This window comes from Robiginitalea insularis, assembly GCF_052497835.1.
The window spans coordinates 1,637,618-1,752,960 of record NZ_CP199296.1; the positions used below are offsets into that span (position 1 = coordinate 1,637,618).

General features: G+C 46.2%; 111 protein-coding genes (2 of these 111 running past the window's edge). 73 read left to right on the plus strand and 38 right to left on the minus strand.

Going from position 1 to position 115,343, the window contains the following annotated elements; translation table 11 throughout:
* From ACT6NV_RS07500 to ACT6NV_RS07510, 3 genes are all read left to right on the plus strand, one after another.
* A protein-coding gene (locus ACT6NV_RS07500) for a TraR/DksA family transcriptional regulator (protein WP_445386637.1) crosses the window boundary here: on the plus strand, positions 1–306 show its 3' portion. It extends 78 nt beyond the left edge of the window; the window shows 306 of its 384 coding nt (coding positions 79–384); its start codon lies off the left edge, out of view; its stop codon occupies positions 304–306.
* A gap of 37 nt (positions 307–343) precedes the next feature.
* Positions 344–949, plus strand: coding sequence for a hypothetical protein (locus ACT6NV_RS07505; RefSeq protein ID WP_445386638.1), 606 nt, complete (start codon positions 344–346; stop codon positions 947–949).
* Between the two features lie 78 nt (positions 950–1,027).
* Positions 1,028–1,648: a lipoprotein signal peptidase gene (locus tag ACT6NV_RS07510; RefSeq protein ID WP_445386639.1), complete on the plus strand. Its 621-nt coding sequence runs from the start codon at positions 1,028–1,030 to the stop codon at positions 1,646–1,648.
* Here ACT6NV_RS07510 and ACT6NV_RS07515 read toward each other — a convergent pair.
* Entirely contained in the window at positions 1,645–2,205 is a 561-nt protein-coding gene (locus ACT6NV_RS07515; protein WP_445386640.1) for a 5-formyltetrahydrofolate cyclo-ligase, read from the minus strand. The two genes, ACT6NV_RS07510 and ACT6NV_RS07515, sit on opposite strands and share 4 nt — an antisense overlap.
* Before the next feature lie 456 nt (positions 2,206–2,661).
* Here ACT6NV_RS07515 and uvrC point away from each other — a divergent pair, with 456 nt between their 5' ends.
* The 16 genes from uvrC (at position 2,662) to ACT6NV_RS07595 (ending at position 23,318) form a co-directional block, all read left to right on the plus strand.
* Positions 2,662–4,452: an excinuclease ABC subunit UvrC gene (gene uvrC, locus ACT6NV_RS07520; protein ID WP_445386641.1), complete on the plus strand. Its 1,791-nt coding sequence runs from the start codon at positions 2,662–2,664 to the stop codon at positions 4,450–4,452.
* A 14-nt stretch (positions 4,453–4,466) separates the two neighbouring features.
* A complete protein-coding gene (locus ACT6NV_RS07525) occupies positions 4,467–6,731 on the plus strand; it encodes a patatin-like phospholipase family protein (protein WP_445386642.1) in 2,265 nt (754 codons plus the stop codon).
* Positions 6,732–6,930: 199 nt separating this feature from the next.
* Positions 6,931–8,073 (plus strand): 4-hydroxyphenylpyruvate dioxygenase, encoded by a 1,143-nt coding sequence (gene hppD, locus ACT6NV_RS07530; protein WP_445386643.1) that lies wholly within the window; start codon positions 6,931–6,933, stop codon positions 8,071–8,073.
* Between the two features lie 355 nt (positions 8,074–8,428).
* Positions 8,429–9,238 (plus strand): DUF3108 domain-containing protein, encoded by an 810-nt coding sequence (locus ACT6NV_RS07535; protein WP_445386644.1) that lies wholly within the window; start codon positions 8,429–8,431, stop codon positions 9,236–9,238.
* A gap of 9 nt (positions 9,239–9,247) precedes the next feature.
* Complete coding sequence (locus tag ACT6NV_RS07540) at positions 9,248–10,213, plus strand: tryptophan 2,3-dioxygenase family protein (protein WP_445386645.1); 966 nt, start codon at positions 9,248–9,250, stop codon at positions 10,211–10,213.
* A 5-nt stretch (positions 10,214–10,218) separates the two neighbouring features.
* Entirely contained in the window at positions 10,219–11,523 is a 1,305-nt protein-coding gene (locus ACT6NV_RS07545) for a peptidoglycan DD-metalloendopeptidase family protein (RefSeq protein ID WP_445386646.1), read from the plus strand.
* A complete protein-coding gene (gene pgi / locus ACT6NV_RS07550) occupies positions 11,504–13,141 on the plus strand; it encodes a glucose-6-phosphate isomerase (protein ID WP_445386647.1) in 1,638 nt (545 codons plus the stop codon). The genes ACT6NV_RS07545 and pgi overlap by 20 nt, the downstream gene beginning before the upstream one ends.
* A gap of 172 nt (positions 13,142–13,313) precedes the next feature.
* Positions 13,314–16,568, plus strand: a complete 3,255-nt coding sequence (locus tag ACT6NV_RS07555; protein WP_445383873.1) for a TonB-dependent receptor — start codon at positions 13,314–13,316, stop codon at positions 16,566–16,568.
* A gap of 110 nt (positions 16,569–16,678) precedes the next feature.
* On the plus strand, positions 16,679–17,116 hold the full coding sequence (locus ACT6NV_RS07560; protein WP_445383874.1) for a hypothetical protein: 438 nt from the start codon (positions 16,679–16,681) through the stop codon (positions 17,114–17,116).
* 75 nt (positions 17,117–17,191) lie between these two features.
* A complete protein-coding gene (locus ACT6NV_RS07565; RefSeq protein ID WP_445383875.1) occupies positions 17,192–17,383 on the plus strand; it encodes a hypothetical protein in 192 nt (63 codons plus the stop codon).
* Positions 17,384–17,480: 97 nt separating this feature from the next.
* Positions 17,481–18,695 carry a DNA methyltransferase gene (locus ACT6NV_RS07570; protein ID WP_445383876.1) on the plus strand — a complete coding sequence of 405 codons (1,215 nt, stop codon included), beginning with the start codon at positions 17,481–17,483 and terminating at the stop codon, positions 18,693–18,695.
* Between the two features lies 1 nt (position 18,696).
* Entirely contained in the window at positions 18,697–19,605 is a 909-nt protein-coding gene (locus ACT6NV_RS07575; RefSeq protein ID WP_445383877.1) for a Bpu10I family restriction endonuclease, read from the plus strand.
* A gap of 464 nt (positions 19,606–20,069) precedes the next feature.
* On the plus strand, positions 20,070–21,275 hold the full coding sequence (locus ACT6NV_RS07580) for a DUF262 domain-containing protein (RefSeq protein ID WP_445383878.1): 1,206 nt from the start codon (positions 20,070–20,072) through the stop codon (positions 21,273–21,275).
* Positions 21,275–21,787: a hypothetical protein gene (locus ACT6NV_RS07585; protein ID WP_445383879.1), complete on the plus strand. Its 513-nt coding sequence runs from the start codon at positions 21,275–21,277 to the stop codon at positions 21,785–21,787. Before ACT6NV_RS07580 ends, ACT6NV_RS07585 begins: the two co-directional genes overlap by 1 nt.
* Before the next feature lie 271 nt (positions 21,788–22,058).
* Positions 22,059–22,535, plus strand: coding sequence for an ankyrin repeat domain-containing protein (locus ACT6NV_RS07590; RefSeq protein ID WP_445383880.1), 477 nt, complete (start codon positions 22,059–22,061; stop codon positions 22,533–22,535).
* A 9-nt stretch (positions 22,536–22,544) separates the two neighbouring features.
* Positions 22,545–23,318 carry an amidohydrolase gene (locus ACT6NV_RS07595; protein WP_445383881.1) on the plus strand — a complete coding sequence of 258 codons (774 nt, stop codon included), beginning with the start codon at positions 22,545–22,547 and terminating at the stop codon, positions 23,316–23,318.
* On the opposite strand, the gene ACT6NV_RS07600 is transcribed toward ACT6NV_RS07595, so the two are convergent.
* Positions 23,302–24,921, minus strand: coding sequence for an Ig-like domain-containing protein (locus ACT6NV_RS07600; protein WP_445383882.1), 1,620 nt, complete (start codon positions 24,919–24,921; stop codon positions 23,302–23,304). The two genes, ACT6NV_RS07595 and ACT6NV_RS07600, sit on opposite strands and share 17 nt — an antisense overlap.
* A 54-nt stretch (positions 24,922–24,975) precedes the next feature.
* On the minus strand, positions 24,976–25,686 hold the full coding sequence (locus tag ACT6NV_RS07605) for a ComF family protein (RefSeq protein ID WP_445383883.1): 711 nt from the start codon (positions 25,684–25,686) through the stop codon (positions 24,976–24,978).
* 38 nt (positions 25,687–25,724) lie between these two features.
* Between ACT6NV_RS07605 and ACT6NV_RS07610 the strand changes: the two genes are divergently transcribed.
* Both ACT6NV_RS07610 and ACT6NV_RS07615 read left to right on the plus strand, forming a co-directional pair.
* Complete coding sequence (locus tag ACT6NV_RS07610; RefSeq protein ID WP_445383884.1) at positions 25,725–26,621, plus strand: hypothetical protein; 897 nt, start codon at positions 25,725–25,727, stop codon at positions 26,619–26,621.
* Positions 26,622–26,657: 36 nt separating this feature from the next.
* Positions 26,658–28,208 (plus strand): glycine--tRNA ligase, encoded by a 1,551-nt coding sequence (locus tag ACT6NV_RS07615; protein ID WP_445383885.1) that lies wholly within the window; start codon positions 26,658–26,660, stop codon positions 28,206–28,208.
* On the opposite strand, the gene ACT6NV_RS07620 is transcribed toward ACT6NV_RS07615, so the two are convergent.
* Positions 28,205–30,283 carry a TonB-dependent receptor family protein gene (locus ACT6NV_RS07620; protein ID WP_445383886.1) on the minus strand — a complete coding sequence of 693 codons (2,079 nt, stop codon included), beginning with the start codon at positions 30,281–30,283 and terminating at the stop codon, positions 28,205–28,207. The genes ACT6NV_RS07615 and ACT6NV_RS07620 overlap by 4 nt on opposite strands.
* 139 nt (positions 30,284–30,422) lie before the next feature.
* Here ACT6NV_RS07620 and ACT6NV_RS07625 point away from each other — a divergent pair, with 139 nt between their 5' ends.
* Positions 30,423–31,184 carry an exodeoxyribonuclease III gene (locus ACT6NV_RS07625; protein WP_445383887.1) on the plus strand — a complete coding sequence of 254 codons (762 nt, stop codon included), beginning with the start codon at positions 30,423–30,425 and terminating at the stop codon, positions 31,182–31,184.
* A 47-nt stretch (positions 31,185–31,231) separates the two neighbouring features.
* Positions 31,232–32,272 carry an aldo/keto reductase gene (locus ACT6NV_RS07630; protein WP_445383888.1) on the plus strand — a complete coding sequence of 347 codons (1,041 nt, stop codon included), beginning with the start codon at positions 31,232–31,234 and terminating at the stop codon, positions 32,270–32,272.
* Here ACT6NV_RS07630 and radA read toward each other — a convergent pair.
* The 5 genes from radA to panC all read right to left on the minus strand — a co-directional run bounded on the left by radA (position 32,269) and on the right by panC (position 37,047).
* Positions 32,269–33,630: a DNA repair protein RadA gene (gene radA, locus ACT6NV_RS07635; RefSeq protein ID WP_445383889.1), complete on the minus strand. Its 1,362-nt coding sequence runs from the start codon at positions 33,628–33,630 to the stop codon at positions 32,269–32,271. The two genes, ACT6NV_RS07630 and radA, sit on opposite strands and share 4 nt — an antisense overlap.
* A 68-nt stretch (positions 33,631–33,698) precedes the next feature.
* Positions 33,699–34,844 (minus strand): alpha/beta hydrolase, encoded by a 1,146-nt coding sequence (locus tag ACT6NV_RS07640; protein ID WP_445383890.1) that lies wholly within the window; start codon positions 34,842–34,844, stop codon positions 33,699–33,701.
* 22 nt (positions 34,845–34,866) lie between these two features.
* Positions 34,867–35,832, minus strand: coding sequence for a lysylphosphatidylglycerol synthase transmembrane domain-containing protein (locus tag ACT6NV_RS07645; RefSeq protein WP_445383891.1), 966 nt, complete (start codon positions 35,830–35,832; stop codon positions 34,867–34,869).
* 2 nt (positions 35,833–35,834) lie between these two features.
* A complete protein-coding gene (gene panD / locus ACT6NV_RS07650) occupies positions 35,835–36,185 on the minus strand; it encodes an aspartate 1-decarboxylase (RefSeq protein ID WP_445383892.1) in 351 nt (116 codons plus the stop codon).
* A gap of 13 nt (positions 36,186–36,198) precedes the next feature.
* Entirely contained in the window at positions 36,199–37,047 is an 849-nt protein-coding gene (gene panC / locus ACT6NV_RS07655; protein WP_445383893.1) for a pantoate--beta-alanine ligase, read from the minus strand.
* A 102-nt stretch (positions 37,048–37,149) separates the two neighbouring features.
* Between panC and ACT6NV_RS07660 the strand changes: the two genes are divergently transcribed.
* From ACT6NV_RS07660 to glmS, 3 genes are all read left to right on the plus strand, one after another.
* Complete coding sequence (locus tag ACT6NV_RS07660; RefSeq protein WP_445383894.1) at positions 37,150–37,959, plus strand: glycogen/starch synthase; 810 nt, start codon at positions 37,150–37,152, stop codon at positions 37,957–37,959.
* Between the two features lie 5 nt (positions 37,960–37,964).
* The gene (locus ACT6NV_RS07665) at positions 37,965–39,770 is read left to right on the plus strand and encodes a DUF4270 family protein (protein WP_445383895.1); all 1,806 of its coding nucleotides are present in this window, start codon (positions 37,965–37,967) and stop codon (positions 39,768–39,770) included.
* A 104-nt stretch (positions 39,771–39,874) separates the two neighbouring features.
* Positions 39,875–41,722, plus strand: coding sequence for a glutamine--fructose-6-phosphate transaminase (isomerizing) (gene glmS / locus ACT6NV_RS07670; protein WP_445383896.1), 1,848 nt, complete (start codon positions 39,875–39,877; stop codon positions 41,720–41,722).
* Between the two features lie 18 nt (positions 41,723–41,740).
* Here the strand turns inward: glmS and ACT6NV_RS07675 are convergent, their stop codons facing one another.
* Positions 41,741–42,031: a hypothetical protein gene (locus tag ACT6NV_RS07675; protein WP_445383897.1), complete on the minus strand. Its 291-nt coding sequence runs from the start codon at positions 42,029–42,031 to the stop codon at positions 41,741–41,743.
* A 262-nt stretch (positions 42,032–42,293) separates the two neighbouring features.
* Between ACT6NV_RS07675 and ACT6NV_RS07680 the strand changes: the two genes are divergently transcribed.
* The 3 genes from ACT6NV_RS07680 to ACT6NV_RS07690 all read left to right on the plus strand — a co-directional run bounded on the left by ACT6NV_RS07680 (position 42,294) and on the right by ACT6NV_RS07690 (position 47,041).
* Entirely contained in the window at positions 42,294–45,044 is a 2,751-nt protein-coding gene (locus tag ACT6NV_RS07680; RefSeq protein WP_445383898.1) for a TonB-dependent receptor, read from the plus strand.
* Between the two features lie 149 nt (positions 45,045–45,193).
* The gene (gene atpD, locus ACT6NV_RS07685) at positions 45,194–46,702 is read left to right on the plus strand and encodes a F0F1 ATP synthase subunit beta (protein WP_445383899.1); all 1,509 of its coding nucleotides are present in this window, start codon (positions 45,194–45,196) and stop codon (positions 46,700–46,702) included.
* Positions 46,703–46,762: 60 nt separating this feature from the next.
* The gene (locus tag ACT6NV_RS07690; RefSeq protein WP_445383900.1) at positions 46,763–47,041 is read left to right on the plus strand and encodes a hypothetical protein; all 279 of its coding nucleotides are present in this window, start codon (positions 46,763–46,765) and stop codon (positions 47,039–47,041) included.
* Positions 47,042–47,093: 52 nt separating this feature from the next.
* Here ACT6NV_RS07690 and ACT6NV_RS07695 read toward each other — a convergent pair whose 3' ends face one another.
* Entirely contained in the window at positions 47,094–47,621 is a 528-nt protein-coding gene (locus ACT6NV_RS07695; RefSeq protein ID WP_445383901.1) for a GNAT family N-acetyltransferase, read from the minus strand.
* A gap of 99 nt (positions 47,622–47,720) precedes the next feature.
* Between ACT6NV_RS07695 and ACT6NV_RS07700 the strand changes: the two genes are divergently transcribed.
* From ACT6NV_RS07700 to bioD, 3 genes are read left to right on the plus strand one after another with little or no spacing between them, the layout of a single operon-like run.
* Entirely contained in the window at positions 47,721–48,851 is a 1,131-nt protein-coding gene (locus ACT6NV_RS07700) for an aminotransferase class I/II-fold pyridoxal phosphate-dependent enzyme (RefSeq protein WP_445383902.1), read from the plus strand.
* A complete protein-coding gene (locus ACT6NV_RS07705) occupies positions 48,844–49,230 on the plus strand; it encodes a putative signal transducing protein (protein ID WP_445383903.1) in 387 nt (128 codons plus the stop codon). Before ACT6NV_RS07700 ends, ACT6NV_RS07705 begins: the two co-directional genes overlap by 8 nt.
* Positions 49,227–49,853, plus strand: coding sequence for a dethiobiotin synthase (bioD, locus tag ACT6NV_RS07710; RefSeq protein WP_445383904.1), 627 nt, complete (start codon positions 49,227–49,229; stop codon positions 49,851–49,853). Before ACT6NV_RS07705 ends, bioD begins: the two co-directional genes overlap by 4 nt.
* Positions 49,854–49,863: 10 nt before the next feature.
* On the opposite strand, the gene ACT6NV_RS07715 is transcribed toward bioD, so the two are convergent.
* Complete coding sequence (locus ACT6NV_RS07715) at positions 49,864–51,354, minus strand: ArnT family glycosyltransferase (RefSeq protein WP_445383905.1); 1,491 nt, start codon at positions 51,352–51,354, stop codon at positions 49,864–49,866.
* 66 nt (positions 51,355–51,420) lie between these two features.
* On the opposite strand from ACT6NV_RS07715, the gene bioA reads away from it, so the two are divergent.
* A complete protein-coding gene (bioA, locus tag ACT6NV_RS07720; protein WP_445383906.1) occupies positions 51,421–52,689 on the plus strand; it encodes an adenosylmethionine--8-amino-7-oxononanoate transaminase in 1,269 nt (422 codons plus the stop codon).
* A gap of 1 nt (position 52,690) precedes the next feature.
* Here the strand turns inward: bioA and ACT6NV_RS07725 are convergent, their stop codons facing one another.
* Positions 52,691–53,443, minus strand: coding sequence for a glycosyltransferase (locus tag ACT6NV_RS07725; protein WP_445383907.1), 753 nt, complete (start codon positions 53,441–53,443; stop codon positions 52,691–52,693).
* A gap of 125 nt (positions 53,444–53,568) precedes the next feature.
* Between ACT6NV_RS07725 and ACT6NV_RS07730 the strand changes: the two genes are divergently transcribed.
* The 3 genes from ACT6NV_RS07730 to ACT6NV_RS07740 all read left to right on the plus strand — a co-directional run bounded on the left by ACT6NV_RS07730 (position 53,569) and on the right by ACT6NV_RS07740 (position 56,879).
* The gene (locus tag ACT6NV_RS07730; protein WP_445383908.1) at positions 53,569–54,717 is read left to right on the plus strand and encodes a beta-ketoacyl synthase N-terminal-like domain-containing protein; all 1,149 of its coding nucleotides are present in this window, start codon (positions 53,569–53,571) and stop codon (positions 54,715–54,717) included.
* A gap of 136 nt (positions 54,718–54,853) precedes the next feature.
* Complete coding sequence (gene bioB, locus ACT6NV_RS07735; protein ID WP_445383909.1) at positions 54,854–55,945, plus strand: biotin synthase BioB; 1,092 nt, start codon at positions 54,854–54,856, stop codon at positions 55,943–55,945.
* A 64-nt stretch (positions 55,946–56,009) separates the two neighbouring features.
* Positions 56,010–56,879: a cupin-like domain-containing protein gene (locus ACT6NV_RS07740; RefSeq protein WP_445383910.1), complete on the plus strand. Its 870-nt coding sequence runs from the start codon at positions 56,010–56,012 to the stop codon at positions 56,877–56,879.
* A 10-nt stretch (positions 56,880–56,889) separates the two neighbouring features.
* On the opposite strand, the gene ACT6NV_RS07745 is transcribed toward ACT6NV_RS07740, so the two are convergent.
* The 4 genes from ACT6NV_RS07745 to ACT6NV_RS07760 all read right to left on the minus strand — a co-directional run bounded on the left by ACT6NV_RS07745 (position 56,890) and on the right by ACT6NV_RS07760 (position 62,011).
* On the minus strand, positions 56,890–57,366 hold the full coding sequence (locus ACT6NV_RS07745; RefSeq protein WP_445383911.1) for a regulatory protein RecX: 477 nt from the start codon (positions 57,364–57,366) through the stop codon (positions 56,890–56,892).
* Entirely contained in the window at positions 57,363–59,813 is a 2,451-nt protein-coding gene (locus tag ACT6NV_RS07750) for an alpha-L-rhamnosidase-related protein (RefSeq protein ID WP_445383912.1), read from the minus strand. Before ACT6NV_RS07750 ends, ACT6NV_RS07745 begins: the two co-directional genes overlap by 4 nt.
* 103 nt (positions 59,814–59,916) lie before the next feature.
* Positions 59,917–61,467, minus strand: a complete 1,551-nt coding sequence (locus ACT6NV_RS07755) for an Rne/Rng family ribonuclease (RefSeq protein WP_445383913.1) — start codon at positions 61,465–61,467, stop codon at positions 59,917–59,919.
* A 253-nt stretch (positions 61,468–61,720) separates the two neighbouring features.
* Complete coding sequence (locus tag ACT6NV_RS07760; protein ID WP_088339771.1) at positions 61,721–62,011, minus strand: HU family DNA-binding protein; 291 nt, start codon at positions 62,009–62,011, stop codon at positions 61,721–61,723.
* Positions 62,012–62,133: 122 nt separating this feature from the next.
* Here ACT6NV_RS07760 and mutY point away from each other — a divergent pair, with 122 nt between their 5' ends.
* The 5 genes from mutY to ACT6NV_RS07785 are packed head-to-tail and all read left to right on the plus strand — an operon-like array spanning position 62,134 to position 66,530.
* Positions 62,134–63,186: an A/G-specific adenine glycosylase gene (gene mutY / locus ACT6NV_RS07765; protein ID WP_445383914.1), complete on the plus strand. Its 1,053-nt coding sequence runs from the start codon at positions 62,134–62,136 to the stop codon at positions 63,184–63,186.
* A 15-nt stretch (positions 63,187–63,201) separates the two neighbouring features.
* Complete coding sequence (locus ACT6NV_RS07770) at positions 63,202–63,669, plus strand: single-stranded DNA-binding protein (protein WP_445383915.1); 468 nt, start codon at positions 63,202–63,204, stop codon at positions 63,667–63,669.
* Between the two features lie 19 nt (positions 63,670–63,688).
* Complete coding sequence (locus tag ACT6NV_RS07775) at positions 63,689–65,017, plus strand: gliding motility-associated protein GldE (protein ID WP_445383916.1); 1,329 nt, start codon at positions 63,689–63,691, stop codon at positions 65,015–65,017.
* Positions 65,007–65,567 (plus strand): gliding motility lipoprotein GldD, encoded by a 561-nt coding sequence (gldD, locus tag ACT6NV_RS07780; protein ID WP_445383917.1) that lies wholly within the window; start codon positions 65,007–65,009, stop codon positions 65,565–65,567. Before ACT6NV_RS07775 ends, gldD begins: the two co-directional genes overlap by 11 nt.
* 18 nt (positions 65,568–65,585) lie before the next feature.
* Positions 65,586–66,530, plus strand: a complete 945-nt coding sequence (locus ACT6NV_RS07785) for a pyridoxal-phosphate dependent enzyme (RefSeq protein WP_445383918.1) — start codon at positions 65,586–65,588, stop codon at positions 66,528–66,530.
* Between the two features lie 2 nt (positions 66,531–66,532).
* Here ACT6NV_RS07785 and ACT6NV_RS07790 read toward each other — a convergent pair whose 3' ends face one another.
* The gene (locus ACT6NV_RS07790) at positions 66,533–67,000 is read right to left on the minus strand and encodes a hypothetical protein (protein WP_445383919.1); all 468 of its coding nucleotides are present in this window, start codon (positions 66,998–67,000) and stop codon (positions 66,533–66,535) included.
* 67 nt (positions 67,001–67,067) lie between these two features.
* On the opposite strand from ACT6NV_RS07790, the gene ACT6NV_RS07795 reads away from it, so the two are divergent.
* On the plus strand, positions 67,068–67,940 hold the full coding sequence (locus tag ACT6NV_RS07795) for a DMT family transporter (RefSeq protein WP_445383920.1): 873 nt from the start codon (positions 67,068–67,070) through the stop codon (positions 67,938–67,940).
* Between the two features lie 44 nt (positions 67,941–67,984).
* Here ACT6NV_RS07795 and ACT6NV_RS07800 read toward each other — a convergent pair whose 3' ends face one another.
* Together ACT6NV_RS07800 and ACT6NV_RS07805 are read right to left on the minus strand one after the other, a co-directional pair.
* Positions 67,985–70,063, minus strand: a complete 2,079-nt coding sequence (locus ACT6NV_RS07800) for an insulinase family protein (RefSeq protein WP_445383921.1) — start codon at positions 70,061–70,063, stop codon at positions 67,985–67,987.
* A 4-nt stretch (positions 70,064–70,067) separates the two neighbouring features.
* Positions 70,068–71,387, minus strand: a complete 1,320-nt coding sequence (locus ACT6NV_RS07805) for a M16 family metallopeptidase (protein ID WP_445383922.1) — start codon at positions 71,385–71,387, stop codon at positions 70,068–70,070.
* A 176-nt stretch (positions 71,388–71,563) separates the two neighbouring features.
* Here ACT6NV_RS07805 and ACT6NV_RS07810 point away from each other — a divergent pair, with 176 nt between their 5' ends.
* From ACT6NV_RS07810 to ACT6NV_RS07825, 4 genes are all read left to right on the plus strand, one after another.
* Complete coding sequence (locus tag ACT6NV_RS07810; protein ID WP_445381051.1) at positions 71,564–72,016, plus strand: DUF4199 domain-containing protein; 453 nt, start codon at positions 71,564–71,566, stop codon at positions 72,014–72,016.
* Between the two features lie 115 nt (positions 72,017–72,131).
* Positions 72,132–72,686 (plus strand): 50S ribosomal protein L21, encoded by a 555-nt coding sequence (gene rplU / locus ACT6NV_RS07815; protein ID WP_445383923.1) that lies wholly within the window; start codon positions 72,132–72,134, stop codon positions 72,684–72,686.
* Positions 72,687–72,727: 41 nt separating this feature from the next.
* Positions 72,728–72,988 (plus strand): 50S ribosomal protein L27, encoded by a 261-nt coding sequence (gene rpmA, locus ACT6NV_RS07820; protein ID WP_445383924.1) that lies wholly within the window; start codon positions 72,728–72,730, stop codon positions 72,986–72,988.
* A gap of 111 nt (positions 72,989–73,099) precedes the next feature.
* The gene (locus ACT6NV_RS07825; protein ID WP_445383925.1) at positions 73,100–73,684 is read left to right on the plus strand and encodes a DUF3332 domain-containing protein; all 585 of its coding nucleotides are present in this window, start codon (positions 73,100–73,102) and stop codon (positions 73,682–73,684) included.
* Between the two features lie 57 nt (positions 73,685–73,741).
* On the opposite strand, the gene ahcY is transcribed toward ACT6NV_RS07825, so the two are convergent.
* Complete coding sequence (ahcY, locus tag ACT6NV_RS07830; protein WP_445383926.1) at positions 73,742–75,058, minus strand: adenosylhomocysteinase; 1,317 nt, start codon at positions 75,056–75,058, stop codon at positions 73,742–73,744.
* Positions 75,059–75,244: 186 nt separating this feature from the next.
* On the opposite strand from ahcY, the gene ACT6NV_RS07835 reads away from it, so the two are divergent.
* From ACT6NV_RS07835 to ACT6NV_RS07860, 6 genes are all read left to right on the plus strand, one after another.
* A complete protein-coding gene (locus ACT6NV_RS07835) occupies positions 75,245–75,847 on the plus strand; it encodes a 4'-phosphopantetheinyl transferase family protein (protein WP_445383927.1) in 603 nt (200 codons plus the stop codon).
* Between the two features lie 54 nt (positions 75,848–75,901).
* Entirely contained in the window at positions 75,902–76,162 is a 261-nt protein-coding gene (locus ACT6NV_RS07840; RefSeq protein ID WP_445383928.1) for a thiamine-binding protein, read from the plus strand.
* Positions 76,146–76,784: a nicotinamide riboside transporter PnuC gene (gene pnuC, locus ACT6NV_RS07845; protein WP_445383929.1), complete on the plus strand. Its 639-nt coding sequence runs from the start codon at positions 76,146–76,148 to the stop codon at positions 76,782–76,784. Before ACT6NV_RS07840 ends, pnuC begins: the two co-directional genes overlap by 17 nt.
* Positions 76,739–77,302, plus strand: a complete 564-nt coding sequence (locus ACT6NV_RS07850) for an AAA family ATPase (protein WP_445383930.1) — start codon at positions 76,739–76,741, stop codon at positions 77,300–77,302. The genes pnuC and ACT6NV_RS07850 overlap by 46 nt, the downstream gene beginning before the upstream one ends.
* Positions 77,299–78,837 (plus strand): DUF4301 family protein, encoded by a 1,539-nt coding sequence (locus tag ACT6NV_RS07855; RefSeq protein ID WP_445383931.1) that lies wholly within the window; start codon positions 77,299–77,301, stop codon positions 78,835–78,837. The genes ACT6NV_RS07850 and ACT6NV_RS07855 overlap by 4 nt, the downstream gene beginning before the upstream one ends.
* Before the next feature lie 340 nt (positions 78,838–79,177).
* The gene (locus ACT6NV_RS07860; RefSeq protein WP_445383932.1) at positions 79,178–81,409 is read left to right on the plus strand and encodes a TonB-dependent receptor; all 2,232 of its coding nucleotides are present in this window, start codon (positions 79,178–79,180) and stop codon (positions 81,407–81,409) included.
* Here ACT6NV_RS07860 and ACT6NV_RS07865 read toward each other — a convergent pair.
* Positions 81,406–81,852 (minus strand): hypothetical protein, encoded by a 447-nt coding sequence (locus ACT6NV_RS07865; RefSeq protein ID WP_445383933.1) that lies wholly within the window; start codon positions 81,850–81,852, stop codon positions 81,406–81,408. The genes ACT6NV_RS07860 and ACT6NV_RS07865 overlap by 4 nt on opposite strands.
* 112 nt (positions 81,853–81,964) lie before the next feature.
* Between ACT6NV_RS07865 and greA the strand changes: the two genes are divergently transcribed.
* Complete coding sequence (gene greA, locus ACT6NV_RS07870) at positions 81,965–82,438, plus strand: transcription elongation factor GreA (RefSeq protein WP_445383934.1); 474 nt, start codon at positions 81,965–81,967, stop codon at positions 82,436–82,438.
* A gap of 93 nt (positions 82,439–82,531) precedes the next feature.
* Complete coding sequence (locus tag ACT6NV_RS07875; protein WP_445383935.1) at positions 82,532–82,921, plus strand: HIT family protein; 390 nt, start codon at positions 82,532–82,534, stop codon at positions 82,919–82,921.
* Here the strand turns inward: ACT6NV_RS07875 and ACT6NV_RS07880 are convergent.
* The gene (locus tag ACT6NV_RS07880) at positions 82,899–83,267 is read right to left on the minus strand and encodes a hypothetical protein (RefSeq protein ID WP_445383936.1); all 369 of its coding nucleotides are present in this window, start codon (positions 83,265–83,267) and stop codon (positions 82,899–82,901) included. The two genes, ACT6NV_RS07875 and ACT6NV_RS07880, sit on opposite strands and share 23 nt — an antisense overlap.
* Positions 83,260–84,417, minus strand: coding sequence for a sensor histidine kinase (locus ACT6NV_RS07885; RefSeq protein WP_445386678.1), 1,158 nt, complete (start codon positions 84,415–84,417; stop codon positions 83,260–83,262). Before ACT6NV_RS07885 ends, ACT6NV_RS07880 begins: the two co-directional genes overlap by 8 nt.
* A 108-nt stretch (positions 84,418–84,525) precedes the next feature.
* Here ACT6NV_RS07885 and ACT6NV_RS07890 point away from each other — a divergent pair, with 108 nt between their 5' ends.
* The 4 genes from ACT6NV_RS07890 to aat all read left to right on the plus strand — a co-directional run bounded on the left by ACT6NV_RS07890 (position 84,526) and on the right by aat (position 87,997).
* Complete coding sequence (locus ACT6NV_RS07890; protein ID WP_445383937.1) at positions 84,526–85,416, plus strand: flavin reductase family protein; 891 nt, start codon at positions 84,526–84,528, stop codon at positions 85,414–85,416.
* Positions 85,417–85,463: 47 nt separating this feature from the next.
* Positions 85,464–85,841 carry a DUF3127 domain-containing protein gene (locus ACT6NV_RS07895; RefSeq protein ID WP_445383938.1) on the plus strand — a complete coding sequence of 126 codons (378 nt, stop codon included), beginning with the start codon at positions 85,464–85,466 and terminating at the stop codon, positions 85,839–85,841.
* A 68-nt stretch (positions 85,842–85,909) separates the two neighbouring features.
* On the plus strand, positions 85,910–87,289 hold the full coding sequence (locus ACT6NV_RS07900) for a short-chain fatty acid transporter (RefSeq protein WP_445383939.1): 1,380 nt from the start codon (positions 85,910–85,912) through the stop codon (positions 87,287–87,289).
* A 27-nt stretch (positions 87,290–87,316) separates the two neighbouring features.
* The gene (gene aat / locus ACT6NV_RS07905) at positions 87,317–87,997 is read left to right on the plus strand and encodes a leucyl/phenylalanyl-tRNA--protein transferase (protein ID WP_445383940.1); all 681 of its coding nucleotides are present in this window, start codon (positions 87,317–87,319) and stop codon (positions 87,995–87,997) included.
* Between the two features lie 79 nt (positions 87,998–88,076).
* On the opposite strand, the gene ACT6NV_RS07910 is transcribed toward aat, so the two are convergent.
* Genes ACT6NV_RS07910 through ACT6NV_RS07920 form a run of 3 tightly spaced genes read right to left on the minus strand, consistent with a single transcriptional unit; the run spans position 88,077 to position 89,604 of the window.
* The gene (locus ACT6NV_RS07910; RefSeq protein ID WP_445383941.1) at positions 88,077–88,661 is read right to left on the minus strand and encodes a hypothetical protein; all 585 of its coding nucleotides are present in this window, start codon (positions 88,659–88,661) and stop codon (positions 88,077–88,079) included.
* The gene (locus ACT6NV_RS07915) at positions 88,648–89,211 is read right to left on the minus strand and encodes a DNA-3-methyladenine glycosylase I (RefSeq protein ID WP_445383942.1); all 564 of its coding nucleotides are present in this window, start codon (positions 89,209–89,211) and stop codon (positions 88,648–88,650) included. Before ACT6NV_RS07915 ends, ACT6NV_RS07910 begins: the two co-directional genes overlap by 14 nt.
* 36 nt (positions 89,212–89,247) lie before the next feature.
* Positions 89,248–89,604, minus strand: coding sequence for a hypothetical protein (locus tag ACT6NV_RS07920; RefSeq protein WP_445383943.1), 357 nt, complete (start codon positions 89,602–89,604; stop codon positions 89,248–89,250).
* A gap of 152 nt (positions 89,605–89,756) precedes the next feature.
* Here ACT6NV_RS07920 and ACT6NV_RS07925 point away from each other — a divergent pair, with 152 nt between their 5' ends.
* The 5 genes from ACT6NV_RS07925 (at position 89,757) to ACT6NV_RS07945 (ending at position 95,573) form a co-directional block, all read left to right on the plus strand.
* On the plus strand, positions 89,757–90,437 hold the full coding sequence (locus tag ACT6NV_RS07925) for a TetR/AcrR family transcriptional regulator (RefSeq protein ID WP_445383944.1): 681 nt from the start codon (positions 89,757–89,759) through the stop codon (positions 90,435–90,437).
* The gene (locus ACT6NV_RS07930) at positions 90,437–92,104 is read left to right on the plus strand and encodes a peptidase domain-containing ABC transporter (RefSeq protein ID WP_445383945.1); all 1,668 of its coding nucleotides are present in this window, start codon (positions 90,437–90,439) and stop codon (positions 92,102–92,104) included. The genes ACT6NV_RS07925 and ACT6NV_RS07930 overlap by 1 nt, the downstream gene beginning before the upstream one ends.
* 1 nt (position 92,105) lies before the next feature.
* Positions 92,106–93,470, plus strand: coding sequence for an HlyD family secretion protein (locus ACT6NV_RS07935; RefSeq protein WP_445383946.1), 1,365 nt, complete (start codon positions 92,106–92,108; stop codon positions 93,468–93,470).
* The gene (locus tag ACT6NV_RS07940) at positions 93,467–94,876 is read left to right on the plus strand and encodes a TolC family protein (protein WP_445383947.1); all 1,410 of its coding nucleotides are present in this window, start codon (positions 93,467–93,469) and stop codon (positions 94,874–94,876) included. The genes ACT6NV_RS07935 and ACT6NV_RS07940 overlap by 4 nt, the downstream gene beginning before the upstream one ends.
* Positions 94,877–94,943: 67 nt before the next feature.
* Positions 94,944–95,573, plus strand: coding sequence for a thioredoxin family protein (locus ACT6NV_RS07945; protein ID WP_445383948.1), 630 nt, complete (start codon positions 94,944–94,946; stop codon positions 95,571–95,573).
* Here the strand turns inward: ACT6NV_RS07945 and ACT6NV_RS07950 are convergent.
* Genes ACT6NV_RS07950 through ACT6NV_RS07970 form a run of 5 tightly spaced genes read right to left on the minus strand, consistent with a single transcriptional unit; the run spans position 95,556 to position 99,029 of the window.
* Positions 95,556–96,284 carry a hypothetical protein gene (locus tag ACT6NV_RS07950; RefSeq protein WP_445386679.1) on the minus strand — a complete coding sequence of 243 codons (729 nt, stop codon included), beginning with the start codon at positions 96,282–96,284 and terminating at the stop codon, positions 95,556–95,558. The two genes, ACT6NV_RS07945 and ACT6NV_RS07950, sit on opposite strands and share 18 nt — an antisense overlap.
* Before the next feature lie 54 nt (positions 96,285–96,338).
* Positions 96,339–97,052 carry a tRNA pseudouridine(55) synthase TruB gene (gene truB, locus ACT6NV_RS07955; protein WP_445383949.1) on the minus strand — a complete coding sequence of 238 codons (714 nt, stop codon included), beginning with the start codon at positions 97,050–97,052 and terminating at the stop codon, positions 96,339–96,341.
* A gap of 18 nt (positions 97,053–97,070) precedes the next feature.
* Positions 97,071–97,868, minus strand: coding sequence for an undecaprenyl-diphosphate phosphatase (locus tag ACT6NV_RS07960; protein WP_445383950.1), 798 nt, complete (start codon positions 97,866–97,868; stop codon positions 97,071–97,073).
* A complete protein-coding gene (locus ACT6NV_RS07965; RefSeq protein ID WP_445383951.1) occupies positions 97,869–98,141 on the minus strand; it encodes a DUF3098 domain-containing protein in 273 nt (90 codons plus the stop codon). It lies immediately after the preceding gene.
* Between the two features lie 9 nt (positions 98,142–98,150).
* Complete coding sequence (locus tag ACT6NV_RS07970) at positions 98,151–99,029, minus strand: cell division protein FtsX (protein WP_445383952.1); 879 nt, start codon at positions 99,027–99,029, stop codon at positions 98,151–98,153.
* 102 nt (positions 99,030–99,131) lie between these two features.
* Here ACT6NV_RS07970 and leuS point away from each other — a divergent pair, with 102 nt between their 5' ends.
* From leuS to ACT6NV_RS07990, 4 genes are all read left to right on the plus strand, one after another.
* Positions 99,132–101,969, plus strand: a complete 2,838-nt coding sequence (gene leuS, locus ACT6NV_RS07975) for a leucine--tRNA ligase (protein WP_445383953.1) — start codon at positions 99,132–99,134, stop codon at positions 101,967–101,969.
* A gap of 52 nt (positions 101,970–102,021) precedes the next feature.
* Positions 102,022–102,276 (plus strand): SemiSWEET transporter, encoded by a 255-nt coding sequence (locus ACT6NV_RS07980; RefSeq protein WP_445383954.1) that lies wholly within the window; start codon positions 102,022–102,024, stop codon positions 102,274–102,276.
* A gap of 168 nt (positions 102,277–102,444) precedes the next feature.
* Complete coding sequence (ald, locus tag ACT6NV_RS07985; protein ID WP_445383955.1) at positions 102,445–103,548, plus strand: alanine dehydrogenase; 1,104 nt, start codon at positions 102,445–102,447, stop codon at positions 103,546–103,548.
* Between the two features lie 116 nt (positions 103,549–103,664).
* Positions 103,665–104,360, plus strand: a complete 696-nt coding sequence (locus ACT6NV_RS07990) for a zinc metallopeptidase (protein WP_445383956.1) — start codon at positions 103,665–103,667, stop codon at positions 104,358–104,360.
* Here ACT6NV_RS07990 and ACT6NV_RS07995 read toward each other — a convergent pair.
* Together ACT6NV_RS07995 and ACT6NV_RS08000 are read right to left on the minus strand one after the other, a co-directional pair.
* Positions 104,357–104,827: an Lrp/AsnC ligand binding domain-containing protein gene (locus ACT6NV_RS07995; protein ID WP_445383957.1), complete on the minus strand. Its 471-nt coding sequence runs from the start codon at positions 104,825–104,827 to the stop codon at positions 104,357–104,359. The genes ACT6NV_RS07990 and ACT6NV_RS07995 overlap by 4 nt on opposite strands.
* Positions 104,828–104,857: 30 nt before the next feature.
* Positions 104,858–106,231 carry a saccharopine dehydrogenase family protein gene (locus ACT6NV_RS08000; RefSeq protein ID WP_445383958.1) on the minus strand — a complete coding sequence of 458 codons (1,374 nt, stop codon included), beginning with the start codon at positions 106,229–106,231 and terminating at the stop codon, positions 104,858–104,860.
* A 78-nt stretch (positions 106,232–106,309) separates the two neighbouring features.
* On the opposite strand from ACT6NV_RS08000, the gene ACT6NV_RS08005 reads away from it, so the two are divergent.
* Both ACT6NV_RS08005 and pckA read left to right on the plus strand, forming a co-directional pair.
* Positions 106,310–106,696 (plus strand): DUF423 domain-containing protein, encoded by a 387-nt coding sequence (locus ACT6NV_RS08005; RefSeq protein WP_445383959.1) that lies wholly within the window; start codon positions 106,310–106,312, stop codon positions 106,694–106,696.
* A gap of 67 nt (positions 106,697–106,763) precedes the next feature.
* A complete protein-coding gene (pckA, locus tag ACT6NV_RS08010; RefSeq protein WP_445383960.1) occupies positions 106,764–108,380 on the plus strand; it encodes a phosphoenolpyruvate carboxykinase (ATP) in 1,617 nt (538 codons plus the stop codon).
* Between the two features lie 31 nt (positions 108,381–108,411).
* On the opposite strand, the gene ACT6NV_RS08015 is transcribed toward pckA, so the two are convergent.
* From ACT6NV_RS08015 to ACT6NV_RS08025, 3 genes are read right to left on the minus strand one after another with little or no spacing between them, the layout of a single operon-like run.
* Positions 108,412–109,158 (minus strand): uroporphyrinogen-III synthase, encoded by a 747-nt coding sequence (locus ACT6NV_RS08015; RefSeq protein ID WP_445381091.1) that lies wholly within the window; start codon positions 109,156–109,158, stop codon positions 108,412–108,414.
* 4 nt (positions 109,159–109,162) lie between these two features.
* On the minus strand, positions 109,163–109,819 hold the full coding sequence (locus ACT6NV_RS08020) for a DUF4271 domain-containing protein (protein ID WP_445383961.1): 657 nt from the start codon (positions 109,817–109,819) through the stop codon (positions 109,163–109,165).
* Positions 109,819–111,486, minus strand: a complete 1,668-nt coding sequence (locus tag ACT6NV_RS08025; RefSeq protein WP_445383962.1) for an ArnT family glycosyltransferase — start codon at positions 111,484–111,486, stop codon at positions 109,819–109,821. The genes ACT6NV_RS08020 and ACT6NV_RS08025 overlap by 1 nt, the downstream gene beginning before the upstream one ends.
* A gap of 126 nt (positions 111,487–111,612) precedes the next feature.
* Between ACT6NV_RS08025 and ACT6NV_RS08030 the strand changes: the two genes are divergently transcribed.
* The 3 genes from ACT6NV_RS08030 to ACT6NV_RS08040 are packed head-to-tail and all read left to right on the plus strand — an operon-like array spanning position 111,613 to position 114,068.
* Positions 111,613–112,341: a polyprenol monophosphomannose synthase gene (locus ACT6NV_RS08030; protein ID WP_445383963.1), complete on the plus strand. Its 729-nt coding sequence runs from the start codon at positions 111,613–111,615 to the stop codon at positions 112,339–112,341.
* Positions 112,342–113,676: a dihydroorotase gene (locus ACT6NV_RS08035; RefSeq protein WP_445383964.1), complete on the plus strand. Its 1,335-nt coding sequence runs from the start codon at positions 112,342–112,344 to the stop codon at positions 113,674–113,676.
* On the plus strand, positions 113,673–114,068 hold the full coding sequence (locus ACT6NV_RS08040; protein WP_445383965.1) for a DUF4296 domain-containing protein: 396 nt from the start codon (positions 113,673–113,675) through the stop codon (positions 114,066–114,068). The genes ACT6NV_RS08035 and ACT6NV_RS08040 overlap by 4 nt, the downstream gene beginning before the upstream one ends.
* Here the strand turns inward: ACT6NV_RS08040 and ACT6NV_RS08045 are convergent.
* Positions 114,065–115,069, minus strand: coding sequence for an NAD-dependent epimerase/dehydratase family protein (locus ACT6NV_RS08045; RefSeq protein ID WP_445383966.1), 1,005 nt, complete (start codon positions 115,067–115,069; stop codon positions 114,065–114,067). The two genes, ACT6NV_RS08040 and ACT6NV_RS08045, sit on opposite strands and share 4 nt — an antisense overlap.
* A gap of 91 nt (positions 115,070–115,160) precedes the next feature.
* Here ACT6NV_RS08045 and tyrS point away from each other — a divergent pair, with 91 nt between their 5' ends.
* Positions 115,161–115,343, plus strand: partial view of a tyrosine--tRNA ligase gene (tyrS, locus tag ACT6NV_RS08050; protein ID WP_445383967.1) — the 5' portion only. It continues 1,113 nt past the right edge of the window; only the first 183 of its 1,296 coding nucleotides appear in the window; it begins with the start codon at positions 115,161–115,163; its stop codon lies beyond the right edge, outside the window.

Below are 115,343 nucleotides of genomic sequence, written 5' to 3' on the forward strand. Positions count from 1 at the left end.
AAGGCAAAGTCGCACCTTGACCTCTTAAGGAGCTCCTATATGAATGACGGAAATAATGGAACGGATGATACCTCCCCTACCTTTAAGGCTTTTGAGGAAGGATCTGAAACCATGAGCAAGGAAGCGAATACGCAACTGGCCATACGTCAGGAAAAATTCATCCGGGATTTGAAAAATGCCTTACTCCGGATTGAAAACAAGACCTACGGGATTTGCAGGGTTACCGGCAAACTTATCAATAAGGAACGCCTTAAGCTCGTACCGCATGCAACCCTTAGCATTGAAGCCAAAAACATGCAAAAATAGTAGGGTCCAAACAGTACGGAGGCTAATGCGCCTGCTAATGTTTGCTCTGCTGCTTTTTCAATTTCTTCCTGCCTACAGTCAGAAGAAGGTTGTTAAGACCCTGCTTAGCCCGGAAATCTCCTCCATTCGAATAGACGGGCAGCAATGCTTCAGCATTGAACTAAAAACCGCCGATGTTCCTGAGGTGGTTGTTCAGGCCCTGATGGAGGGGGAGTATCAGCGTCAGGTACTGTTATTGGCGGAAAAACAGGCAAACACCCTAGTTATAAGTACGGGCTTTAGTCCGGATTTTGAATTGCCCAACGACAAGCTGGGTGCTCACAAAGTGCTTTCCATCCGCTTAGAAGTAACTGTTCCGAACTACCAGAACGTAGATGTATACGCCGGTAGTTGTTCCGTGGAGACTTCAGGACAGTTTCAAAACCTATCCATTGCTTTAAATGACGGCCAGTGCAAACTGAGCCATACAGCTGAAAATACCCAGGTACGAACGCAGTCTGCGAAAATCACTGCTGCAGTGGCAAGTGGTGTAATAGCAGCCAAATCCAGGTATGGGAGGGTGGAAATTGCCAATATTCCAGCCGGAGATTCCAGGTTTACACTAAATAGTACCGAGGGAGATATACTGGTTCGCCCGCTTTGATAAATTACTTTCCAGGGAATAAAGAATGGTTTCCAAGTTATTTTTAATACCTATTTTTGCGCGAAGTATTCCGTATTGATGCAATTAAAAAAATCCCTCATTTTGGTGGTGCTGGTACTGCTGGCAGACCAAATAAGTAAGATATACGTTAAGACCAATTTTCAGCTGGAAGAATCTGTAGAAGTATTCTCCTGGTTTAAGATTTTCTTTATAGAGAATGACGGGGCCGCATGGGGCACCAAGCTGAGTGACTTCCTGCCCATAGGGGAGCGGACCGCCAAACTGGTCCTGACCATATTCCGCTTGTTTGCAATTGCAGGTATCGGTTACTGGTTATGGGATATCATTCGTAAGGGCTCTAATACTACCCTGCAGGTAGCCGTGAGCCTTATTTTTGCAGGAGCCGTGGGGAACATCATTGATTCAGTTTTCTATGGCTTGCTCTTTGATCATTCCTACGGGCAGGTTGCAAGCTTTTTAGGGGAAGAGCACTATGCCGGCCTCTTTTACGGGAAGGTTGTAGATATGCTGTACTTTCCTATCATCGACACGCAATGGCCCGAATGGATGCCCTGGATAGGAGGGAATAATTTTAGGTTTTTTGCCCCTGTATTTAACCTAGCTGATACTGCTATCAGCACCGGGGTAGGGATTCTGCTGGTATTCAACAAAAGAGCTTTCGCAAAAGCAACTACTTAAAATTCGTAAGAAGCCTTTGGAGTCAGGGCGAAATCCATTGCAATGTCATGATCGTTCAGGTCGCTGATGGCCTCAACCGGATCAAAAAACGACAAGCCTACTTTTACAGTACTTTCAGGACATTGTGCCAGGAAGCGGTCGTAGTACCCGCCTCCGTAGCCAACCCGGTATCCCTTGCGATCAAAAACCAGCAGGGGCAGAAAGACTACTTCAATTTTTTTTGGGTCTACGGTTATCCCCGATAGCGGTTCCGGAATCCCGAACTTATTGGCCTGAAGCGGCGTATTATCCGTCAATAAATAGTGTTCCAACTGACGATCCGGGAGCATTTTGGGGATGATAACCTCTTTGTCCCTGCCCTGCAAAATGGTTAACAGGAATGAGGTATCCACTTCACTTTTTTCGGGGATGGAAAGGAAGAGGTGAAAGTAATTTTTGTCCCAAATTGGGATCGAGAGGGATCTGTTGGCCAGTGCTATACTGGCTTCTTTATGTTCTTCTTCAGTAAGTAGGTCTCTAAGATGCGTATAATGCAGCCGAAGCTTATTTTTCAACATAGACCGAAAATTAAACGCAAATTGTGGGGGAGCATTTAAAATTTCTTAGTCCTTGGCGGAAACCGCGAAATAAATCTTGAAAAATAGCATCAGTACAAAGTACATTCCCAGGGTAATGAGATAGTTGTCCATATACAGTGCTTAATTTTGACAGGTTAATAATAGTAAAAAAAACATTAACTCCTCCCTAAACGGTATCATAAAATCGATGAAATACACATTTTTAGCATTTTGTTAACCATTCAACTGCGTTTTTTAAACAGCCTGAATGTTTTGACAGGCCTGTACAGGTCTGCTAATCAGCTTGTTTTGTAAGTGCTGGCGGCAGTATCTTTCTGCAAATGAAATTAAACAGGCTGTAAACACCTTGCAGCATGTAGAAAACCTTGATTGCCGTTTTCAATTTCCTCCGATCAAATAATTATCCCTGATTATCTTTGTTGTAAGCCATTGCTTATGAATAGCATTTCCATTGATGTTCAGTTAAAGACGCTGCCAGATAGCCCCGGGGTTTATCAATTTTTTGATGAGGCCGGAAAGATACTGTACGTGGGGAAGGCAAAAAACCTGAAGAAACGGGTCAGTTCTTATTTTACCAAGACCCATAACAGTGGGAAAACACGGGTAATGGTCCGGAAAATCAGAAGTATAAAGCACATTGTGGTTCCTACCGAATCCGATGCCCTGCTTCTGGAGAATAACCTGATCAAGGAACATCAGCCAAGATATAATGTCCTGCTCAGGGACGATAAATCGTATCCATGGCTTTGTATCAAAAATGAACGTTTCCCGCGTATTTTTCCAACGCGTAAGCGCATAAGGGACGGATCCGAGTATTTCGGGCCCTATACCCAAATGAAAACGGTCCGGGCCCTGCTGGATCTTATAAAAAGCGTCTATCCGCTGCGGACCTGCAATTACGACCTGTCTGAAGAAAAGGTCAGTGCCGGCAAATACAAACGTTGCCTTGAGTATCATCTGGGCAACTGCCTGGGCCCCTGTGAAGGACTTCAGGATTCCGAATCCTATGACCGGCAAATTGATGATATCCGTCAAATTATTAAGGGGAATTTTAAGTCATCCCTGCATTATTTCCGCCATCGCATGCAGCAACTGGCAACAGATATGCGTTTTGAAGAAGCCCAACAGATAAAGGAAAAAATCGAGATCCTTGAAAATTACCAGTCCAAGTCTACCGTAGTCCACCCGAAAATTAACAATGTTGATGTTTTTTCAATTATCTCAGACAGCAGTCATGCCTATGTAAACTACATGCAGATTTCACATGGCCTGGTGGTGCGGTCTCATACAATAGAAATCAAGAAAAAACTGGACGAATCGGATGAGGATTTGCTGTCTTTGGCCATCGTCACTCTCAGGGAGCGATTTGAAGCAGATTCCCCCGAAATTTACCTTCCTTTTCCTGTTCCGGTTTCGGGCGAGGTGCGGGTAAAGGTTCCCAAATCTGGCGATAAACGTAAGATTGTTCAGCTGTCGGAACGCAATGCCCGTTATTACAGGCAGGAACGGTTTAAACAAATCAAGATAACAGATCCGGACCGCCATGTAAAACGCATTATGGAGCAGATGAAAAAAGATCTGCGCCTCTCTTCAGAACCCAGGCATATTGAATGTTTTGATAACTCCAACATTCAGGGTAGTAATCCGGTGGCTGCCTGTGTTGTTTTCAGGGATGCCAAACCTGCCAAAAAGGAGTACAGGCATTACAACATTAAAACGGTTGAAGGGCCGGATGATTTCGCCTCCATGCGGGAAGTGGTATACAGGAGGTACAAAAGATTGCTGGAGGAAGAGGCCGATTTACCACAGCTAATAGTAATTGACGGGGGAAAAGGGCAATTGAGTGCAGCCCTGTCCAGCCTCGAACAGCTGGAATTAAGGGGGAAGATTGCGATTATCGGAATCGCCAAGCGGTTAGAGGAAATCTATTTTCCAAATGACTCTATTCCGCTTTACCTGGATAAAAAATCAGAAAGCCTTAAAGTAATACAGCTATTGCGAAATGAGGCACACCGTTTTGGGATCACATTCCACAGAAACAAGCGCTCTAAGGCAGCCATTAGCTCTGCCCTCGAAGGGATTGACGGAATAGGAGAAAAAACCGCCCGGGAACTCCTCAGGAAGTTTAAGTCTGTCAAAAGGATCCGCGAGGCCTCCCTTCAGGAAATTTCAGAGCTCGTAGGACCTTCAAAGGCACAGAAAGTTTATGAAAGTTTGCGGGAATAAAGTAACTTCACCCTATGCGCCTGCTTTTGATTTTCTCTCTCATATCTGTCTTAACCAACAAGCTCCCTGCACAGGAGCAAAACCCTCCCCAGGACCTGAAGGTAGGCCTTGTTTTAAGTGGCGGAGGAGCTAAGGGCCTTGCCCATATTGGGGCTTTGAAAGTAATTGAGGAGGCAGGGGTGCGCATCGATTACATTGGAGGCACCAGTATGGGGGCTATTGTAGGGGCCCTTTATGCCTCTGGCTATTCTGCCCATGAACTGGATTCCCTTTTTATGAATACTGATTTTCCTGAACTCATTCAGGATAACTTTCCCAGGAGTGCAAAGACTTTTTACGAGAAGGAAGATTCCGAAAGATATGCCTTAACCCTGCCGTTTAATAATTTTAAACTGGCTATTCCACAAGCGCTTTCCGGGGGTCAGAACATTTATAATGAATTGGTAAAAGTCCTTTACCATGTCAAGGATATCCGCAAATTTGACCAGTTGCCCATCCCTTTTTTCTGTGTGGCCACTGATGTGGAAACCGGGGAGGAGATTATCTTAAGAGAGGGTTACCTGCCGGAGGCCATACTTGCCAGCGGCACCTTTCCTTCCCTATTTGAGCCCACAGAGGTGGATGGACGTATCCTGATAGATGGTGGCGTACTGAACAACTATCCGGTGGATGAGGTGAAGAATTCAGGGGCAGAGCTGATAATCGGGGTGGACGTTCAGCATGGGCTGCGCAAGCGCGAATCCCTGCAATCCGCAACGGAAATCCTGCTGCAAATCAACAACTACCGCACTGTGGGGCAGATGAAAGCAAAAGCCGGTAAAACGGACATCTACATTAAACCCAATATGGATGCTTTCTCTGTAATTGATTTTAACATGCGGGAAAGCATCATCAGGATTGGAATGGAAAAAGCCCGCGAGCACATGCAATCTCTTAAAGAAGTGGCTGCACGCCAGACGGTCAAACACCCACCTGCTGCCGGGATAAAGCCCCAGGATACTATCGTTATCAACCGCTTGCTGATTAAAGGGAACAACAATTATTCCCGGGGGTATGTAAAAGGGAAACTACGCTTCGATCTGGCGGAGAAAATTTCATTCAACAAACTGCAGCAGGGACTGGGGAACTTGTCGGCTACCGGAAATTTCAGGACAATCCGATATGAATTGGTATCCAACGGGCTTGGCCAGGATCTGATCCTTAAACTGCAGGAGAACCCGAATCGCACCTTCATCAGGGTGGGGGCCCACTACGATGACCTGTATAAGAGTGCGGCCCTTATAAACCTGACCCGGAAGCATTTCCTGGTAGACGATGATGTGGCTTCATTTGATTTTATTTTGGGAGACAACCTGCGTTACAATGCGCAGTACTATATAGACAAGGGATCTTACTGGAGTTTTGGGGTAAATTCGAGATTGAATGAATTCGATCAGGAGATCAATTATAACGTGATTCGTTCAAATTTCGATGTGCCTGATGATCCGAACATAAACAATATCAATCTGGAGGTTGGGGACCTGACCAACCAGGTATACCTTCAGACAGTCCTCAGGGAAGAATTTGCCTTCAGTCTGGGGGTGGAACACAAATGGCTGAAGTACAGTACAGAAACTCTGAGCGAGGTTAATGAGGACCTAAACCCTGGAATACAGGGGGGAGAAGACAATCGCACTTTTTTTGAGAAAAGCCATTATTTCAGCACCTACGGAACCCTTGTCCTGGATACCTATAACGATCGCTACTTTCCCTCTAAGGGACTTTATTTCAACGGCGATTTCCACCTGTATCTCTTTTCTTCGGACTTCAATGACAACTTTAAGGAATTTTCCATTGCAAAAGCCCGTATGGGTGTGGCGTTTCCTCTTGCAGGAAACCTGAGCCTCAATATGGAGACTGAGGGCGGTTTTAAACTGGGGACTTCAGGGGTTTCTTCCTTTGATTTCGTCCTGGGAGGTTTTGGCAGTACCAGCATCAATAATTTTACCCCTTTTATAGGATATGATTTTCTGAGTCTCCCCGGGAATAGCTTTGTTAAGGCATATAGCAGGTTTGATCTGGAGTTCGCCCCCAAGAACCATCTGATGTTTACCCTGAATTACGCTAATGTGCAAGACGATATCTTCCGAACCGGAGAGTGGTTTACAACTCCCGATTATTCCGGGTACGGGATCAGCTACGGATGGGATTCTTTTTTTGGCCCGGTGCAGATAATGTATTCCTGGTCTCCCGAAAGGGACGCAAGCAGCGTTTTTTTCAGTATCGGATACTGGTTTTAAGCCCTGCCTAATTATCGGTAGAACAGTACTATTCCGTACATTTTTGCGATATTTGCTAAAACTAAGGTTATGTCCGGAAGCCGCTTTTGTATTTATTCGCATTTACGGGCCATGTGGTAAGCGTGCAGGCCACTTACAGACTTATTTGTGGTCATAGACCTCTCTGAAAATTAACACCACTAATCTTAAACAAAATATCATGTCATTAACAGATAATACTTCACTACACTTACCCAAAGAAAATCCCGAGGCAGAAGATTTCCTGCCCCTGCTGGGTACCGATCATGTCGAACTATACGTTGGAAATGCAAAACAGGCCGCTCATTACTACATGTCTGCCTGGGGCTTTCAGCCGGTGGCTTATGCCGGGCTGGAAACGGGCCTGAAGGACAGGGTTTCCTATGTGCTGGCACAGGATAAGATCCGCCTGGTACTTACGTCCCCTTTAAAGCCGGGAGGAGAGATTAACCGGCATATCAATGATCATGGTGATGGAGTTAAAGCCATTGCCTTATGGGTGGATGATGCCACAAAAAGCTATGAGGAAACCGTAAAGCGCGGGGCTGAAAGCTATATGGAGCCCAAAACCCTGGAGGATGCCAATGGGAAGGTAGTCGTTTCGGGGATCCACACCTATGGGGAGACCGTCCATATCTTTGTAGAGCGCTCCGAATACTCTGGTCCTTTCCTGCCGGGCTACAGGGCATGGAACCCTTTTTACCAACCGGAACCCCTGGGCCTTAAATACATTGACCATATGGTGGGCAATGTTGGCTGGAATGAAATGAATAAATGGTGTGAGTTCTACGCCAAGGTAATGGGCTTTGCCCAGTTGGTCTCCTTTGATGATAAGGATATATCAACGGAATATACCGCCCTGATGAGTAAGGTGATGAGCAACGGGAACGGCCGGATTAAATTTCCTATAAATGAACCCGCAGACGGCCGTAAAAAATCACAGATAGAGGAGTACATTGAATTTTACAACGGGGCAGGGGTACAGCATATGGCCCTGGCAACGGATAATATCATAGAAACAGTTACTGCACTGAGGAACAGGGGAGTCGAATTTTTGACCGTCCCCGTTACCTATTACGAAACCGTACTGGACCGGGTGGGGGAAATAGACGAAGAGCTGGCACCCTTGCGGGATTTAGGGATCCTGATAGACCGGGACGATGAAGGTTATTTGCTGCAGATATTTACCAAGCCCATCCTGGACCGTCCTACAATGTTTATAGAAATCATTCAGCGAAAAGGAGCCAAATCTTTTGGAAAGGGAAACTTCAAGGCGCTGTTTGAAGCTATAGAGCGGGAACAGGAGTCCAGGGGAACGCTGTAAACAGGTTTCCTGGTGAAATCAAAAACCGGGCTTCAAAACAATAAAGTATTGTTAACAGGCTAGTTAAAGTACGTTAAAAATTATGGAGGAGCGGAATACTTATATAATTTTGATGTCATAAGGGGTGGTTCCCTTATAACTTTAAGTATTGGTTTTTCATAATTTAAAGTTTGGTTGGTTATTTAGGAAAAGCCCTGATCGCTCGATCGGGGCTTTTTTTTTGAATCCGGAAGCCTCCCTTTAACCCTCTGGTTCTCAATTATTACAATACTTTGGAATAAATATTGTTTAATAAAGAGTAAAATATGTTCTCATCCCTTTGAGGTATGAGAATTTTATAGAAATTTGCCCCGAAATGAAATCGTTTAAATACGTTCTGCTCGCATTATTGCTCAGCCTTAACCTGGGAGTTGCCCAATACCGCTCTGCCGCGGATTATACTGGGCCCAATAATAGTTTTAAACCGGGTGAATGGCTTAAGTTCAGGATACATTACGGTTTCCTGAATGCCAGCTATGCCACCCTGCATCTGACCGCAGACACCCTCAGGGGAAAGCCTGTTTACCATGTGGTGGGCAAGGGAAAAACGACGGGCTTCGCCAGTATCTTTTTCAAAGTAGACGACACTTATGAAAGTTATTTTGGTGTAGCGGACGGGCGGCCCTACAAATTTATCCGGAATATTTCCGAAGGGGGCTATACCAAGAATATCGAAATCAATTTTGACCATCAGTCCGAAAAGGCAACCCTTTTTGATAAGAAAAAAGGGAAAAGCATGCAATTCGTTTTCAACAATGGGATTCAGGATCTGATCTCTGGCTTCTATTTTATGCGAAACAACTACAGTGCAGAAGAACTGGTTGTTGGCAAAAGCATCGAACTGCAGATGCTCTATGACGATGACGGTATTTTCAAATTCAGGCTGAAGTACCTGGGGAAGGAAGTACTTAAAACCAAATTCGGGAGGGTAGAGTGCCTGAAATTTCGCCCCTACGTTCAGTCAGGGCGGGTGTTTAAAGAGCAAGAAAGCTTATCTTTATGGGTGTCTAATGACCAAAATAAGATTCCGATACGCATAGAGGCGGACCTGGCCGTAGGCTCCATTAAAGCAGACCTGGAGGGTTTTAACAGCCTTCGGAATCAGTTCAAAATCATAATGGACTAAACAATTTTGATGAAAGATAAGGCGCACGTCGATTCGCAAATTCGCAAGCTGGAGGAAAAATACAAAGACTCTGGGCAGGACCTGAGCTCTTATCTTGACGGGCTTTTGTATCAGCGCTACCTGACTTACTGGGACTATATCCATCTGGATACCTTGTTAAGCCTGCAGGTGCCCAGGACCCACTTTCCGGATGAGGAGATCTTTATCATGTACCACCAGATCACTGAGTTGTACTTTAAGTTAATCCTGCACGAGCAAAAACAGATCGTCGACGACAAGTCTCAGGAATTATCCTTTTTTATCGAAAAAGTAGAAAGGATCAATAATTACTACAAGGCCCTGATTTCTTCATTCAGCATTATGATTAGGGGGATGCAGCGGGAACAATTCCTGCGCTACCGTATGGCTCTTTTACCTTCCAGTGGGTTTCAGTCTGCCCAATACCGGATGATTGAAATATACGCCACTCCCCTGGAGCATCTGGTTCACCCGGATATCCGCGAACAATACTCGTCCGAAACGCCCATTGAGGAACTCTATGAGCAGATTTACTGGAAAAAAGGGGCGACAGATCTTAAAACCGGGGAAAAGACCCTTACCCTCAAACAATTTGAATATCGATACACCCCGCGCTTTATCCGGATCGCCAAAGAATTAAAGGGCAACACCATTTATCATAAATACTTAAATTTGCCAGCTGAAGCCCGGGATAATAAAGCGTTGAAGACTGCGTTACAACAGATGGATATCAATGCGAACGTAAACTGGCCACTGGTACATTTGGGATCGGCACACCGCTACCTGAACAAGGATAAGGAAACGATAGAAGCAACCGGGGGAACCAATTGGAAATCGTATCTTCCCCCCAGTTTTCAGCAGGTGGTATTTTTCCCGGAAGTTCACGATAAAGAAACACTGGAAAATTGGGGAAAACAATGGGCTGAACATCATTATAACCCGGAAAAACAACTATAGAGTCTATGCGAACATTGTGGGGCATTTTTTTGTTAGCATTAATTGGGCTGTCCTGTTCCGATAAAAAAGGGAAGGACCAAGAAATTAAAACAGAGGCAAAGCCTTTGGTGGCGCAGCTGGAACCCCGTATCGAATACGGCTTTAACCTTGATGATTTTGTGGTGGTTTCAGATACGATCCGAAGGGGCGACAGCTTTGGGGAACTGATGCTGGAAAACAAGGTGGAATACCCTAAAATTGCCACCATTTCTGAGAAATACAAAGATTCCTTTGATGTCCGCAGGATCCGGGTTGGGAAACCGTATCTCATCCTGAAGTCCAAGGACACTACCGAAAAAGCTCAGGTTTTTATTTACCAGGAAGACCCCATAAACTATACCGTGGTGGATTTTCGCGATTCGGCCAGAGCTTATAAAAAGAAAAGGCCTGTCAAGTATGTAGAGCGGGAAGCTTCCGGGGTAATCCCACAGGGAGGGTCCCTCTCCAACGTAATCGTGGAGCAGGAACTGGATTATTACCTCACCTACGAGCTTTCGCAGATTTATGCCTGGACCATCGACTTTTTTAAGTTAAACCCCGGCGATAAATTCCGCATCATCTTTGACGAAAAATATATTGCCGACTCTGTCTATGCCGGGATTGGTCCCATCAAGGCAGCTTATTTCCAGCATAACGGAGAGGATTTTTACGCTTTTGCCTACCATAACGATTCCCTGGATATCCGGGAATATTACGACCAGGAGGCCAATAACCTCAGGCGTACCTTTTTAAGGGCGCCCCTGAAATTTGGAAGGCTTTCTTCCCGATACAACCTCAAACGAAGAATCCGGTATTACGGTTATAAAGTACGTCCACACAAAGGGACAGATTACGCTGCGCCCATTGGCACACCTATTCTGGCAACCGCGGATGGAGTGGTATCCGAATCCACCCGCCGGGGCGGCAATGGCAAATATGTAAAAATCCGGCATAATGGAACCTATAGCACCCAGTATCTGCACATGAAGGCTCAGAACGTCCGCAAAGGGGATTATGTCCGCCAGGGGGATGTTATTGGCTGGATCGGAATGACAGGAAATACCGGGGGGCCACATGTTTGCTATCGTTTCTGGAAAAATGGCAGGCAGGTAGACCCGCTTCGCGAAAAATTGCCGGCTGCCGATCCTTTGGCAGAACAATACCGGCCCGAATATTTTGAGTATATTTCCCCTTTACAAGAACAACTGGATTGTATCCCACTTAATGAAGCGGGACAGGAAGAAGACCTGATAACCAGTAATACCAGGCAAAATGCCATTACCCAAAATTGATCCAACCCAATCAGCCGCCTGGAAAAAATTACAGGCCCACTTTCAGCAAAGCCGTCAGACCCACTTAAAGGACCTCTTTGAGGCAGATCCGCAGCGGGCAGGCCGCTTCAGTATTCAGTGGAATGATTTCTTTCTGGACTATTCCAAAAACCGGATAACGGACCAGACCCTGGACCTGCTTTTGGAACTGGCTCAGGAAACCGGGCTCTCTGAAGCTATATCCGCTTATTTTCAGGGCGATCCTATTAACGAAACCGAGGACCGGGCTGTGCTGCATACAGCGCTGAGGGCTCCCTCAAACGCAAAGGTGACTGTAGATGGGCAGGATGTGATGCCAGAGGTTGTACAGGTCAAAAAACAAATTAAAGAATTCAGCGAGGCGGTCATCAGCGGAAAGAAGAAGGGCTTTACCGGAAAAAGGTTTACCGATGTTGTCAATATCGGGATAGGGGGGTCCGATCTGGGGCCCGCCATGGTCACCGAAGCACTGAAGTTCTACAAGAATCACCTTAATGTACATTTTGTAAGCAATGTAGACGGAGACCACGTACACGAGACCATTAAAAACCTGGACCCTGAGACTACCCTCTTTGTGGTGGTTTCCAAAACCTTCACTACCCAGGAGACCCTGAGTAATGCGCTTACCATTAAGAAATGGTTCCTTAGTCATGCCTCCCAAAAAGATATCGCGCTGCATTTTGCCGCTGTATCCACCAATACTGAAAAAATCGCAGAATTCGGGATAGATGCTGCCAATGTATTCCCCATGTGGGACTGGGTGGGGGGCCGGTTTTCCCTTTGGAGCGCCGTGGGCCTTTCCATAGCCCTGGCTGTTGGATATGAACGCTTTGAAGAATTGCTGCAGGGGGCTCATGAGATGGATGAGCACTTCAGAACTGCTGATTTCAGGAAAAACATGCCAGTGGTACTGGCACTTTTAAGCGTCTGGTACAACAATTTTTACGAGGCCGAGACCGAGGCAATAATCCCGTATTCCCAATACCTGCACAGGCTGTCTGCCTATTTGCAACAAGGGATCATGGAGAGTAATGGCAAATGTACAGACCGCAGCGGGAAGCGGGTAACCTACCAAACCGGTACCATTATATGGGGAGAGCCGGGAACCAATTCCCAGCATGCCTTTTTTCAGCTGATTCACCAGGGCACCAAACTCATCCCTGCAGATTTTATCGGGTTTAAAGAATCCCTTCACAAAGACCGTGATCACCACCTGAAGTTGATGGCGAATTTCTTTGCCCAGACCGAGGCCCTGATGAATGGGAAAACGGCAAAAGAGGTTGAGGCGGAATTGGAAACACAGGGAAAAAGCCCCTCTGAGATCGAAAAATTACTGCCGTTCAAGGTGTTTGAAGGCAATAAGCCCACCAATACGCTGCTAATCGACAAACTTAGCCCTGCAAGCCTGGGGGCATTGATCGCCCTCTACGAACACAAAATATTTGTTCAGGGGCTGCTCTGGAATATCTTCAGTTTTGATCAGTGGGGCGTAGAATTGGGTAAGCAACTGGCCAGTGCCATCCTGAAGGACCTTCAGGATTCTGAAATTGGCAAACACGATGGCTCCACATTGCAACTTCTGCAAAATTTTAAGAATTAATTTAGCTGTTCTACACTGTTAAAAACTGCTGATAAGTTCCCTCAATCCAAGGGTTCCCGGATACTTTATTATTTTATTTTTGAGCAGTAGAATTAACATTCTCTTAATGTAATTGTGAGGGGTATGCTTCACTTTTGCAGCTCTGTTTAAAACCTAAATAACACAAATTAAAATGAAAAAATTACTCTTAACACTGCTCGTGGCTTTGAGTGGTACACTGGCCTTTGCTCAGGGGGTTACCACCTCGGCAATTAACGGTCAGGTTTCTGACGAAAACGGAGAACCCCTTGGAGGGGCAACTGTTTTGGCCACACACGTTCCAACCGGAACAACCTACGGTGCGGCTACTGATTTTGACGGATTCTTCCGTATTTCGGGGATGCGATCCGGAGGACCTTACAAGATTGTATTTTCCTACCTCGGTTTTAATGAAGATGTCCGCGAAGGAGTCTACCTGACTCTGGGGCGATCAACACAGTTTCCGATTACCTTAACCGAATCGGCTACTGCCTTGCAGGAGGTTGTAGTGACCGGAACATCATCCGGAATATTCGGATCTAACAAAACGGGAACGGAAACCACAGTTACCCAAAGGGACATACAGACCCTGCCTACTACTTCGCGTTCCATTGCGGATTTCGCCAGGATTACACCTCAGGCACAGGTCACCGAAGGGAATGACGGGTTTTCCATTTCCCTGGCAGGTCAGAACAACCGCTATAATGCTATCTATATAGATGGTGCTGTAAACAATGATGTTTTTGGTTTGGCCGGTTCCGGTACAAACGGAGGGCAGACCGGGGTGAATCCTTTCTCTGTGGATGCGATTGAGACTTTCCAGATCAACATCGCACCTTTTGACGTACGCCAGTCTGGTTTCTCAGGAGGTTCCATTAACGCTATCACTCGCTCCGGTTCTAATGAGTGGGAAGGTTCGGCTTACAGTTTTGTTCGAAACGAGACCCTTGCAGGGAAGACACCTACTGCTCTTACCAATGAAGGGGATGAAAGAGAAAAGCTTGCAGATTTCAGTGCCCTGACCTATGGAGCACGTATTGGCGGGCCCATCATCAAAGATAAATTATTCTTCTTCCTGAACTATGAACGCCAGGAAGACGAGACGCCTCAGCCCTTTAATTTTAGCAACTACACAGGGCGCTCCTCCAGGGCTGATATCGACAACCTGTCGAACTTCCTTCAGAGTACTTATGGGTACAACCCGGGTATTTTTGACAACAACACCCGAACCCTGGAAAGTAACAAGCTTACGGCCAAGATAGACTGGAACATCAACCAGGACCATAAGCTTTCGCTGCGTTACGGATATGTTGGCGCAGACAACCTGGAAGCCCGGAATTCTGGATTCAGAAATATTGGCTTTATCAATGGTTCCGAGTCTTTCGAAACCGTTACCAACTCTCTGGCGCTGGAATTAAACTCCCGTTTCGGGAACAAGTTTGCCAACAACTTTATTCTCGGATACACTACTGTTCGTGATGACCGTGACCCGGCAGGGCAGCCTTTTCCCACAGTTGAAATTCAGGATGGTGGCGGAACCATAGAGTTTGGTTCTGAACCCTTTTCCACAGCAAACCTGTTGGATCAGGATGTACTGACCATCACCAATAACTTTGAGATTTTTGCAGGGGCACACAATATTGTTTTGGGTACCAACCTGGAATTCGCAAAGGTTAAAAACCTCTTTTTTGCCTTCAATTATGGATATTATGAATTTAATGACCAATTTGAAGACGACATAAATGGAAATCCACAATTGGTTTCATCAGGTTTAAATCAATTCCTTACAGGGGAGGATGCTGACTTATATCAGCATGGGTATTCTCTGGTAGGTGATGGTACGGTAGGGGATGAGTCTGCCGGTGCTTCTCAATTTGACACCTTCCAGGCTGGATTCTACATACAGGACGACTGGCAGGTAACTGATGATTTCAAATTATCTATAGGTGCCCGTATCGATATTCCTTACTGGAGTGACGGACCTGTGAATGATGACTTCAACGAGCGTACCATTCCTATACTGGAATCCTTTGGAAAGGACCTGCAGGGCGCCCGTGTGGGTCAGGGAATTGACCCTACCCCTATGTTTGCCCCGCGTGTTGGCTTTAACTGGGATGTAAACGGAAACAGTACCACCCAGGTACGTGGAGGTATTGGGGTATTTACTTCCCGCCTTCCATTGGTATGGCCAGGAGGTACTTACAATAACAACGGGGTAACTGGTGGTTTTATGTTTGAATTCGGACAGCCTTTTGAGCCAAACGTAAACAACCAGTTTGAAGATCCGGCCCCCGGATCTGGCGGAACTGGTGGTAACGTGGATTTGATCGCCAAAGATTTCAAACTGCCACAGGTAGCCAAGTTCAACATCGCCGTAGACCAGAAACTGCCTATCTGGAACCTGGTAGCAACTGCTGATTTCCTTTATACCAATGTTATCACGGATGTTTATTATCAGAACCTGAACCTGCGTGGGCCTGATGGCTTCTACGATGGGGCAGACAATCGTCCTTTCTACGACAGAAGGAATGAAATTGATGACACCTACAATGGAATTTACCTGGCTTCCAATACGGGTGGAGGGTATGCACATAACACCACTTTTACACTGCGTAAGCCTTTTGAAAATGGCTTTGCCGGATCTGTTTCCTGGACTTTTGGAGATTCCTACAAGATCTTTGACGGAACCTCTTCACAGAACAGCTCACAGTGGCGGAATATCCAAACGGTTAACGGAAAAAACTCCAACCTTCCTGTAACCCGTTCCGACTTTGCCCTGGGGAACCGTATTACAGCTAATGTATCATACGAAATCCCATGGAATGATAACATCAAGACAACCGTGGGGCTGTTCTACGAAGGCTCACAGAGCCAGCCCTATAGCTTTATCTACAGGGAAGGACGAGACCTGTTGAACGATGATTCCAGGGACAATGCCCTGATCTATATCCCGGCTTCAGCCGACGAGATCGTGCTGGTTGGGGATGACCCTGCTGGTGACTGGGAGCGTCTGGATACGTTTATCAACAGCATCGAGTACCTGCGTGAAAACCGTGGAAAATACGCAGAGCGTAATGCCTCACGTGGTATCTGGAGCCACATTGTGGACCTGAAGGTGTTGCAGGATTTTAAACTGGAATTCGGTGGAAAGAACCACACCTTCCAGTTGTCTGCTGATATCTTTAACTTTACCAACCTGTTGAACAAAGACTGGGGTCGCCGCCGCTTTATCCGAAGCGAGGTGTCTCCTCTGATCACAGCTTCTTCAGGTGGAGGAACACCTACCTTTGAGATCAACAACGGGGTTGTAAATCCTGACGGTACACCGAACATCACTGAATTTGATGATAACGGCCTGGCTTCTTCCAGATGGCAGGCTCAGATCGGACTGCGTTATATTTTTAACTAGGAACGTTCTTAAACCAATTAGACCCCGGCTTCAGGCCGGGGTTTTTTTATGCTAAAAAGTGATATCTTTAAGGCTCGAAAAACCCCTTATAACCTAAAAACACCACCCATATGGAAATCCTGCAAACGGTTCACTCATACCTCGCATACGTAGCCTTACTGGTTTTATTCCTGGCAGTGGCCAATGCCCTTACCGGCCTTGTTCAAAACCGCATGTTCACCATGGAAAAAGACCTGAGGATAAGTCTGTTTACCCTGATTATCTGCCATATCCAGTTGCTTCTGGGCCTGCTGCTATGGTTTATTTCCCCCAGCGGCCTGTCGGCCCTTACGGAACTGGGGATGGGCGGCCTCAACAGTGCGGCCCGCCTGCTGGCCGTGGAGCACCCTTTTATCAATATCATTGCCATTGTACTGATCACTATTGGCTGGTCGCGGCACAAGCGCTTTATGGAGGGCAAGAAGAAGTTTAAGAGTATCGCCATCTTTTATGGTCTGGGCCTGGTTTTAATCCTGAGCCGTATCCCCTGGGGGCAGTGGCTTGATTAGGCATAACTTACTTGTCATATCTCATTTAAATATGCCTGTAAAAGAATTGCAGGCATATTTTTTATTTTTATCTGAATGAGATTATCGGAATTTTTGTTACTTGATAAAGATGACCAAATGGCTATTTTATGGGATAGTGGAGTATTTCTTTGTGAGAAATATGAAAATGAATGCTCTTATTTTGTTTATAATCTATATACTTTTCAAGTAATGGTTGAATTTGATAATGCCGGAAGAGAGTCTGGCTTATATTTGCCTTTAGGATAGTATTAAAAATAGGGAAGCTTTAGAATTTAAAACTCTATATCTGAAGAACAATTTCAATTTAGTTTAAAATAGAGTAAATAAAAGAAGTTGGCTACAATTGAAGAATGATAGATTAAAAAAAATAGTGTTTAAAAACAAAAGCCTTTCAGAAGACCTTCCTGAAAAGGATGTAAATATTGCTGATAAAAAAAGAAGCAACCTTTTCACTTGGAGAGGTCAGTTTTCTCCTCAGCTTATAGAAACTCTCATTCAAAATTATGCCGAAGACAATAGTGTTTTATACGATCCTTTTTGCGGAAGTGGTACACTTTTGATAGAATCTGCGCGACTTAATTTAAGCGCCTATGGTACAGAACTAAATCCTGCTGCATATGGTCTAGCATCAATATATAAATTGACAAACTCAAAGCAGGAGCAATTAAAATCAGCACTTGAATATGTTGAAAATCTAATTTTAGACTATTTCCTGCTTGAAGACCTCTTTAACAAATCGAAAGGCAAAGAATTAAATAACCTTAAGAATGAATTAGTTCAGGCCTTAAAAGATTCTCCAAACGAAAATACCAGCATAATTCTAAATGCATTGATTATTGGCCTTGACTTTGAACAGAAAAAATTGACTCATGAGAATCTGAAAAAAGCTTGGTATGCCCTAAAAGGCAAAATAGAAAAATTACCTTTCACTACTAAGGAAATAAATGTCAAACTAGGAGACGCTAGATTGTCATCATTAAATAGCAACTCCATTGATTTAGTAATCACTTCGCCACCATACATTAATGTTTTTAATTACCATCAGAATTACAGGAAGTCAGTTGAAGCAACAGGATTCAACGTTCTTGACATAGCCAAATCAGAGATTGGAGCAAACAGAAAGTTTCGTTCAAACAGATACCTCACTGTAATTCAATATGCTATGGACATTTTTCAGGTGTTTCTTGACTTGAAAAATATCTGCAAACCAAGTTCAAAAATAATTTTTATAGTAGGCCGGGAATCCTCAGTTCGCAAGACATCCTTTTCAAATGCCAAGCTATTAACGGAGGTGGCTAACAAAGCTGGTTTTAATTTGGTTGGTGAGCAGCCTAGAGTATTTAAAAACAAGTTTGGTCAGGATATCTACGAAGAAATTCTTCGTTTTAAATTGTCTAAAGATGAGAATATTGGAGACCTTAATTCAATAAAAGAAATAGCTGCAAGCTATTTAAAGTCAGCTTTAAAATATGCACCAAAAGATAGTTTGGCAGACTTAAATGATGCTATCTCAAAATATCATAAAGTAGAATCTTCAATAATTTACAATACGCCTTAGTATGAGTTTACCAACTCCACACTTAGATAAATTAAATGCAGCATTGGCAAATGATAAGCTACCTCAATCTGAGGTGCCAAGAATTCAAGCTGCCATAACTAGGTATAATCAATGGATAAGCGATATAAATAACGTTGATAAAAAAAGTGATAAATTAGTCGAAGAACTTGTACAACTCTTCAACGATTACAAGTTTTATATTGATTATGACTTAATTTTCATGAGTCCTAACGACTTTTTGTATCGACAAAAAGGACAACTGAAGCTTGACAATACTGTAATTGAAGAATTTTTGCCGCATCTAGCATCGAAAAGATTTCCAAATCTAAGTGATACAATAGTCTTCGGACCTAGAAAGTGCTTCTCGGCAATGTATTTTAAATCAACCCTACATGACACAAAGCACGGCGGCGGTGTTGAAATAAGAACTAAGGACCAAGATTTTGCGATAGCAAAAAAGCTATTTATTCGAACATCGCATAATGACTCATTCAATCAGTTTGAATCAAAAGATGCATTTTTAGGTTATGTGACATCAGAGTGCAAAACGAATTTAGATAAAACAATGTTTCAGGAAGCAAATGCAACAGCAAGTGATGTGAAGAAAGCTATTCCCGGTTCAAAATACTTTTTATTGTGTGAATGGTTAGATATGACACCAGTTAGCACAGCCCCCACTGACATAGATGAAGTCTTAATTCTAAGAAAGGCAAAAAGAATTAGTTCTAACGTCCGAAGAAATTATTCAACAGTAACGGGTAGAACTGCTAACGCGACCTATTTTAGACAATACTTAGAAGATAATCCATATGATAGTGGAGTTTTCAATAGGTTCTTAAATCATATAGATGCCATGCTTAACGATGAAGATCCTGAAGAGGGTTCTGTTTTAACAGATGGGTTTTTCTAAAAAACTTTAGCGTGAATAGTGCTTGATGCCCTGCGGGATACTACGACTCTATAGACGGTCCGTTGTAAACTATTCTTAGGGTGCAGCCTGAAATTTTGCAATCGTTCAAGAATTTACTTATTACAATAGCGTTACATGCTTATGGTTTCGTAGTCTATTTTTCCTTTAGGACGCGAAGCTAATACAGTAATTCTTGCTAAAGCTATGCTATTCTCAATGCTTAACGTCGTATTTGGAATAATTCAGCCTTATAATGGCAGGAAAGAAAAAAGAGACGGGAAGTTTATCATTGCACTTCTCGGTAATAGTTTGGGATTATTAAATCTAATCGTAACCTCTATTAATAATGTAAGGCTTATTCCTAGTATACTTTCAAAAATTTACATCATCCGCTTTGCCACATAGATCCCTTATACCAAAAAGAAAATTCCTACTTTTAATTAATCAATAATTACCCCAGGCAATTGCAACAACTGACTGGCTTTTTTGCCGTGAGCCCTTTGAAGGTAAAACAACCGCCCGAGCGACCTTGCAAAACCGGGGCTGTTAGCCACAATAGAAAAAAGAATATGGAAGAAAATTATACGGATGAGTTCTCCCAAGAGCTTGAAAAAAAAGAAAAAGAAGAATTTGAATCAGATGATTTCGCTGAAGTGCCTCCTTCTGATATTGTTGCTTTTAATGAATTGAGATCGTGCGCCGACTTAGTAAGAATGTATAAAACTGATCAACTGGAAATTCAACCTGACTTTCAAAGAGATGTTGTTTGGTCCAAGGCATCACAGACAAGATTCATTGATTCATTAATCAAACAACTTCCCATACCAAGTATGTGCCTTAGTCTCGACTATAAGACAGGTCAGAGGTTAATGATTGATGGACTTCAAAGAATCTCTTCAATAATTAATTTTCTAACTGATAAAAATTGGAAACTCTCCACATTAGATGATATCGATAAGAACATTTCCGGGAAAACTGTAGAGCAGATTAAAAGTCGTAATTATGAAGTATATAGTCGTCTAGAAAATTTAACCATTCCAATTACTGTATTAAGATGTGATTACTCCAAAAAGAGTCACATGCACTACCTCTTTACGATTTTTCATAGATTAAACACAGGAGGTAATAAGCTGAACAACCAGGAAATAAGGAATTGTATTTTTCACGGCCCTTTTAATAATCTTCTTAAGACACTTGCTAAATATGACAACTATCTAAACCTACTTCAGATAAATCCTGACAAAACTTATCGTTTTGCTCATGAGGAGCTCATATTGAGATTTTTCGCTTTTCATGAAAATTATGAACAATACACAGGACGTTTGGCAAAATTTCTTAATGATTACATGGACGACCACAAAGTTCAATCAGAAGAAGAATTAGCTGCAAAACGTCATCTTTTTGAAAGAGTAATAGACCTATTGTATTTGCGGATTCTAGATTCGAATCCTTTGCCACGTCTAAGTAAAGCTACTACAGAGGGAATAATGATAGGAATTTCAAAAAACATAAATCAGCTAGAAGAATTTGGAAATGCTAACCTTAAGAAAAGACTCACCCAACTCAGAGCAGATGAACACTTTTCACTAGACAATTTAAGGGAAGGCTTATCAGCAAAAGAAAAGGTAATATCAAGACTTGACAGAGCAATTGAGATTTTTTCTGAGTAGTGGTAATTAAGAAGTACATAGAAAAAACCCTGAAGGAACTTGACATTAAGTATAATATTGCCCTTACATCAACAAATCCAAATGAGGCAACATACTACTCTAAGCTGGCCTTATTAGAATATTGTGGCTGGATTGAAGAGACTTTAGACAATATAGCTCGACGGTCTGTCAAGAACAAACTCAAAACGACTACATTCCGGAGCATGATGGAAGATGGTGTTATTGGAACTAATCATGGTTTCTTGTACAAAAGGCACTTTAGGCCTATGCTTTGTAAATCAATGGGAATAGTCAAAGTCGAAAAATTGGAAACAATTTTGACGGGGACTGGTGGGAAAGATATACTAGAAAACGAGTTTGAGGCTGTCAAAAGTTCTAGAAATGACGCAGCCCATACTTGGATTGAAGGTGTTACAAAAACCTATCCTGCACCCTCTCAAACACTCGGAAGATTAAGAGTTGTATATCCGGTCTTGAGGATCGTATACAGCGAGATAATAAAAATGAATTAATAAACTGCGGCCAACAATTTATAACAGTAATTACTAAAGATTCGACTTCTTCCAAGGCCACTCGATATTTAAAGGCAGTACTTAACTTAAAATTAGCTCATCTTAAACCTTAACCGACGGATATAACTAAACCGCTAGCAGTATTTTAAAAAGCAGGTTAAAAAAATTTATAATTCTTACTTTAGGTTCAATGGGTTCTTGTAATTCAAAACAAACTAAGAATAACATAGGATGAGCTGCTGGCAATTCACATTTCGTTAAATTTGCCCCTATGGACAGCACACAATTCTTCGAACATATCCGCAACGGTAATCTGGCAGGTGTAAAGGCCAGCCTTGCCGAACAGCCCGGTTTAATAAGCGCGAAAGACGACAGAGGCTCTACCCCGCTATTGCTGGCAGCCTATTACAACCACAAAGAACTGGTGGCTTTTCTCCTGGAAAAGGGGGCTGCCGTAGATGAAAAAGACGGGGCCGGGAATACCGCCCTGATGGGGGTTTGTTTTAAGGGCTATACGGATCTGGCACAATTGCTGATCGATACCGGAGCCGATGTAAACGCACGTAATGGCATGGGCGGTACCTGTCTGACCTTTGCTGTTACCTTTAAAAGGGAAGAAATAGCCCGTTTGCTTATTGAAAACGGGGCCGATATCCATGCAGCGGATGCCCAGGGTAAAACTGCCCTGGACCAGGCCATAATGCAGGGGCTTACAGACCTGGCAAAATTTATGGAATCCAAAAGCTGAAATCCTGACATGGCAAACCTGGACATAGCGCTGGTACAAACCGAATTAAGCTGGGAGCAGCCAGAGCTTAACCTGAAACGGTTTGAAAAAATAGTATCGACCCTTACAGCACCGCTTGACTTGTTGGTCTTACCCGAAATGTTTACCAGCGGCTTTACCATGGAACCGGGCAATATCCCTGATTCGGCCGGGCCGCAAACCCTGGAATGGATGCAAAACCAGGCATCTTCTCTCAACGCTGCAGTAGTGGGCAGCGTGGTATACAGGGAACAGGCGGGATATTTTAACCGCCTGATCTTTATGGAGCCGGATGGAAATTACCATACCTATGACAAGCGGCATACCTTTACCCTGGCCGGGGAGGACAAGGTATATCAAAAGGGGAAAGCGAAAACGGTAATATCCTTCAGAGGCTGGAAGATCTGTCCGCTTATTTGTTATGATCTCCGGTTTCCGGTCTGGTCACGCAATACGGAGGGTTATGATCTGCTTCTATACGTGGCCAACTGGCCTGCGCCCAGGATTGCTGCCTGGGACACCCTTTTAAAAGCCCGTGCCATTGAAAACATGTCCTATGTTGCCGGGGTGAACCGAATTGGGACAGATGGCAACGGATTGGAATATACCGGGCACTCGGCTGCTTATGATTGCCTGGGGCACCCGCTGGCGTATTCTGAAAAAGATGAGATTTTGCGGGTTTCCCTTTCAAAAAATTCCCTTGAAGAAACACGAAACAAACTTCGGTTTTTAGAAGACCGGGACTCCTTTAGTTTGAAATTGTAAAGGTGCGGATATCTTCCCAGTTGGCACGCATTTCAATAGGTGCCGGAAAATAGACCACCCGTTCGGGCTGAATTTTTTCAAGGAAACTGCCCGTATCCCAGATCCCGTTTCCATTGCGGTCAAAAACAACACGTATCCGGTAGTTGCCCGGGTCCAGAGAAGGAAATTCGATTTCCCTTGGGGCCTCCAATGTTCTGCTCTGTATGAGGTCTCCCCGATCGTTAATCAATTCCACCAGCAAAGGAAAGCTGAGCTCTCCGGCAAGGCTGAGACGCAGCTCCCCGTATTCCGCAGGACTGCCGGTAGTCAGTTTGTTGATAAGGCTGTCATTGGTAGTGCCGAAAAAGTCAGTAAGCGCGCCGGGAAGCAGCTCCACTTGATAAGATTCGTTCGGATTTTTTTCAAAGCTAAAATAGATCCGGTTAAGAGCAGTATCCAGGCGAACCGAATGGGCCAGGGGAATGGTATCCTTGTAGCGCATCTGTATCCTCGAGGTATCTATGGCCTGAATCGGAAGGGAAACGCCTGCATAAACAGAGTCCTGGATCTTGAGGGCTCTTCTGGGGTTCCAGCTAAGGCTAAGCGAATCCGCAGCCAGGTTCAGCGGTTTAACGGTGAACGTATCAATTTGAGTTTCAATTTCAGGATGCCTTAGGGTGAAAATTACGGAATCGGGTTTCCAGGGGGTAAACCAGAAATTGATGCTGTCTTTTTCGGGTTCTTTTGCGTAGCGGTAGCGCACCGAATCTGGGATGGGGGTAAGCGATTCAATAAGCGGTTGGTCTTTGCCCTGATAGCCGAAAATTATTTTATTGGAGGCCGCGTAGGCAGGAGGGATTACATTGTATTCCGGGATTTCCCTGAACATGCGCAAGAGATAGGTGCTGTCTGAAGGAAGGGTGATGGTATCGGCAATAAAACCTATTTTATCCGAAACCGGGTCATAGATATTGTTCTTGCCTTCATCCTTGAGGGCTATCAGCCGGTATTTCCCTGCTTTGAGGTTTTCAAGTTTGAAGATAACCGCACTGTCCAGGGTATTGGTCAGGTAATAGGGCGGTTGCAGAAAGGGTACCGAATCAGTATAGGCGCTGTCTATCTCGTACAGCATCACGCTTATAAAATTATCAGCGGTTCGGTTAAAACCATCGGCAACAGCTCCCTGAAGGGATAAGGAGTCAATATAATCCCCGGTAGAGAAAACATAGGTCAGGAAATTGTAGGGATTCCCTTCATTATTGTCTACTACGCTCTGCCCGAAATTTAAGGTATAGGTGGTATTCTCGAGCAGGGTATCCTTAAAGGTGATTTCAACAAATTTACTGGCACTGCCCTGTGGCCGGATTTCCGGCTGGTATTTCAGCGGAGGCGAAACAATAAGCTGGTTTTGTACATCCTGCAGTTTTATATACTCATCAAAATACAGGCGGATGCTCTCAGATTTAAACTGGATACTCCGATTCTCCGGAATGGCCCGGATAAGTTGCGGAGGAGTTTCATCTTTAGGCCCGCCTCCCGGGGTTCCCGGCCTTCCGCATTGGAACAGCGCCAGCAAGAGAAACAGTATAAAAGCCAGGACAGAAATGCGTCTGATAAGTACCATGGATGCATTAAAATTACTACGCAAAGAAACGATTAATTTTAAAGAAACCGGAAACTACGGAACCACCGCCATAACCGCAATATAAATTTCCAATCGGGCAACAGACGACAGGGCCAGGCAACAGGCTTCCAGGGTTGCTCCGGTGGTAATGACATCATCGATAAGCAATATTTTTTTACCCTCCAACCGTTCCGGATGCTTCAGGTGGAATACCCCCTGGGTATTTTTCCAGCGTAACCAGCGGTTCCGGGTAGTCTGCGTACGGGCGTTTATACGCTTCCGGAGCAGTTTGCCAGTATATTCGGCCTGCAGGGAAGAGGCAATGGCCCGTCCGAACAATTCACATTGGTTGTAGCCCCGTTTTCGCATTTTGGCAGCATGCAGGGGTACCGGGATTATCAGGTCAATATTAGAAATTCCGGGATCTTTTTTGAGTATTTCCCCATACCATTCGCCCATAAAGCCTCCCAACTGCTGCATTCCCTGGTATTTCAGCCGGTGAATCAGTCGTTTGATCAGTCCTGTTTCCCTGTAATAAAACAAGGCCGAGGCCTTGCAGACGGGGGCCCTTCCGTAGAAAATACGGTCTACAGAGTTCTCCTGACCAAAATTGAACTCGGTGAGTGGTAATTCATCTCGACAAAATGCACATAAAACCTGCTCTCCCCGATATAAGTGGGCATTACATCCAAAACACAATTCGGGAAACAGGATGTTCTTTAGTGCAATTAGTATCTTTGGTAGATTGGAATCAGACGATTTCATCAAATCTTACGTTTACCTACATAGTATTTGCTATCTGAATGAACCTTCAAGAAAACAAATTCAACTACAAGATTATTTTTGCTGCTCTAATAGCCGTAATAATAGGCATCCTCATTGCATTTTATTACAGTTATGCCCAGGCACAGACAGAAATCAGCTATCTGGAGGAGGAGAGGAGTTTGTTGGTGAAGGACCTAACCCTGATGAAAACCGAAGTAGACCGGCTCTCCGCCCTGAACGAGGTAAACGAAATAGAACTGGAAGACAGCAGGTTCAGGGTTCAGGAATTACTGGATTCGGTAGGGCGTCTAAACTTCAATATTGCCAAATTACGCGAGTCCAGAAAGGAATTGCGTATCCTGGAATCCCGATTCGACAGCATCAAACTTAAAAACGACTTCCTCACCTATTCCAACCGGTTGTTGGTTAATAAATATGAGGAAACCCGTGAGCTGCTGGAAGAAGTCCGGGGGAAAAGCAGTTCCCTGGCTGAGGCCGAGGCCCTGCTGAGGAGGAAAAACCAGGAACTGAGCCGTGAGTTAAAGCGAAAGAGTTATCTCAAACTGCAAAACCCGGAGGGAAGCGGGTTCCGCGTACGGAGCGGCAAGCCTATTAAAACCAACAAAGCATCTACCATTGAGAAATTAAGGGGCTGTATTACCATATTAGGGAATCCGAACGAGAGATCAGAGGAAAAAATACTGTATTTTCAGTTTCTCGGCCCAAATATGGGCGTTATAGAAGACAATGCCAATACCATTTCCGTTAACGGGAATATCTACAGCAAGCGGGTAGAAGTTATTTACGCAGGAATTGAAATGAATGTCTGTGATTTTATTACCATCCCGGAAGGTTCCCTGGAACCCGGAATTTATACCCTCAATGTATTTGAGGATGAAAAATTACTCTCCTCTACGGAATTTCAGTTGAAATAGTAGTATTCATTTTAGCTTATATTCTATTTTTGCCGAATGGCAAATCAAGAAGACGACTTCAAAAAGGTGATATCCCATGCCAAGGAGTATGGGTATGTGGTACAGTCCAGTGAAATTTACGATGGTTTAAGCGCTGTTTACGACTACCAGCAGAATGGAGCGGAACTCAAGAAAAATCTTCGGGATTACTGGTGGAAAGCAATGGTGCAACTCAATGAAAACATCGTTGGGATTGACGCTGCCATCTTTATGCATCCCACAACCTGGAAAGCTTCAGGGCACGTAGACGCCTTCAATGACCCCCTTATAGACAACAAGGACTCCAAAAAGCGATACCGGGCCGATGTATTGATTGAAGACCACGTTGCCAAAATTGAAGCCAAAATTGAAAAGGAAGTTGCCAAGGCGGCCAAGCGCTTCGGGGAGGCTTTTGATGAGGCTCAATTTCTCAGTACCAACCCAAGGGTTGTAAGATACCAGGAACAGGCTACAGCGATCCTCAAACGGATGGGAAAATCCCTGGAAAAGGAAGACCTGGCCGATGTAAAAGCACTTATTGAGGAACTCGAGATCAGTTGTCCGGTTTCCGGCTCCCGCAATTGGACAGAGGTAAAACAATTTAACCTGATGTTTGGTACGCGCCTTGGGGCAACGGCCGACTCATCCATGGAGCTGTACCTGAGGCCAGAAACGGCGCAGGGGATATTTGTAAATTTTCTGAATGTCCAGAAATCCGGCCGGATGAAAATTCCCTTTGGAATTGCACAAACAGGCAAGGCATTCCGCAACGAAATTGTGGCACGGCAGTTTATCTTCCGTATGCGTGAATTCGAACAGATGGAAATGCAGTTCTTCGTGCGTCCCGGCGAGCAGCAACAGTGGTATGAACACTGGAAAGAGGCCCGGATGAAATGGCATTTATCTTTGGGGCTGGGGGCCGATAAATACCGCTTTCACGATCATGAAAAACTGGCTCATTATGCTGATGCGGCCGCTGATATTGAGTTTAGGTTCCCATTCGGATTTAAAGAACTGGAGGGAATTCATTCCCGTACCGATTTTGACCTTTCCAGCCATGAGAAATACTCCGGCCGCAAACTGCAGTATTTTGACCCGGAACTGGAAGAACACTATGTACCCTACGTAGTGGAAACATCCATAGGACTGGACAGGATGTTCTTGGCAGTTTTTTCCAATGCCCTGCAGGAGGAAGTTTTAGAAGACAACAGCAGCAGAACGGTGCTGAGACTTCCTGCCGTGCTGGCTCCGGTTAAGGCAGCGGTACTCCCCCTGATCAAACGGGATGGCTTACCGGAAATGGCCCATAAAATAGTTGAGGAGCTCAAATGGGATTTCAATGTGCTCTACGATGAAAAGGACGCTGTGGGCCGCAGGTACAGAAGGCAGGATGCTGCGGGCACTCCTTTTTGTATTACTGTGGATCACCAGTCACTGGAAGACCAGACCGTAACCATCCGTTACCGGGACAGTATGGAGCAAAAGCGGGTAGCCGTTAGTGAATTAAGCCGGCTTATCCATGAGGAAGTGGATATGAAGCACTGGCTCAAAAAGATGGAAACCCTTTAGAGGCTGTAAACCAGGTTTAGCCCCAGGTAATAATTGCGATTATTGCCCGGATAGTAATAACGGGGTTCCGAACCTCCAAAGCTGTTTGCATTGATCAGCACTGAACTGGCATATCGGGCATCCAGCAGGTTGTTAAGGCCTATTTCCACTCCCAGCAGCAGGTTTTCCCATAAACGACTCCGGTATCCCAATTGTGTATTAACCAGCTGGTAAGGTTCGCTGTAGAGGGTGTTTTCATCCCGCAGCGAAATGGCGTCCACATACTGGTAGCTTATATTTCCATACCAGCCTGCATTTAGCTGCAATTTCAGGCCGGCAAAAACGCGATGCCTTGGAACTCCGGTAAGCGGATTGCCTGAATAATCCCCATCGGCGTCTGAAAATTCCCGGAAATAATGGTCGTTTAGCGTATATGAGATAAAAGGGGATATCAGGAATCCCTCCAGAGGCCTAAGGGAATATTGCAGGGCGGCCTCTGCTCCCCGGTGTCGGGTATTGCCTGCATTACGACCGATAAACTGGTCCTGCCCGACCCGTTCCGCCACCAGCAGGTCTGTTATATCCATTTGATACAGGCTTAAGGAGGCCTGAAAACCGGTCCCGGGAAGATACCAACGGCCTCCAACCTCATAATTCCAGCCTTTTTCCTGACTGATATCCGGGTTGATTATTCCGTCCGGATTCAGGGATTCTTCCAGGCTGGGATTGCTGAATCCGCGACTTACATTCAGGTAATACCAGGAACCTGAATCAGCAGTATACCGGATATCCAGGCTGGGTAGCAGGATTGGCTCAAAGTTACGCCGAGCACTGGTGTCCGTCCCGTCTGCGGTGAACAGGTCCCGGAAATCGTATTTGGTTTTATTCAGGGATACCCCCCCCTGTACGGATAGCCTGGAAGTGAGGTCCCATTGCAGACTACTGAAGAGATATAACTGCCTTCTGAATTCCCGATTTCGGCTTATCCTGTCGCCCGGCAGGCTGCCTTCATCCGGATTGGACTCATACAGGTTCTCATACGTACTCCAATTGTATTGATCCCTGTAAAATTCCCCTCCAAACCGGAGGTTAAAGTTCTGTTCCCAAAGTTTGAAATCGCCACTAACCACAGACCTGAAGCCATACCCAAAGGTGTACTCATCCAGGATATTAAAGGGCCTGGGCTCATAGTGGTCCAGGTAACTTACAAAAACACTGGCAGTCTGTTGCCAGTTGTCCCCCAGGCGAATTCGGTCGGAAAGCCCCAGCAAGGTATACTTATTGGCTTCAAACCCCTGGGCAGCATTCCAGGTAAAAGCTGCCTGGGTGGGATCTTCCCTGAAATCGGTTTCACTCAGGGAGCTGGGGATCTGTGCTGTATAATCTATATAGTTCAGCAGCAGATTGAATTGGTGGCTCCCACCGGCTCGTACCCCCAGGTTTAACAACAGGCCATCCCTGTCAAAATTGTTGTTCTGACGATAACCCCGGGTAGTCATCCGATTATATCGAAACTCGGTACTAATAATACTATCCTTATAAGTAAGGCTTAAGTTGTTCTTAAACAGGCCATAAGATCCTGCACTCATGCGATTTTGCAACAGGGCCCCGGGTTGGGAACGGGGGTCTGAGCGCAGCAGCAGAGCGCCCCCGAGAGCGGCTCCGTAAGCCCCGGATTTAGGGCCCTTGACTACTTCTATGGTGCTGAGGTTTTGCAAATCGAAGGCTTCAAGGGTAGAAAAACCGGTCCCGTTCGTTACCGGGATATCATTGTAATACATTCGCAACTTATCTGTGCCAAAGGGTGTGCGTGCCCCAACCCCCCTGATGGTAATCCGGTTTGTATTTAAAGCTCCGGACAAAAAGTAAAGGCCTGGAACCTGATTGAGGGTACTGGCAAAATCCGTTGGATTCTGGGAACTGATGCCCCGTTCGCTCAGGACTTCCACGGGCCCAAGTCCAACGGGAGATACTTTTTCCAAACTCCCGCCAACAACCACTTCTTTCAGATACGTAATGGAATCTTGCTGTTTTTGCTGCCCGGTGGCCTGGCAGGTTGCGGAAATAAGCAGGATTATAAATATGGATCGTTTCACTAGCTCGGCTTTATCAGGTGCAAAGGTACGGCGATCAGCTAAGATCCCCGGCCGGGATTCGGGCAAAAACCCCGGACTTCTGCAAATAGGTTTCAGCAGCTCCTCCTCATTGTGTATTTTTGCCCAAAATTGAAAAATTTTGAAAATAGCTTCCTATAATGTAAATGGTATCAGGGCTGCTGTCAGCAAGGGATTTCTGGAATGGCTGGTACAGGCAGACCCGGATGTAATCTGCCTTCAGGAAATTAAGGCACTGGAAGAACAGCTGGATCTGGAACTTTTTGAAAAGGCAGGCTACCCCTATCACTATTGGTTTAGTGCTGAAAAAAAAGGGTATAGCGGGGTGGCGATACTTTCCAAGCAAAAACCCGATCATGTGGAGTTCGGTACCGGGATCAAATACATGGATACCGAAGGGCGCAACCTAAGGGCCGACTTTAACGGGGTTTCGGTAATGAGCCTTTACCTGCCCTCAGGCACCAATATTGAACGACTCGACCACAAATTGCAGTACATGGCAGATTTTCAGGACTATGTAAATGGTCTTAAAAAGGATTATCCGGATTTGGTAATCTGCGGGGACTATAATATTTGTCATCGCGCCATTGATATCCACGATCCGGTACGCAATAAAAATGTTTCAGGATTTTTGCCGGTGGAACGGGAATGGATTGGAAATTTTATAGAAAGCGGATTTATTGACAGTTTCAGGTATTTCAATCAGGATCCCCATAATTATACCTGGTGGAGTTATCGCGCAGGTTCCCGGGGAAAGAACAAGGGATGGAGGCTGGATTACGGCATGGTGAGCGAGAGCCTGGAAAAGCAATTAAAGCGATCAGTAATCCTTAACGAGGCAGTGCACAGCGACCACTGCCCCATCTTATTGGAATTGAATTAAGAGAATGTTTCCTAACCGGGCTTACAGAGCCCGAATACCCTTTTTATATGGAGTACAACTACTTGCCGCATACCGATATCGAAGTTAGTAAGATTTGCCTCGGGACCATGACCTGGGGACGCCAGAATACAGAAGAGGAGGGTCATGATCAGATGGATTACGCCCTGAGCCAGGGTGTCAACTTTTTTGATACGGCAGAGCTCTACCCCATTCCTGCACAGGCCGAACGTTATGCCCTAACGGAAACCATTATCGGAAACTGGTTTAAAAAAACCGGGAAGCGAAGTGAGATTGTGCTTGCCACCAAAATAGCAGGCAAAGCCCCATTTACAAAATTTATCAGGGAAACCGGTTTCAGCAGAGATTCTATTGTGGAAGCAGTAAACGGGAGTTTGCAGCGGCTGCAAACAGATTATATTGACCTCTACCAGCTCCACTGGCCGGAACGATCCACCAATTATTTTGGTCAGCGAGGCTACCAGCCGGATCCCAGGGATCACTGGGAGGACAACATCCATCAGGTGCTTGAAACCCTGAGAGACCTTATAAAAGAAGGTAAAATCAGACAGGTGGGCCTCTCCAATGAGACCCCCTGGGGAACCATGCGGTTTCTGGAAGAAGGGAAGGTGCATCCAAGCCTTCCCCGGATGATAACCATCCAGAATCCCTACAGCCTGCTCAACCGACTTTTTGAAGTAGGCCTCTCTGAAATTTCCATGCGCTCCAAAATAGGCCTGCTGGCCTATTCTCCCCTCGGGTTCGGGACTTTGAGCGGGAAATACCTGGAGGGAAAACCACCCGAAAATGCACGGATTACCCTTTTTCCGAACTACAACAGATACAGCGGGGACAATGCAGTAGCCGCTACCCGGGCGTACAAAGAAATTGCGGATAAGCACAATTTATCGCTTACCCAAATGGCCCTGGCCTTTGTGACCAGCAGGCCCTTTGTGACCAGTAACATAATCGGGGCAACCTCTATGGAGCAACTTAAGGAAAACCTTGGGAGTATTGATACAGTACTGACCCCTGAAATTCTGGAGGAAATAGAGACGGTACACAACCGCATCCCCAATCCTGCCCCCTAACCGAAAAGCGCACTCACCAGATCTTCTACCTTGGCAATTTTTTGAATGCCGATTCCTGTCTTTTTCGGCAGGCCTTTGACATTTGTAGAGATATAAATCTGGCTGAATCCCAATTTTTCGGCTTCGGTAATGCGTTGTGATATCCTGGGTACAGGGCGTATTTCCCCGGCCAGGCCAACTTCGGCGGCAAAACAAATATCCCTGGGAATGGGAATATCGGCATTGCTGGAAAGGATCGCAGCCAGGACCCCAAGATCTATGGCGGGGTCATCTACCTGAATGCCTCCCGTAATATTCAGGAAAACATCCTTGGCAGCCAGTTTGAACCCTGCCCGCTTTTCCAATACGGCCAGAAGCATATTTAACCGCTTTGCAGGGAAACCGGTTGCAGAACGCTGAGGGGTTCCGTAAACAGCTGTGCTGACAAGGGCCTGGATCTCTATCAGCAAAGGTCTGACCCCTTCCACTGTAGCGGCAATTGCCGTGCCGCTCAGGTCTTCGGAATTTTGAGAGATCAGAATTTGCGACGGATTAGCAACGGGGATCAGGCCATTGGCCTTCATTTCATAGATGCCCAGTTCGGCAATGGATCCGAACCGGTTTTTAAGGGCGCGGACAATTCGAAATACATGATTCCGGTCCCCTTCAAACTGCAGTACGGTATCAACCATATGTTCCAGAATTTTGGGCCCCGCAATGCTCCCGTCTTTGGTAATATGGCCGATCAAAATTACAGGGGTGTGACTCTCCTTTGCAAATTTGATCAGTTCAGCCGTGCATTCCCGGATCTGTGAAACGCTCCCGGCCCCGGCTTCCAGAAATTCGGAGTGCAGGGTCTGAATGGAATCCACAATGACCAGGTCTGGGTTGAGCTCGTTTATCTGCCTGAAAATCCGGCTCGTGTTTGTTTCGGTTAGTATGTAGCAGGAATCGCTCTCCGGCGCGATGCGTTCTGCTCGCATCTTAATCTGCCGCTGGCTCTCTTCCCCGGATACATAGAGGGTTTTGACATTCAGCCGTAGTGCAATCTGCAATAGCAGGGTGCTTTTTCCAATGCCGGGTTCCCCGCCTATCAGGGTCATGGAACCGGGGACCAGCCCTCCTCCCAAAACCTGGTCCAGTTCGGTGTCCCTTGTAGAGAGCCGCATTTCCTTATCGGCATCGATCTCACTAAGGCGTAAGGGTTTAGGGGTTTTCTGATGGGATCCTTCATTGGATTTCCAGGCAGGAGCAGCAGCTTTTTCCAGCAGCTCTTCAGAGAGGGTATTCCATTGTTTGCAAGAGGTGCACTGTCCAACCCACTTGGCGTGCTGCGCCCCGCAATTCTGGCAAAAAAAAGCTGTTTTGGTCTTGGCCATTAGCCGGTCTGGTTTGGGCTAAAGATAGACCGGAGTGCTTAAATAAACAAGGTAATACAGAACGGTTTTTAATATCCGAAATCTGCCTTCAGGGCATCCATTTTCTCCAGGGCCATTTCCTTGGTAAGGAAATCGATTTCATCCATTCCAAAGGCTTTTTCAAAGGTGCGCAGCGCTTTTTTGGGTTCTCCCAGTTGTTCGTAATACTCACCCTCAAAATAAAAGCCCATCATAGTATCCGGAAAGGCGTCCTTGCATAAATCAGACAATAGTTTTAAAGACTCCAGATCCTCTTTTTTCCGGCATCCTGCATAAATGGCCATAATATCATTGAGTTCTACGGTCTTTTTGAAACCGAATAACTCTTCGATGGTGTTGTATTTCTCTTCTATATAGTTAAAAACAGGCTCCTGAGAGGTCAGGATGTTTTGGCGGTATTCTTTTGGGCTGATGGGTTTAAATATATCAAAAGTGCGGTCCCAGGCCTTGCCTATTCCGTAGGTTGCAACCGATACCTCGTTGGCATTATCATACTGGTCAAAATAGTAGGTCAGGCCCTCCTTATTCAGACTCTGTATGTTTTTATGCATGGCCAGGATCCCATCCTTGTCCTTACCCGATTCCCCTTCCACTATAAGGTGATAGAAGATCTTCTGGTCGATATCCGAAAGCCGGGCCGGCACCCTCATTTCCATTTCAGGTGCGAGCTTAGGTGAAATACTGATATAGGCATTAAAAAGGGATTGTTCCTTGAAGAGGTAGAAATTCCCAAAGTTGGCCGTGATGTCATAGCCTACGAACATTTTAAAAGGAGCCACATTAAAGGCGCTTACCATGTAGGGGATAATTTCCAGGCCAATAAACTCATAAAATAGTTTGCCTTTGTCCGTTGGCAATCCGGTATCTTCCTCAAAGGCACAATCTTCCCATCGGAGTTGGTTTTTCCCCTGTTCGATCCCAACCACCAGGGTTTCAGGCATTCCCTGGTACCTGCTGTAAAACCTGGAGGTGGCCACTACCTGGTCGAACAGGTATTCGGCGTCCAGCACAATTACAAGGGGGTATTTCTTTTCAGGGTCGTAGTCTTCGGGGATATAGTACTTAACATCCCTTCGTTCCTGAAGTTTGAAAGATTCGAATATTTCTTGTTTCACCTGTGAAAAAGCGGGCAGGCTAAGCAAAACCCCCAGGGTAATCAGCACTATACGTTTCATAAATTCGGATTAGAAAGGAATACTATTTATTCCTGTTCCATAACGGTAGCAAGAGGAAAGATATTGCACCAAAAAACACTACCATAAGGGTTTGGGCGATCCACATAATCCAGCCAAAGGCATCCCCGGAAACCTCGCTTATTCCAAAAAGGGTCAGGGATTTGCTCACCGCTAAAGGATAGAGGCCCAATCCACCAGGAGTGGCGGTCATGGCAAAAGCTCCGGCAACAAAAGCAACCAGTAATTCCCCCGCACTGAGCCCCAGGGTCTCCGGGACGGTGTATTTAATAACCCAGAACATTGCAAAATAAGCGCCCCAAATAAAAATGGTGTGCCCGATAAAGGCCCATTTACGTTTCATTTTAAAGATGCTCAGCACCCCTTCCAGCAATCCCCTTATAATACCCCTCAGCTTAAGAGCCAGTTTTGAGTCCGAAAGCTTCAGAAAGGCTCTGAAGATAAAAAGCCAGAGGATACCACCCAGGAGCAAGAGTGCACTTGCGGTAAAACCTATTCCTTTTTCTGAGAGGAATTCCAGGATGATCTCAGTTTGGGAGAAGAGGGCGATTACAATCACAATAAAGAGCATGATCAGATCGATTACCCTTTCAGTCACAATAGTCCCGAAGCCCTTTTGGAAGGGAACCCCCTCGTATGTGGCCAGGGCGGTTGCCCGCAATACTTCCCCGGATCTGGGGATGCCGAGATTGGCAAAGTACGCCATCAGGATTATCAGGATGTTGTTGCGGAGCCTGGGGGCATGGCCCAGCGGTTCCAGCAGGTAATTCCACCGGATGGCCCTGGATATATGGCTCATGATCCCTATCAGGACAGAGATCCCCACCCAGAAAAGGTTGGCTTCCCGGATATATTTGATAATTTCCCTGCGGTCTTCCGCAGAGGTCATGTTATAGGAGTACCATATCAAAAAAAGACCCAGCAGGATCGGGAGGATGATTTTAAGGGCTTTTTTGACGGAGGGGTTCAAAATCAGTTGAGCTGGTTGGTCGCTTCATTCGGGAATACCAGCGCAGGGTTAAATTTCTTTGCAGCTTCAATGTCCATCCAGGCATAGGCAATCAGGATCAGGATATCGCCTACCGCTACTTTACGGGCAGCGGCCCCATTAAGGGTAAGTTCCCCGCTTCCCCTTGGGCCGGGGATTACATAAGTTTCAAGGCGCTCGCCATTGTTGTTGTTGACAATCTGCACCTTTTCACCCTGGATGATATTTGCGGCGTCCATCAGATCCTCATCAATGGTAATACTGCCGATATAATTCAGGTCCGCTCCGGTTACCCGGACGCGGTGGATTTTAGATTTTACTACTTGAATTTGCATGGGGCAAAGATACTTAATTAAGGGCTATATTGTCGATCAGCCTTACCTCACCGAGATAGGCGGCAACAAAGGCCCTGTACTTTTCATTTTTTCTTGGTCGCTTTACGGGCTTTAAACTTTCGGCATGCGAGATTTCAAAATATTCCAGTTCAAAATCCGGATCTTCAGCATAAGCCCTGCTTATTTCTTCCTTCAGTTCTACAGCACTTTTTGTGCCAAATTCCAATTGTGCTTTTTTGAGGGATTTAAAGATGAATGCAGCCTTTTTCCGGAGTCGTTTTGTGAGCTGCCGGTTTCTTGAACTCATCGCCAGCCCGTCTGCTTCCCTGATAATCGGGCAAGGGATGATTTCCACAGGGATCTCACGCTCAGAAACCAGTTTGCGGATAATTTGCAATTGCTGGTAGTCTTTTTCACCAAAATAGGCCCGATCCGGCAAGATCAGCCTGAGCAGGTTCTCCACAATTGTTCCCACCCCTTCAAAATGCCCTTTTCGGAAGGCCCCTTCCATAAATTTGTCCAGTCCCTCAAAATTGTAATTCCGGGATCGGACTTCTTCTCCGTACATCTCCGAAACTTCGGGGGCAAAAACATGTATGCTACCCTCCAGACTTTGCAATTTATTCAGGTCTTCCTCCAGCGTCTTGGGATATTTCTCCAGGTCTTTGGAGTTATTGAACTGTGTGGGATTGACAAAAATGCTGACCAGGACTTCATCATTTTCGGAGAGGGCTGTTTTTACCAGATGTAAATGACCCTGGTGCAGGGCCCCCATAGTAGGGACCAAACCAAGACTGTTTCCGGAATCCCTGACCGAAGCCCTCAATAATTGTACTTCCCCTTTCGTCTTCAACAGTTTCATCCCTGTGTTTTAGCGGCAGCAAACTTACTATAATTACGGCTATTCTTCATAATTTTTGTAATTTTGCAGCTACGTTTACACCCTTTACAAAATTTTGCCTTTATGAACGGGAAAAAGATATTGTTTGTATCTTCTGAATTAGTACCATACCTCCCCGAGAACGAAGTTTCCCTAATGTCTTATGAAGCACCCAGAATGGTCAACAGCAAAGGTGGCCAGATCAGGATATTCATGCCGCGTTACGGGAACATAAATGAACGCCGGCACCAGTTGCATGAGGTAATTCGACTCTCGGGAATGAATCTGGTAATCAACGACATGGATATGCCCCTAATCATAAAGGTAGCTTCTATACCAAAAGAGCGTATTCAGGTATATTTTATCGATAATGAGGAATACTTCAAGCGCAAGGCCACTTTTGCCGATGAAGAAGGTAACCTTTTTCCCGATAACGACGAACGCGCCATATTCTTCGCAAAAGGGGTTGTGGAAACAGTTAAAAAGCTAAACTGGTCTCCCGATATCATTCATGTTCACGGATGGATGGCATCCCTTTTACCACTATACCTTAGGGAATATTATAAAGATGAGCCCCTGTTTGCAGACAGTCGTATTGTAACCTCGGTCTACGGCAGAGGGTTTGAAGGGGAATTAAACCCGGAACTCAGCAAAAAAATAGCCTTTGACAACATATCTGCAGACCGCAGTGCGGTTGTTGACCCCCCCACCTACAATAATTTGTTAAAAGTAGCCCTAGATTATTCAGACGCAATTATCTTAGCCGCTGAAGAGATTCCTGATGAACTACAGGAGTACGCTACCAACCTTCAAAAACCGGTATTGCCATACGTACCTCTTCAGGAATTTGAGGAGGCCTATGCCAATTTCTATACGACCGAAGTTTTAAAATAATTCAGATGAAACGACTCTTAATTTCCCTCGTGGCGGGTATATGTCTTGTCCTGGCCACTGAGTCTTGTGAGGAAGAGGTGGTAACCATTGGTGACGAAGTAATCGGGGGAGAGCCCTTTACCACCGGAAAAGCCGTTTACGATGTGTTTGCATTCAACAAAAACATTGAAGCCGTACCCACAAACAGACTGCCTTTATACCAGCTGGGGGTTTTTAATGATCCGGTTTATGGCCGGACCGAAGGTCGAATTACAAGTCAGTTGAGCCTAGCCGACAACCTCGGGAACCCTACCTTTGGGCGCTATACGCAATTACAGGAGAATACAGACCCGGATGCCATTCCGGAAAATGAAACCATAACGGAGGTAATTTTATACCTCCCATATTTTCAGAATAATAGGGCAGATCTGGATGCCGACGGGCTTATAGACAGCCTGGACGCAGACCCGGAGGATCCCAACAGTGATACGGACGGAGACGGGCTTACGGACGCTCAGGAGCGATCCAGGGGTACAGACCCGCTCAATCCGGATACCGATGGCGATGGGATTTCGGATGGGGATGATGATGCCACCCCCCAGAATATTTTTGCCCAGCGCAAGGATTTGGACAGTATCTACGGAAACAGGGCCGCACCTTTTAATTTTAAGGTGGAGCGCTCTACCTATTTCCTGAGGGATTTAGACCCGAATTCCGGTTTCCAGGAGCAGGAACCATATTTTTCCAACCAGTCTTTCAGCCCAACGTTTGTTTCTGATGTTCTGTTTGATGAGAGCCTTACTATTTCCGACGAAGAGTACCTGATCTTTCAGGAAGATGATCCGGATACTGAAGATGACGAGTCTATATTGGTGGATGAGCGGATACAGCCTGGAATCCGGGTTGCCTTGGATCCTCAGTTTTTCCAGCAGAATTTCCTGGATAAGGAGGGATCTGCCGAATTGCTCAGCAATGCGAATTTCAGGGAGTTTTTCAGGGGAATCCATATGTCACTGACCCCCATTACAGACGATCTGATGATCTTGCTGGACCTCACCAATGCCCGGCTCACAGTCAATTATGAATACGATTTTGAATCTGATGGGGAAATCGAAAGGCGGGAAGACGATTATCAGCTCCGATTGTTGATAGGAGGGCAAAACCAGGCCTTTAGCGGCAATGCCGTAAATACCCTGCTCAATGAAGCTTATCCTGCGGAGATTACCGATGCTTTCGCCTCTTCCGAAAATGCATCTCGTATTTACCTGAAAGGGGGCGCTGGCAGTTTTGCGGAAATCGAACTTTTTGACCTGCTTGGTGGTGGGGACATTATCAACCAGATTAAGCAGAATAACTGGATTATCAACGAGGCCAATCTCGTTTTCTATGTAGACAGGGATCGCCTGGATGCCCAGGGCGGAGCTGTAGAACCTCCCCGTTTATATCTGTACAACGCTGAGACCGATCAGCCTTTGTACAACATCCTTACGGAAACCAACCTCGCTGACAATCCCTTTGGAATATTCCTTAACTACGACGGCTTTTTGGAAGAGTCTTCGGGGAAAGGAATCAAATACACGGTTCGGATAACGGAACACATCAATAATATCGTCATAAGGGATTCGGCCAATGTAACCCTGGGCCTGACCCTGACCCCGGATTTGAGGATATCCGGCGTAAATGACGTTTTACTGCCAGACAATTCCCAAAGGCCGCTCCCGGCCAGCAATGCCATCAGCCCACTCGGAACGGTGCTGATCGGCAGCAATGTAGCTGCGGATGATCCCAAAAAGCTGAAACTGGAGATTTCTTACACCGAAATAACGCAGTAGGAACCGATTAAAGGTAAATTACGTTATATATCCATATTTTTACATTCATCTATTATTGAAGTGCTAGTTTTGTAGCCAAATCATTACGATCAAAATCTTTTGCTATGTGTGGAATTGTCGGTTATATCGGTCACAGGGATGCTTATCCCGTAATCATGAAGGGCCTGCAGCGTCTGGAATACAGGGGCTATGACAGCGCAGGGATTGCCCTGTATGATGGCACACAGATAAACCTTTCCAAGACAAAAGGTAAGGTGGAAGACCTGAGCCGCAAATCCAAAGAGGAAATATCCCTTAATGGCAGCGTGGGCATTGGCCATACCCGTTGGGCTACCCACGGTATTCCCAATGATGTGAATTCCCACCCGCACTTTTCGAATTCAGGAGACCTGGTGATTATCCATAACGGAATTATCGAGAACTACGAATCCGTTAAAAAGGAGCTCATCAAAAGGGGGTACACCTTCCATTCTGATACGGATACGGAGGTGCTCATTAACCTTATCGAGGAAGTAAAAAAGAAGGAAAAGGTAAAGCTGGGCAAGGCCGTGCAGATAGCTTTAAACCAGGTAGTTGGCGCCTATGCCATAGCTGTTTTTGACCGTACCAAACCCGATGAAATTGTAGTGGCTAAATTGGGAAGCCCATTGGCTATTGGGGTAGGCGAAAAAGAATTTTTTATCGCCTCGGATGCTTCACCTTTTATAGAATTCACCAATAACGCTGTGTATCTGGAAGATGAGGAAATGGCCATAATCCGGCTTGGGAAGGAAATCAAATTGCGAAAAATTAAGGACGATGCCATCGCCTATCCGATGATACAGGAATTAAAACTGAACCTGGATGAGATTGAAAAGGGAGGGTATGATCATTTTATGCTAAAGGAAATTTACGAGCAGCCCAGGGCCATTAAGGATACTTTCAGGGGGCGCCTGCTTGTAGACCAGGGCATCATCAAGATGGCCGGAATAGACCAGCACCTGGAACGATTCCTGAATGCGAACCGGATTATTATAGTTGCCTGCGGGACCTCCTGGCACGCCGGGCTGGTAGCCGAATACATCTTTGAAGATCTCGCCCGTATCCCGGTGGAAGTGGAATACGCCTCGGAATTCCGCTACCGTAACCCGGTAATTACTGATAAGGATGTGCTGATTGCCATTTCTCAGTCCGGGGAAACCGCAGATACCCTCGCTGCCATCAAACTGGCCAAAGAAAAAGGGGCCTTTGTATTTGGGGTTTGTAACGTTGTGGGATCTTCTATTTCCCGTGAGACCCATTCCGGAGCCTACACCCATGCCGGTCCTGAAATAGGGGTGGCTTCTACCAAGGCTTTTACCACTCAGATTACGGTTTTGAGCCTGCTGGCTCTGAAACTGGCCAAGGAAAAAGGGGTTTTCTCTGATTCCCGTTTTCACGAAATACTGACGGAACTCGAAAATATCCCTGCCAAGGTGGAAAAAACCCTGGAAGCCAATCCGCTAATTGAAATCATTGCGGAAGTTTATAAAGATTCCACCAATTGTCTGTATCTGGGCAGGGGCTATAATTTCCCTGTAGCCCTGGAAGGTGCACTCAAACTAAAGGAAATCAGCTACATACACGCAGAGGGATACCCTGCGGCCGAAATGAAACACGGCCCCATTGCCCTTATTGATGAGCATATGCCGGTGATCGTTATCGCCACCAAAAAAGGCCATTACGAAAAAGTGGTCAGTAACATACAGGAAATCAAATCCCGCAAGGGCAAGATTATTGCCATTGTCACAGAAGGAGATGAGCAGGTACGGGACCTGGCAGACCACGTGATCGAAGTGCCTGAATGCTCTGAAAGCCTTTCGCCGCTGCTTACCACCATCCCCCTGCAGTTACTTTCGTATCATATAGCTGTAATGCGCGGCTGTAATGTGGACCAGCCTAGGAACCTGGCCAAGTCGGTAACGGTGGAGTAGAATCACGGTAACAGCTAACTATTTGCTACCCAGCATAATTACCCCGATTATAATAAGGAACATTGCAGTTGCAAAGGAGAAGTAAAACTGCCAATAGAGCTTTCCTACTTTTCCTTCATCTTCAAGGCTGCGTTTCCTGTAAAGCGGGAGGTAGGAGAATATCTTTCCTTTTATAAAAAAGCCAAATTTAAAAAGGCTTGCCGATTCCCCCTTATCCCTTAAGTACAAAACAATCAACCTGCTAACCCACAGGTTCCACCATATTAGCAGAAGTGCCAGTATTCCCAGAAAGATAACAAAACCCTGCATGCTTAGATTGATTAGAAAGCTTTACTAAATTTAGTCAATTTTCAATGTTCATACAAGATGAGGACAACTCGAATATTGGTGCTATAAATACTGTATTCCATGGCTCTAAAAAGCCTTGCCCGGCTCCTGAATTCAGGACATCACAAAATTCAGCTCTGTAGATTGTCATATTATTATTATGCACGCATAATTTTGAGAATTTATAATTCGGGTTTTAAAAAAATCTCTATCTTGCTTTAAACTTCTAACGCAAACTAAACTAATGAGAACAATACTTCTTTTTTCCCTGCTCTTAATGGGAATGGGGTCTTTCGCGCAAACGACTGTTACCGGGAATGTAAGTGATGAAAATGGGGAACCTATCCCGGCAGCAAATGTTGTAATAGTCGGAAAAGCTATTGGGACTACTACCGACTTCGACGGGAATTTCACCCTTGAAACTTCAGAGGTGCCGCCTTTTCAGCTGAGGTTCAGCAGCGTGGGTTATTCGGATGCCACGGCGCAGGTAACCACCAATAACCAAAGGCTTACCATTACCCTGGCTGAGGCCCAGACCTTTCTGGATGAAGTAGTTATATCGGCCTCCCGTACCCCGGAACGCCTGTTTGAATCCCCGGTTTCAGTGGAGCGTTTCGGATTAAAGGAGATCAAAAATACCACAGCCGAATCTTTTTATGGCGGCCTGGTGAACCTGAAGGGTGTAGACATCAACACCAACAGTCTTACCTTCCAGTCTATCAACACCCGCGGCTTTGCAACCTTTGCAAATACCCGGTTTATGCAATTAGTAGACGGGATGGACAATACGGCTCCCGGTCTGAATTTCGTTTTGGGGAACCTTGTGGGGATGTCGGAACTGGAGGTGCAGAGCGTGGAAATATTGCCGGGAGCCTCTTCCGCTCTTTATGGAGCCGGCGCCTTTAACGGAATACTATTTATGAGGAGTAAGAGCCCCTTCGATTTTCAGGGGATCAGCACCTATTTTAAAACAGGCTTTACCAATCAGGACGCAGCAGGGACCAATGAATACTATGATTTCGGAATCCGCGCAGCACATGCTTTCAATGATAAACTTGCCATTAAGGCAAATTTCTCTTTCCTGCAGGGGGAAGACTGGCACGCCAACAGCGTGATTGACCTGGCCAGACCCGGAGCAGACCGCTCCAATCCTGCCTATGATGGACTAAATGTATATGGGGATGAAGTAAATTTTTTACTGAATTTTGATGCCGCAGCCGGTTTGCCTTCCGGAACTGTCGGATCTGCCCTTGTCAGCCGGACCGGTTACAACGAGGCCGACTTAACCAATTATAATGCGCAGAGCGTCAAAACGGATTTTTCCCTGTACTACCGCCCCTTTGCCGATGATTTTGAGATCATTTACAACGGCCGTATTGGTAGGGGTAATACTATTTACCAGGGATCCAACCGTTACTCCATCAGGGATTTTATATTGCAGCAGCACCGTATCGAATTCCGAAACGACAACTTTTTCCTGAGGGGGTACATCACCTCCGAAAATGCGGGGAATTCCTATGATACTCGTTTCGCGGCAATCAACGTGAACAGGAGATGGAAAAGTGATCAACAGTGGTTTCAGGATTATGCTGCCACCTATATTGGGGCCCGATTGGGGATAGGAACCGGGGTGCAGCTGGATGAAACCACCGCCCACGCGGCTGCTCGACAGGCAGCAGATACCGGACGTTTCCTGCCCGGAACGCCGCAGTTCAACAATGCTTTAAATTCGGTAATTGCCGACGGCGACTTTACCACTGGTGCAAAATTCATCGACAACACCAAATTCCGTCATATTGACGCAAACTACAACTTCAGCCACCTGACAAAGGATATTGCAGAAATCCAGATAGGAGGATCCTTCCGGGAATACGAGCTGAATTCTGAAGGTACCATTTTTACGGATTTTGATGGTCCAATTACCTACAATGAGTACGGTGCCTATTTGCAGGTCCAGAAAAAATTAATCGATGAGCGTTTGAAATTTACTGGTTCTATCCGTTATGATAAAAATGAGTTTTTTGATGGCTTCCTCTCCCCCAGGCTTTCCGTCTTAGGTACTTTTGGCGAACGGCGCAACCACAACCTCAGGGTCTCCGTTCAGCAGGGATTCCGGAACCCCACCACTCAGGACCTCTTTATTGGCTTGAATGCAGGGAGGGCTATTTTAGTTGGGTCTGCCCCGGCTAACCTTGACCGCGATATCCGAACCTTCCCTTTAAGCGATGCCGGAGCAGCTTTTACGGGCAACAGTACGGCTACCGTAGTCGGCCGTGCCGCTTATGAGAATGCTTTTTCACTAAACTCTGTGCTTTCCGGGAATCCGCAAGCCGTAGAAACGCCAGTGGTAAAACCCGAGGAAATAACGGCCTATGAAGTAGGATACCGTGCACAGATTGGCAGGGTTGCCATTGACATTAGCGGATATTATAATAAATACCAAAACTTCATTTCGAATACCACAGTGCTCGTTCCTTTTTACGGAACCGCCGGAGACGGTGGGGCTTCGCTGCTCGCCTTACAGAATGGCGATAGGTTTGCCTATCAGACCTATACCAATTCCCAGGCGGATATTGAATCCTATGGGGTAACGGCCGGGGTGGATGCCAAAATACTGGGGAATTTTGATATTGGGGTAAACTATACCTTTGCCGACCTGGATTTCAACCAGGCTGCTTTCCCGGATTTCCGGACCAATTTCAACACCCCCAACCACAAGGTGAAAGCCTCCTTCGGGAATACGGAGCTCTTTACCAATTTTGGTTTTAACATCAACTACCGCTGGAGTGACACCTATTTCTGGCAGGCTACTTTTGCCGATGGGCAAATACCGGCCTACACGGTACTGGATGCACAGGTAAATTACGCCATCCCCAACTGGAAATCAGTTGTAAAACTGGGAGCCTCCAATTTGCTTGGTGAGGAATACTTCTCGGCTATCGGAACCGGGGCAGTCGGATCTATTTATTACATCTCACTTACCATTAATCCATAAGAGAAAAAGCATCTTGTAAAAGCGTCCCAAAGGGGGCGCTTTTTTTATTTAAAAAGGACCGAAAAGCATTCTTTTTTACAATGGAATACCATATCTTTGCAGCCGAAAAAACAGCGCCTAACATATATAAGTAGTTTAAAAAGAACACAATGGCAAAAAATTCAGGTAAAGTTTCGCAGATCATCGGACCGGTAATTGACGTTGAGTTTCCATCCGGAACTGAATTACCAAGAATCTATGATTCTATGGAGATTAAAAGGGAAGATGGATCCATTCTGGTACTGGAAGTACAATCGCATATCGGAGAAAATTCTGTGCGCTCCATTTCTATGGACTCTACAGATGGTCTGGCAAGAGGTGTTGAAGTGCAGGCAACAGGAGCCGCCATACAAATGCCTATTGGAGACGATGTTTACGGACGTCTTTTTAATGTGATTGGAGATGCCATTGATGGATTGGGGAATTTGCCAAAAGCCGGCAAGGATGGTTTGCCCATTCACCGGGAAGCACCAAAATTTGAAGACCTTTCAACTTCAACCGAGGTTCTGTTTACCGGGATCAAGGTTATTGACCTGATCGAGCCTTATGCCAAAGGTGGAAAAATTGGACTATTTGGCGGTGCCGGGGTTGGTAAAACCGTACTGATTCAGGAACTGATTAACAATATTGCTAAAGGCCACGGAGGACTCTCTGTATTCGCAGGAGTAGGGGAACGGACCCGTGAAGGAAACGACCTGCTTCGGGAAATGCTGGAATCCGGCATTATCAAATACGGGGACGATTTCCTGCATTCCATGGAAGAAGGCGGCTGGGACCTGAGCAAGGTAGACAAGAAAGCCATGAAGGAATCCAAGGCTACCTTCGTATTCGGACAGATGAATGAGCCTCCGGGAGCCCGTGCGCGTGTTGCGCTTTCCGGGCTTACCATTGCAGAGTATTTCCGTGACGGAGCCGGAGAAGGACAGGGGAAAGACGTTCTTTTCTTTGTGGATAACATCTTCCGTTTTACACAGGCAGGATCTGAGGTTTCGGCTCTTTTGGGACGGATGCCTTCCGCGGTGGGTTACCAGCCTACCCTGGCCACTGAAATGGGGGCCATGCAGGAGCGTATTACCTCTACCAAGCGGGGATCCATTACTTCTGTACAGGCGGTTTACGTACCTGCGGATGACCTTACAGACCCGGCGCCTGCAACTACTTTTGCCCACCTTGATGCAACTACCGTACTTTCGCGAAAAATTGCAGAGCTTGGGATCTACCCTGCGGTTGACCCGCTGGATTCCACTTCGCGAATCCTCACTGCAGACATTCTTGGTGATGAGCACTATGATTGCGCCCAGCGCGTAAAAGAGCTGCTGCAGCGATATAAAGAATTACAGGACATCATCGCCATTCTGGGGATGGAAGAATTATCTGAAGAAGATAAACTGGCCGTTGCACGTGCCCGTAGGGTACAGCGCTTCCTCTCTCAGCCTTTCCACGTAGCTGAGCAGTTTACCGGTATCCCCGGGGTGTTTGTAGACATCAAGGATACCATTAAGGGCTTTAACATGATTATGGACGGGGAACTGGATCACCTTCCGGAATCTGCTTTTAACCTGAAGGGTACCATTGAGGAAGCCATTGAAGCTGGCGAGAAAATGCTGGCTGAGGCTTAATGAGTTAACAGTGGCAGTTGGCAGTTTGCTACCCGGCCATGTGACAAATAGTTAAAGATTATGTATTTAGAAATCGTTTCTCCTGAAGCCACCTTATTTGCAGGTGAAGTAAGTTCGGTAACCGTACCGGGTATCAACGGGGAATTCCAAATGCTTAAGGATCACGCCCCGATCGTTTCCCTGCTGCAGGAAGGCGAAGTGAAAATTACCGGGCAAATCGAGATCGAGGAGGAATTTGAAGATAAGTTCCGCAAGGAAGGCAATGGAAAGACCATTTTGGCTATCAAGAGCGGAACCATCGAATTGAAGAACAACAAGGTTATCGTACTGGCTGATTAAATCGTATGCCTGAACATATATAAACCCGTAAGTCTTTGGATTTACGGGTTTTTTATTTCCAGCATAACACTTCCCAACTTTGATCTGCTTCTTTGTGAAAAGCCACGGACCGGAACCCTACCGCATGATGTGCTTTTAAGGAACGCACGTTAGAGCAGGCTACCTCGGTAACAATGGCTGAAGGCGAAACCATTTTTTTAAAATGATCGTACAGGCCCCTGAAAAGACCCTTCCTTCGAAATTCGGAGGCGATACAAATCTGGCCCATAACCCTGAAATCATTTATGGGCTCATCCAACCCCTTCAATTGTAAAAACATGGGCTGGAGCCCCGGAATTAAGGCAGACAGGTCGGGATGCAGGCAAAGTGCGTAACCTGCGAGTTTCTGGTCTGCCAGGACCATTAACTGCGGACAAAGTGCTTTCATTTTTTGGAGGAGTGGTAAGGTATGCCTGAGGGTAACAAAACCCTCAACGGCTCGTTCTTCTTCAGACAAGACAGAGAAATGATTGAGCTTTTGCAGTTCAAGGATAGATTTTAGCTCCTCTCTGGTTTCAGCAGGTCTGTAAACAATCTCCATAATTAATAACTGAGGAATTCACAAATCTAATTTAGCAGAATTCCGGCTATATACTACCTTTATCATATGTCTGAATTTCCGGAAAAACTAGCATCCAGATTGAATAGGCGCAAGCAGGAAGGAGCCCTCAGAAAGCTACAGCCCAGAACGCATCTTACCGATTTCGCATCTAATGACTACCTCGGTTTTTCCAGGATGGGGCTTCCTTCATCAGAGAAAGGGGAATCTGTCCATAATTCCGGGAGTACCGGTTCCCGGCTTATCAGCGGGAATGATCCGCTTTTTGAAGTATTGGAGGAGAAATTAGCTACATTTCATGGAGCAACTGCTGCTTTGGTATTTAATTCCGGCTACGACGTGAATCTTGGTTTGTTATCTGCAGTTTTACAGCGATCGGATTATATTTTTTATGATGAAAGCGTGCATGCCAGTTTGCGGGACGGCATAAGTCTTGGGCAGGCCAGGGCCTTTAAATTTTCGCATAATGACCTGTCATCCCTTACTTCCAGGATTCAAAATGTCTTTAAAAAGGGACGTAACAGTGACTCTGAAGTATATGTCTTGCTTGAATCTGTCTATTCCATGGAAGGGGATGGCCCGGACTTGGGAGCATTTGCAAGGTTCTGTGAGCAGAATGGTTTTCGATTAATTGTGGATGAGGCGCATGCGGTTGGCATCCTCGGCAAACAGGGCAGGGGAGGTGTAGATGCTGCAGGCCTGAAGGATTTGGTATTCGCAAGGATCGTCACTTTCGGAAAGGCCATGGGCTGTCATGGGGCGGCTGTTTTGGGCTCGGTTTCGCTTAAGGAATATCTGCTGAATTTCAGCAGGTCATTGATATACACCACTGCTCTGCCACCCTATGCCTTGCAACATATTTTGCAAGCTTATCAGGTCCTGGAATCTTCGCAGGGAATGGTTGCCAGGGAACAACTGCAGCAGAATATCCGGGTTTTTCTGGCCGAACAAAAAAAACTTGGGCTGGACCGGTATTTTCTTAAAGGGATCGCAGCTATACAAACCTGTATTATCGGGGGAAATGCTCAAACCAAAGAACTTGCCTCCCTATTACAGAACCAGGGTTTTGATGTAAGGGCTATTCTTTCACCAACCGTTCCCAGGGGCCGGGAATGCCTGAGATTTTGCCTGCACAGCTATAATTCGCCCGAGGAAATCAGGGCGGTTTTGACTATCTTGGCCTCAGCTATGAAAATGTCTGAAAATGAATAGTGCTTACCGGATAGTTGGGGCCTTTGATTATGTGGCAGATGCCGAAATCCTCAGGGTTAAGCTGGAATCGGAAGGGATAGAAGTCTTTCTGAAAGATGCCAATGTCTTGCAGGCGGAACCCTTTATTGCCTCGGCTATTGGAGGTGTGAAGGTAATGGTTTTGGAAAATGACCTGGATCGGGCAAAAGAAATATATGACGCCCTGCGTCCCTATGCCCAGGATAATGATGGTAACCCGATCATTTGTCCAAATTGCAAGGCTGCCCGGTCTGAACGTTACTCGGAACGGAAGAATTTACTTCAAAAATTGTTTCCCTTTGTGGAGGCCCGCAAGTACAGGTGCCTGAATTGCGGCATGATTACCCGATCCGAAAGATGAAAAAGATTTTTGTAACCGGTATTTCCACAGAGGTTGGTAAAACTATAGTTTCCGCCATTCTGACAGAGGCATTGCAGGCAGATTACTGGAAACCCATACAGGCAGGAGACCTGGATTATTCCGACAGTGACAAGGTGCAGCACCTTATCAGTAATCCTCAAAGTCGTATTCACGAAAATGCCTTTGCCCTGAAAACCCCTATGAGTCCGCATGCTGCCGCAGCTATAGATGGTGTTTCCTTAAGCTTAGAACAAATTAATCCTCCTCAAACGCAAAACACCCTTATCATAGAAGGTGCGGGGGGTTTGCTGGTCCCCTTGAATGACAGGGATACCATTCTGGATTTAATACAACCGGACTACAGGGTAGTGGTAGTTTCCCGACACTATCTGGGGAGTATTAACCATACGCTGCTAACCCTGGAATGCCTGTTGCGGAAGGGTCTTGATGTAAGCCTGATTTTCAGTGGGGATGAACATCCCACCACAGAAGAAATAATCTTAAAAAAATCCGGGGTAAGGGTATTGGGGAGAGTAGAAGAACATCCTGAATTTACGAAGGAGGCTATTTCAAAACTCGCAACATCCCTTAGGCCCGCCCTTCAGGCAGCCGGATTTTTTTAGAAAGGAATGCCTACTGCCGCTTGCGAATATAAATACTGGCCTTTTCCACTTTTGCTTCAAGGGTATAGTCCTGTTCAATGCGCTTGTTAATGTAGGCGTTTTCCTCAACGAGTTTCTTATCGAACACAAGCCTGCTTGTTCGGGTTACCAGTGTGGCCGGGCGAATTTCTTCCATAATGTACCGGATTTCTTCCATGGCCGTATTGCGCTCCGGATTGTAGTAAGGAAACATTTCGGATTTACAGATATTACTGGGGTGGGTGGCGGTTTTAACCGGAGGGTAAAGGTCCAGCATCCAGTACCCGATGTGATACCCGAGGAATAAGATGTTTTCTGTGTCGATGTTTTTTTCCAAAATATATTCAGGCACCCTGTAACCCTCTCCGTTATAGGGGGTGTTGTATTTTGAATAATTGCGGCCGACCTGTATGTATTCCAGATAGCTTTCCATTGGAATCAAAAGGGATATGAGCACTATTATCCTGAAGGATTTTTTCTGAAGGCTCTCTAAAAATGGGGCAGTGGCTGCGCACAAAAGAATCAGGAAGACAGGATATAGCATAATCAGATAATGGCTATTGATGCGCCCCCCTTTGATAAAAGAAAACAGGATTCCCAGCAGGGCTGCAATCAGTATCCCGATTTCAGGCCTTTTAATATCCAGGTGTTTTGTCCGAATGGCCCAGAAAAGAACAATTAAAATCGCTGCAGCAAAGCCTGTAAGGACCGGAAGGGTGTTGCGGCCGCCTTCGGTGTAAGCCAGGGGCGCCAGGATCACGGAATCCCACCATAAGGATTGCTGTCCGCTCAGATAATAGGGAAGTACTGTTAGCAACACAATCAAAAAGGCCGGTCCGGATAGGAGCAGCATATTTTTGAACGCCCCGGCCATACCATAGCACTTATAAAACCACCATAGCAAGAAACAACCTACCAGCAGGACTGAAAAAGCGATATTGATTTTTACCATAAGGGATATCCCTAAAAGGACCCCTGCCGCCAGCAGGTTAAGAGCATTTGTTTTTCTGCTTAATGCGTACAGGGCCGCCATAAAGAAACACATCAGGATGTGTTCAGACATTACTCCCTGTATGCTGCCGAACATGCTCTGCAGGAACACACAGGCAAAACCACAGAAAACAGCGGCCCTTTTTGTACTGATCCCAAGGCATATTTTATAGGAAAAAAATGAAGTAAATGCCACCAGTAGCGTTCCCAGCAGCCGGATTACAAAAAGGCTTTTCCCGAAAAGGAAAATACTAACGGCATAAAACAGGAAGGTAAGGGGAGGCTTAACATCCCATAACATAGTATAGGGCAGATGCCCGTCTACCCAGGCCTGGCCCATAAGGATGAAGGTGCTCTCATCACGATCTATATAGTCTCTGAAAAAGAAGGGAAAGCGAATCAAAAAACTACCCGCCAGCAGACACCAAAAAAAGGTCCTGCTTTTCAGGCTGTCAATCCATTGTGACCTTGTCTTTTTAAGGGGTTCAGACATCTTTAAAAAGCTATTAATTTGCCATCTTTGCAAGATAGAAAATCAACCCAAGTAAAGACAGGCGCATTGAAAAATCTTTCCGATCGGGATCGGCTGCATATCTGGCATCCACTGACCCAGCATAAAACTCACCAAAAAATGCTGGGGATCAGGCGCGCGGAAGGGGTTTACCTGTACGATGAGGAAGGAACGGCCTATATAGACGGGATCTCATCCTGGTATACGGCCATGTACGGACACTGTAATCCGTATATCACAGAGCGCGTATCCAAACAAATGCAGCAACTGGATCAGGTCGTCTTCAGCGGATTTACGCACGAGCCCGCGGTTGCACTTTCCGAAAAACTGTTGTCATTGCTTCCCCCTAATCAGTCAAAATTGTTTTTTTCGGACAATGGCTCCACAGCTGTGGAAGTGGCTGTCAAAATGGCCCTGCAATATCATTTTAACCGCGGCGACAAAAAAACACGCTTACTGGCATTTGAAGAAGGGTTTCACGGTGACACCTTCGGGGCCATGTCGGTCTCAGGCCTCTCTGTTTACAATGGGCCATTTGAAGATTTTAGCCTGGATGTAGAACGCATTCCCGTCCCCGTAAGCGGGAACCCTGAAGAAATACTGAACGTTTTAGAGGGCCTGCTTAGCAGGCGGGATATTGCAGCATTTGTATATGAACCCCTGGTTCAGGGAGCTGCTGCCATGAAGTTCCAGGACCCGGAAGGCCTGGAAAAAATATTGGCCCTCCTCAGAGAAAATGGGGTATTGTTGATTGCAGATGAGGTCATGACCGGTTTTGGGAAAACGGGAACCCATTTTGCGTCTGAGCAGCTCAGCACGCAGCCCGACCTGATTTGCCTTTCCAAGGCACTAACAGCAGGCTTGCTCCCGATGGCGATCACCAGCTGTACAGACGAAATATACAAGGCTTTCTACAGCGATGAGATTTCTAAAGGGTTTTTCCACGGACATACCTATACGGCCAATCCTTTGTCCTGCACAGCTGCTCTTGCGGGATTAGAGTTACTGAGCAGTGCGGAAATACAGAAAGGGATACAAATGATAGCGGGGGAACACCTCCGTTTTAAAGAGCGGATGCAATCACATCCCAAAGTCAGGGATGCCCGCTGTTGGGGCGTTATTTTCGCTATGGAACTGGATGTAGACTTTTCCAGGTATGGTAATATGCGCGATACCTTATTCCGGCATTTTATGGATAGGGGAATCTTTCTGAGACCACTTGGAAATACAATTTATATCCTGCCTCCTTATGTCATCACCCGCAAGGAATTAAACGAGATTTACGGGGCGATAGAAGCGGTTTTTGATTGGATTTGAACTAGCCTGAGGTTTTTAAAGCCTTGCGGTGCATTTGTCGTATTTGATACAGATCCCGCCACAAGCGGAAGAAATACGATATTTTCACCTTGGAAGCTCCGCGGTCTACCCAGCGTTTAACGGGGATCTCTTCCATCTTTCGAAGGCCTTCTTCAGGGCCGAAATGGACAAGGAGCCTGCTGAAGAGTTCAACATCAAAGAGCCAGGTAGAAACAAAGGGCTTTTCAAAAAGCAAGGAGGCCAGGTGGGCCTTAAACACTTTGCATCCGCATTGCGTATCGTATACTTTTATCTGTAAAGCATTAGAAATAGCTGTGGCAATCACCCTGCCAACCAGGAAACGACTGTATTTCCTTTCTACCACCGAACCAACTTTTAAAATACGGGAGGCAAATACAAAGTCTTTGTTTTCCAGATAGGACAAATACGAATAACATTCCTCCAGAGAGGTGGCCAGGTCCGCATCCAGGTAGGCCAGCGCCGGTGCTGTTTTCTGCTGCTGGCAGTAGCGTACCCCTGTCCGAACGGCCTCTGCTTTCCCCTTGTTTTCAGCATGTTCCAGAATGCTAAGCTGTCCTTTGAATTCAGATTGAAGGTTTTTTAACACCTCAGCCGTTCGATCGGTTGAAGCATCATTGACAAAGCAAACCGCCGCCTTCGGATAGTCTTTCAGGAAGCGTTTAAATTCCCCTACCGGTAAGCGTTTGGATTCATTGTAACAGGGAACAACTATAGCCAGTTTTTTTTCGATCATGAAAAGGGTTCCTTAAAAGGGGAAGACTGATTTACGGCACAAAAATACTCTTTTTGGGGGTTCGCATTTTCCGTACAGGGTAAAGAATTTGAAAAGGGTTAGTTTTGTCGGGAAAAAGTGCATTGATGAAGATATCCATTCGTTCGCTGTATTCCATTTCGGCATTGGGGGAATCAAGTGGTGTCCCTGAGGCCTACACGACCCCTTCACATTTTCTCGAAAAGACAAAAAATGGCGATTCGGAGGTTTGGGTGGGAAGAATACCGGAAACACTAAAGGCATCGGTTTTGGAACTCCGGAATCAAAACCCAAACTATGCACGGCTGGATGAAACGGTTTTATACGCTATTTGGGCAGCACGCAAGGCTATGGAACAGGCCGCCTGGACTAAGGGCAGGAATACGGGCGTCAATATTGGTTCTTCCAGGGGGGCCACAAACCTTTTTGAAAAGTATCATCGTGAGTACCTGGGCAGCGGGCGTAGTTCAACCCTGTCTTCTCCCAATACAACATTGGGGAATATAGCATCCTGGGTAGCTCAGGATTTGCAAACCAGCGGGCCGGACATCTCACACAGCATCACCTGTTCAACGGCCCTGCACGCCGTCCTCAATGCGGTTGCCTGGCTGGAGTCCGGAATGGCCGATAAATTTGTTGTTGGGGGGAGTGAAGCGGCCCTAACGGATTTCACCCTGGCCCAGATAAAGGCTTTGAAGATTTACAGCCCGCTTGGTCAGCCCTATCCCTGCAGGGCTCTTGACCAGAACAAAACCGGGAATACCATGGTCCTGGGGGAAGGGGCTGCCATTGCCTGCCTGGAATCCGGGGTTAGTGGAGATGCCCTGGCCTATATCTGTGGGATAGGCTATGCAACAGAGGTACTTTCACATCCGGCCTCCCTGTCCGCAGAAGGCAATTGCCTGAGGCGTTCTATGGAAATGGCTATAGGGGATGTACCCAAAGAAGCCATAGATGTAGTGGTGATGCATGCTCCCGGAACCCTGAAAGGGGACCAGTCAGAATTTGAAGCCATTAAGGGGGTTTTCGGAAGCCAGCTCCCCGCCCTTACCGGTAATAAATGGAAAATCGGACATACTTTCGGCGCCTCCGGGATGTTAAGTTTAGAAATGGCCGTCTTAATGTTGCGGGAACAAAAATTTTTCGGAACTCCTTTTACAACTACTGCCAAGCCTCCGGAGAAACTGAATTACATTCTGGTCAATGCGGTGGGTTTTGGAGGGAATGCCGTAAGTGTTATGTTGTCAAAAAGCTGATTTGAAAAAACTATCTTTAAGCTCAGCAGCGGGATTGTTGTCCATTTAGGAGCAATCCGCTATTTTTGAGTTTATAAGTTCTGCTTTTGGATATTCAGCAGCTGAATATCCGGCCGGGGCTTGTTAAATAAAACATATGGCAGAGATCAGACATAACTGGACCCGGGAGGAGATTATTGAGATTTACAACAAACCTATGATGGAGTTGTTGTTTGAGGCAGCAGGGGTCCACAGACTACACCACGACCCTAACACCGTTCAGGTTTCCACCCTGCTCTCCATTAAAACAGGAGGATGTCCTGAAGATTGCGGGTATTGCCCCCAAGCGGCCCGTTACCATACCGATATTGATGGAAACGACCTGATGTCAGTCGGGCAGGTAAAGGCCCAGGCCTTGCGCGCAAAAGCTTCAGGAAGCTCCAGGGTGTGCATGGGTGCAGCCTGGCGAAATGTTAAGGACGGGCCTGAATTCGACCAGGTCCTTGAAATGGTACGGACCATCAATAAGCTTGATATGGAGGTTTGCTGTACCCTGGGAATGATAACGGAAAACCAGGCCGAGCGGCTGGCAGAAGCTGGTTTATATGCCTATAATCATAACCTGGACACCTCCGAGGATTACTATAAAGATGTGATTTCCACCCGGGCTTTTGAAGATCGTCTGGAGACTATAGGCAATGTCCGGAAAACTAATGTAACCGTTTGCAGCGGCGGGATTATAGGGATGGGAGAAAACCTGTCCGACAGGGCCGGGATGCTGGTAGCCCTCAGTACCCTGAACCCGCAACCCGAATCCGTTCCTATCAATGCCCTGGTAGCTGTTCCCGGAACCCCCATGGAAGATATGGAGCCGGTTTCTATATGGGAAATGGTCCGCATGGTGGCCACTACCCGCATTGTAATGCCTGAAACCCAGGTGCGCTTATCTGCGGGTCGTACCCAGATGAGCCAGGAAGGGCAGGCCCTTTGCTTTCTGGCAGGAGCTAATTCCATATTTGCCGGAGATAAGTTGCTTACTACGCCCAATCCGGATGTGAACGAGGACATGAAATTATTTGAACTACTGGGCCTCAAACCACAGCAGGCCTTTGTTAAAAAACCCCAGCCGGCAACGGTGGAAGCAACAGAGTCCAAATTGGCTCCTCTGGGGGAAAAACCCAGATGGAGCAGACCTGGTCACCTTATTGAGCGCAATGAAATGGCCAGGGCTAAAGGCAAAAAACAGTAATGTTTAACAGCTCAAAATCCTGTCTTTTCTTCAAAATCGAAAGGCTGGAGTAATATTTTGACCCGTGTACCTTCAGGAAGTCCCCAGAGTAAAGACCATTAGCAGGGAGGCGTTTCTCAATGATTTTTTCCGACCCCAGCAACCGGTGGTTATTGAGAAAGCTACCGAATCCTGGCCGGCCCACTCCAAGTGGAGCCTTGAATATATGAAAGAAATTGCCGGGGAGCTGGTTGTCCCCCTTTACGATAATCGTCCGGTTGATTTCAGAGAAGGGTTTAATGAGCCGCACGCACGCATGCGCATGTCTGAATATATAGACTTGCTCCGGACAGAACCCACCAAATACCGAATCTTTCTCTGGAATATTTTAAAAGAGGTCCCCCAACTACAGGATGATTTTGAATACCCGGATTTTGGCCTTCGATTGCTTAGAAGCCTGCCCATGTTATTCTTTGGCGGGGAGGATTCTTATACGTTTATGCACTACGATATAGACCTGGCTAATATTTTCCATTTTCATTTTGAAGGAAAAAAGGAGTGCATTCTGTTTTCGCAATCTGAGAACAGATTCCTCTATAAAGTGCCCCACTCGCTGATTACCCATGAGAGTATTGATTTTTCGGGGCCGGATTTCAGTCGATGGCCTGCACTTGAACATGCCAGGGGCTATAAAACCCAATTGGCTCATGGAGAAACTTTATATATGCCGGAAGGGTATTGGCATTATATGCGCTATCTCAGCCCGGGCTTTTCAATGAGCCTCAGGGCCCTGGCTCGGAATCCGAGAAACCTCAGTAAAGCGCTTTACAATGTTTTTATCATGCGGTATTACGATAACCTAATGCGAAAATTAAAGGGGCAGCAGTGGATTGACTGGAAAAACGAGCAGGCAATCGAGCGAACGCATCAGCAACTGCAGAAAGCGGAAAAATAATCAGCAGCCTTTACTTTATTTTTCTCAGGCGGTCGTAAATCAGATCTTTTTCCCAGCCCCTGTACAGTAGGTAGTTGAATAGTTTTCGTTTCTTTTCCTCCCGGGAAAAAGCCTTCAGGCTTTCAAGTTTTTTGACTGCCAGTTCCTCAAAGGCCTGCAGATAGGAATCCTCCGGTATTTCGGCCAGGGCCTTCCCGATGAGATAAGCACTGATGCCCCTTTGGTGCAACTCCCGTTCAATACGCTCCCTTCCCCAGTATTTCTGATTAAACTTTCCCCGGGCAAAGGCCAACGCAAATCGTTCCTCATTTAAAAAGCCTTCCCCGATCAGGTGCACAACGATCTTGTCTATGGCCTCGGGGATCATGCCCAGTTCCTTTAATTTTTGCACTACTTCCTGATGGCAGCGCTCCTGATAAGCGCAGTACCGCTCCAGTCTGCGGGTGGCTTCTTCAAGGGTATAGGATTTTTTGCCGAATCGGTTCACCTGCTGAGTTTACTGACTTTAAATTCCAAAACCCCATCCTGGCTTATAATGTGTGCCTCCCCCTGCTCATCCGTTAATAGTTTACCGGAAATGATTTCAATGGTTTTTTCTGCCTGGGCTTCAACGGGGACTTCAAGGGTCCAGTCATTTTGGGATTGAGTTACCTTCAGGTGTAAGCGTCCATCTTTTTGGCGTTGATAATAAACGGAAATGGAATTTCCGGCGATTCTGACGTTTTCCAGGCTTGCTTCCCCCCATTCTGAGGGCATCAGCGGACTGATACGAATCCTTTTTTCAGCAGCCATGGGGTCTATTCCAAAGAACTGTTCAACTACGGGGATCGCAAAACTGTATATATTCCATGCCTGGGCGATCATGCCGTAATCGGGAGACACCTCATACATGCTGCCCGGGAGGGCATAGCTGAAACTCCGGCACATGCGTTGCAGGTAATCCAATGCCCGGTCGGGCCTGCCGTAATTATTTTCAGCAATAGCCTGTACCCCGGTCGGCAGGGTCATCACGGCCCCGGTATAGGAAAAGACTTTGCTGCCTTTAAAGGAGCCCTCATCCGTTCCGGCCGAAGCATCCCGGTCAATCCCGGTAACAAACATCCCGAAAGGGTTTACAAAATTATGCGCGGTTTCCAGGGCCTTCAGGGCTTTATCCGGGTCTGCGATCCCCATTTCCATCGGGGTATTCACTACCCAGTTGTGATGCAGAACAAATGGTTTAAGACGGTCGTTCCGGTTCTGCAATACTTTCGCCCGTGTTGCTTCCAATTCAGCTACGGCCCAGGGCTTGTTAAGGGTGTCTGCACGTACAATGGCATCTGCTATCAAACGCAGAGCCTGCTGGTCAGTACCAATAAAATCAGCATAGGAGTTAAAGTCTTCAGACCAGAATTCCCGGTTTATTTTCACCTTTAAACGGTCTGCCACCCTGGCATAAGCTTCTGCCTTTTCAATGTCTCCAAGGACTTGCGCTATGGAAGATGCATCAGCAAATGCAGCCTGGGTATAACTGGCCACATCAATCATTTCGCTGTCAAGGCCATGGATTTCCATCATCCCGAACCCATCCGGAAAACCATTGCCATTCTTATCTTTTTCTTCCACAAGCCAGTTAAGCCCTTTGGTAATGGTTCCATAGTATTTTTGTAGAAATGCAGCATCTCCGTTCCAGCGATAGATATCCCAAACCAGGGAGGCAAATTGAGGGGTTTCATTGATGTTCCCCGGATTGAATACGGCACCATTGGTAGACATTTCATGCAATATCCTGCCATTCCCGTTTATGGCATTTGAAACGCTGTCCAGCAGGCGTATGGTTTTTTCCACAATTTCCGACCGCCCAATAGCCATGTAGCCCTTCAGGGCATATTCACTGTCTACCCCAAACCACCAGGGGTAGTCCGGAATCCCGGCGACAATCCCGGTCCCGATCTCGGGCACGGTCTGAATGAGCCAGTCTGAGTTGTATTTCAACCACTCGAAGGTTTGATTGAGGGCAGAATCCGGGGTCTTCAGCCGGGACATAGAGGCCAGTTGAACGTAGCGGTCCCTTTTTTTGGTAAGCAAAGCGGTTGCATTTTGAAGCAAGTCGGAATAGGTTTGCCTGGCTTCTGCTTCTGAGCGATACGAACCGGCGATGGCAAAACGAAGCAGCTTTGCTTCACCCGGGGCGATTTCCAAAGGGTAAGTCAGCCCGGACTCGGAACTCAAATCCGTTTCAGGATTTCCGAGTTTGTCCATATACTGGTAATTATTTTTATCCGATGAACTTTCTGGATTGCCCGCGGGTTGATCAGACCCGAAAATTACGAACCAGGGATTGAGAGAATCTTTGACAATCCACGCTTGAAGCACCTCATCCTTTGCAGGCAGGTCTCTCCCATTGATCATCCCGGTGCGCTCCCCCAGCCAGGTGGGCCGCAGGTCTGTTCGTCCTCTAAAGATAAAATTCAGCGGAACAGGCCTGGTCCCCTTGTTTTCAATAACAAACTCCAGGAGGAGGCCTTCTTTCCCATCCGGGACAAATTGCCAACGGTCTATTTTCAGATTAACTGAATCCAGTTCATATATGTGGCGGTTGGCCATGGGAAAATTCGTAAAACTACTGGCCCGCTTCAGAGGGTGGGTGGTATTATTAATTTCCAGGGAAACCTCAAATCCATCCATTAATTTAATGGGATGGTCCCAGATACCGCCCATTTCCCCTTTGATGTGCCAGCCCAGATCCGGGAAGCTGCCATCCTGATGTCCTACCATGTAGACCCGGTCCCCGGCCGTTACATAGGGACTTGGAAGATAGAATTCTTTTCCTGTTATAGACGGGCTTTCACTCAGGAGGTTGGCAAAGGAAGTTGGGGCAGACGTTTCGCGGGTCGTGCAGGAACAATTTATAAGAAATGACAAGCCCAGTAGAGGAAGGAGGCGCATTTTCATTGTACAGTGGTTAAGGTGCCTTAAAGATAGGAATACAGCCTGAGTTTTTATCCGTTCAGTTCAGGGCAAAAAAAAACAGCCGCTTAATTTAAGCGGCTGTTTTTTATACTTCAAAAGTGTTTCCTTCCTTATCGGTAAATCGGTATTCCAGATACGTGTAAGCGTCTCTTGGTTGGATCTTGACCCATTTCTTATGTTCCAGAAACCATTTGGAACGTATGGATGGAAATCCTTTGGTAAGGAAAGCGGCAATAAAGGGATGCGTATTTAAAATAATCGGCTTATCCCGGTTTTTGGACTTCAATATCCTTTCGAGATCTACCCCTATTTTCTCTACTAACACAATAGGCGCTTCAACTTCCTCCCCACTTGCACTGGGGTTGGCTTCAGTGGTTTTAATATTAACCTCAGGCCTTACCCGCTGTCGCGTGATCTGTATGAGTCCGAATTTACTCGGAGGTAAAATTTTATGCTTTGCCCGGTCATCCTTCATCTCATCCCGAAGATGGTTGAAGAGTTTCCTGCGGTGATCTGATTTGACCATGTCAATAAAGTCAATCACAATGATCCCACCCATGTCTCTAAGGCGCAATTGCCTTGCAATCTCGGTGGCTGCCAGCAGGTTTACTTCCAGGGCAGTGTCTTCCTGATTTTTTGCTTTGTTTGAACGGTTTCCACTGTTCACGTCTATAACGTGCAGGGCTTCTGTATGTTCAATAATCAGATAAGCACCTTTACTCATAGAAGCTGTCCTTCCGAAAGAAGTTTTAATCTGCCGCTCTATCCCGTATTTTTCAAAAATGGGGACAGCAGAGCTATACAGCTTAACTATGGATTCCTTCTCAGGGGCTATCTCGTGCAGATAATCCTTGATCTGGTTATAAAGCGTTTCGTCATCCACATGTATCCCGGTAAAAGTATCGTTAAACACGTCCCTCAAAATTGAAGAGGCCCTGTTTAATTCCACTAACACCTTGGAAGGTGTGGGGGCTTTATATAATTTCTTGCACATCGATATCCATTTGGACATCAGATTTTGAAGATCTTTGTCTAATTCTGCTACTTTTTTGCCTTCAGCAACCGTCCTGATAATCACCCCAAAACCTTTGGGTTTAATACTCTGGACTAATCTTTTAAGCCGGTCTTTTTCCTCTTTACTCTCGATTTTCTGTGAAATAGAAACCCGGTCAGAAAAAGGGACCATTACCAAAAAGCGCCCTGCAATCGATAGTTCTGAACTGATTCTGGGGCCTTTGGTAGAAATAGGCTCCTTAACAATCTGTACGAGTAGCGATTGATTCGGCTTGATAACATCTTTAATGCTACCGTTTTTATCGATATCTTTTTCTAATGGAAAATTTTTCAGGGAGTAATCTCTTAGCTTCCCGGTGCTGACCATTTTAATGAATTTCAGCATGCTTTTGAGCTGTGGCCCCAGGTCGTGGTAATGCAGAAAGGCATCTTTTTCATACCCCACATTCACAAATGCGGCGTTCAGACCTGTTACGGGCTTTCTGACCTTTGCGATCAGAACATCCCCAACATTGAAATTATGGTCGTCCTCGTCCTGATGAAGCTCAGTTAGTTTTCCATCTTTAAGTAAGGCAAAATCAACAGAATTGGAATTAGATCTTACGATTAATTCTCTATTCACCTGATTTGATTTAGTTCCATTTTCAATAGAAAATGGAAAGATTAAACAATATGTAATTACAGGTTGTATTTTTAACCCGTCGAAACTCTTTTCAGAATTTCTATGTCAAAGAACGTTGTAAAATGAAAAAGTAGTTTTTTAAAACTACTTTTTCTTGTGGCGGTTAGCTCTCCTGCGCTTTTTTCGCTTGTGAGTCGCTACCTTATGTCTTTTTCTTTTCTTACCACTCGGCATAGCTATATTTTAACAGTTACTATTTAACTTGCACATTGCTCTTAACACCTTCTACAAATACTTTTGCAGGCTTGAATGCCGGAATGTTGTGAGCTGGGATTTTAATGGTTGTATTTTTGGAAATATTCCTTCCCGTTTTTTCAGCCCGGGTTTTGATAATAAAACTACCAAATCCTCTTAAATAGACATTATCACCATTTTCCAGAGATGCCTTTACTTCTTCCATAAAGCTTTCTACGGTTGCCTGTACATCTCCTTTTTCCATTCCCAGTTTTTCTGAGATCTTAGATACGATATCCGCTTTAGTCATTTTTAATATTTATTGTCGTAGGTTTTCAGGGTTGCAAATATATAAATATTATTCAATCTTTCGCCCGGTAAATTAATTTTAAGTGCTTAAAACAGTTAGTTTTGCGGCCGAGAATCAGCAGCATGACTTTTTCGGAACACATTTTAACATGGTACCGTGCACATAAGAGGGAATTACCCTGGCGCAGTACTACCGATCCATATACGGTCTGGCTTTCCGAGATTATATTGCAGCAAACCCGGGTGGTACAGGGTACTCCCTATTACCTGAAGTTTATAAGCGCATTTCCCGGTATTAAGGATCTTGCAGCAGCCTCAGAGGAGGAGGTTTTAAAACTATGGCAGGGCCTTGGATACTATTCCCGGGCCAGAAACCTGCACACCACGGCCAAGTATATTACTGATGAGTTAAACGGCCGTTTTCCGGAGACCTATGAAGGCCTGTTGTCACTGAAGGGAGTGGGCCCTTATACTGCCGCAGCCATTGGCTCGATATGTTTTAATTTACCCCGAGCCGTTGTAGACGGCAACGTTTACAGGGTTCTGAGCAGGTATTTTGATGTAGACATGCCTATTGACCGTCCGGAGGGCAAGCGCTATTTTGACAATCTGGCCCATGAGGTAATGAACGCAGACCAGATTGCCCTTTACAACCAGGGGATTATGGAATTTGGTGCTTTACAATGTGTTCCGGTAAACCCCGAATGCGATAAGTGCCCCCTGGCTGCCAGCTGTGGCGCCCGTTTGAAGAAGCGTGTGGGAGAATTGCCGGTCAAACAAGGCAAAACGGCTGTTCGCAAGCGATATTTCAATTATATCATGCCAGTGGATGAAAGCTTTCGGACCAAACTAGTTCGCCGTTCAGGCCGCGGAATCTGGCAGGGCTTATACGAGTTTCCGCTGGTTGAATCCAAAGGGGTATTGGATCATCAAAAGTTAATATCCGAAATGGTCGGGGAAAGGGAAATGGACTTTTTGGCCAAGGGCGATTTGATTCAGTTTAACGAGGCGCCCCTGATCCATAAATTGTCGCACCAGCATTTATACACTACCTTCTGGATTTGCCGTCTCAGCGAATTGCCAGGGGAATCTGTTCCCATCCAAAAAATGGGAGAATTTCCTGTGCCGGTTCTCATTTCGAACTTTATGGAAACGGTTAAAAATTCGTACTTTTGATCCAATAAAGGAATTATGAGCGGAACATTGAATAAAGTGATGCTGATCGGGCATCTGGGGGATGAGGTTAAACTGCATTATTTTGATGGGGGAAACTGCATTGGGAGATTTCCAATAGCAACGAATGAAACCTATACCAACCGGCAGACTGGTGAAAAAGTTACCAATACAGAATGGCACAATATCGTTGTGCGGAATAAGGCAGCTGAAATTTGTGAGAAATACCTGAGTAAAGGGGATAAGATATATGTTGAAGGCCGGTTAAAGACCCGACAGTGGCAGGGTGAAGACGGCAACACCAGGTACACTACCGAGATTCAGGTTACGGACTTCACCTTTTTAAGCACCAATAAGGACAGCTCGGAGGCGCAGAATATGAATGCGCCCTCACGGCAACAGCCCTCGCAGGCAAAACCTGCTGCAGCCACAAAGGCTCCATCTGTGGAAGCCCCGCAGGAGGAGGAAGATGATTTACCATTCTAGAAAACCTAATTAGAAACTGTTGGACCCCGAGCCCATTAGCCAGATTATTTTAGGGATTCCCATGGATACCTTTTTAATCCCAAAGTTTATCCTGTTAATAATACTGCTTGGCTGCTCGGCCATGATTTCAGGCGCAGAGGTCGCCTTTTTCGGGCTTTCCCAAACCGAGTTGAACGAAATTGATGAAAGCGGCAGCAACAAGGGACAGCTGATTATCCGTTTGCTGGAGCGGCCCAAAAAGCTACTGGCAACCATCCTTATCGCCAACAACGCCATCAATATCGGAATTGTATTGCTACTTAACAATATTGGAGACAGCATTTTTGCGGGGATTGACCAAATATATTTTGGATTTCTGCCCGGTCGTTTCCTTTTAGAGGTGGTACTCGCAACCTTTCTTATCCTCCTGTTCGGGGAAATCCTTCCAAAAATTTACGCCAACCGGAACCGCAGGATTTTTGCTACTCAGATGGCCTATATTATCAAGGGGCTGGATATCCTGTTTACTCCCCTGAGTTCGCCCATGCGGGCCGGGACCATATTGATGTACAAACGGCTGGGAAAACAAAAGTCTAACCTGAGTGTGGACCATCTTTCACAGGCCCTGGAACTGACCTCAGAAGGGGATACCACCAAAGAAGAACAAAAAATACTGCAGGGCATTGTTTCCTTCGGAAATACGGATACCAAACAGGTTATGCGGCCCAGGATCGACATTTTTGCGCTTAGTGAGACCATGAAATATCCGGAAGTCCTTGAGGAGATCAAGAAAAACGGGTTTTCGCGCATCCCCGTCTTTTCCGAGAATATGGACAATGTTCTGGGAGTGCTATACGTAAAGGATCTCCTGCCTTACATAGACCGAAAATCCTTTAACTGGACTTCCCTGATACGCGAACCTTATTTTGTGCCTGAAAATAAAAAACTGGATGACCTCTTGCTCGAATTTCAGGATAAGAAAAACCACCTGGCGGTAGTGGTGGACGAGTTTGGCGGGACATCGGGTATCGTGACGCTTGAAGATGTAATAGAGGAAATTGTAGGGGATATCAGCGATGAGTTCGATGATGAAGACCTCATTTTTTCTAAATTGGATGACTTTAATTACGTCTTTGAAGGTAAGACGAATCTTAAAGATTTCTACAGGGTTGCCCGAATTGAAAACACGGAACTGTTTGAAGCTCAAAAGGGGGAATCTGAGACCATTGCCGGATTCATACTTGAAATTTCGGGAGATTTTCCGAAAAGGGGTGAGCAGATCCAATTCGAAAGTTACACTTTTCAGGTAGAAAGCCTCGATAAGAAACGTATCAAACAGATCAAAATTACGCTGCCTCATGAAGCATAAACTCAGCTTGATTTTATTCCTGACCATATTTGCAGTAGGGTGCAAGGATGAAACGCTTCCAAAGCCAAAGGCCATGCTCCGGCTGGATTATCCTCAAGGGGCCTATAAAATAGCTGAAGCCAATTGCCCTTATGAATTTGAGTACAATCAACTGGCATCCCAAAGGACAGACGGAGATTGCAATATAGTACTGGATTATCCCGAAATGAAAGGCTCCATCTACCTTACCTATAAGCCGGTTGAAGGAAATATCACCCAGCTGTTGTCCGATGCGCAAAAGTTGTCCTATGAACACGTGGTGAAGGCAGACAATATCCTGGAACAGCCCTATATCAACCCTGATGGAGAGGTTTACGGAATGTTTTATGAAGTTAGGGGCGATGCCGCTTCCCAGTCCCAGTTTTACGTTACGGACAGCACTTCTCATTTTGTTACCGGGTCCCTTTATTTTTATGCGAAACCCAATTACGACTCCATATATCCCGCCGCCGTTTATTTACAACGAGATATCCGTAGGATAATGGAAAGCCTGAGCTGGAAGGCTGAATGATCGTATAAATTAGCTAAGATGCAGGCATATCCCAAGGAATTACTTCACTCGGCCCTTCAAAAAGTGAGCCCCTACATACATCGTACTCCCGTACTTAGCTCCGGTCTGCTCAATGAACTTTCCGGAACCCGGCTGTACTTTAAATGTGAAAACTTCCAAAGGGGAGGCTCCTATAAAATACGGGGAGCTACCCATGCCCTGATCCGCCTGATGGAATCTGGTACGGTTCCGGCCGTGGTCACGCATTCCTCCGGGAATTTTGCTCAGGCCCTCTCCCTGGCCGCCAGGTCACTCTCCATTCCGGCTTATATTGTGATGCCCGAAAATGCACCAAAAGTTAAGAAAAAAGCCGTATTGCAATATGGGGGGAAGGTATATGAATGCTATCCCAGCCTGCAGGCCAGGGAAGCGGCCGCTGCCCGAATTGCAGAGGAGCACGGAGCCATTTTTATTCACCCTTCCAATGACCCCATGGTTATAGCAGGACAGGGAACGGCCGCTATGGAACTACTCGGGGAAGTTCCCGATTTGGAAAGGGTAATTGCCCCCGTTGGGGGAGGAGGATTGCTTGGGGGGACAGCTCTGGCAGTAAAATATTTCGGTAAACATTGTATCGCTTTGGGAGGAGAGCCCTTTGCTGTGGATGATGCCTACAGATCCCTTAAAGCGGGTGAAATAATGGATAATGAGACCACTGATACCATTGCAGATGGGCTCCGGACGGTTTTGGGATCACATACCTTCCCGATTTTACAAAATCACGTACAAATCATAATACGCGTTACGGAAGAGGAGATTGTGCAGGCTATGCATTTGATCTGGGAACGGATGAAGATCGTTATCGAACCTTCCAGTGCAGTTGCTTTTGCGGCGGTGCTGAAGGAACCCCGGCATTTTAAGGATCACAAAACAGGAATCATTATTTCCGGTGGGAATGTGGACTTACAAAATTTACCTTTTTAGGCCTACTGATCGGTTTGAGAGGTATCCAATATTTTTAAGAGTGCTTCGGCTCGTTCTATGCTGCCGTTTACCTTATCGCGCATTACCTTTACTTTCACCTCTTCCTCTTCTAACCAGGCTTCTTTTTCTGCTGTCAATTTTTTCCCTTTGTGAATCTCTTCATATTTAAATCGGTCCCCAAAGCCTTTCATCCAGTCCATCATGGCTGTATTAGCTTCCTGCAGGTCCTTCATGGCCAGTTGATAGGCAATCCCCTCTTCAGTGCTATCTGCCAGGGGTTTCAGTTGCCCGACCAATTTCCCGATGGTCTTCATTCTAGGCATTACGGAGTCGTGTATGGCCATAACACGTTGCATCTGCATGGAAGTCGTGTTTTCTTTCTGCTCGGACTTACAACTCAGCGTTACCAGGGCTATCAGGCCAATGCACAGGGTAAGGAATTTAAGGGAAAAGGCATTTGACTTTTGCATAGATGAATAGTTTTATACTATCGCTACTTTCTTCAAAAGTAGGAACTTTGGCGTAATTTTCCGGCCTATGAGCGATGTAAACCGGCGCTGGTTCTACCTGATTATACTTTCTGTTATTTGGGGAACCTCATATATCCTTATAAAGAAGGGACTTGAGGGGTTTACGGCCCTGCAGCTGGGGAGTATTCGTATCCTGATAGCAGGGGGATTATTACTGCTGATTGGCCATAAGTCTCTTCGTACTATTGAGAAAAAACAGTGGAAGTGGGTAGCACTGAGCGGACTGGTGGGCAGCTTTATCCCCATGTTTCTGTTCGCTTTTGCCGAAACTGAAATCGACAGCAGCATAGCCTCCATTTTAAATTCCCTGGTTCCGCTGTTTACCCTTTTTGTAGGGTACTTTGCATTTAAGATATCCTTTAGCACTAATCAACTAACAGGTGTTCTGGTGGGGCTGGCTGGAGCAGCCCTTCTTATATACCTTGGGGCAGAAATCAATCCGGGACAAAATTACTGGTACGCGGGCCTGGTAGTACTGGCAGCGCTCTGCTATGCCTGTAATGCAAATATTATTAAAAGTAAGCTCTCTGAAGTGAGTCCGATGGGGATTGCCACGGGTAATTTTATTTCCATTATGCTTCCGGCATTGCTTATCCTTCCGTTTTCAGGGGCTTTTTCCAGTGGCGTGACCAGCGGGCCCTATTTTTGGTCTTCCATAGGGTATATCGTTATTCTTTGCATTTTTGGCACCTGTGTGGCCAAGGTAATGTTCAATAAGCTGATCCAGCTTTCAACTCCCGTTTTCTCGGTTTCGGTTACCTATCTTATTCCTGTGGTGGGCATTTTTTGGGGCCTTTTAGACGGAGAACGTTTTACCTTAATGCAAATGGGTGCAGCAGGCATTATCCTGCTGGGGGTTTATTTGGTCAACAAAAAATAAAGGCACCCATTGGGGTGCCTTTACTCCTGTAAAAGAATTCGGGTTTAGTTGAAATCCGATTCAGTCACTTCATAATTTATAATTGCTTCCAGCAATTTGCTTTCAATTTGCTGAGGCCCCATGGATCCCAGTTTTATAGAAGGGAATTTTATACCATCTACTTCCTGATACTCCTTGATGATGGTTTCCTGGTTTTGGGTCTGCCCATTCATGGAGACAACGGAGGCCTCTTTTACCTTCAGGCCGGTCTCCACATCGTAAAAGTAACTGGCCTGCACTACTTCTCCGGGCACATCGATCCGATAGGCTGCTTTGCCCTCAACCATCTCCGTTCCGGCCAGCTTGACATCAGGATTGGATGCGAAGCCCTGCTCCGGGAAAATGCCCATGGCATTCTTCATATCCTTTTGCATCTGTGGTGGAAGTGGCATTTTGTTTCCTCCCTGCTTCATATACAGCTCGTCACCTTTGGCGATTACTCCCATCATGGGGTTGTTGTTCATAAAGGTCGTTTGGGCGTAATTTTCGGCTGTCCGAATTTCTTCGGTCTTGATGGTTGCTCCCATGGCGGAACCTTCGTATACCAATTTCAGGGAGTTTATGGCTCCGACTTTATCTTTCCCGCCAATCGCCATAAAGTATTTATCCACAACGGCAGCCACATCTATTCCCTCGGGCACGGAAGCTGAATAATCTGGCTTTTCGGCAGGCTCGGCGTATTTGGTATAATACTTAACAGGCACAGCTTTTCCATTGAAAGTCACTTTCTCAAGGTTTTCCAAGACGTCGCTACCCTTCCCCGCAATGACGATACGGGCATTGGCCACATTAAAGTACTTCTGTGCCGCTTTTTGCACATCTTCTTTGGTTACCGCATTAATGCGCTCCAAATAAGTCTTGTAATAATCCTTAGGCAGGTTCTCTGTTTCTATATTCAGAGCATACCGGGCAATTGTAGATGGCTGTTCAAGGGCTCTTACAAAACTCCCTACGTATTTCGCTTTTGTGTTCTCCAGCTCTGTGTCACTTACAGGTTCTTTGGAAATCCGGTCTATTTCACTCAGAATTTGAACAACAGAACTATCCGTAACCGCATTCCGTACACTGGCATATGCCCTGAAGCGGGATGGCCCGTATTTGTCATTTCCAATGCTGGAATAGGAACCATAGGTATATCCCTTGTCTTCTCTGAGGTTCAGAAATAACCTTCCTTCACCGCCACCGCCGAGTATTTGATTGGCGACCAGCGCAGACAGGTAGTCCGGGTCATTCATTTGCAATTCGACCAGGTTCTGAACGGTAACTTCAGACTGTACCGCATTGGACATGTCCACAAAATTAATCTGGGTATACTGCGCATCACGGGGATCCGAAAAACTCAGGGAAGGGGGAGAGGCCAGGGTCCATGGCGTAAAGTTTTCCGTAACAAGTTCTTTTACATTATCAAATTCCACATCACCTATAACTACCAGATACGCATTGGCGGGCACAAAATAATTCCTGTAGAATTCCTGTACATCTGCAAGGCTAACTTTATTTACAGTCTCCTCAGTTGTAAATTCTCCATAAGGGTGATCCTTTCCATAGGCCAGCGCCCTTTGTACCCTGCCGGCTGCGGCGGAAACATCTTTTTCCTGCGCTTTTAGTCCGGTAAGCACTTTTTCCTTTTCCTTTTCAAATTCTTCCTGGGTAAAATTCGGGTTGATTGCCGCATCGGCCATCATCTCCAGGATACGTGGAAAGTATTTGCTGAGGGAAGAGGCAAATGCGCTCTGGGATCCAAAGTTTATGGAAGCACCAAGAAAGTCTACTTCCTCATTGAACTCATCTTTCGGAATGTTTTTGGATCCGTTCCCAAGCAAGCTACCAGTCAGACTGGCTACTCCGGATTTGTCGCCCTCCAGAATGGGAGGGTTGTCTATGGTTAACTGAATGGATACCCTGGGGAGTTTATGGTTTTCAACTACCATTACGGTTAAGCCGTTTTTCAATTCAAAGCGCTGGGCTTCGTCCAGATTTATGGTAGGAGCCGGTCCTGGCTCGGGCATCTGGGTTCTGTCGATTTGCGCCTGTATACTGCAGGTAAACAAGGCGATCAATACGGGTATAAATAACTTTTTCATATGCTTAATTCTCCATTTTTTCTTCTGGCAGGTAGTCAATCACTACCCGCTGATTTGGTTTTAAATACTTCTCTGCCACCGCGCGCATTTCAGCCCGGGTAATGGATCTGTAGATATCTATTTCTTTGTTGATCAGGCTGGTATCATCATACAGCATGTAATAGGTTGCCAGCGATCCGGCAATTCCCTGAATACTGCTGTTGGAATTCACAAAACGGTTCTCAAACTTGTTTTGCAGTTTCTGGTAATCATTCTCGGAGATCAACCCGGAACGGACCGCTTCAATTTCTTCTTCGATTTCCGTAACCAGTGTTTCCAGGGTAGTTTCACCCACTGGAAGTGAAAAAACGATGTACATGCCGTAGTCTTCCTGTCCTATATTAAAGGCGCCAACCTGCAGTGCCTGTTTTTGGTCATCGACCAGTTTTTTATAGAGTTTTGAGCTTTTTCCATCGCTGAGATAGGCGGAAATCATATCCAGTACATATGCGTCCCTTGTGCCATATCCGGGCGTTCGGTAGGCAACTATAGAAGCGGGTATCTGTATGTTTTTATCGTAAGCCTTGCTCTTTACTTCGCTAATGATTGGGTCTTCTTTGGGGTAACTCCTCACTATCTCCTCTCCCCTTGGGATGGGTCCGAAGTAATCCGCAACCATCTTTTTGGTTTTGGCAATATCGATATCCCCTGCCACTACCAGTACGGCATTGTTTGGGACATAATATTTTTTATTATAGGCGATAACGTCCTCCAGGGTAGCGGCATCCAGGTCTTCCATATACCCGATGTTGGGATCTTTATATGGATGCTTTTCAAATAAAGCCTGCCTCAGGACGGGAAGGATCTGTCCGTAAGGAGAATTGTCATAGCGTAGTCGTTTCTCCTCTTTTACTACTTCCTGCTGGGTGTCTACCCCATCCTGATTGATGATAGGATGCAGCATCCTTTCAGATTCCATCCACAAGCCCAATTCCAGATTATTGGATGGAAATACTTCGTAGTAATAAGTCCGGTCCTGTGAAGTATTGGCATTATTTGTTCCCCCTCTGGAGGAGACAATTTCAAACCATTTTCCTTTTTCGATATTTTTGGTGCCTTCAAACAACAGGTGTTCAAAGAGGTGGGCAAATCCGGTTCTGCCCTCGGTGCGGTCCTTTCCGCCAACGTGATACATCACAGAGGTGGTTACCACAGGGGCAGAATTGTCCTGATGTAAAATAACATGCAGTCCGTTGTCCAGGTCGTATTCCTCATAGGATACCTCCTGGGCAGTAAGTGTTAAAAGCAGCCCCGAAAACAGGGCTGATAGCAATAATTTTTTCATGCGTTACAGGGTTTAATTAAGATGTGCAATATAGGCAGTTTCCTACAACTCCCAAGGGTCAACAAGATACTTCCTAAGTCATAAAATCAAAATCTTCCAGACTTTCTTTAACTATTTTTTAATATAAAATAAGCGAATAATAGTATCTTTAAAGGGAACCAATATTGTTACTACAAATGATGAGATTTGCTCTCCCCATTCGTTTTGGACTTGCAACAAGCGGAAGTCTGATAGCTTATTTTTTGGTGCTGTCCTTATTTGGGCTGCACACCAATGTTTTTTACAGCCTGTTCAATGGTGTCATTACGGGCTTTGGAATTTATGAGGCCATCAAATACTACAAATTAAAATTGGGCAAGGACTTCAATTACGGTAAGGGTTTTTCGGCTGGTATAACCGTCGGTTTTGTGGCTACGCTCATCTTTACGGCCTTCTTTGCCTTCTATAGCACTGAAATCAATACGGATTTTCTGCCAAACCTCTCTACGACCTTTTTTAAGGACTTTAAGAATTTTGAGGGGATAGTCTTTTTTACGGTAGCTATTATGGGCTTTGCCAGTTCCCTTGTATTGACCCTGAGTTTTATGCAATTATTCAAAAGTTCGTACAACCAAAAAAAATCTTCTTAAAACCGCTTTAAAGGCTTGCCTATTGGCAATTTAGCAGTATATTTGCACCCGCCTTTGACGAATTGAGCAATTGTTCTACGGTCAGGGGATTGTCTAAATAATCATTTATTTCGCTATGTACGCAATTGTAGAGATAGCAGGGCAGCAATTTAAAGTTGCGAAAGACCAGAAGGTATTCGTGCATCGTCTGAAAGAAGAGGAAGGGAAAAAAGTTACTTTTGACCAGGTACTTCTTATAGAAGATGGAGATGCGGTTACTATTGGCGCCCCGGCTATAGACGGCGCAGCTGTAGAGGCTAAAGTCGTAAAGCATTTAAAAGGAGACAAGGTAATTGTCTTTAAAAAGAAAAGAAGAAAAGGATACCGCGTAAAAAACGGACATCGCCAGTATCTTACCGAACTGGTAATAGAGGGTATCGTTGCTAAAGGCGCTAAAAAAGCAGCAGCTAAAAAAGAGGCACCCGCCCCTAAAGCAGCTCCTGCAAAGAAAGCAGAGGCCAAAAAAGAGGCGCCTGCAAAATCCGAGCCTAAGGCAGAAAAGCCAAAAGCAACAGTAGATTTGAGCTCAAAAACAGTAGCTGAGCTCAAAGAGATGGCAAAAGAGCAAGGGCTTAGCGGGTATTCATCTATGAAGAAAGCCGAATTAATCAAAGCCCTCGGAGGAAAATAAATTGAAAACAGGGAGGCTAGCCTTCCAAAAAAGTTAATACCATGGCACACAAGAAAGGTGTTGGAAGTTCCAAAAACGGACGCGAGTCAGAATCGAAACGATTGGGCGTAAAGATTTTTGGCGGGCAAAAAGCCATTGCCGGAAATATCATTGTACGCCAAAGGGGTACCAAGCACAACCCTGGTGAAAATGTTTATCTGGGTAAAGACCATACCCTGCATGCACGGGTTGACGGAATTGTCCGTTTTGACAAGAAAACCGGCGGAAAATCCTTTGTATCCATCGAGCCGTTTGAGGCTTAACAGGAACCCAAGCATATCACATAAAGCCCGCTCTGCAGAGCGGGCTTTTTATTTTCAGGGATATTCTATTTTTTTAATATCTTCAGTGGGTTAACACTAAAAACCTATCAAATGAAAAAATCAATTATGGCCCTGTCACTGGCCGCTTCGCTTTTGTTTAGCAGTTGTCTTGGATCCTTCAGTGCATTTAACAACCTGAAAGACTGGAACCAGGGAGTATCGGACAATAAGTTTGTAAATAACCTGGTGTTCTGGGGATTAAATATCATCCCGGTATACGGTCTTTTTTTCCTGGGGGATGCTATCATCTTTAATGTGATTGAATTCTGGTCCGGGTCCAACCCCATTGCGATGAAGGAAGGGCAGCGGGAAGTCCAGATGGTGGAAAGGGACGGAAACACCTATAAAATGACCGCAACCAAAAACAGAATTCAGGTAGCTGTAGTAGACGGCCCTAAAAAAGGTGGAAAAATTGAGCTTTTTTACAAACCTGATGAAAATTCCTGGAATGCCATCCGTCCGAGCGGGGAAATCATACCCCTCTCTAAAATGGAAGAAGGGTTTTATATTGTGTACTTGCCAGACGGTAAGGAAATCAAAATGAATACCCAGATGGACCGCAGAGAAGGCCTTGCCCTTTTAGAGGAATATAAATCCTGCTATTTTATGGATGGGATGCTGGCAGAAGCCCGATAAGGAGATTCCAAAACACCATAAAAAAACCCGGAAATGTCTTCCGGGTTTTTCTTTTAATTAATATCGGTAATAATCGGGTTTGAATGGCCCCTTGGCCTCCACCCCTATGTAACGGGCTTGCTCCGGACGCAATTCCGTCAACTCTGCCCCCAGCCTTGAAAGGTGCAGGGCTGCAACTTTCTCGTCCAGATGCTTAGGCAGCATATAGACTTTGTTCTCGTATTTATCGCAGTGTTTCCACAGCTCTATCTGCGCCAGGGTCTGGTTGGTAAAACTGTTACTCATCACAAAACTCGGGTGGCCTGTAGCACATCCTAGATTCACCAGTCTTCCCTCGGCCAGCACAATAATATCTTTCCCGTCAAGTGTGTACTTATCTACCTGCGGTTTGATTTCGTCCCGGGTATGCCCGAAGTGTGTATTGAGCCATGCCATATCTATTTCGTTATCAAAGTGGCCGATGTTGCAAACGATCACCTTGTCCTTCATAGCCCTGAAATGCTGCTCCTGTATAATGTCCTTATTCCCGGTAGCGGTAATTACGATGTCTGCGTTGCCAACAACACTTTCAAGGTGTTTTACCTCGTAGCCATCCATACAGGCCTGAAGGGCGCAAATCGGATCAATTTCGGTTACAGTTACGATCGCACCTGCGCCCCTGAAGGAGGCAGCCGTTCCTTTACCCACATCCCCATATCCGGCTACAACAACACGCTTTCCGGCCAGCATGGTATCAGTGGCCCTTCGGATCGCGTCTACTGCACTTTCCTTGCACCCGTATTTGTTGTCAAATTTTGACTTGGTTACCGAGTCATTTACATTTATTGCGGGCATGGGAAGGGTTCCTTTCTTCATGCGCTCGTAAAGCCTGTGGACACCCGTTGTGGTTTCTTCTGAAAGCCCCCGGATTCCTTTTGCCAGTTCCGGATAACGGTCAAACACCATATTGGTGAGGTCTCCGCCATCGTCCAGGATCATATTCAGGGGTTTGCGCTCTTCCCCAAAGAACAGGGTTTGCTCAATACACCAGTCAAATTCTTCCTCACTCATGCCTTTCCATGCATAAACCGGGATCCCTGCTGCGGCTATAGCTGCTGCAGCGTGGTCCTGAGTGGAGAATATATTGCAGGAACTCCAGGTGACTTCCGCCCCCAGGGCTACCAGGGTCTCAATTAATACGGCAGTTTGAATGGTCATATGCAGACACCCTGCAATACGCGCACCTTTCAGGGGCTTCTCCTTTCCGTATTCCTCCCGAAGTGCCATCAAGCCTGGCATCTCAGCCTCAGCCAATAAAATTTCCTTCCGGCCCCAATCAGCCAGGCTGATATCCTTGACTTTATAGGGCATGTATTCTACTGTTTTGGTACTCATAGCAATGGATAACTTTTATTCTGAAATTACTTTTTTGAAATTCCCTTTTAAGGGAACAAAAATAAGTGACCTTAAATTCTTAATTTGTATTCCGGTCCCTTATTTTTATGCGGTTACAAAGGTACTGATAAGTTCGGATTTCCTATGCCTCTTTATAAAAGTATAACAATTGATCCCCAAACCAGGGTGTTTATTTGGAAAGTAACGGAGCCGGAAGCGCGTCTGCGCTCCGAAGTTTTGCTTTCACAAAACAGCGAGCACAGGGTTTCGAATATGTTATCCGAAATCCACAGAAGGGGGTATTTGAGTATTCGTCATCTCCTAAGCCTGGCGGGCTATTCAGATAACGACCTTTTTTACGATGCCAATGGCAAACCCCACCTGAAGGATGGCGCTCATATTTCTATTACCCATTCCTTTGAGTTTACAGGGATTATTGTTTCCACCCACAGGGAAGTGGGCATTGACATTGAAAAAAAACGGGACAAAATTATGAGGATTGCCCGGAAATTTACCCCCTTAAATGAGTACAGGACACTGGCCAATGAAGAGGCGCTTATCCGTAAACTTACTATGGTCTGGGGAGCCAAGGAATCGCTCTACAAAATAATGGCCTGTCCGGGCCTTAGTTTTCTGAATCATATCCATATAGAAGATTTTGAAATGGAAGAGGGGGAAAGCTGGGGAAGCGTTTCTTATAAGGGCAGGCGTACAGATTTCAGTCTGAATTTCCTGGAATTTGAAAATTATGTCTGTGCGTACGCTTTAAAAAATGAATCCTCTCAATAAGATCCGTCCGCGTATTCGCAAAGTCTGCCTACCTTTGGATTTTAAGTTTCAACCATGGATATTTCAGTAGAAATCACCCTGAGTCCTTTGCAGGACAATTACGAGGAAGCAGTCATCCGCTTTATAAAATCCCTGAGGGCTTCAGGCCTGAAGGTACTTGAGAACCCACTTAGCACTCAGGTTTATGGAGAATACAATAAGGTAATGCAGGTACTGCAGCAGGAAATCCGATCCAGCCTCGAAAACATGGAACAGGGAGTATTTACTATCAAGGTTGTCAAAACCGATCGCAGTTCCTATGAGCCCCATTTTTGATTTTTTCCTGGATCCTTACCGGGACAGGTCGCTGCTGTTTATTGTACTGGAGGCCATTGCGTTTGTATTCGGGATCGCTAGTGTGATCTACGCAAAGAGGGAGCATATCTGGGTTTATCCTACCGGTTTGATCGCCACCCTGATTACCATGTACATCTTTCTGAAAGATGAACTGCTCGGGGACATGATGCTCAACTTGTACTATTCCCTGATGAGCGTCTATGGCTGGTGGAACTGGTCGCGTAAGAAAGGGGAAACTTCCCTGGTTCGCATCAGCCGTACAAATACCCGGGAAAAGTGGCTAGGGCTGCTGCTCTTTGTGCTGACCCTGGGGGTTACCTATGGGGTTTACAAACTCTTCGGGACGGAAATAGGGTACACCAATTATATTGATATTTTCACCTCTGGTATCTTTTTTACAGCCATGTGGTATATGGCCAACAAGAAACTGGAGAACTGGACCCTTTGGATCCTGGCAGATATAATTACGGTTCCCCTTTATGCCTATCGCGGCTGGGGAATGTTGTCCCTGCAGTATCTCATATTTACTATCTTGGCCATCCAAGGATATTTTGCATGGAAAAAGCTCTTGAACAAAAGCCTTCAGACCTCTTTAAAGTAGTTGTTTTCGGCCCGGAGTCTACCGGAAAGACTACACTGGCCAGGGCCCTGGCTGAGCACTACAATACAGAGTGGGTGCCTGAATACGCAAGGGATTACCTGCAGGCGAAGTGGGACCGGGGAGAGGGAGTTTGCGAAGCAGAAGACCTGCTTCCTATTGCCCGCGGACAGATGGAACTTGAGAATCGCTTATCGCAAAAGGCGAACAGACTGTTGATTTGTGATACGGACTTACTGGAGACCAAGGTTTATTCAGAGGCCTATTATTTGGGTTATTGCGACCCTGTCCTGGAAAGATACGCCCTGCAAAACAAGTATGATCTATACCTGCTTACGGATATTGATATTCCCTGGCAGGCAGATGACCTTCGGGATAAACCGGATCAGCGCGAAGAAATGTTCGAATATTTTAAGCGGGCTTTGGAAGATACTCAGAGGAGTTTTATTATTTTAAGGGGAAGTCGGGAACAGCGGCTGCAGAAGGCTATTACTCAAATAGATAAATTACTCAATACATGATTGAATTTACGGAAAAAGACAAGCAGTTATTTAAAGCTAAGGGAATTTCTGAAGAAAAGGTGTTAAAGCAAATCGGGATCTTTGAAGAGGGAATACCCTTTGTACAACTCGAGAAAGCGGCCGTAATCGATGATGGGATATTGAGTTTAGAGCAGGAGCAGCAAGAGCAGATGCAGGCTTACTTCAGGGAACATAAAAAAGGCCTGCAGGTATTGAAATTTACCCCTGCATCCGGGGCAGCCTCCCGTATGTTCAAGGACCTCTTTAATTTTTTGGAGGAATATGACCCGGATAAGACAGCGCTGGAGAAGTACCTGAAAAAAACTGCGAATAAAGGAATCAAAACCTTTATAAAGGGAATGGAAAAATTTGCCTTTTATGAAATGGTAAATTCCCGGATTGGAACAGAGCATAAAACAGAGGGCCATCGGGTTTTTCGGTTTGTGGATGAACTAATGTCTGAAACCGGCCTGAATTACGGTTTTTACCCTAAAGGCTTGTTGCCGTTTCACAATTATAAAGGCTACCTGGCGACCCCATATGAGGAGCACCTGCTGGAGGGGGCCTCCTACGCCCGCAGCACCAATGTGGCATATTTGCACTTTACCATTTCCGAAGATCATCAGAAACTCTTTGATCAGGAGCACCTGCGGGTAGCTGAAACGGTGGAAGACCGGACAAAATGCGGCTTTCACGTAGATTATTCCTTTCAGAAAGGGGCAACTGACACGATCGCTGTAACTCCCGAAAATGAGCCGTTCAGAACAGAGGAGGGTGAAATTCTGTTCAGGCCCGGAGGCCATGGGGCGCTTATAGAGAACCTGGATGAACAACAGGCCGACCTGATCTTTATAAAAAATATAGACAATGTGGTTATCCGTGAATCACTGGAAGAAGTCGCCTATTGGAAGGAAGTGCTTGGCGGATATCTGCTGATGCTTCAAAAACAGGCATTCAGCTTTGCGCGAATGCTGGAGCAAGGCTCCCTTGATACGGACCTGCTAAACCGCATTCGGGAATTTCTGGAGACCCGGCTAAATGCCCGCTTTGGTTCCTCATTTGAAGGCTATAGCATAGAGGAGCAGTTGGCTGTTTTAAAGGATAAACTGTTCAGGCCTATCCGTGTTTGCGGGATGGTGCGTAATGAAGGGGAACCGGGAGGCGGACCGTTCTGGGTTGCAGACCAGAAGGGGCACATTTCGCTTCAGATCGTCGAATCCGCACAGGTAAATACGGATGACCCGGAACAAATGCAGATTTTTAAAGAATCCACCCACTTTAACCCGGTAGACATTGTCTGCGGGGTTCGGGATGCCTTTGGAAAGGATTACAAACTGATGAATTTTGTTGATGAACGCCTGGGTTTCATTACCGACAAAACCTTTGAAGGCCGGTCCTTAAAAGCCCTGGAACTTCCCGGTTTATGGAATGGGGCAATGGCTTACTGGAATACTGTTTTTGTGGAAGTGCCGGTAAGCACTTTCAATCCAGTCAAAACCGTAAATGACCTCCTGAAACCGGCGCATCAGGTATAGCTCCCACAGTTTTTAGGCTATGTGAACTGCACTTAGTATATAAAGCTTCCAAAGTATTTCGGCAATTAGCCATGGCTTCTTATCTTTGGGGCATCTCTTAAGGGGTGCTTTGAAATGGCTGAGGAATATTTGTATTCCATTGTGCTTTTCAAGGCTGAGATCAGACCCGCTGAACCTGGGCAGGTAATGCTGCCAAGGGACGGCCTTTTAAAAAGGTCCAAAGGCTTGTGATAACTTAATTTGACAGATACCGGAAACCAATCCCCCGTATTTTTTAAATATCACAGCAGCAACAATCCAATGAGAATAATGGCCCCTTTTATTCGTAAATGTTCGACGAATGAAAAAAATTATACTTTTTGGGGCATTGTGTTTCAATTTCGCCTTCCTGTGTGCACAACAAACAAATAAAGACTCCACGGCAGCGGAGATTAAGCTCGATGAGGTCCTTGTTTCAGCAGTTCGCGCCAAGCAGGAATCTCCGGTTACCTTCACTAACCTGAAGAAAGAACGGATCCAGGCCAGGAATCTGGGCCAGGACATCCCCATCCTTATGAACTATCTTCCTTCGGTAGTGTCTACCTCCGATGCAGGGGCAGGCATTGGCTATACGGGCATACGGGTCAGGGGAAGCGATGCAACGCGTGTAAATGTCACCATCAACGGGATCCCTTACAACGATGCCGAATCTCAGGGCACTTTCTGGGTCAATATGCCTGATTTTGCCTCCTCTACCGAAAACCTTCAATTGCAACGGGGGGTAGGTACTTCCACAAACGGGGCCGGGGCTTTTGGGGCCAGTCTGAACCTGCTTACGGACGCCATCAGGGAAGATGCCTACGCCAGTCTTTCCGCCTCTCTGGGGAGTTTCAATACCCACAGAGCCACCCTTAAGTTTGGTACAGGTTTGCTAAAGGATCATTTTGAATTTTCAGGTCGCCTGTCCCGAATTGCTTCAGACGGGTACATAGACCGGGCTGCTTCTGACCTGGATTCCTATTTCCTGCAGGGGGCCTATAAAGATGATAATACCCTTATAAAGGCACTCCTCTTTGGAGGGCATGAAATAACTTATCAGTCCTGGTACGGTTTTGACCCGGCCACCATCGGCGCCATAGGGGAAGACCCCAGCCTGGAAACCAACCGTCGGTTTAATATCGCCGGGATACAATTTGACCCGGATGGGAATTTCGAAGGGTTCTACGAAAATCAGGTAGACAACTACAAACAGGACCATTTTCAATTGCACTGGAATGAAAAATGGACCTCCGCTCTCAGAACCAGCCTGGCTATTCACTATACCCGTGGAAGGGGGTTTTTTGAAGAATACGTAGATGAGTGGTACTACAGCAATATCCTTTTTGCTCCCGACGCCCAGCTGAGTTTTCTCGGACAGCCCAATCCAACCATTAACGGGGAAGAACAGCAAACCACTGATTATATCCGACGCAGGTGGCTGGACAATGATTTTTACGGGGCCGTATTTTCTGCAGAGTATACCAAAGGCCCGTTGGAACTGATTTTCGGCGGCGGGCTGAACACCTATCGCGGGGACCATTTCGGAGAGGTGATCTGGGCCAGGAATGCCCCGGGCATAGACAGGGGAGATCGGTACTATGAAGACGATTCCCAAAAGGATGACATCAATTTTTTTGGGAAAGCGAATTACCTTTTGGGTGAGCAATTGCGATTCTTTGTGGACCTGCAGTACAGGGGAGTACGTTATCAGGCCAATGGACAGGAAACCGGGCTGGTAGATGACCGTTTTAACTTTTTCAACCCCAAATTGGGTCTGACTTACAACCTGAACTCCTACCAAAACCTGTATTTTTCATATGCGGTGGCGAATCGGGAACCCAACAGAAACGACTACGAAAACGGGAATCCTAAACCGGAGCGTCTGAATGATTTTGAACTCGGGTGGCGCTACTTAAAAGAAGGGATACGCCTCAATACAAACCTGTATTATATGCGTTATAAAGACCAACTGGTGCTCACCGGGGCCCTGAATGATGTTGGGGCACCCATAAGGGCAAACATAGGGGATAGCTACCGCCTGGGCCTGGAGCTGGACGCAGACCTTCGCCTGGGAAAACGCTTCAGCTGGCAACCCAATCTGGCCCTTAGCCTTAACCGGAATGTGGATTACTTTTTCAGACGAGATGGAGAACTGCAAAACCTGGGGGATACGCCCATTGCCTACTCCCCTGGAATCGTGGCCGGAAACCGACTCGTTTTCATGCCAACGGATGCCTTACAGCTGGCCTTGCTCAGCAAATACGTCGGGGAACAGTATATGAGTAATATAGAGGCGGAAGGTTCAAAACTGGATGCTTACACCCAAACAGATATCAATCTGGTTTATACCCTGCAGCCACGTGGCCTGATCCAGGAAATCCGGCTCACGGCCCTGGTCAACAATATTTTCGATGCCAAATTCAGTTCCAATGGATATTTCTACACCTTTGACGATGATTTTTCAAATCCGGGTACCATTACCACTGTTGAAGGAGTGGGGTATTATCCGCAGGCGGGTATTAATTTCCTCCTGGGGGCGGCCTTCGAGTTTTAATTGCTGAGGATTACCAGATTCCCATTGCGGTTTGCACGGTATTCCAGCATGTCAAAATAACGGTTCCCGTCATCGGGGCGGTCCAATTGCTGCCCCGTAAAGAGGCTGTAGGTATAATCCTCGCAGTCACAGCGGGCCACTTGCCCTTCTATGCGCATGGTGGAACAACTGTTTGGGGCATGATTCGGGCAGGAGGCTTCAAAGGCCCTGAAGATATCAAAGCCTGTATTCATGACAAACACCCCCCGGATTCCCGTCGCATTATTGCCTATATAAACGGCATTTCCGGTTGTCGTAAGCGGGCTGTACAGAGGGAGGTTCAGATTGATCTCAAAGCGGAACCCAATTTCCTGCAAATAGGGATTTCGGTTATTGGTGTTGTTGCTGCAAGCCTGAAGCAATAAGAGTAGCAGTAAGGCAGGCAGTATCGAAATACGCGACATGGCAACTGGTGTTTAGGACAAAAATCTGCAAAAAATACCTATATTTGCGTTAAATCCTCTCAAATATACGTAAGTATAGCAGGGGATTTTCTATTTATTAAAAGCAGACCATATGAGCAAGGTATCTTATTATACGGCAGAGGGGTTGAAAAAATTAAAGGATGAATTAAATCACCTCAGGGATGTAGAGCGCCCAAAAGCTTCCCAGGCAATTGCGGAGGCAAGGGATAAGGGTGATTTATCAGAAAATGCTGAATACGATGCAGCCAAGGAGGCACAGGGCCTGCTCGAAATGAAAATTGCCAAAATGGAGGAATTGTTGGCCAATGCGAGGCTCATCGATGAATCCCAGCTGGATACTTCCAAAGTGCTTGTACTTTCTACCGTAAAGCTTAAAAACACTCAGAATGGTATGGAAATGAGCTATACCCTGGTTGCTGAAAGTGAAGCCGATCTTAAATCCGGCAAAATTTCGGTTACTTCTCCCATTGGGAAGGGGCTTCTCGGCAAGAAGGTTGGCGATACTGCTGAAATTCAGGTCCCGAATGGCACCCTGAAATTTGAAATTCTCGAGATTTCACGATAGATTCTGCCTGCCGGGGCACCCCAAACCAAGACTGCATTATTCTGGCTCCCGAAACGGCTTTTTACTATCTTTAGTGAAAACAAGCGCCATACCATGCCCAGTATTTTTACCCGAATTATAAATAGAGAAATCCCCTGTTATAAAATAGCGGAGGATGCCGATAATTTTGCTTTTCTGGATATTAACCCAAACAGCAAGGGGCATACTTTATGTATTCCCAAAAAGGAAGTGAACAAGATTACGGATATGGACCCCGAGGCCTACGAGAGCCTTATGCGCTTTTCAAGAAAGATAGCGATTGCGCTGGATGCCAGTATGGACTGCCTTCGGGTAGGAATGACGGTTATCGGGCTGGAAGTACCCCATGTACATGTGCACCTGATCCCATTACAGACCATGGCAGATGCTACCTTTCAGAAAAAAGAACAATTGAGTCCGGAGGAATTTGAAGCTATTGCCGCTAAGATCCGGTCAAACCTTTGAAATAGCCTTGCTGAAAGAGGTAAACCAGGGCAGCTACCAACGCTATACCCAGGAGAATCACCACATAGAACAGGGGTTTGAACTGAATTCCTGCCCTGTCGGGTTCGACAGCCTTTTCATAGTAATCCACGCTTCGCTCAATATCTTCTGTCCACTTGACCGGGAAAATCTGACTTTTGCATGTATTGCATTCAAGGGTCCTGCTCACTTCTGAGGTAGTTCGGTGGTATAACTTTCCGTAGCTGTGTTTCTGGAAAAAGGTCAGTTTCAGGTCCTGATTAAAACACTCCGGGCAATTGTTGCTCAGCGGGGCTTCTTTCAGGATTTTTTGTTTGTTCTTAGCCATGATCACTTTTAATTTTAAGGGATACCTGCATTATGGTTCCCTCTTTTCCGGATGTTAATACTTTTACCTTTCCCTGGTGGTATTCCTCAACAATTCTCCTGACCAGTGAAAGCCCCAGCCCCCAACCCCTCTTTTTGGTGGTTACACCCGGGTTGAAGATGTCGTGGAAATGCTGGCGTGGAATCCCGTGCCCGGTGTCTGAAATCAACACATTTACGTAGGGATTTGCAGGTTGGATCTCAATGGAGATGTGCCCTTTGCCCTTCATCGCATCTATCCCGTTTTTTACAAGGTTTTCGATGGTCCAGTTATACAGGGATTTGTTTAGCATTACCGGGATATTTTCGGCTTTGGATTCAAAGCTGAACTGAATAAGCTTGGAGCTTCTCAATTTCAGGTATTCAAAAGCCTCCCGGGTTTCGGAGACAAGGTCTGCCTCCTGCAGCTTCGGCAGGGATCCGATCTGTGAGAACCGTTCCGTAATGGTCTGCAACCTGCCGATATCCTTTTCAATTTCGGAGGTGATTTCCGGATTAATTTTTTCGGACTTCAATATTTCATTCCATCCCAGGAGGGAGGTAAGCGGGGTCCCGATCTGATGGGCCGTTTCCTTGGCCATCCCTGCCCAGAGTTTGTTCTGTTCGGAAGCCTTATTGGTTTTAAAGAAAAAGAAGATTACGGTGCCGAAAAGCAAAATGATCAAAAGCAGCGCAATGGGATAGTATTTCAGTTTATTGAGTACCTCGGAGTTTCCGTAATACAGGGTGGCCAGTTGTTCCCCCTGAAAATCGATAATAATGGGCGTGTTTTCATTTTGAAACCGTACTATTTTATCCCGGATCAACAAACTGTCTTCTGCGGAGACCCCCTCCATATTGTTGATTTTGAAGGACCCGTCCTGGTTCACCAGTATCATGGGAGTGCTGGTATTATTCTGCAGGACCTTCAGGTGTAAGTTTCCCAGGTCCTGATCTTCTGAAGATCGCAATAACTCAGATTGGGCTGTGGCCCAGATTTCCATTTTAAAGCGCTCCTCTTCTTTGAATTTTTTGAAAAAACTATTAGTGTTCCACAGGATCAGGCTAACGATCACAAAGGAGGAGATCAGCAGAATTGCGTTGGAAATTTTTTTAGGCGGGTTAAATCGCATACTATGCCATATGGTCCTTAAAGATAACTTAATTTGACGGGAATTGTTGTGGACTGTTGTCTGCATTCGCTTCCATTTCGGGGGTTTTTTACATACTTTTGTCAGACTATGGAAGAGCGCCTGTCCCTGAACCCATCTGATCTGGAAACCAGAGAACTCCACGCCTATTTGCTGGGGGCTGTGGGTCCCAGGCCCATTGCTTTTGCCAGCACTATTGGAACTGATGGCCAACCCAATCTGGCCCCATTCAGTTTCTTTAATGTTTTTAGTGCAAACCCGCCTGTATTGATTTTTTCCCCGGCCCGTCGGGTCAGGGACAATACCACCAAGCACACCCTTGAAAATGTACAGCAAAACAAGGAAGTGGTTATCAATGTGGTGTCCTATGATATGGTTCAGCAGATGTCTCTGGCCAGTACAGAATACGGCAAGGGGGTAAATGAGTTTAAGAAAGCCGGATTTACCATGCTCCCTTCCGAAAAAATAAAACCATTCAGGGTGGCCGAGTCTCCTGTTCAGTTTGAATGTAGGGTTACTAAAGTTATGGCCCTGGGGAAAGAAGGCGGAGCCGGGAACCTCATTTTTTCTGAAGTGGTAAAAATGCATATCAGTCGCTCCATACTCGATCAGGACGGGCGGATTGATCCGTTTAAGCTGGACCTGGTATCCCGGCTGGGGGGTAATTGGTACAGCAGGGCAGCTGCAGGCCTTTTTGAAGTGCCAAAACCCTTATCCAGCCTGGGTGTTGGGGTGGATGCTATTCCGCTGCAAATTCGGCAGAGTAAAATCCTGAGTGGTAATGACCTGGGGATGCTTGGAAATGTAGATTCCCTGCCATCTGCCCAGGAAGTTCAGCAGTTTTTACAATCCAATATGGAAGCCCGCAGCGTTCTCAGTACTGCCGATACGGAACAGGTCCATAAAAAGGCCAAGGAATACCTTGAACAAAAAGACGTAAACGCTGCCTGGAATTTACTCCTGGCCGGGATGCAGGCGTAAAGAAATTAAAAATCAAATAGTTAACTAATTAGTAAGAACACTTAGAAATGGAAATTGAAGGAACCATCAAATTAATAGACGAAACAAAAACATACGGAAGTAAAGGATTCCGAAAAAGGGAAGTGGTGGTTACAACAGATGAACAGTACCCGCAGCATATCCTGGTAGAATTCATTCAGGACAAAACAGACCTGCTGAATGATTTCAAACCCGGGCAGCCTGTAAAGATCAGTATTAACCTGAGGGGAAGGGAATGGACCAATCCACAGGGGGAAACCAAATATTTCAACTCCATCCAGGGATGGAGGATAGAGAGCCTTCAGCAACAGGACGGATCCGGAGAAATGCCGCCCGTTCCGCCTATGGAAGCCTTTGAGCCTGCAGAAGACCTGAAGGAGGAAGATTACGACGACCTTCCATTTTAAGGATTCCCAGGTGCGGCATCTCTTTTTAAGGCATAACAGGCCCGAAAGCCAAACAGACACTATCTGAAATGTCTGTAAGCGGGTATATCGAAAGGTTGTTCAGGAAATTCCTGCCCTCTCCCTTTGCGATTGCGATCCTGCTCAGCCTTCTGACCCTTATCCTTGCAACCGTTTTTGGAAGCTATCCGGAAGGAACCCCCGCGTGGCAGGGTACCCTTAAAGCCTGGGAAGCCGGGCTCTGGAACAGGGGTTTACTGGTTTTTGCCTACCAGATGATGCTTATCCTGGTGTTGGGACATGTTTTAGTTCTTAGCAAACCCCTGGAAGGGTTAATAATCAGAATTACTTCCCTGGTGCGTAACGGAGCAGGCGCAGCTCTGTTGGTGGCCAGCACAACCATGCTGGTTTCCTTTTTCAATTGGGGCCTCGCACTGATTTTTGGGGCAATCCTGGCCCGTAAGGTGGGAGAGCATGCCCAACGAAATCAGATTCCAATTAACTATCCTTTAATTGGTGCCTGCGGGTATCTCGGACTGATGGTATGGCATGGAGGGATCAGTGGTTCTGCGCCCATTAAGGCTTCGGAGCCGGGGCACCTCAGCGGCTTGCTCAGCGGGGTGGTTTCAGACGCCACGCTTCAGGCACTTCCGGAAGTTATCTCCAGTTCAGAAACCATATTGAGCTCGTGGAACCTGATTATTTTCAGCACTGTAGTGCTGCTGGTCAGTCTGCTGGCGTATTATCTGGGAAAAAAAACCAAAGCTGAGGTTTTTGAACTACCCGTTTACAAGTTTGCCGAAAACACTGATAAAGAATCGGGCAGCAGTGCAGAACGCCTGGATCGCTCGCCCTGGTTTTCGATGGTCTTTGCCCTGCTCATTTTTGTCGCCTTTCTGATTCAGTATTTGCCACAGCTGCAGGCGCTCAATCTGAGCCCGGACATGCTTAATTTTTTTATGCTGGGACTGGCTATTTTACTACATGGAAACATACGTCGTTTCCTCAGGGCAGTTGAGGCGGCCATTGGCGATACTGCGGGGATTTTAATTCAGTTTCCACTTTATTTTGGGATTATGGGGGTAATGACCGAAAGCGGGCTTATCCATCAGATTTCAGACTTTTTTGTTCAGACCAGTAATTCCGTCACCTTTCCGGTTTTTACTTTCTTCAGCGCCGGGCTGGTAAATATTTTTGTCCCCAGTGGTGGCGGTCAATGGGCAGTTCAGGGGCCGGTTATACTGGAGGCAGCTCTGCAATTGGGAGTACCCTTGCCCAAAGCTATAATGGCCCTGGCCTATGGAGACCAACTAACCAATATGCTTCAACCTTTCTGGGCGTTACCCCTGCTTGGAATAACCCGCCTCAAGGCCAGGGAGATACTTCCTTATTCAATCCTTTTTATGCTGCTGGGAGGGATGATCTATCTGCTGGGTATTCTGATTTTCTGATCAAATCAATACCTTTGAAATAAAAATTTGTCCAGACCACGCATTCCCGTACCCCTTTTAAGTGAGGCTCATGTTTTCCCACCTGCTGCTAAAGCCAGTTCCGAAGGACTGGTAGCGGTAGGAGGGGATCTGCATCCCGAAAGGCTCCTCTTGGCATATCGATCCGGGATTTTTCCCTGGTTTAATACGGATTCGCTAATCCTGTGGTGGAGTCCTGATCCCCGTATGGTTTTATTTCCGGAGCGCCTGCGGATTTCCAAGAGTATGCGAAACCTGATGCGCAAGGGAAGATTTCGCATAACCCGAAACCGTTGTTTTTCTGAAGTAATTACACAATGTGCTCAGATCAATCGCAAAGGTCAGGACGGTACCTGGATTACCAACCGCATGCAGGAAGCCTATGATCAATTACATGCGCTGGGTCATGCCGTATCTTACGAAGTGTGGGAGGACAAAAAATTGGTAGGTGGCTTATACGGGGTAGACCTCGGGGGTATTTTCTGCGGGGAAAGTATGTTCAGTACCGTTTCGAACGCATCCAAGATAGCTTTTATTCAAATGGTGGAAGACTGCAAGGCCAAAAACTATGCCCTTGTCGATTGCCAGGTTTATACGGAACATCTTGAAAGCCTCGGGGCAGAAGAAATTCCTAGGGAAAGGTTTTTGCAATTGCTAAAAGCTAATGTTGAAGGAAGTCAAAAAGAATAAGACCTTTACCGTTTATAGGCTGACATGCTCCAGGGCATAGGGCAAACAGCTAGCAAAAAATACCGGAAGAAAAGCGTTTTTAATATAGGACATGATCGTAATTGGCCGGCAACGCTTTTCTCAGTCTGATAAAATTCCCTTCACTGTCAAACAGCACCTGGTATTCATTATAGCCGGCTTCTTTTTTACCCAGTACGATCAATTCATATTTAAGCTGTGGCAGCAGCAGGTTCTGGAATGCTTTTTTCAGGGTCTCCGTGTCTGACGAAAACGCGTCTCTGGGGTATTGCTGCTGGATTTTGCGAATGCGGTGCTTCTCAAAAGTAGCTTCCAGGAAAGATACAATGGCACTATAGCTCGCGTTGGGCAGGTCTATTGCCTTTACCCTGATTTCCACATCTTGGAGCCCGCCACTTTTATCAAATGCAATACTGTAGTGAAGACGGTCTTTTTTGAATTTAATTTCAAAACGCTGTTCAGAGGAATCTATTTCTTTGTAAAAACGTATCCTGCGTGTCTTGTTCAGGTATCCCTTAACCGCAGTGTAGGCAGATTCCGGGAATTGAGCTTTGCGGATCCGGAATTCACGCTCGTATTTTTCCTGGGCTAGCATAGGGATGCCGGCAAAAAACAGGAACACACAGATAAGACTAAACCTGTTCATAGCGAAAACAACTTATTTCGTGATCATTGACCATCCCGGTGGCCTGCATATGGGCATAGACAACGGTACTGCCTACAAATTTAAAACCGCGTTTTTTTAAATCCTTACTGATTTTGTCAGACAGAGGGGTGGTAGGCGGGGCTTTGGTGTAATCGACAACTCTGTTTTTAAGCGGTTTGCCATTGACAAAACCCCATATATAATTACTAAAGCTCCCGAATTCCTGCCGGACTTCCAGGAACGCCCGGGCATTTGTAATCGTGGCCTGTATTTTCAGGCGGTTTCTGACGATCCCGGCGTCGTCCAGCAGCCTTGAGACCTCAGCAGGCCCGTATAAGGCTATTTTCCGGAAGTCAAACCCGTCTAAGGCTTTTCTGAAATGTTCCCTTTTTCTCAGGATGGTGATCCAGCTCAGACCAGCCTGGAAGGTCTCCAGTACCAAAAATTCAAAAAGGGTGTCATCCTGATATACAGGGACACCCCATTCTGTATCGTGATAGGCCTCGTAGAGCGGATCTCCTACACACCAGCCACAGCGGTTTTTCTCCATGGCTTAAATGTAGGCCAAAATTTCTGGCACCGCAATTTAGTTAACCAGGTGCAGTTCTCCTTTATCCCTTGCATCTGGCCAGATAGCGGTAATGGTTGGGAAATTTCTGAAGAATTTACGACCGTCTTTGCGCTTTAAAGTTACTTCGGTCCCCCACTTGGTTTCCTTGAAAGACTGCACTACAACCAGCATGCCTTCCACTGATTTCATATCTGCAATTCCGCCCCTTTTAATAATGAAATTTTTCCTGGGAAATTTAACGTATTCAAAGTTTCCCGATTCGGGCCGGTCAATTTTTAAGACCTGTCCCTGTTGCAACATACTGGTTTGAGCCTGTACTTGTGACATACCCGCAAATAATGCGAATATGATAATTATAGCGATCTTTTTCATGGTGTATTATTATATTATCAATATGTGGTTAATATATTATAAATATAATAAAATTATACCACATTATAAAACAATTACTACTGTTAAAAGGTGTTAAACTATTAGGATATGATAGTAATACTATTATATTTGCGATGCTTTAGTAGATGCTCATGAAATATTTGATACAAAACCTGAAAATAACGGTTAACGAAAAGATTTTCGTGAAGGACCCTGAGTCCTCCGAATTGGGGAAGCGAATTATACGGAACAGCATTGAACTGATTTCAGAAATCGGTTTTGAGAAATTTACATTCAAAAAACTGGGAACGCGCATCGGTTCCAATGAAAGTTCTGTATATCGCTACTTTGAGAACAAGCACAAACTGCTCATCTATCTCAGTTCCTGGTACTGGGGCTGGCTGGAGTACCAGTTGGTACTCACTACCAACAGCATTGATGACGCGGAAGTGCGTTTGGATAAGGCCCTGGAAATATTGACGCGCCCGGTGGCGACGGATCAGTCGTTTTCCCACATTAACGAGGTAGCCCTACAGGATATACTTATAAATGAATATTCAAAATCATACCTGACCAAGGAGGTGGATGATGAAAACAAAGAGGGCTATTTTGAAATTTACAAACGGATGGTTCTGCGACTTGGCAGCATGATTGAAGAGGTAAATCCAAACTATCCCTATCCGCTCAGTCTTTCCAGTACTGTTTTGGAGGGGTGCATGCACCAGTATTTCCTGAAGGACCATTTTCCGTCCATCACTAATTGTATAACTCACGGAAGCCCCACGGATTATTTCAAATCCCTGGTCTTTTCAACCCTTAACCATACAAAATAATGCCGAAATCTATGTTGACATCCTGGCAGCGTCTGATTGGGCTGCTGACCCTTGAGAAGAAGGACGTTTTCCAGATCTTCTATTATGCCATCTTCGCTGGTTTGGTAAACCTGTCACTTCCTTTGGGGATACAGGCCATTATCAATTTAATTCAGGGCGCGCAGGTCAGTACTTCCTGGATTGTGCTTGTAATTCTGGTTACCCTTGGGGTGGCTTTTGTTGGGGCCCTGCAGCTCATGCAAATACGGATCATTGAAAACGTTCAGCAAAAAATATTTACCCGTTCCTCCTTCGAGTTCTCCTACCGCTTCCCAAAAATCCGGATGAGTGAGCTCAGGAACTACTATCCACCGGAGTTGGCTAATCGCTTTTTTGATACGCTCACCGTTCAGAAAGCGCTGGCTAAAATTCTGATCGATTTTCCGGCGGCCCTGCTGCAAATCCTTTTCGGATTGCTGCTGTTATCGTTTTACCACCCATTTTTCATCTTTTACGGCATACTATTGCTGTTGCTGATTTATGTGGTGTTTAAGTTTACTGCCCAGCGGGGGTTGGATACGAGCATTGAGGAATCCCGAAATAAATATCGGGTGGCGCACTGGATACAGGAAGTAGCCCGCTCCATCATCAGCTTTAAACTGTCCGGGAAGACTTCCCATGCCATTGATAAAAACGATGCTTTGGTGAGCGATTACCTGGAATCCAGGGAAAGCCATTTCCGTATCCTGGTCATTCAGTTTATACAAATGATTGGCTTCAAGGTGCTGGTAACGGCTGGCCTTTTGCTTATTGGCGGCTTACTCGTGCTTAACCAGGAGATGAATATCGGGCAGTTTGTTGCCGCGGAAATCATTATCCTGCTGGTGATCAATTCGGTTGAAAAACTGATCCTGGGCCTTGAGACCTTTTACGATTTACTTACTTCCCTGGAAAAGCTTGGGGAAGTTGTAGACAAAACCCTGGAACCCCTGGACGGAGAACGCCCGTTTAATCCCGAGGAAGGCTTTACGGTCGAGTTGAAAGAAGTGACCTACCATGTGCCGGATCGGGATAAGCTGATCATAGACCACGTCAATCTGAAGGTTACCCCTTCATGCATTGTTTTACTGCAGGGTCCGAGTGGATCCGGTAAATCTACCTTGCTAAGGCTTATGACGGGGATATTGCAGCCAGACTCCGGGCAAATTTTTGTAAACGAAGTTTCCCTGGCCGGGGTTAACCTGAATTATTACCGATCCCATTTAGGGAAATCCATGCCGGAGGAGTCTCCCTTTGAAGGCACCATTCTGGACAACCTGACCTTTGGCGATACGAGCATCAGCAATGAGGTAATCTATTGGGCGCTGGATAAGGTAAAACTTTTGTCCTTTGTTAAGGAACAACCCATGGGGCTGAAGACAATTATATATCCTGAGGGCAAGCAGGTCCCTTATACCGTTGGAAAGAAGTTGGTCCTGGCCAGAAGTATCCTGCGCAAGCCCAAATTACTGGTACTTAAGGACCCCCTGGATCATTTTAATGAGGAAGAATCGATTGAGATAATGGATTTTCTGACCGATCCGGCTAACGGATGGGCCCTGATTGTGGTCAGCGAAAACGCCCGATGGGCCAGTCGTTGCAACCGTGTTGTACATATGAGTGAAGGTAAGATTATTAAAGAAAGTTGAAATGCTGAATATTTCACCAAATAAGCTTAACGAAAAGGTAGACCTGATGAGATTCAGGGCTGCCCAAAAGGTATTCCACAGGAGGCATTACAAGCACTTCAGTCGGTTCCTGCTGGTTTCCTCCCTAATAGGGTTCATCATACTCTTTTTGCCCTGGACGCAGAACATCAACGGGGAAGGATACCTTACAACCCTGAATCCTGACCAGCGACCCAATACGATTCAGTCGCCCATCCCGGGCCGGATTGAAAAGTGGTTTGTGCGCGAAGGGGACCTGGTACAGGCCGGAGACACCATACTGTTTATTTCAGAAGTCAAGAATGAATATTTTGACCCGCGTCTTATAGAGCGGACCGGGAAGCAAATTGAGGCAAAAAACCGTGCGGTAAGCTCTTATCAGGAAAAGGTAAAGGCGCTGGGCAGCCAGGTGGCCGCCCTGGAAAATGAGCGTAAACTCAAGTTGCAGCAGGCAAAGAACAAATTGCTCCAGGCACATTTAAAGGTTACCAGCGACAGTATTGACCTGGAGGCGGCCCGCACCAATATTACCATTGCCCAAAGGCAGTATGACCGGACCAGCCAACTGGAGTCTGAAGGGTTGAAGGCGGTTACGGATGTGGAAGAAAAACGTCTCAAATTACAGGAGACCCAGGCAAAATTGATTTCACAGCAAAACAAATTGCTGGCCAGTCGGAATGAAGTTATCAATGCGCAGGTGGAGATTAGCCGTGTCCAGGCGGAGTATACCGAAAAGATCTCCAAGGCCCAGTCTGACCGTTTTACGGCAGAATCATCGCAGTTTGACTCGGAAGCCCAGGTAACCAAACTGGAGAATGAATACGCCAACTATGAGCGCCGCAATGAATTGTATTACATAAGGGCCCCCCAAAGTGGTTATATAAATAAAGCCATCAGGTCCGGACTGGGGGAAACCTTTAAAGAAGGCGATCAGCTCGTAAACATAATGCCCATAAACTATGAAATGGCAGTGGAAACCTATGTGGACCCCCTGGATCTGCCCCTGATACATCTGGGTGAAAAAATACGGATCCAGTTCGATGGCTGGCCTGCAATTATCTTTTCCGGCTGGCCCAATGTTTCCTATGGGACTTACGGGGGTACCGTAGTGGCTATAGAGACCTTTATAAGTTCGAACGGGAAATACAGGATTCTGGTAGCCCCTGACCCGGAGGACCATCCCTGGCCCAAGGAATTACGCGTGGGATCTGGTGCTTATACTATAGCTCTACTGGAAGACGTACCTATATGGTACGAATTGTGGCGACAGCTCAATGGCTTCCCCCCGGATTATTACAACCCATCAAAGATTGAAAAACCGTCAACGGTTACAATGCCTGAAAAATGAGAAATGCGCTTTTTTACATATTTCTTCTTTGCCTCTGGCCGGCTTTGCAGGCCCAGCAGGCCGACAGCCTTGAACTGGGCTATCGGGAGTACCTGGCGTATGTTAAACAATTCCATCCGGTTGTAAAGCAGGCCGACCTGGTGCTCGGACTGGCTGATGCCAATTTGCTGCAATCCAGGGGTGGTTTTGACCCCAAACTGGAAGTAGACTACGACCGCAAGGAATTCAGCGGGACCGAATACTATGACCGTTTGAATGCCACTTTTAAAATCCCAACCTGGTATGGGGTGGAATTCAAAGGGCAGTTTGAGCAGAATGAAGGGGATTTTCTGGACCCTGAGCGTACGGTGCCCACAGATGGCTTGTACAGTGCAGGAGTAAGTGTTTCAGTAGGGCGTGGGTTTTGGATCAATGAGCGCATGGCTACCCTGCGAAAGGCACGGTTTTTTGAGCAGCAAAGTGAGGCAGATCGGGACCTGCTGGTCAATGAGATCCTCTTTAGTGCTTCTGAGGCCTATTTCAGCTGGCTTCAGGCATATAATGATTTACAGGTATTCCAGAATTTTCTGGAGAATGCCAGGGTGCGTTTCGAAGGGGTAAAGAGCAGTGCCCTGGCCGGAGATCGTGCCGCTATTGACACAGTGGAGGCCCGGATTGCTTTGCAAAATCGTGCCCTCAGCCTGGAACAGGCAAGGGTTAACCTACGGAACAAATCACTTGAAGTATCTAATTTTATCTGGCTAGGGGATGGGATACCCGTTGAATTACAGCAGGATGTAAGACCTGAACCTGATCCGGCAACCGCCGTTACTGAATTGCTGGAACTAAGGGACCTTAGCATGGAAAATTTTGCTCTTGGAGATCACCCCAAACTCCGCTCACTGGATTTTAAAATAAGGGGCCTGGAGGTAGACAAGCAACTGAAGATAAACGGACTGTTGCCTCAGATAGACCTGGAGTACAACTTTCTTACTGAAACCCCCGAACTGATACGGAGTTTTGAAACCCAGGAATACAAAGGAGGAGTGCGTTTTCGAATGCCGCTATTCCTGAGAAAGGAAAGAGGTGCGCTTAAGATGGCTAAATTCAAACTGCGGGATGCGGTTCTGGAGCGGGATTACACCCTTATCAGCATACAGAACAAAGCCCTTGCCCTCTTTAATGAACTGGATTCATTTACCCGGCAGAATGAACTGATCAGCCAGATTGTTTCGGACTATAGCCGTATGCTTCAGGCCGAAGAACGTAAATTCAGTTTTGGGGAAAGTTCCGTGTTCCTTTTGAATTCCAGGGAAAGAGCCCTGATCGATGCCCGTTTGAAGGGCAATGAGGTGCAGAATAAGTACCTGATGGCCAAAGCCAAACTGTTCCGGGCACTCGCCATCAACCCGCTGATAAATCCCTGAGCCGATTACTTTGTAAGGAAAACGAATTTGTAACTACTCAAGTAGGGTCCAAAATGAATTACGATTTATGCGAACGGTAAATACAGAGAGTAAAACGGAAGTGGATTTAATTCAGGATGCACTCGGGGCAGCTATGGATTATAACAGCTATATGGAAGAGCTTTCCGATCAGGTAAATGGTGGGAAAACCTCAGGGCCCGTGCAGTCAGAGGCTTATGTTCATTACACCTTGCTCAACAGACAACGTATGCTCCGCTGGGATCGCACTTTCCGACTCATGGAGGAGGACATGGAAAAACTGTCGCATCTGAAAGAACCCCTGATCTGGCTGGTGCTTACGGAAAGCTGGTGCGGGGATGCGGCCCCCGTCTTGCCGGTACTGAATGCCTTCGCGGAAAACAGCCCAAAGATTGACCTCAGAATAGCCTACAGGGATGAGCACCCGGACCTTCTGGATTTATATCTCAGTAACGGGGCCCGCTCCATTCCCAAGTTGTTAATGCTGGAGCGCAATTCCCTCAAGGTCCTGAAAAGCTGGGGCCCCAGGCCGGCTGTGGCTCAGCGTATGACAGATGCCTATAAAGCGGAACACGGGGTCTTGAGCCCGGAGTTCAGGGAGCAACTTCAGAAATGGTATAACAAAGATAAAGGTCAGGAAATCAGGAAGGAACTCCTCGAGTTACTTGCTTTGAAATAGATAGGTAATGGTTCCCGGCTGTACTGAGCGCTGGGCCGGGCTGAACCGCGCTTTCAGGGCGTAGGCAATGGCATTGTCGATAAGGCAGCCATTGGAAGTGGTGGAGCTTTTGGAATTATAATCGGCTTCCACTACAAACCCCAGATTATCTACTTTTATGTTAACAACCACCTTGCCTCCTTCAATGCAGGTATAGATTGGCGGCGGCAGTTTGTAGGCAGACCGGTCTACAAGTGAATAGGATATAGAAGTCCTCCGTTCTGCAAGGTTGTTGGTATATTCTTTTTTCTCGGCTTCTTTTTCCCCTATGAGCTGCTTATTCTCTTCCCTTTTTTTGGCCAGCTCCCGCAAGGTGGAGTTAAAGGCCTCCGAATCTCCAAGATAATCTTCGTTTTCCTCGCCACCGGTAAGCTCTTCCCTTTCGGCCATGATTTCTTCCAGGGTCTTTAGAGGTTCAGGGGCTCCGTAAGTGGGCTTTGCTGTTTCGTTAAAAGCCATATGGCTTTTTACCGGATCTTCTGCCTGTAGTTCTTCCAGTTTTTGCTCCTCCTCTTCCAGCAGGGCCTCTATGTCTTCGTCTGCAAGGCTCATCTCTATTACGTACTCCTCCTGTTCACTGCTCCCCAAATGCAGGTTAAACAGGGTCAATACCAGGATCGCCAGCGAGAAGCCGGTAATGATCAACGAAAGCTGGCTACGGGTAAAATCCATATGCATATAACCGCTTTTTTCCGCTTTTATTTCATTTTCCTGATCCATGAATACTTACTGGATTGAATATCCCTTTTCCCTTAAGCGTTCTTTAAACTGCTCAGGGCTTATCGCTTTATTTACGTCAAAAGGTCCTATTTTGGTTCTTTTAAGGGCGGATAAATAGGCTCCGCTTCCCAGAGCTTTTCCAAAATCGTGGGCCAAAGAACGGATATAAGTACCTTTGCTGCACACTACTCTAAAGGCCACTTCGGGAAGTTCAATGTGCGTTATTTCGAAGGTATCGATACGGATCTTTCTGCTGGGTACTTCAACCTCCTTCCCGCTCCTGGCATATTCATATAAGCGCTTCCCGTCCTTTTTGAGGGCAGAGAAGACCGGGGGTTGTTGCAGGATTTCCCCGGTAAATTCCGAGGCCATTTCTTCTATAGCAGCTTTGTTCAGGTGTGCTGTGGGAAAATGCGCATCCGGCTCGGTTTCCAAGTCATAGGAAGGAGTAGTGGCCCCAAAAGTGAAAACACCGGTGTATTCCTTGGTCATTTCCTGGAACTCCGGAATGGTCTTGGTCTTTTTGCCGGTGCAAATAACGAGCAGGCCGGTGGCCAGCGGATCCAGCGTCCCGGCATGACCAACTTTTATTTTTTTAAGCGTAAAGGCCTTTTTAAGTGCCCATTTAACGGCATTGACAGCCTGGAAAGAAGACCATTTATAAGGCTTGTCTATCAGCAGGATTTGTCCTTCTAAGAATGCTTCTCTGGAAAATTCCAAAATATTGAGATTAGGGGCCTATGCTGTCCAAAATACCGAAACCATTGCAAACAAGCCCACCACAAGACAATATACGGCAAAAAAGCTGAGTTTGCTGTTGCGAACCAGTCGGATCATCCAGGTGCATGCCAGCAAACCAGCCACAAAAGCCGCGACAAAGCCAGCACCCATACTGCCCAGATTTGAGCTCTGAAGGCTGAGGTCCCCGCTCAGGATATCCTTGGCGATCTTTCCAAGTATTAAGGGGACCACCATTAAAAAGGAAAACCGGGCAGCCTTTCTTTTGTCTACCCCCAGTAGTACAGAAGTTGCAATGGTTGCCCCACTTCTCGAGATGCCGGGAAGCATGGCAACCGCCTGGGCAATTCCTATGAGTATCGAGTTCGGGAAGGAAACGGGCTTGTGGGTATTCTTTGCCCTGTCTGCCAGAAACAGTAAGAGAGCCGTAAGTATCAGCATGGCACCCACAAAAGCAATGTTCCCGCCGAAAAATGCTTCCAGCTGGGCTTCAAAAAAGAGCCCGACCAAAACAGCCGGAATCATAGAAAGAAGTATTTTAAGGGTAAACCGGCTCTCCTCATTATTGGAAAACTTGAAGAGGCCACCTAAGATTTCCCATACATCTTTGCGGAAAACGACCAGAGTGCTCAGGGCCGTGGCAAAATGGAGTACAACGGTAAAGAGGAGGCTTTCTTCCGGCATGGAGGAGTCTCCCAGCAGGGCTTTTCCGAGTTCCAGATGTCCGCTTGAAGAAACGGGAAGAAATTCTGTCAGCCCCTGAATGATTCCCAGAATAATTGCGTCTATAACTTCCAATTATTTGGATTTACTTTTGTGCGGATTGGCCAGGATGGCATAGACCTCTATCCCCAGGCCTATCAATACCAGGGTTGGAGCGAGCCGTATCCTGCGAAAGTTAAAAATTTCAGGGTTGAAAACATTGGGATCATCACTGCCACCACCGGCCATCAGTATATAGCCAAGGGCAATTAAACCCAGCCCGATAAACATCAGGATATAATTTTTACGCTGGAAAATAAATTCCTGCTGTGGCTTTTGCTGCAGCGAATTTTTGTTCTTTTTACTCATAGGGCAAATTTAGTAATATAAATCATCTGTTCGCAGGTTCAGGAACCGCTGCGTTGCGAAATAGGTGCTGACCAGGGAAATGAGCAGTCCGAGGATAAAAACGCCCGAAAAAAGTATTGCCAGCATTTTCAGGTCCTGCAATACTCCGAGCTGTGGAAAATTAAGGTCCAGATAATACAGGAGGCCAAACAGCGCCACTATTGCCAGCAGTGCCCCAAAGACACCCAGTTTAATGTTGGTCCAGATAAAGGGTCTGCGGATAAAAGATTTGGTCGCCCCTACCATCTGCATGGTTTTAATTATGAAGCGTTTGGAATAGATAGACAGGCGGATGGAGGAATTGATCAGTAAAACGGCTATAAGGGTGAATACCGCACTGGCGATAAGGATTCCCAGCCCTATGCGCCTCACATTTTCAGTTAACAGGCTTATTGTGGGCCTGTCATAGCTAACTTCTTCCACAAAACTCCTTTTGCCAATATCAGCGGCAATAGAATCTACCTGGCTGGTGGAAACAAAGTCTGCGTTTAAATTGACATCTATTGAATTTTTAAGGGGGTTATAACCCAGGAATTCCAGAAAATTTTCCCCGATTTCCTCACTGTGTTCTTCGGCGGCCTCTTCCTTGGATACAAATACCGCAGACTTTGTGTAATCAGACATCACCAGGCTTTTTTGCAATTCATCTATTTCAACCTGTTTGGCGGTATCTTTAAAAAAGACTGAAATCGTTATTTGTTCTTTAAAATGGTCGGCTAGTTTTTTGGTGTTGAGCACCAGCAGGCCCAGGATTCCAAGCAAGAACAGGACCAGGGCAATACTCAGGGTGACTGAAAAATAAGAAGAGATCAATTTCCGCCGCTGAAAGCGCTCAAACGATTTACTCATAGCTGTATATGAATATGTAAAAATAGGAAAGTATATGGATTCCGCTTATTTTTGCGCAGAATTAATAAAACGGGCATACCCGCCCAAAAACATACCCCCTGGATGCATTACGATTTTAAGGAAATCGAAAGAAAATGGCAGAAGTACTGGGCAGACAACAAAACCTTCCGTGCTCAATTCCCTTCTGAACAACCCAAATTTTATGTCCTGGACATGTTTCCCTATCCCTCCGGGGCAGGACTACACGTAGGGCATCCCCTGGGGTACATAGCCAGCGATATCTACGCCCGCTTTAAGAGGCATAAAGGATTTAACGTATTGCATCCAATGGGTTACGATTCCTTTGGTCTTCCGGCGGAGCAATACGCCATTCAAACCGGGCAGCATCCGGCCATTACAACGGAAGCGAATATTAAGAGGTACCGTGAACAACTGGATTCTTTAGGTTTTTCCTTTGACTGGAGCCGGGAAGTACGTACCTCAGACCCGGCCTATTACCGCTGGACCCAGTGGGTTTTTATGCAGTTGTATAACTCCTGGTATAACAAGGAGGCGGATAAGGCAGAGCCGATAGAATCTCTGATCAGTTCCTTTAAGCAATCCGGAAACCTTCAGATCAGTGCTACCTGCGACGAGGACACCCCGGAATTCAGCGCGGCTCAGTGGAAGGCGATGACTGCTGCAGAACAGGAGAAAATACTTTTGAAATACAGGCTTACCTACCTGGCCGATACTGAGGTAAACTGGTGCCCGGCCCTGGGCACAGTGCTGGCTAATGATGAGATCATTAACGGGGTTTCAGAACGGGGAGGACATCCGGTTATCCGGAAAAAAATGACGCAGTGGAGCATGCGAATCACAGCTTATGCCCAGCGCCTGCTGGATGGTCTGGACTCTGTAGACTGGCCACAACCCTTAAAGGATTCACAGACAAACTGGATAGGACGCTCGGTGGGTGCATCGGTGGTTTTTCATACACAGCCTTCTGATACCCAACACCAATCTTTTTCGATAGAGGTGTTCACTACCCGGCCGGATACAATTTTCGGGGTCAGCTTTATGACCCTGGCTCCGGAACACGAGTTGGTAGGGCCCCTTACAACACCTGAGCAGGAAGCTGCAGTAAATGATTATGTCGAAGCGACCTCCAAGCGTTCCGAGCGGGATCGCATGGCAGATGTAAAAACGGTTAGCGGGGTATTTACCGGTTCCTATGCCATACATCCCTTTACCAAAGAACCCATACCGATCTGGATAGGGGATTACGTGCTGGCCGGATACGGTACAGGCGCCGTAATGTCTGTCCCTTGCGGAGACCAGCGGGATTACGATTTCGCCAAACATTTCGGAATACCTATCCCGAATATTTTCAAGGACGTCTCCATAGAAACCGAGGCCTTTGAAGATAAGGCAAACACGGTCATTGCCAACTCAGACTTTATTAACGGCTTGGGACAAAAAGAGGCGAGCCGTAAGGTTATCTCCGAACTGGAAGCCCTGGGCCAGGGAAAAGGAACGATCAACTATCGCCTGAGAGATGCCGTTTTCAGCCGGCAACGGTACTGGGGGGAGCCCTTCCCGGTTTATTACAACGCGGAGGGTTTGCCCAGACTCATTCCTGAGCATTGCCTGCCTCTGGAATTACCGGAGGTGGAAAAGTATTTGCCTACCGAGACAGGGGAACCGCCCCTGGGCAACGCCACACACTGGGCCTGGGATGTGCAAAAAGAGGCGGTAGTAGCCAACGACCTGATCGATCATAAAACGGTTTTTCCGTTGGAACTGAATACGATGCCGGGATGGGCCGGGAGTTCACAGTACTTTAACCGGTATATGGATCCGGGCAATGATAAGGCCCTGGTTTCTGAACAGGCCAATGATTACTGGCAAGACGTGGACCTGTACATAGGGGGGAGCGAACACGCCACCGGGCACCTCCTCTACTCCCGCTTCTGGCAAAAGTTTATGTTTGACAGGGGTTGGGTGAAGCAACCCGAATACGCCCGAAAACTGATCAACCAGGGGATGATCCTGGGTACTTCGGCCCTGATTTACCGTATAAGGGGTACTGAAACCTATGTAAGCAAAGGGCTGACCGAACAACATCAGGTAGATGAAATACGCGTCGACGTAAATCTGGTCAATGCGTCTGACGAACTGGATATAGAAGCCCTTAAACAATGGCAACCGCAGTATAAGGATGCCGAATTTGTTAAGGAATCAGGCAAGTTCCTCGTGGGGAGGGAAGTCGAAAAGATGTCCAAATCCAAGTTTAACGTTGTAAACCCGGACCTTATCTGTGAGGAGTACGGGGCAGATGCCCTTAGGATGTACGAAATGTTCCTCGGGCCCCTGGACCAGTCGAAACCCTGGAATACCGCAGGGATCAGCGGGGTATTCGGATTCCTGAAAAAATTGTGGAGACTCTATCACCAGGGACCGGATGGGCAATTTACAGTCTGGGATGCAGAACCTTCCAAAGACAGTTTGAAAACCCTGCACAAGACCATTAAAAAAGTTACAGACGATATAGAAAACTTCTCTTTTAATACCTCTGTCTCTACCTTTATGATTTGTGTTAATGAACTGGCTGCTTTCAAATGCAGGGAGCGCGCAGTTCTGGAACCGCTGGCAGTATTGATCGCCCCGTATGCTCCGCATTTAGCGGAAGAGTTGTGGCATAAGCTTGGAAATACAGTGTCAATAGCGAGGGTTTCCTATCCGGAATTCCAACCGGAATACCTTGTTGAAAGCAGTAAGGAATACCCCATTTCCTTCAACGGAAAAATGCGCTTTACCATGGAGTTGCCCCTGGACCTGTCTAAGGAAGAAATTGAGGCAGCCGTCATGGCACATGAAAAGACGCAGCAGCAGCTCGCTGGACGGACCCCTAAAAAAGTGATAGTGGTTCCGGGCAAAATCGTGAATATTGTTGGATAAATTTGCTGCCCGCCACAGGAAAGGCGATCTTTAGGAAGATCAACCACCCTCTTTGGAAACAGCTGAATTTTTGGGTCTGATAGCGGCTTGCTGTACTACAGCGGCATTTATGCCGCAGGTTTATCGCGCCTGGAAATCAAAGTCCGTCCGCGATATCTCCCTTTTTATGTACCTGGTTTTTCTTACCGGAACCATCCTTTGGTTTATTTATGGAATATTGATTCATAGTATTTCAATAATCCTGGCCAATGGGATTACTTCAATCCTGGCCTTGATTATCATCTTTTTAAAACTAAAATATCGATAAACGACACTTAACAATTTGATAATATAATTGAACATACCCCTAAAAAATAGGGGGTCAATTGAAAAAATAAGTGTTTTTACATTACATACCCCCTAATTTTTATCGATTTTATTTCTAATAAAGCAAAAAATACAACATCTTTACATCAAAATCATAATATTCAAACTGATGGTAATTGGTATTCCAAAAGAAATTAAGAACAATGAAAGCCGTGTAGGGATGACCCCTGCCGGAGTAATGGAACTCATTCGTTATGGACATACAGTCCATGTTCAGTCTGGTGCAGGAATTGGCAGCGGCTTTACGGATGAAGATTACAAAAAGGTAGGAGCTCATGTACTGGACACGATTGGCCAGGTATATGCAATCAGCGATATGATTGTAAAGGTGAAGGAGCCCATTAAGGAGGAGTACCCGCTCATCCAGAAAGGCCAGATTGTTTTTACGTATTTCCACTTTGCCAGCTGCGAGGAACTCACTGAAGCGATGATAGCCAGGAAGGCCGTTTGCATTGCCTATGAAACGGTTGAGGATGCCGATGGCAATCTGCCCCTTCTGACACCCATGTCTGAAGTTGCTGGCAGAATGGCCATTCAGCAGGGGGCCAAATTTCTGGAGAAACCTGTCAAAGGAAGAGGGGTATTGCTCGGAGGGGTTCCCGGTGTTGCTCCTGGCAGGGTTTTGGTACTGGGAGCCGGAACAGTAGGCATTCAAGCTGCGAAGATGGCAGCTGGTTTGGGAGCCCATGTGACCATAATGGATGTAAGTATGAAGAAGCTGCGTTATGTGAATGATGTTATGCCTCCTCATGTGGTGACCGAATTCTCCAATGAGTACAATATCAGAAAACACATAAAGAACCACGATCTGATTGTGGGGGGTGTATTGCTGAAAGGAGCGAGGGCCCCTAAACTTATTACCCGCGATATGCTCAAGGAGATGAAGCCCGGAACAGTTATAGTAGATGTTGCAGTTGATCAGGGTGGCTGCGTGGAGACTTCCCGCCCGACCACTCATGAAGACCCGATTTTTATAATCGATGACGTGGTGCATTACTGTGTGGCTAACATGCCCGGCGCCGTTCCCTATACATCCACAATTGCATTAACCAATGTTACCCTGCCCTATGTCCTGAAACTCGCAAACCAGGGGTGGGAGGATGCCTGCAAGGCAGACCCATTATTGGGCAAAGGCCTTAATATTGTGCTGGGAAAGGTGGTTTATGACGAAATAAGAATACCAGAGGAACCCATTCCTGCGCTTGCAGTCTGAAAAGCGGCAAAATGTCAGGTTTGAGAATTGAAATCCGGTCAGATACGTCAAATGCGTATTTGGCCGGATTTTTGATTTCTATAGCTTACTTTTGAAATAGAAAAACAGATTTGACTATGTACGGATATTATATATTAATTGGAGCGATAGCGCTGATCAGCTGGCTGGTCAGCAGAAAACTAAAGAATAAATTCAGGCATTACTCTAAAGTACACCTGCAAAATGGGATGAGCGGGGCCGAAATTGCAGAGAAAATGCTGGCAGATCACGGGATTCGCGATGTGAAAGTTATCAGCACGGCTGGAATGCTCACAGACCATTACAATCCCGCCAATAAAACAGTTAACCTCAGTGAGAGTGTTTACAACCAGCGGAATGCCGCAGCCGCAGCCGTGGCAGCACATGAATGCGGACATGCCGTACAGCATGCCCAGGCATATGAATGGCTCACCCTGCGTTCGCGCCTGGTACCTGTAGTAAGCGTTACCTCAGGTATGTCCATGTGGGTAGTTTTGGGAGGTATTATGCTGGGGGCTGCTGCCGGAGTAGGGTTTGGCTACTGGGTAGCTGTTGCAGGGCTTATCATGATGGGTCTAGCAACCCTTTTCAGCTTTATAACCTTGCCTGTGGAATACGACGCCAGCAACAGGGCCCTTGCCTGGCTAAAGCGCCAGAATATGGTAACCCAGCAGGAATATAAAGGTTCTGAAGATGCCTTGAAATGGGCTGCCCGAACCTATTTGGTAGCAGCAATTGGCTCTTTGGCAACTTTGGTGTACTGGGGACTCCAGGTATTGGGCGGACGGGATTAAATACTGATTTGCCGATCGATTTGCTGATCCAGTGAAATGAAGGTCTCGGTCCTTGACACCCCTTCAATTTGCTGGATTTTTTTATTGAGTAGTTGCATCAGGTGTTCATTGTCTTTACAAAGCACCTTAATAAGGATAGACCAATTGCCCGTAGTATAATGGCATTCGAGGATTTCTGGGATTTTCTGAAGTTCTTTGACGGCTGCCGGGTTGCTCATGGCCTTATCCAGAAAGATCCCGATATAGGCCATGGTTGTATAACCAAGGATTTTTGGGTTGATGCGAAACTGGGAACCGGCGAGCAGGCCTGATTTTTCCAACTTTCGAAGGCGCTGGTGGATAGCGGCTCCCGAAATCCCGATTTTTCGTGCAATTTCCAAAACGGGCGTACGGGCGTCTTCCATCAGGAACCTGAGGATTTTTTTGTCAATGCCGTCTATATGCAGGCCTTTGTCCGTGGCTTTCATACGCTTAAAGATAGGATAATTCTGTTGATGCTAACTGGCAACTGAGTCCGGGTTGTAGCCCAGGTAGGGAACCTCAAATTCATTAAATGCGACACCGTATGTCTTCAATTCCTTTAAAATCGGGTCGTACACTTCCTTATGGATGGGAATCTGTACCCCTGGCTGCGTAATCTCTCCATTTAAAATCAGCAGGCAGGCCATGGCCACCGGAAGGCCCACGGTTTTTGCCATCGCCGTTAGTTTTGGGTTTTCGCCCAGCACTACCGTGTTGGAGTCTAGCTGATATTTCTTCCCGTTTAGTTCATATCCGAATTTATGATACATGACGATCATATCGCGATCTTCAGGGCCAAGGGTCCAGCTCCGTTCCAGGATTTCCTGTAAAATTTGGGCAGGGGTACCATTGGCAGTGGTAATGGTCTTGTCTGCATCAAAGAGGTTGATTTCCAATAGCTTCCCCCATATCACGTCGTCCTGGTCTATCTTGAGGTAATGCCGCAGCTTTAGTTCAACGGAGTCTGTTGGAGAATACGGCAGGAACAGGTTTGTAAATTCCCGGTAGGACATACCCTCTGAATTTTCTATGTGATAGCCGTCATCGGTCATCCCCAGCTGAACGAAAATGTTCCAGGCCCTCGAGAAACCGACCCTTCGCATGGTACCCCGGTAAAGCGTAAGGGCTTTATCCAGCCCGTAGGCCTCCCGATAACTCAGGGAGTCCCTGTTTGCGTAGGCCTCAAAGGTGCCGTGGCCTTCTATTTCCAGGAATTCCGTCCGTCGGAAAAGCTTGTGATAGGGGATGTATTTATAGGTTCCTTCCTGAATGAATTTAGCCGCCCCGCCCTGTCCTGCAACCACCACATTGCGGGGGTTCCAGGTAAATTTGTAGTTCCATAGGTTGGTGTCACTTTCGGGAGCGACCAGGCCTCCGGTAAAGGATTCGAAAAGCAGCATTTTTCCGCCTTTCTTTGTGATGCGGTCAATTACTTCCATGGCACTCATGTGGTCGATTCCGGGATCCAGGCCAATCTCGTTCATAAAGATCAGCTTTTTGGAACGGACCTGCTCATCCATTTCCCGCATTTCCTTACTGACATAGGAGGCCGTAACCAGATTTTTTCCAAACTCGAGACAATCTTTGGCCACTTCAATATGCAACCGGGCAGGTAACATCGAGATAACGATAGCTGCCTCCTCAATGGCCTCTCTTCTTTCGGGAGCACTGGAGATATCCAGGGCTATGATTTCCGTGCGCTGGTGGTTTCGGATGCTCTCTGAAATGGTTTCTGGCTGTTTGTCGGCAATGCAAACCAGCAGGTCCTGTTCTTCTGATCTATCCAGAAGGTACTGAATAAGATAGGCGGTAGACTTACCCGCCCCGATAACTAAAATCCGTCTGCTCATGAGGGAAATCGGCAATTTATGGTTGGAATACGAAGGTATCAAATTGTTACATTTGCATGAAAATTCTCCATTGTAGTTATGAACAAAACAATTTTGATTACTGCAGGTTTTCTGGGCCTGACGGCTGTGGTATTGGGAGCCCTGGGGGCGCATGCCCTGGCAGAGAAACTCCCCCCGGCGGCCCTGAAAAGCTTTTCTACCGGAGTTGAATACCAGATGTACCACGCCCTGTTTTTACTATTTCTGGGAAGTACGGACAGACTGCTGATAAAACATAAAAAAGCTATTTTCTGGCTGATCTTTACAGGTGTGATATGCTTTTCCTTTTCGATCTACGGATTGAGCACACAACCCCTGAGCGGGCTTGAACTTGGTAGCATAGCCCTGCTAACGCCTTTGGGGGGGCTGTTGATGATTTCGGGCTGGGGATTGCTGATTTACCGTGTTTTTCGGTCTTTGACCTAACTAATTAAAAAAATGAAGCTTTTGGGGAGGATTTTTTCTAATTTTGCCCAACATAAAAACAACTTCTATGAGTACAACCAGCCAAAATACGAAATCGATTTCGCTGGAAAAGCTGGGTCTGCTTTCAGACCGGATTCATTATCAACTCTCAGCTGAGGAATTGCATGACCTGAGCCTGTCTATGGATTTGGGAAGGGAGGCAGATTCCGGAGCACTGGCTGTCAATACGGGGGAATTTACCGGGCGCTCACCCAAGGATCGATTTATTGTAAGGGATGATGTAACCAAAGACAAAGTCTGGTGGGGCCCAATCAATATCCCATTTGAGCCGGAACAGTTTGATGCACTGTATCAGAAGGTTATCAGCTATTTAAACGATAAGGAACTCTTTGTACGGGATTGTTTTGCCTGTGCCGATCCGCAATACAGCATGGGCATCAGGGTAATCAATGAATACCCCTGGTCCAATCAGTTTGCCTACAATATGTTTATCCGCCCGGAAGAGGAAGAGCTGGAAGATTTCGAAGCGGAATGGACCGTAATCAATGCCCCCGGTTTTAAAGCCGATCCCGATGTTGATGGCACGCGCCAGCATAATTTCGCTATTCTCAATTTTAGCAGGAAAATTGCACTGATAGGAGGAACAGGATATACCGGGGAAATTAAAAAGGGGATTTTTTCCGCGCTTAATTTTATCCTTCCGGTTGACAAAAATACCTTGCCCATGCATTGTTCAGCCAATGTGGGTGAAGATGGGGAAACAGCCATCTTCTTTGGCCTCTCCGGTACCGGAAAAACAACCCTTTCTACAGATCCAACCCGTAGGTTGATCGGGGATGATGAACACGGCTGGACCAGTGAAAACCGAATTTTCAACTTTGAAGGGGGATGCTACGCCAAAGTAATCAACCTGTCCGAGGAGAATGAACCCGATATTTTTAGAGCCATTAAAAAAGGGGCTATCCTCGAAAATGTGATTATGGATGAGGAAGGAGTTGTAGATTTTTCAGACACTTCAATTACCCAAAACACCAGGGTGAGCTATCCAATATACCACATCAAAAACAGGCAGGTTCCTTCTTTTGCCGGTAACCCGAAACATATCTTTTTCCTTACGGCTGATGCCTTTGGGGTATTACCTCCAATATCGAGGCTGACCCCTGCCCAGGCAGCTTATCATTTCATATCCGGCTATACGGCAAAGGTGGCGGGTACCGAAGCAGGGGTTGATGAACCCATCCCATCATTCTCCGCTTGCTTTGGCGCTCCTTTTATGCCCCTGCATCCTACAAAATATGCGGAAATGCTCAGCAGGAAAATGAAGGAGGCCGGTGTGAATGTTTGGCTGGTGAATACCGGATGGACCGGTGGGCCCTATGGTGTAGGAAGCAGGATGCCACTGAAATATACCAGGGCCATGATTCACGCAGCCCTGAGCGGCAAGCTTGGGTTATACACTTATGACAATTACCATATCCATTCGGTATTCGGGGTGGCACAGCCCAGAACCTGTCCTGGGGTTCCAACCCGAATTTTGAGCCCCAGGGCTACCTGGAATAATGATGATGCCTATTACAAAACGGCGTTTAAACTGACCAATGCGTTCCGGGAGAACTTTAAGAAGTTTGAGGAGTACGCCAGTGAAGAGATAAGAAGGGGAGGACCCCAGCGGTATGCGTTTTAGAAAAAAAAGGCTTCCGATCGGAAGCCTTTTTTTATTTCTTGTTTACACTGGTAATATATTTCTGAAGCGCCATGGTCATTGAAGGTGTCTCCGGTGTTGGTGCTTTAATATCAATTCTAAGGCCGGCATCCGTAGCTGCATTCACTGTAGAATTCCCGAATACGGCAATACGGGTATTGTTTTGCTCAAAATCCGGGAAATTTTTGAGAAGCGATTCTATCCCGGACGGACTGAAAAATACCAGTACATCGTAATATACATCCCTCAGGTCAGACAAATCGCTGATCACTGTTTTATAGAAGATACCCCGGGTCCAGTCTACCCCGACCTTTTCCAGAACTTCGGGAATTTGAGGTTTCAGGGAATCTGAAGAAGGGAGCAGATAGGTTTCGTCTTTGTACTTTTTAAACAGGGGCTGCAAATCTGCAAAATTTCGCTTACCCACGTAAATTTTGCGCTTGCGGTACACCACGTATTTCTGCAGGTAGTAGGCTACTGCTTCCGACTGGCAGAAATATTTCATGCTGTCTGGCACCTTAAATCTCATTTCCTCCGCAATCCGGAAAAAATGATCAACAGAGTTACGACTGGTTAAAATGATAGCGGTGTAGCGGGACAGGTCTATCTTTTGCTGCCTTACCGCTTTGGCGTCTACCCCTTCCACATGAATAAATGGCCTGAAATCTACTTTGACCTTCTCTTTCTCAATGAGCCTGGAATATGGGCTATTCTCCATTTTTGGTTCCGGCTGGGATACCAGAATCGTCTTTACCTTCATATAATCAGTCTTTTAGCAAATTCAAAACAAGCAAAAAGGGTGCAATTTCAAGTGCGCAAAGGTACAAAATAAAATAGAAAAAGTGTAGTGCAATCAACTTTTGATGAATTTTCAAAAGGGCTATCCATCCGATTGCATTTGTAAGGATTATTAAGAATATACCTGTTAAAACCACTGTCTTGTTACCTGGGAACACATAAGTCAGTAATACACATGCCAGGAACATGATAAGAGCACTGTAGTTGAAGTAAGTACTCTTGATAAACACCAGGGACCCCATCAGTTTCTCGGCATTAAAAATATACCCGGCTGTGAGTTGCAAGCTTATTTTGAGTAAAAGGAAAATAAACACGCCCCCGGTAAAATATAAAAAGGCTACTGCCGTATCGGGGAAAGTATCTTCAAAAAGTGCTGCTGATCCCAGTGCGAGAAACAGCCCCATGGAGATAAGTGAAAACAAACTAAGGGAAAGGTGGAAGCCGTTCAGGAGTAAGCCTTTCTTATTGTAGAGAAACAGGTATTTGTTATTAAAAGGCAAAATGATGAAATTGAGGAACCGACCATAGAAAAAAGACTTTGCAAAAACCAGGCAAAGCAGCCCCAGGAATAGTACGGCAGTTATCCAGTCAATAGCCGGCAGGCTTCGTTCCAGGGCTTCCATTATCGTTCAATTTTCTGGTTAGCTCCGTTTAACCCCCAATACAGATTCTCTCTGGCAAGGCTAGCCCTGAAGTAGGCAGGGTCGGGAATTTTTGTTTCCGGGAATACAAAGGGGATGTAGGTGCTGTCCCGGCTATGCAATACGGATTTTTCGGAAACGCCTGGAGTTGGTTCAACAGGAACAAAGTCCTTTACATTTTTATACCGGTCCAAAAAGGCTACTCCCAATTTTAATTCTTCCAGAAGAATGTCATTGGGGTACGGATTGTAAATCCACATCCTAACCTCCTGCCCGTGGCGTACCTCCTGTTCTGGAATAACCCCGGCCTGAATCTTCCGGTAAGACGTGAAAGAATCTATAAAATAACCGTACCGCTTTTCCCCGCTTCCGTCCAGATAGTACAGCGGCCTTTCTGCCCTGCTCCTCGGGACATAAAAGATCCGATGCCCCTGCACCCGTTGCTCTGAATCATCAATAGAGTACTGGTTTTTTCTGTAGTAAATATTGTTCAGGCTAAAAGAGAGGTTCCCTGAGTAAAAGGCATACATAGAAGCCAGTCTGTAGGAGTTTTCAAATACCACGGGATGTTCCCCAACCACTTCTTCGAGGCTGGCAACCCATTTTTTATTTCCGTGGGTTTCATACTTCACTGGGAATAAAGGTTCATAAACCAGGCCTGCCCGAAGGAACAAAAGGATTATTACATTGATAACAGAGAGTCGGTAGAGCCATTTTCTGAATATTTTATGATCCATCGCATAATACACCACCATCAGGGCCATTGGGATGCAAATGACAATAAGCCATTGGGTCTGTACCCTCCTTTGAAAACTGGAAGCGAAAAAAAAGATGAGGATGCCGTAGGTGATGAATTTCAGCGCCCGGTTAAAGGGGTCTTTGCCCGGAAACTTGTAAAGGGCCCAGTAGGCCAAGGGAAAGGTAAGCCCAAAAAGGGCGACCAGGTTCAGAACGTACCCCGCTGTAAACTTGGTAAAACTGTAGGCCTGGTTTGGCCGATCAAAAAGATGGTATTTTATGGAGACCAGATCCTGCTCAAACAGCCACCAAAGGTGGGGGGTATAACACAACAGGGAGACCGCTAAAGCTATCCAGGCCCTGGGGTCCTTCAGGAGTTTCAGGTTGGAAAGCAACAAGAAAATAATTACCAGTGCTGCGTGGTATTTACTGTACATTAACCCGGCCATTACAAGGCCCAGCAAGACGGCATTGATGGTGTCCGGACGGTGGAGGAAGTTTCGGTATTGGAACAGAAACAAGGCTGTAAAAAACAAAAGAGGTGTGTCGGGCAGGCTTAAAAAGCCATACGCGTGCAGCAGCGGGATGGAAATCAGCCAAATAAAGCAAACCCAGACAGCTACGGGAGCCTGTTTGAAACGGATCATTTTCCAGAGCAACCAAAGCGTGCCCACCCCCATCAGGCAGGAAATAAAACGCACCCCGAGTTCTCCGTCAAAGAGCACCCCACCCAGCGCTATCATCCATGCAACCATAGGGGGGTGGTCAAAATACCCCCAGGAGACATTCTGTGCATAATACCAATAGTATGACTCATCGTAAATTAGCTCAGTAGCGAAAGCCTGCAGCAGATTTAAAAGAAACAATGCCCCTAGTAGCATATAGAACAGCCGCGGGGATAAATGTCTCATAGGCGTCAAAATTCGGTCAAAGTTACAAAATCTGGCAAAGGCTTATCTGCCTGTCCCTATAAAAATCAAGGCAGCAGACCAGAGGGCGTTTTAAAATTGGTATTTTTGGCAAAAATCCCGGTTTGTATGTCGGAAGGACTGGTAATTATACCCACTTACAACGAAATCGAAAATATCGAAGCGATCATTAGAGCGGTTTTTGACCTGCCCAGGGCATATGATGTTTTAATAGTTGATGACAATTCCCCAGACGGAACGGCTCAAAAAGTCCTTGAATTACAACAGCAGTTTCCGGAATCCCTCTTTCTCGAGAAGCGGGAGGGTAAAACCGGCCTGGGGACCGCATATATCCACGGGTTCAAATGGGCTTTACAGCGGTCCTATGAATATATTTTCGAGATGGATGCAGACTTTTCGCATCGTCCGAGCGATCTGACCAGGCTACACAGGGCATGCCTGGACGGGGCGGATATGTCTATTGGATCGCGTTATAAAAAAGGTGTAAATGTGGTAAACTGGCCCCTGAGCAGGATACTCTTATCCTATGGGGCTTCTTTCTATGTGAAGATCATTACCGGAATGCGGATACACGATCCCACTGCGGGGTTTGTTTGCTATCACAGAAAGGTGCTGGAAGCTATAGACCTGGATGCCGTTCGTTTTATAGGTTATGCTTTTCAAATCGAAATGAAATACAGGGCCTACCGAAAGAAATTCAGGATTCAGGAAGTCTCCATTGTTTTTACGGATCGTGAAAAGGGGCAGTCCAAAATGAGTAAAACAATTGTTTGGGAGGCTATCTTCGGGGTAATGAGTATGAGGCTTAGAAGTCTGTTTAACAAAAATGGATTTTAAATGAAAAAATTGCTTTTAAAAAATGCGCGTCTGGTCAATGAGGGACAGATACGCGAGGGAGATTTACTAATTGACGGGTTGTATATCAGCAGAATAGGGAGTGAGCTTTCAGAACCGGAAACGGAAGTCCTTGATTTGGAGGGAAAATATTTGCTTCCGGGCCTGATTGATGACCAGGTGCATTTCCGGGAACCCGGCCTGACACATAAAGGGGATATTGCCTCAGAGAGCCGGGCGGCCATAGCCGGGGGGATTACCAGTTTTATGGAACAACCCAATACGGTACCTCAAACAACGACCATTGAAAAACTGGAAGAAAAATTCAGTATTGCAGCCAAAAACTCCTATGCCAATTATTCCTTCCTCTTCGGAGGTACCAACGATAACCTGGAAGAATTAAAACGACTGGACAAACTCAGTTGCAGTGGGGTAAAGTTGTTCCTCGGGTCTTCAACCGGGAATATGCTGGTAGACGATCAGCAGGTTCTGGAACAGATATTCCGAAGTACGGAAATGGTCATTTCAGCACATTGCGAAGATGAGCCAACGATTCGTAAAAATTTAGCCCATTACAAAGAGCTTTATGGAGAGGATATTCCGATGGACTGCCACCCGAAAATAAGGAGTTCCGAAGCGTGTTATCTCTCTTCATCCCGAGCCATTGACCTTGCCAGGGAAACCGGGGCACGGCTTCATGTCTTTCACTTGTCTACCGGCAGGGAAACCGCATTATTCCGGAATGATATTCCCCTTTCCCAAAAGAAGATTACAGCTGAGGTCTGTATACATCACCTTTGGTTCTCCGAGGAAGATTACAGGGAAAAGGGTAGCCTTATCAAATGGAACCCGGCGGTAAAATCTGCAACCGACCGGGAACAGCTGTGGGACGCACTCCTGGATGATCGCATAGATGTTTTAGCTACCGACCACGCCCCGCATACTTTGGAAGAAAAACAAAACCCCTATGCCTCCGCTCCTTCCGGCGGGCCACTGGTACAGCATGTGCTGCCAGCACTAATGGAAAAGGTCCGGGAAGGAAAGATCAGCCTTGAAAAGGTAGTTCAAAAAATGTGTCACAACCCGGCCATCCTATTCCAGCTCGAAAAAAGGGGGTATCTCCGGGAAGGCTATTTTGCAGATTTGGTTGTGGTGGATCCGAATAATCCCTGGACGGTAAGCCCGGATAATATCCTGTACAAATGCGGTTGGTCTCCTTTCGAAGGTCAGCGTTTTGGTTCACAAATTGTACACACCTTTGTAAATGGCCATCTGGCCTATAATCAGGGATCGATTTCCCCTCAGCGGAATGCCCGAAGATTAACCTTTGACCGATGAAACTGAAAACCTTCTTTTTATTGCTCTTTCTGGCTTCAGCTGCTTGCAGTGAAAAGCTGGTAGAAAAACCGGAGAACCTTATCCCTGAAGAGAAGATGATATCTGTTTTGTACGATATGGCCTTGCTGGATGCCATAAAAAGCAGTCATCCCCAGGTTATTGCCAGTAACAAGGTTTACGTAATGGACTTTCTGTACGAGAAGTACGGTATAGACAGCCTTCAATTTGTTAAAAGTGACTTATACTACGCCTCCATCCCGTCCAAATATCAGGCTATTTACAAAGCTGTGGAAGACCGGTTGTCCCGTGAGCGTGACAGTATAACCAATCTCATTCAGGAAGGGGAGAAGGACACAGAGATAGATGAACAGGAAGAGGAATATGAAAATTAAGTTCCGGAGGTATCCTTAAAGTGGCTGGAACAAATGCGAAGAACATCTTCAAGGGGTTGAAAATCCATGGGAATGGCTTTGCAAATCCTGCGATTATCGTATTTCTTTGGATTTTTTAAGGAATGTGCCACCGCTTTACTAAGCCGGCGTTTTCCTCCGCCAAGGGCGCATCGCAACCAATCTGCCCTCCAGAGGACCTCCAGCATCCAGGATTTCAATTCTTTTTCAGGCGGGGCCACGCCTAACAGCTTCGAAATAGCGTCGAACACTTTTTTAAAACTCAGGTTTTCGCCTACCAGGATAAACCGTTGCTGGTAGATTTCGGATTCCATTAATTTCCGCATGGCCTTTACGACATCCCATACACCAACAAACCCTGTTCCTCCCGGGGGGTAGTATTGAATTCCCGATGCCAGGCGGGTAAAAAACCAACCGCTGCCCCTGCGCCAGTTGCCAGGCCCGAAAATTACCCCCGGGTTTACGATTGCAATTTTCAAACCTTCTTCCCCGCCCCGCCAAACTTCCATTTCTGCGAGGTATTTACTGGTGGCGTAAACATTGGAGTGGGCTGCATCCCATGGGTCTTCCTCGTCCAGTATTTCTTTATTTCCTGAAATGGTGGCTATGGAACTGGTATAGCACAATTGACCTACGCCTTTGGCGAGGCACATGTTTACAATGTTTGCGGTACCCTCGTAATTGGCCTTCAGAAGCTTTTCTTCATTTTTAGGGTCGAAGGAGATATAGGCTGCCGTGTGGTAGACGGTTCTTACCCCCTCGAAAGCCTTTTCCAGGGATGGGATTTCGGTTATATCACCCGCTATCCATTCAATCTTTTCAAAAAGGGCGGTACCCTTTTCCCCATACCACTCAAAGAGTTCCTTAACCTGATCTATTTTGGAGGCGTTCCGGTAAAGTGCCCGTATTTTCTCCCCATCCTCTGCCAGGGCGTGTAATAGATGACTGCCAACAAGCCCGGTTGCTCCTGTTACTAAAACCATGAGCTAAAATTAGGCATTCATTGGATATCTGCGGCAATACAAAAGACTAAAGCCCCTATTTAATTATATTTGCTGCGAAAAATTACGATTGATGAATTCCAATTTTGTAAATGAATTGAAGTGGAGGGGCATGTTGCATGATGCCATGCCGGGGACTGAGGAGCACCTGCTTTCCGGAATGCATTCGGCCTATGTGGGGATTGACCCGACGGCAGATTCGCTGCATATCGGCCATCTGGTAGGAGTGATGATGCTAAGGCATTTCCAGCTTGCC

Coding starts and splice junctions, on each gene's coding strand:
- ACT6NV_RS07515 (WP_445386640.1), bottom strand. CDS start 2,205: ATGTTGAAAAATAAGCTTCGGCTGCATTATACGCATCTTAGAGACCTA.
- ACT6NV_RS07825 (WP_445383925.1), top strand. CDS start 73,100: ATGAAAAAATCAATTATGGCCCTGTCACTGGCCGCTTCGCTTTTGTTT.
- ACT6NV_RS07880 (WP_445383936.1), bottom strand. CDS start 83,267: ATGGCTAAGAACAAACAAAAAATCCTGAAAGAAGCCCCGCTGAGCAAC.
- ACT6NV_RS07795 (WP_445383920.1), top strand. CDS start 67,068: ATGAGCGATGTAAACCGGCGCTGGTTCTACCTGATTATACTTTCTGTT.
- ACT6NV_RS07590 (WP_445383880.1), top strand. CDS start 22,059: ATGGACAGCACACAATTCTTCGAACATATCCGCAACGGTAATCTGGCA.
- ACT6NV_RS07640 (WP_445383890.1), bottom strand. CDS start 34,844: ATGAAACGTATAGTGCTGATTACCCTGGGGGTTTTGCTTAGCCTGCCC.
- bioD (WP_445383904.1), top strand. CDS start 49,227: ATGAAAAAGATTTTTGTAACCGGTATTTCCACAGAGGTTGGTAAAACT.
- ACT6NV_RS07525 (WP_445386642.1), top strand. CDS start 4,467: ATGCGCCTGCTTTTGATTTTCTCTCTCATATCTGTCTTAACCAACAAG.
- ACT6NV_RS07865 (WP_445383933.1), bottom strand. CDS start 81,852: ATGTCGCGTATTTCGATACTGCCTGCCTTACTGCTACTCTTATTGCTT.
- ACT6NV_RS07785 (WP_445383918.1), top strand. CDS start 65,586: ATGCAGGCATATCCCAAGGAATTACTTCACTCGGCCCTTCAAAAAGTG.
- ACT6NV_RS07940 (WP_445383947.1), top strand. CDS start 93,467: ATGAGAAATGCGCTTTTTTACATATTTCTTCTTTGCCTCTGGCCGGCT.
- ACT6NV_RS07770 (WP_445383915.1), top strand. CDS start 63,202: ATGAGCGGAACATTGAATAAAGTGATGCTGATCGGGCATCTGGGGGAT.
- ACT6NV_RS07840 (WP_445383928.1), top strand. CDS start 75,902: ATGGATATTTCAGTAGAAATCACCCTGAGTCCTTTGCAGGACAATTAC.
- ACT6NV_RS08040 (WP_445383965.1), top strand. CDS start 113,673: ATGAAACTGAAAACCTTCTTTTTATTGCTCTTTCTGGCTTCAGCTGCT.
- glmS (WP_445383896.1), top strand. CDS start 39,875: ATGTGTGGAATTGTCGGTTATATCGGTCACAGGGATGCTTATCCCGTA.
- ACT6NV_RS07890 (WP_445383937.1), top strand. CDS start 84,526: ATGGAAGAGCGCCTGTCCCTGAACCCATCTGATCTGGAAACCAGAGAA.
- ACT6NV_RS07995 (WP_445383957.1), bottom strand. CDS start 104,827: ATGAAAGCCACGGACAAAGGCCTGCATATAGACGGCATTGACAAAAAA.
- greA (WP_445383934.1), top strand. CDS start 81,965: ATGAGCAAGGTATCTTATTATACGGCAGAGGGGTTGAAAAAATTAAAG.
- ACT6NV_RS07680 (WP_445383898.1), top strand. CDS start 42,294: ATGAGAACAATACTTCTTTTTTCCCTGCTCTTAATGGGAATGGGGTCT.
- ACT6NV_RS08035 (WP_445383964.1), top strand. CDS start 112,342: ATGAAAAAATTGCTTTTAAAAAATGCGCGTCTGGTCAATGAGGGACAG.
- ACT6NV_RS07545 (WP_445386646.1), top strand. CDS start 10,219: ATGCGAACATTGTGGGGCATTTTTTTGTTAGCATTAATTGGGCTGTCC.
- ACT6NV_RS07970 (WP_445383952.1), bottom strand. CDS start 99,029: ATGAGTAAATCGTTTGAGCGCTTTCAGCGGCGGAAATTGATCTCTTCT.
- ACT6NV_RS07695 (WP_445383901.1), bottom strand. CDS start 47,621: ATGGAGATTGTTTACAGACCTGCTGAAACCAGAGAGGAGCTAAAATCT.
- ACT6NV_RS07665 (WP_445383895.1), top strand. CDS start 37,965: ATGAAACGACTCTTAATTTCCCTCGTGGCGGGTATATGTCTTGTCCTG.
- ACT6NV_RS07660 (WP_445383894.1), top strand. CDS start 37,150: ATGAACGGGAAAAAGATATTGTTTGTATCTTCTGAATTAGTACCATAC.
- ACT6NV_RS07575 (WP_445383877.1), top strand. CDS start 18,697: ATGAGTTTACCAACTCCACACTTAGATAAATTAAATGCAGCATTGGCA.
- ACT6NV_RS07855 (WP_445383931.1), top strand. CDS start 77,299: ATGATTGAATTTACGGAAAAAGACAAGCAGTTATTTAAAGCTAAGGGA.
- ACT6NV_RS07715 (WP_445383905.1), bottom strand. CDS start 51,354: ATGTCTGAACCCCTTAAAAAGACAAGGTCACAATGGATTGACAGCCTG.
- ACT6NV_RS07540 (WP_445386645.1), top strand. CDS start 9,248: ATGAAAGATAAGGCGCACGTCGATTCGCAAATTCGCAAGCTGGAGGAA.
- ACT6NV_RS08015 (WP_445381091.1), bottom strand. CDS start 109,158: ATGAAGGTAAAGACGATTCTGGTATCCCAGCCGGAACCAAAAATGGAG.
- ald (WP_445383955.1), top strand. CDS start 102,445: ATGGTAATTGGTATTCCAAAAGAAATTAAGAACAATGAAAGCCGTGTA.
- ACT6NV_RS08045 (WP_445383966.1), bottom strand. CDS start 115,069: ATGGTTTTAGTAACAGGAGCAACCGGGCTTGTTGGCAGTCATCTATTA.
- ACT6NV_RS07690 (WP_445383900.1), top strand. CDS start 46,763: ATGTATTTAGAAATCGTTTCTCCTGAAGCCACCTTATTTGCAGGTGAA.
- ACT6NV_RS08030 (WP_445383963.1), top strand. CDS start 111,613: ATGTCGGAAGGACTGGTAATTATACCCACTTACAACGAAATCGAAAAT.
- atpD (WP_445383899.1), top strand. CDS start 45,194: ATGGCAAAAAATTCAGGTAAAGTTTCGCAGATCATCGGACCGGTAATT.
- ACT6NV_RS07675 (WP_445383897.1), bottom strand. CDS start 42,031: ATGCAGGGTTTTGTTATCTTTCTGGGAATACTGGCACTTCTGCTAATA.
- rpmA (WP_445383924.1), top strand. CDS start 72,728: ATGGCACACAAGAAAGGTGTTGGAAGTTCCAAAAACGGACGCGAGTCA.
- pgi (WP_445386647.1), top strand. CDS start 11,504: ATGCCATTACCCAAAATTGATCCAACCCAATCAGCCGCCTGGAAAAAA.
- ACT6NV_RS07915 (WP_445383942.1), bottom strand. CDS start 89,211: ATGGAGAAAAACCGCTGTGGCTGGTGTGTAGGAGATCCGCTCTACGAG.
- ACT6NV_RS07810 (WP_445381051.1), top strand. CDS start 71,564: ATGATGAGATTTGCTCTCCCCATTCGTTTTGGACTTGCAACAAGCGGA.
- ACT6NV_RS07925 (WP_445383944.1), top strand. CDS start 89,757: ATGAAATATTTGATACAAAACCTGAAAATAACGGTTAACGAAAAGATT.
- ACT6NV_RS07805 (WP_445383922.1), bottom strand. CDS start 71,387: ATGAAAAAATTATTGCTATCAGCCCTGTTTTCGGGGCTGCTTTTAACA.
- ACT6NV_RS07605 (WP_445383883.1), bottom strand. CDS start 25,686: ATGAAATCGTCTGATTCCAATCTACCAAAGATACTAATTGCACTAAAG.
- rplU (WP_445383923.1), top strand. CDS start 72,132: ATGTACGCAATTGTAGAGATAGCAGGGCAGCAATTTAAAGTTGCGAAA.
- ACT6NV_RS07930 (WP_445383945.1), top strand. CDS start 90,437: ATGCCGAAATCTATGTTGACATCCTGGCAGCGTCTGATTGGGCTGCTG.
- ACT6NV_RS07965 (WP_445383951.1), bottom strand. CDS start 98,141: ATGAGTAAAAAGAACAAAAATTCGCTGCAGCAAAAGCCACAGCAGGAA.
- ACT6NV_RS07610 (WP_445383884.1), top strand. CDS start 25,725: ATGAACCTTCAAGAAAACAAATTCAACTACAAGATTATTTTTGCTGCT.
- ACT6NV_RS07875 (WP_445383935.1), top strand. CDS start 82,532: ATGCCCAGTATTTTTACCCGAATTATAAATAGAGAAATCCCCTGTTAT.
- ACT6NV_RS07895 (WP_445383938.1), top strand. CDS start 85,464: ATGGAAATTGAAGGAACCATCAAATTAATAGACGAAACAAAAACATAC.
- ACT6NV_RS07850 (WP_445383930.1), top strand. CDS start 76,739: ATGGAAAAAGCTCTTGAACAAAAGCCTTCAGACCTCTTTAAAGTAGTT.
- mutY (WP_445383914.1), top strand. CDS start 62,134: ATGACTTTTTCGGAACACATTTTAACATGGTACCGTGCACATAAGAGG.
- radA (WP_445383889.1), bottom strand. CDS start 33,630: ATGGCCAAGACCAAAACAGCTTTTTTTTGCCAGAATTGCGGGGCGCAG.
- uvrC (WP_445386641.1), top strand. CDS start 2,662: ATGAATAGCATTTCCATTGATGTTCAGTTAAAGACGCTGCCAGATAGC.
- ACT6NV_RS07750 (WP_445383912.1), bottom strand. CDS start 59,813: ATGAAAATGCGCCTCCTTCCTCTACTGGGCTTGTCATTTCTTATAAAT.
- ACT6NV_RS07730 (WP_445383908.1), top strand. CDS start 53,569: ATGAAGATATCCATTCGTTCGCTGTATTCCATTTCGGCATTGGGGGAA.
- ACT6NV_RS08025 (WP_445383962.1), bottom strand. CDS start 111,486: ATGAGACATTTATCCCCGCGGCTGTTCTATATGCTACTAGGGGCATTG.
- leuS (WP_445383953.1), top strand. CDS start 99,132: ATGCATTACGATTTTAAGGAAATCGAAAGAAAATGGCAGAAGTACTGG.
- ACT6NV_RS07990 (WP_445383956.1), top strand. CDS start 103,665: ATGTACGGATATTATATATTAATTGGAGCGATAGCGCTGATCAGCTGG.
- ACT6NV_RS07555 (WP_445383873.1), top strand. CDS start 13,314: ATGAAAAAATTACTCTTAACACTGCTCGTGGCTTTGAGTGGTACACTG.
- ACT6NV_RS07630 (WP_445383888.1), top strand. CDS start 31,232: ATGGAGTACAACTACTTGCCGCATACCGATATCGAAGTTAGTAAGATT.
- ACT6NV_RS07535 (WP_445386644.1), top strand. CDS start 8,429: ATGAAATCGTTTAAATACGTTCTGCTCGCATTATTGCTCAGCCTTAAC.
- ACT6NV_RS07725 (WP_445383907.1), bottom strand. CDS start 53,443: ATGATCGAAAAAAAACTGGCTATAGTTGTTCCCTGTTACAATGAATCC.
- pckA (WP_445383960.1), top strand. CDS start 106,764: ATGAGTACAACCAGCCAAAATACGAAATCGATTTCGCTGGAAAAGCTG.
- pnuC (WP_445383929.1), top strand. CDS start 76,146: ATGAGCCCCATTTTTGATTTTTTCCTGGATCCTTACCGGGACAGGTCG.
- ACT6NV_RS08000 (WP_445383958.1), bottom strand. CDS start 106,231: ATGAGCAGACGGATTTTAGTTATCGGGGCGGGTAAGTCTACCGCCTAT.
- ACT6NV_RS07510 (WP_445386639.1), top strand. CDS start 1,028: ATGCAATTAAAAAAATCCCTCATTTTGGTGGTGCTGGTACTGCTGGCA.
- ACT6NV_RS07505 (WP_445386638.1), top strand. CDS start 344: ATGTTTGCTCTGCTGCTTTTTCAATTTCTTCCTGCCTACAGTCAGAAG.
- ACT6NV_RS07800 (WP_445383921.1), bottom strand. CDS start 70,063: ATGAAAAAGTTATTTATACCCGTATTGATCGCCTTGTTTACCTGCAGT.
- ACT6NV_RS07560 (WP_445383874.1), top strand. CDS start 16,679: ATGGAAATCCTGCAAACGGTTCACTCATACCTCGCATACGTAGCCTTA.
- ACT6NV_RS07900 (WP_445383939.1), top strand. CDS start 85,910: ATGTCTGTAAGCGGGTATATCGAAAGGTTGTTCAGGAAATTCCTGCCC.
- ACT6NV_RS07565 (WP_445383875.1), top strand. CDS start 17,192: ATGAGATTATCGGAATTTTTGTTACTTGATAAAGATGACCAAATGGCT.
- ACT6NV_RS07910 (WP_445383941.1), bottom strand. CDS start 88,661: ATGAACAGGTTTAGTCTTATCTGTGTGTTCCTGTTTTTTGCCGGCATC.
- hppD (WP_445386643.1), top strand. CDS start 6,931: ATGTCATTAACAGATAATACTTCACTACACTTACCCAAAGAAAATCCC.
- ACT6NV_RS07760 (WP_088339771.1), bottom strand. CDS start 62,011: ATGACTAAAGCGGATATCGTATCTAAGATCTCAGAAAAACTGGGAATG.
- panD (WP_445383892.1), bottom strand. CDS start 36,185: ATGCAAATTCAAGTAGTAAAATCTAAAATCCACCGCGTCCGGGTAACC.
- ACT6NV_RS07790 (WP_445383919.1), bottom strand. CDS start 67,000: ATGCAAAAGTCAAATGCCTTTTCCCTTAAATTCCTTACCCTGTGCATT.
- gldD (WP_445383917.1), top strand. CDS start 65,007: ATGAAGCATAAACTCAGCTTGATTTTATTCCTGACCATATTTGCAGTA.
- ACT6NV_RS08020 (WP_445383961.1), bottom strand. CDS start 109,819: ATGGAAGCCCTGGAACGAAGCCTGCCGGCTATTGACTGGATAACTGCC.
- ACT6NV_RS07920 (WP_445383943.1), bottom strand. CDS start 89,604: ATGAAAAAGATCGCTATAATTATCATATTCGCATTATTTGCGGGTATG.
- ACT6NV_RS07595 (WP_445383881.1), top strand. CDS start 22,545: ATGGCAAACCTGGACATAGCGCTGGTACAAACCGAATTAAGCTGGGAG.
- ACT6NV_RS07945 (WP_445383948.1), top strand. CDS start 94,944: ATGCGAACGGTAAATACAGAGAGTAAAACGGAAGTGGATTTAATTCAG.
- ACT6NV_RS07705 (WP_445383903.1), top strand. CDS start 48,844: ATGAATAGTGCTTACCGGATAGTTGGGGCCTTTGATTATGTGGCAGAT.
- bioB (WP_445383909.1), top strand. CDS start 54,854: ATGGCAGAGATCAGACATAACTGGACCCGGGAGGAGATTATTGAGATT.
- ACT6NV_RS07950 (WP_445386679.1), bottom strand. CDS start 96,284: ATGGATTTTACCCGTAGCCAGCTTTCGTTGATCATTACCGGCTTCTCG.
- ACT6NV_RS07860 (WP_445383932.1), top strand. CDS start 79,178: ATGAAAAAAATTATACTTTTTGGGGCATTGTGTTTCAATTTCGCCTTC.
- ACT6NV_RS07885 (WP_445386678.1), bottom strand. CDS start 84,417: ATGCGATTTAACCCGCCTAAAAAAATTTCCAACGCAATTCTGCTGATC.
- ACT6NV_RS07935 (WP_445383946.1), top strand. CDS start 92,106: ATGCTGAATATTTCACCAAATAAGCTTAACGAAAAGGTAGACCTGATG.
- ACT6NV_RS07615 (WP_445383885.1), top strand. CDS start 26,658: ATGGCAAATCAAGAAGACGACTTCAAAAAGGTGATATCCCATGCCAAG.
- ahcY (WP_445383926.1), bottom strand. CDS start 75,058: ATGAGTACCAAAACAGTAGAATACATGCCCTATAAAGTCAAGGATATC.
- panC (WP_445383893.1), bottom strand. CDS start 37,047: ATGAAACTGTTGAAGACGAAAGGGGAAGTACAATTATTGAGGGCTTCG.
- ACT6NV_RS07600 (WP_445383882.1), bottom strand. CDS start 24,921: ATGGTACTTATCAGACGCATTTCTGTCCTGGCTTTTATACTGTTTCTC.
- ACT6NV_RS08005 (WP_445383959.1), top strand. CDS start 106,310: ATGAACAAAACAATTTTGATTACTGCAGGTTTTCTGGGCCTGACGGCT.